General features: G+C 68.7%; 50 protein-coding genes. 17 read left to right on the top strand and 33 right to left on the bottom strand.

The genetic code is table 11. From position 1 onward, the window contains the following. Positions 1–279, top strand: a 279-nt coding sequence (locus tag BM198_RS21395) for a transposase (protein ID WP_139233679.1), incomplete at its 5' end; no start/stop codon positions are given. Positions 280–414: 135 nt separating this feature from the next. On the opposite strand, the gene BM198_RS21390 is transcribed toward BM198_RS21395, so the two are convergent. From BM198_RS21390 to pvdP, 10 genes are all read right to left on the bottom strand, one after another. Next, positions 415–12,960, bottom strand: a complete 12,546-nt coding sequence (locus BM198_RS21390; RefSeq protein ID WP_074972224.1) for a filamentous haemagglutinin family protein — start codon at positions 12,958–12,960, stop codon at positions 415–417. Positions 12,961–13,154: 194 nt separating this feature from the next. Then, positions 13,155–14,282, bottom strand: a complete 1,128-nt coding sequence (locus BM198_RS21385; protein WP_074972222.1) for a substrate-binding domain-containing protein — start codon at positions 14,280–14,282, stop codon at positions 13,155–13,157. Positions 14,283–14,475: 193 nt separating this feature from the next. Next, a complete protein-coding gene (locus BM198_RS21380) occupies positions 14,476–15,609 on the bottom strand; it encodes a substrate-binding domain-containing protein (protein ID WP_074972220.1) in 1,134 nt (377 codons plus the stop codon). A gap of 352 nt (positions 15,610–15,961) precedes the next feature. Then, a complete protein-coding gene (gene pcaC / locus BM198_RS21375; RefSeq protein ID WP_074972218.1) occupies positions 15,962–16,357 on the bottom strand; it encodes a 4-carboxymuconolactone decarboxylase in 396 nt (131 codons plus the stop codon). A gap of 97 nt (positions 16,358–16,454) precedes the next feature. Next, a complete protein-coding gene (gene pcaD / locus BM198_RS21370) occupies positions 16,455–17,243 on the bottom strand; it encodes a 3-oxoadipate enol-lactonase (protein ID WP_074972217.1) in 789 nt (262 codons plus the stop codon). Between the two features lie 9 nt (positions 17,244–17,252). Further along, positions 17,253–18,605, bottom strand: coding sequence for a 3-carboxy-cis,cis-muconate cycloisomerase (locus tag BM198_RS21365; protein ID WP_074972215.1), 1,353 nt, complete (start codon positions 18,603–18,605; stop codon positions 17,253–17,255). A gap of 145 nt (positions 18,606–18,750) precedes the next feature. Further along, entirely contained in the window at positions 18,751–19,968 is a 1,218-nt protein-coding gene (gene pcaF / locus BM198_RS21360; RefSeq protein WP_074972213.1) for a 3-oxoadipyl-CoA thiolase, read from the bottom strand. After that, the gene (locus BM198_RS21355; protein WP_044399351.1) at positions 19,965–20,750 is read right to left on the bottom strand and encodes a CoA-transferase subunit beta; all 786 of its coding nucleotides are present in this window, start codon (positions 20,748–20,750) and stop codon (positions 19,965–19,967) included. Before BM198_RS21355 ends, pcaF begins: the two co-directional genes overlap by 4 nt. Beyond that, on the bottom strand, positions 20,750–21,598 hold the full coding sequence (locus tag BM198_RS21350; protein WP_074972211.1) for a CoA transferase subunit A: 849 nt from the start codon (positions 21,596–21,598) through the stop codon (positions 20,750–20,752). Before BM198_RS21350 ends, BM198_RS21355 begins: the two co-directional genes overlap by 1 nt. 189 nt (positions 21,599–21,787) lie before the next feature. Then, the gene (gene pvdP, locus BM198_RS21345; RefSeq protein ID WP_074972209.1) at positions 21,788–23,422 is read right to left on the bottom strand and encodes a pyoverdine maturation tyrosinase PvdP; all 1,635 of its coding nucleotides are present in this window, start codon (positions 23,420–23,422) and stop codon (positions 21,788–21,790) included. Between the two features lie 519 nt (positions 23,423–23,941). Between pvdP and pvdM the strand changes: the two genes are divergently transcribed. The 5 genes from pvdM to BM198_RS21315 all read left to right on the top strand — a co-directional run bounded on the left by pvdM (position 23,942) and on the right by BM198_RS21315 (position 31,924). Continuing rightward, positions 23,942–25,297: a pyoverdine-tailoring dipeptidase-like protein PvdM gene (gene pvdM / locus BM198_RS21335; RefSeq protein WP_074972206.1), complete on the top strand. Its 1,356-nt coding sequence runs from the start codon at positions 23,942–23,944 to the stop codon at positions 25,295–25,297. After that, on the top strand, positions 25,294–26,583 hold the full coding sequence (gene pvdN / locus BM198_RS29800) for a pyoverdine-tailoring periplasmic protein PvdN (protein ID WP_074972204.1): 1,290 nt from the start codon (positions 25,294–25,296) through the stop codon (positions 26,581–26,583). The genes pvdM and pvdN overlap by 4 nt, the downstream gene beginning before the upstream one ends. A gap of 24 nt (positions 26,584–26,607) precedes the next feature. Then, positions 26,608–27,462 (top strand): dihydropyoverdine dehydrogenase, encoded by an 855-nt coding sequence (gene pvdO / locus BM198_RS29795; protein ID WP_074972201.1) that lies wholly within the window; start codon positions 26,608–26,610, stop codon positions 27,460–27,462. Between the two features lie 283 nt (positions 27,463–27,745). Beyond that, complete coding sequence (locus BM198_RS21320; RefSeq protein ID WP_074972199.1) at positions 27,746–29,395, top strand: cyclic peptide export ABC transporter; 1,650 nt, start codon at positions 27,746–27,748, stop codon at positions 29,393–29,395. 81 nt (positions 29,396–29,476) lie between these two features. Next, positions 29,477–31,924, top strand: a complete 2,448-nt coding sequence (locus tag BM198_RS21315; RefSeq protein WP_167368483.1) for a TonB-dependent siderophore receptor — start codon at positions 29,477–29,479, stop codon at positions 31,922–31,924. A 91-nt stretch (positions 31,925–32,015) separates the two neighbouring features. Here the strand turns inward: BM198_RS21315 and BM198_RS21310 are convergent, their stop codons facing one another. From BM198_RS21310 to BM198_RS21285, 6 genes are all read right to left on the bottom strand, one after another. Beyond that, the gene (locus BM198_RS21310) at positions 32,016–32,978 is read right to left on the bottom strand and encodes an alpha/beta hydrolase (RefSeq protein WP_074972195.1); all 963 of its coding nucleotides are present in this window, start codon (positions 32,976–32,978) and stop codon (positions 32,016–32,018) included. A 64-nt stretch (positions 32,979–33,042) separates the two neighbouring features. Then, positions 33,043–45,387 carry a non-ribosomal peptide synthase/polyketide synthase gene (locus tag BM198_RS21305; RefSeq protein WP_074972193.1) on the bottom strand — a complete coding sequence of 4,115 codons (12,345 nt, stop codon included), beginning with the start codon at positions 45,385–45,387 and terminating at the stop codon, positions 33,043–33,045. Then, positions 45,380–53,284 carry a non-ribosomal peptide synthetase gene (locus BM198_RS21300; protein WP_074972191.1) on the bottom strand — a complete coding sequence of 2,635 codons (7,905 nt, stop codon included), beginning with the start codon at positions 53,282–53,284 and terminating at the stop codon, positions 45,380–45,382. The genes BM198_RS21305 and BM198_RS21300 overlap by 8 nt, the downstream gene beginning before the upstream one ends. Positions 53,285–53,286: 2 nt before the next feature. Then, entirely contained in the window at positions 53,287–56,691 is a 3,405-nt protein-coding gene (locus BM198_RS21295) for a non-ribosomal peptide synthetase (RefSeq protein ID WP_074972189.1), read from the bottom strand. Positions 56,692–57,164: 473 nt separating this feature from the next. Then, positions 57,165–58,142, bottom strand: a complete 978-nt coding sequence (locus BM198_RS21290) for a TauD/TfdA family dioxygenase (RefSeq protein WP_074972187.1) — start codon at positions 58,140–58,142, stop codon at positions 57,165–57,167. Between the two features lie 18 nt (positions 58,143–58,160). After that, entirely contained in the window at positions 58,161–59,570 is a 1,410-nt protein-coding gene (locus tag BM198_RS21285) for an aspartate aminotransferase family protein (protein ID WP_074972184.1), read from the bottom strand. A gap of 151 nt (positions 59,571–59,721) precedes the next feature. On the opposite strand from BM198_RS21285, the gene BM198_RS21280 reads away from it, so the two are divergent. After that, positions 59,722–60,231, top strand: a complete 510-nt coding sequence (locus BM198_RS21280; RefSeq protein ID WP_074972182.1) for a hypothetical protein — start codon at positions 59,722–59,724, stop codon at positions 60,229–60,231. 4 nt (positions 60,232–60,235) lie between these two features. Beyond that, positions 60,236–60,547, top strand: a complete 312-nt coding sequence (locus tag BM198_RS21275) for a cyclic-phosphate processing receiver domain-containing protein (protein ID WP_074972180.1) — start codon at positions 60,236–60,238, stop codon at positions 60,545–60,547. On the opposite strand, the gene BM198_RS21270 is transcribed toward BM198_RS21275, so the two are convergent. From BM198_RS21270 to BM198_RS21260, 3 genes are all read right to left on the bottom strand, one after another. Beyond that, positions 60,532–62,202: a methyl-accepting chemotaxis protein gene (locus BM198_RS21270; RefSeq protein WP_074972178.1), complete on the bottom strand. Its 1,671-nt coding sequence runs from the start codon at positions 62,200–62,202 to the stop codon at positions 60,532–60,534. The genes BM198_RS21275 and BM198_RS21270 overlap by 16 nt on opposite strands. Before the next feature lie 272 nt (positions 62,203–62,474). Next, positions 62,475–62,906 carry a hypothetical protein gene (locus BM198_RS21265; RefSeq protein WP_074972176.1) on the bottom strand — a complete coding sequence of 144 codons (432 nt, stop codon included), beginning with the start codon at positions 62,904–62,906 and terminating at the stop codon, positions 62,475–62,477. A gap of 31 nt (positions 62,907–62,937) precedes the next feature. Beyond that, the gene (locus BM198_RS21260; RefSeq protein WP_074972174.1) at positions 62,938–63,681 is read right to left on the bottom strand and encodes an AAA family ATPase; all 744 of its coding nucleotides are present in this window, start codon (positions 63,679–63,681) and stop codon (positions 62,938–62,940) included. Positions 63,682–63,814: 133 nt separating this feature from the next. Here BM198_RS21260 and BM198_RS21255 point away from each other — a divergent pair, with 133 nt between their 5' ends. From BM198_RS21255 to BM198_RS21240, 4 genes are all read left to right on the top strand, one after another. Then, positions 63,815–64,696: a formate/nitrite transporter family protein gene (locus BM198_RS21255; RefSeq protein WP_074972172.1), complete on the top strand. Its 882-nt coding sequence runs from the start codon at positions 63,815–63,817 to the stop codon at positions 64,694–64,696. Positions 64,697–64,763: 67 nt separating this feature from the next. Further along, positions 64,764–65,285 (top strand): RNA polymerase sigma factor, encoded by a 522-nt coding sequence (locus tag BM198_RS21250; RefSeq protein WP_044399411.1) that lies wholly within the window; start codon positions 64,764–64,766, stop codon positions 65,283–65,285. Then, a complete protein-coding gene (locus tag BM198_RS21245) occupies positions 65,282–66,307 on the top strand; it encodes a FecR family protein (protein WP_083422442.1) in 1,026 nt (341 codons plus the stop codon). Before BM198_RS21250 ends, BM198_RS21245 begins: the two co-directional genes overlap by 4 nt. A gap of 707 nt (positions 66,308–67,014) precedes the next feature. Then, positions 67,015–69,621, top strand: a complete 2,607-nt coding sequence (locus BM198_RS21240) for a TonB-dependent receptor (protein WP_074972168.1) — start codon at positions 67,015–67,017, stop codon at positions 69,619–69,621. A 69-nt stretch (positions 69,622–69,690) separates the two neighbouring features. Here BM198_RS21240 and BM198_RS21235 read toward each other — a convergent pair whose 3' ends face one another. From BM198_RS21235 to BM198_RS21220, 4 genes are read right to left on the bottom strand one after another with little or no spacing between them, the layout of a single operon-like run. After that, a complete protein-coding gene (locus BM198_RS21235) occupies positions 69,691–71,334 on the bottom strand; it encodes an EAL domain-containing protein (protein ID WP_074972166.1) in 1,644 nt (547 codons plus the stop codon). Next, a complete protein-coding gene (locus BM198_RS21230) occupies positions 71,334–71,876 on the bottom strand; it encodes a response regulator (protein ID WP_044399431.1) in 543 nt (180 codons plus the stop codon). Before BM198_RS21230 ends, BM198_RS21235 begins: the two co-directional genes overlap by 1 nt. Positions 71,877–71,880: 4 nt before the next feature. After that, the gene (locus tag BM198_RS21225) at positions 71,881–73,230 is read right to left on the bottom strand and encodes a response regulator c-di-GMP phosphodiesterase, NosR family (protein WP_139233678.1); all 1,350 of its coding nucleotides are present in this window, start codon (positions 73,228–73,230) and stop codon (positions 71,881–71,883) included. Then, the gene (locus tag BM198_RS21220) at positions 73,223–74,509 is read right to left on the bottom strand and encodes an ATP-binding protein (protein ID WP_232060716.1); all 1,287 of its coding nucleotides are present in this window, start codon (positions 74,507–74,509) and stop codon (positions 73,223–73,225) included. Before BM198_RS21220 ends, BM198_RS21225 begins: the two co-directional genes overlap by 8 nt. A gap of 120 nt (positions 74,510–74,629) precedes the next feature. On the opposite strand from BM198_RS21220, the gene BM198_RS21215 reads away from it, so the two are divergent. Continuing rightward, entirely contained in the window at positions 74,630–75,307 is a 678-nt protein-coding gene (locus BM198_RS21215) for a DUF6901 family protein (RefSeq protein WP_074972237.1), read from the top strand. On the opposite strand, the gene BM198_RS21210 is transcribed toward BM198_RS21215, so the two are convergent. The 5 genes from BM198_RS21210 to BM198_RS21190 all read right to left on the bottom strand — a co-directional run bounded on the left by BM198_RS21210 (position 75,292) and on the right by BM198_RS21190 (position 78,835). After that, positions 75,292–76,626: an ATP-binding protein gene (locus BM198_RS21210; RefSeq protein ID WP_074972162.1), complete on the bottom strand. Its 1,335-nt coding sequence runs from the start codon at positions 76,624–76,626 to the stop codon at positions 75,292–75,294. The two genes, BM198_RS21215 and BM198_RS21210, sit on opposite strands and share 16 nt — an antisense overlap. A gap of 1 nt (position 76,627) precedes the next feature. Further along, positions 76,628–77,230: a chemotaxis protein CheC gene (locus tag BM198_RS21205; RefSeq protein ID WP_139233677.1), complete on the bottom strand. Its 603-nt coding sequence runs from the start codon at positions 77,228–77,230 to the stop codon at positions 76,628–76,630. Beyond that, a complete protein-coding gene (locus BM198_RS21200; RefSeq protein WP_074972160.1) occupies positions 77,230–77,589 on the bottom strand; it encodes a response regulator in 360 nt (119 codons plus the stop codon). Before BM198_RS21200 ends, BM198_RS21205 begins: the two co-directional genes overlap by 1 nt. A gap of 144 nt (positions 77,590–77,733) precedes the next feature. Further along, positions 77,734–78,123 carry a nuclear transport factor 2 family protein gene (locus tag BM198_RS21195; RefSeq protein WP_074972158.1) on the bottom strand — a complete coding sequence of 130 codons (390 nt, stop codon included), beginning with the start codon at positions 78,121–78,123 and terminating at the stop codon, positions 77,734–77,736. A gap of 10 nt (positions 78,124–78,133) precedes the next feature. Further along, entirely contained in the window at positions 78,134–78,835 is a 702-nt protein-coding gene (locus BM198_RS21190; RefSeq protein WP_074972156.1) for a DsbA family protein, read from the bottom strand. A 232-nt stretch (positions 78,836–79,067) separates the two neighbouring features. Here BM198_RS21190 and BM198_RS21185 point away from each other — a divergent pair, with 232 nt between their 5' ends. Then, positions 79,068–79,622: a hypothetical protein gene (locus BM198_RS21185; protein WP_074972153.1), complete on the top strand. Its 555-nt coding sequence runs from the start codon at positions 79,068–79,070 to the stop codon at positions 79,620–79,622. A 69-nt stretch (positions 79,623–79,691) separates the two neighbouring features. Here the strand turns inward: BM198_RS21185 and BM198_RS21180 are convergent, their stop codons facing one another. From BM198_RS21180 to BM198_RS21165, 4 genes are all read right to left on the bottom strand, one after another. Beyond that, positions 79,692–80,000, bottom strand: coding sequence for a YgaP family membrane protein (locus BM198_RS21180; RefSeq protein WP_074972151.1), 309 nt, complete (start codon positions 79,998–80,000; stop codon positions 79,692–79,694). A gap of 131 nt (positions 80,001–80,131) precedes the next feature. After that, the gene (locus tag BM198_RS21175; protein WP_074972148.1) at positions 80,132–80,383 is read right to left on the bottom strand and encodes a hypothetical protein; all 252 of its coding nucleotides are present in this window, start codon (positions 80,381–80,383) and stop codon (positions 80,132–80,134) included. 151 nt (positions 80,384–80,534) lie between these two features. Beyond that, positions 80,535–82,613: an LTA synthase family protein gene (locus BM198_RS21170; protein ID WP_074972146.1), complete on the bottom strand. Its 2,079-nt coding sequence runs from the start codon at positions 82,611–82,613 to the stop codon at positions 80,535–80,537. A gap of 249 nt (positions 82,614–82,862) precedes the next feature. Beyond that, complete coding sequence (locus BM198_RS21165; RefSeq protein WP_074972144.1) at positions 82,863–83,570, bottom strand: lipoate--protein ligase family protein; 708 nt, start codon at positions 83,568–83,570, stop codon at positions 82,863–82,865. 239 nt (positions 83,571–83,809) lie between these two features. On the opposite strand from BM198_RS21165, the gene BM198_RS21160 reads away from it, so the two are divergent. Continuing rightward, complete coding sequence (locus BM198_RS21160; RefSeq protein ID WP_074972142.1) at positions 83,810–84,988, top strand: HPP family protein; 1,179 nt, start codon at positions 83,810–83,812, stop codon at positions 84,986–84,988. A 98-nt stretch (positions 84,989–85,086) separates the two neighbouring features. Then, positions 85,087–87,033: a metallophosphoesterase family protein gene (locus tag BM198_RS21155; protein ID WP_074972233.1), complete on the top strand. Its 1,947-nt coding sequence runs from the start codon at positions 85,087–85,089 to the stop codon at positions 87,031–87,033. 9 nt (positions 87,034–87,042) lie between these two features. On the opposite strand, the gene BM198_RS21150 is transcribed toward BM198_RS21155, so the two are convergent. Next, positions 87,043–87,906, bottom strand: a complete 864-nt coding sequence (locus BM198_RS21150) for a LysR family transcriptional regulator (RefSeq protein ID WP_074972140.1) — start codon at positions 87,904–87,906, stop codon at positions 87,043–87,045. A gap of 240 nt (positions 87,907–88,146) precedes the next feature. On the opposite strand from BM198_RS21150, the gene BM198_RS21145 reads away from it, so the two are divergent. Next, positions 88,147–88,584, top strand: a complete 438-nt coding sequence (locus tag BM198_RS21145) for a hypothetical protein (protein WP_074972138.1) — start codon at positions 88,147–88,149, stop codon at positions 88,582–88,584. Positions 88,585–88,649: the final 65 nt, after the last annotated feature.

Below are 88,649 nucleotides of genomic sequence, written 5' to 3'. Positions count from 1 at the left end.
TACGATGCCGAGCATCTGCGCCAGTACTGCGACCGCTACCGCATGCAGCCGGTGATTCCACAGCGCACCATGAAGCGCAAACCCAAGCCAGGACTACCCCGACTGTTTGATCGTCCGAAATACCGGCAGCGGAATATCATTGAGCGGATGTTTGGCTGGCTAAAAGAAAACCGGAGAATTGTCACCCGTTACGACAAGCTCGCCAGGAGTTTTGCCGCAATGGTCACGCTGGCTTGCACGCTGCGATGCCTGCGGCAGTACTTTTCGTACAGAACCTAGTCAAAGAGGCAAACCAGAAAGCAGCGCTGATGTTCCCTGAACGTAGGGAAATTTCCTAAACGCAGAAAAAAGAGCGGCAGTCACCTGCCGCCCTCGGGAAAGAGGTGCCGCCCCGAAGGGCGGCCGGGGATGGGGTCAAAGCGTGAGGTTGCGCTGTTCCTCCTCGGTCAGGCGGCTGCGGGCCTGTTCGTCCAGCGGGCCAGCGCCGAGCACCTGCACGCTGCGGTTGGCGTCGTAGCCGGTCGGGGCCGGGGCGCGGGCTTCTTCGCCGCCTTGCAGGCGTTCGTTGCCGAAGCCCAGCACCTGCACCGTGACGATGGACGGCTGGCGATCGCGGGCGGCGCGCTGCTGCCCTCGCGCGGCCTCTTCGGCGGCGCCGCTGGCGGAGCTGGCCGCCGAGCTGGCCGAGGCCAGTGCTCCGGTGTTAACCGAAGCCACCACCGGTATCCCGCTGGATTTGCCCTGCACCTGGATGTTGGCGGCGTTGATCACCTGCAGCGCGGCGATGTTGACGTTGCCGGAGACGCGGATGCCGGCCTCCCCCGCGTCGATGGTGCCCAGCGGCGCCAGCAGGTCCATGTCGCCCGGCGGTACCTCAGGGATGGGCGCCAGGGTGGCGATGCCGGCACCGGTGCTGGGCACGCTGGGCGACAGGGTGACGTTGCCCCAGGCGTCGTAGACGCGACGGGGTGGTGTGTACACCAGGGTGGTCTTGGAGCCGCGTCCGGCGTTGATGTCGCCCCGGGCGGACCAGGCCAGGATGTCGCCACCGAAGGTGGTCATGATGCGGCTCTGGCCCAGCAGCACGCTGCCTTCGGCGAACAGCTGGATGTCCCCGGCCCCCTGGGTGATGACACCGGCCGAGGCCGGCGGCGCCTCGCCCTCGATGCCGAACACCTGCTGCCCGCCTGGCGTGAGCATCTGGATGCCGCCCCCGAACAGGGTGCGCACCCCGGCACCGCCATAGAGGGTGATGTCGCCCTCGTAGCGGATCGGGTTGCCGGCCACGTCATGGCTGGGGAACAACGCGGCGATGGCATTGCGGCCGCGCAGGTAGCTGCCGAAACGCGGGCTGCCGGCATCGTTGTATTCGCGCCCGCCTGCGCGCAGCTCGGCGAAGTACAGTTGGCGGGCGAAGATTCGCTGCTGCTCCGGCGCCAGTGCGGTGAAGTAGGCCAGCGCCTGCTCGCGGCTGCCGCTGAAGCCGAAGCGCTCGGCCAACCAGGCCGCCAGCTCGGCTTCGTAGGTCTGCGCGACGCCACCCGCACCCAGGCTGGCGCCGGGGGCGAGGCGGTTTGCCGGGTCCAGGTAACGCAGGGCGAAGGCCAGGTAGTCCGGGCCGCTGCCGGCACCGGCTTGCAGGGCGATGTCGGCACCCGGGCGCTTGTCGCCGGGCACGATGGCTCCCAGGCTGTTCAGCGTGGCCTGGTCTTCTAGGCGCAGCTGGCGACCGGCGGTGATCTCCAGGGTGCCGGGCCCAGCAACGTTGAAGCTGCTGAAGAGGATGTCGCGCCCGGCGGACACCACCGAGACGTCAGTGGGGGCGTCGTGGACGAACAGGTTGCCGGTGGTCTGCGGAGAGCCTTCTATCTTTCTCGGGCTTGGCAGACCGACCATCTGCCCGCTGTTGACGATGTCGCGCCCGGCCATGAGGCGGGTCGGGCGTGCACCCTCGTACCAGGTTTCACCAGCCCGGGGATTGACCGAAAACTGCAGGATCTCGCCCGTGCGCACCCCGACGATGTCACCCCGCAGGGCGTAGATGCGCGTCGGCTGGTCGGCACCACGGTAGGCGCCTTCGACCCCGGTGCCACCGAAGGCGAACAGGCTGCGCCCGGGGTTGCCGCTCCAGCCCAGGTCGCCATGGCTGGCGCCTGACGCATCGAGGTAGTAGAAGCCCGGCTTGAAGGGCGTGGCCAGGTGGTCCTGGGGAGCGTTGCTCGGCGAAAGGGCATAACCCCCGGCGTAGATGGAGTTTCCGGCCAGCAACTCCAACTGGGCCTGGCGTCCCGGGGCCAGTAGCAGGGAATGGGTTAGCACGCCGATAACATGCTGGTACTCCTGCGCCGAAGGTCCGTAGTAGAGGCTGCCAGCCGGTGCCACCGCCCGCAGTACGGAGGGGTAGACGAAACGCCCGTCGGTAGCGGAGTAGTCCATGCCAGTCCGTACATCCGGGTCGAACAAACTCATCTCGCCCAACTGGGTCGAGGGTGTCAGATTGCCACCGGCGGCGAACAGGTCGATGGCGGTGTGATCGGTCCACAGGCTGAACCAGGCGAAGCCGCTGCTGCGGGTACCGGCCAAGTCCACGGCCTGACCACCCAGGGCCTGGCTGCGCCCGGCATCGCCCACGCCCCCCAGCACCAGGTCGCCCCGGGCATTCAGGCTCACCGTGGCGTCCCCCGGCAGCAGCACCAGCCCGCCGGTGGCGGAGGCCTTGGTGGCGGTGAAGGGGTCGTAGGCGCGGCTTTCCCGGGCGTCATGGTTGAGCGCTTCCGGCCCGGTGATCGTGTCGATGCCGCCATAGGAGGCCGCACTGGCGCGCAGGCTTCCCCGCAGATTGACCAGGCTGCCATTGAGGTCATGCCGCTGCTTGATGGGCAGCTTGGCATCGTCCTGGAACCCTCGGGCCTCCAGGTCGGGGTTGAGCGCACCGCCCACCACCAGGTTCAGGTCGCCACCGCCGGTGGTGACCAGGTGGCCGTCCACCAGGCGCCCGGTGGAGCCCACGGCCAGCACCAGGCCCTGGCTGCGGTTGGCGAGGTCGTACTTCATGGCTCCCCGGGGCGCCAACAGGCCGGCATCCCCGGCCACGCGTACGTCGAGGTTGCCGCCGCCCAGGGTGCCGAAGCCGGTAAAGCCGGCCAGGGCCACCTCGGTGCTGTCATTGAACGGCACATAGGTGCCGAAGTTGATCCACCAGGCGCTGGGCACGGTGGATGCCGCGTCAGGCCCGCCGCCCTGGCGCCACAGCCAATTGCTGACTGCGCTGCCCTCCAGTTGCGTCTTGTCCCCGCCTGCACTTTGCTGCCGCCCGATCAGGTCGCCGGTCAGGTCACCGCCCACCGTCAGCGACAGGTTGCCGCCCCGGTCCGGGTACCAGGCGCGGTAGAGGCTGCTGGCCCCGCCGTCCACCAGGGTTTCGTAGATGCCTCCGTTGGAGCCCAGTACCTTGTCGCCTGGCCTCGTCGAGCCAGGCATCGTGGCCACACCGCGTGCCTGGTTGTAGGCCGCGGACTGCGACAGCCCCAGCGAAGAGGTACCGGCCGTGTAGAGGCCGTACAGGGAGTGCAGATTGAAGTCCCCGGCGCTCACCAGGTCCAGGTCCCCGGTGCCGGTGCGCAGCACGCTGAAGCGGCTGCTGCCCAGGGCGTAGTTGTATTCGGGCAAGGGCTCAGGTGTCCCCTCGACGATACAGAGCGTTGCCCCTTTTGCGCAGAACTCGTCGTCGGTCATACCCCATAGGGATGCCAATTCTGCGACTGGACGCCCGGAAAAGCTCAGGTCACCCCAGTAAAGCAGCGAAGCTTCATCGCTTAGTACCCTGGGGCCTGGCGGTAGAGCACATAGACTGGCCTCATAGCAAATGCTCGCTTCATCCCAGCCGAACTCAGCCATGACCTCGGCTACCGGCTTTCCGGCGAAGCTCTCATCGCCATACCATGCCAGTGCACCCTCCGCCGTGAGGAGGCGGGTCGATGGCGCCGGCTTGAGCGTCGCCAGGTAGCCATAGTGAGTGTCGGCCAGGCGCAGTTCGCCGTGCTCGGCGTAAGGGTCGACCAGGCGGCTATCGGCGGCCTGCAGGTCGGCACCGGCCACGGCCCGCAGCGACCAGGACTGCGAGCCTTCGGGCAGCATCTGCGCCACGGCCCAATTGTGTCCCTTGCCGTCACCGCCTCGCAGGTTGATCTTCTCCACCCCGGCGGCGAGCTTCACATCGGTGCCCGCCGGGATCAGCGCCCCCAGGGCCAGCACCAGGTTCCCTGCCTGCACCACCCTGTCCGGCGCACCGACGATAGTGCTGGGCGCGTTGCTCGGCAGCGGCACGCCCTTCGGCCAGGTCATGGCCGTTACCGGAGTGTCCCCCGGCAGCCAGGTCCCCGCCCCCAGGAGCATGCCCTGGGCCAGGGTGACGGCCTCGGCCAGGCGGGTGCCGGCCGCGTAGGCCAGGCTGCCGTCGGCGTTGCGCACCTCCGCCGCCAGCACCGTACCGGCCGCCAGCAGCAGCGGGCCGTTCAACCGCGCGTCCGCCGGCAGGCGGGTACCGGCAGCCAGGGTCATGGCCTTGATCGGCAGGTCGTAGTTGAGCACCGTGCCGGCGGGGAAGGAGGTGCCATCCTGCAGTTCGATGCCGCCACGGGGCACCACCACATCCCCGTTGAACGGCTGCTTGCCGGGCAGCAGCACCCAGCCGTCGTCGTCCTGGGTGGCCGGCGGTGCGAGGAAGCCGTCGTTGATGCTGCCCAGCACGCTCAGGTCGCCCCCAGCGCGGATAACCAGGTGCCCCACCTCCCCCGATCCCGCAGCGGCGGTCCTGGGGGTGTGCGGATTGAGGCTGGCGTAGCGGTAGCCGGACAGGTCCAGGTCGCCCTGCACCAACAGGTCGCCACCGGGCGTCCGGCTGACCAGCTCCACCCCGGGCCGCAGGTGGAAGGCATCGGCATAGGCGGCGTTGTTCAGGCCGGCCAGCTTGCCGTTGAGCAGCGCTCCGTTGGCCAGGGCGTGGTCGATGAAGGCCAGGCTCTCGGCGTGCTTCTGGTCCAGATAGGCCTGGTCGATGACCTGGTAGGGCCGGCCGCTGGCGGCCGGGTCGCTGCCGTCGCGGGCATCGTCGTAGCGCTGCACGCCGTTCACGGCGATCAGGCTGGCGCCCTGGATGTCCAGGGGGCCGCTGGCATCGATGGCGATGTCGCCAGCGCTGGCACCGCCGAGCCGGGGAGCATTCAGCTCCAGGGTGCCCCGTGCCCGGCCGTCGTGGCCGCTGCTGGCGGCGGTGCCGTGGCGCAGGTCGATGCGGGCGCCACTGGCCAGGGTCAGTTGGCCATCGACGGCGCTCAGCTCCACCGTGGCCCGGTTGGGCGCATCGATGATCCCGCCGTAGCTGTCCACCCGCAGGCGGTTGCCATGGGCGTCCAGCCGCGCGCCGCCCCCAAGGGTGAGCCCCTGCTTGCCGGCCAGGCGGATGGCCCCCACCCGCTCGCCGCTGGCGTCCACGGTGCCGTTCACCGTGAGGTGCCCGCCGTCCAGCGACACGCTGATCTCTCCGGCCTTGAGGCCATCGCCGATCACCAGGTCGCCCTGCTTGAGCTGGAAGCTGCGGGCGCCGAACACCTGGCCCTGGTTGAGGCGCTGGTTGAGCGCGGCGAAATCGTCGCTGAGGTTGCCCGCGCCGAGCCGCTGGGCGTGTACCTCCAGGCTGCCGGCCTTGTACGGCATCCAGGTGCCGCCAGCGTCGTATTCCCCGCTGCTGCCACCGAGGATGCGCCCTTCCAGGGCCACCGTGCCGGCGCCGGCCGCCAGGGCGGTGGCCTTGAGGCTGCCGGCCTGGTTGTTGACCGCGGACAGGTCGATCAGCGCACCGGCCGCCTGGCGGATGTCGCCGTGGCGGCTCTCCAGGGTCAGGTCGCCGCCCCAGCTGTACTTGTTCACCTCGTTGAAGGTGACCTTGCGCCCGGCCAGGTCGATGCGGGCACCATCGCCGAGGCTCAGCTGCTCATCGGCCGCCAGGGTCAGCTTGCCGCTGGGCAGCACCACCGCGCCCTCCAGGTACAGGTTGCGCCCGCGAATGGACAGCTCCGCCCCCAGAGCATCGCCCCCGATGGCCGGCACCGTGGAACCGGCCGGAGCGCTGATGCGGATGTCGCCACCCGCGCTGAGGCGGTTCACCGAGCCGGCCCCGCCGGTCAGCACCGGGGTGCGCAGGGTCAGTTGCCCGCCGCTGTACTGGAAGCCCTGGCCCGGGGTGTAGCCGTCCTGCCGCTGGTACACCGCCAGGCCGCCCTTGTGGTTGGCGGTGATGCGCTCACGGGCGTTCAGCTCGACGTTGGCGAAGCCCACGGCCAGCCGGTCGCGGATCGGGCTGGCACTGGGCTGGCTGTCCGGCAGGTAGCCGAACTCGATGCGCTCGGCGTCGATCAGCAGGCTGCCCGCGCCGCTGCCTGCACCGCCGGCGATGATGGCTCCGGCCTCGTTGTGGGCACCGTTCCACACCAGGTTGGCGGTGCGGATCTGTGCACGCGCACCCGCCTCGCCCTGGCCGTAGATGGCCGGGGTGGTCAGCACCAGCTCCTTGAGCCGCGAGCGGCCGTCGGCACCGTAGGTGTCCAGGCTGGCGTCGCCGAAGAGGTTCAGCGAATCCCGCGCGCCCAGCACCAGGGTCTCCAGCGCGGGCGCGCCGAACTGGGCATCGCCACGCAGCAGGCGGTCCAGCACCGCCTGGTTGAGGGTCAGCCCGTTGGGCAGGCGGTTGCGGCTGGCCAGGTCGGCCAGCACCTCGGCGCTGCCGACGTTGATGCCGCCCACTGCCAGGGTCAGGTTGCGGGTGCCGTAGCGCACCGCATCGCTCAACTCGAAGCGGTTGTCGGTGGCCGTGGCGATGGTGCCGTCGGAATAGAGCCCGGTGGTGCCGCTGCATGTGCCGTCGCAGACACCGATGCGAATAGGCCCGGGCGCCACATCTGGGGACCGGGGGTCGGGCACATCCGGGGCCAGCAGGCTGAGGTAGCCGTTGGAAACCGCCAGCACACTGTTGCGCCCCGGCTTGTACAGGTAACCGTCGCGGGAGTCCCGCGGGGCAGCCCCCAGGCCCAGGGTGTTGATGCTGGCGCCCTGCTCCACGGTGATGCCCCCCGTCGTGCCGGAGCTGATCAGCATGACCTCCGGCGCCCGCAGGGTCGCGCCGCTGCGCAGGGTCACGCTGCGCACGTTGGCCCCATTGGTGCTACCCAGCTGGATGAAGTTGCCGCCCTGGCCGTAGACCGTACGGCCAAGACCACCGATGAAGAGGCTGCCGGCACCGATGGCGTTGAGGTCGGCATCGTTCAGGGAGATGCCGGTAAAGCCGGCGCTGGCCCCGATGCCGGCCTTGACGATTTCCAGGTGGCTGCCGAATGTCGCGTCGATGGCGGTGATGCTGCCCCGTCCTCCCTCCTCACGGCCCTTCAGCAGGGTTCCGGCGAAGCGGAAGCTGGGCTGGCTGCCGTCGCTGCGCGAGAAATTCAGGTTGAAGGCCTTGGCGTCCCGCGGCATCAGCGCGGCGGGGATGCCCAGCCGCGCGGCATCGGCCAGCAGGTACTGGCTGAGAGTGGTCTCGTTGTACTGGGAGTAGCGACGCAGCAAGTCGGCCGGGGTGAGGATCACCTGGCTGGCCAGGCTGTCGCGGGCGCCGCTGGCCAGGCCCAGGGTACCGGCGGTGGACCAGGAGCCGTTGCGCATGGCCTGGGTGACGAGGGCACCGCCCTGCCCCGCCAGGCCATTGACCTCCACGCGGAAGGCCCCCGGCAGCAAGGCGTAGGTGGATGGCAGCAGGGTGTAGGTGCCCGCCGGTAGCCCCGGTACGCCAGCGCCGACGGTGATCTGCTGACCCACCAGCGGTGCCACGGCCCCGGCCTCGCCATTGCCGGGGGCGAAACCCGGCTGGACGCCGGGCACGATGGCGTACACCGGGTTGCTGCTCAGGGCCGGCAGCAGGAAGCCGTCCGGGCCGTATTGCACCAGCGGGTTGAAACGGGCGTCGGTGGAGCCGCCGCGACCGGCGACGAACCCGGCACCGAGCACCACCCCGCCGCCGGACACATCCACCACGGCGCCCTCGGCCACGTCGATGGTCTGCCCGATCAGGTCCACCTTGCCGGGCATGTTGTTCTGCCCCTCCTTCAGCAGGGTGGTGGAGAGGGCCACGCCGTCGTAGAGCCAGGTCTTGCCGTCCACGGTACCGCCATAGGGAATCACCAGGCCCGCACCGCTCACCGAGGTCAGGCTGCCGGGCAGCAGGCTCACCCGGCTGGCGGGCCGCGGGCTGTTGCCGCCGTAACCGACCTCCAGGCTGCCCAATGGCGCCCGCAGGACGCCCCCCTGGTTGACCACGTCGGCCTGCAGCCTCAACTCGCCAAAGGCCGACAGGGGCTGCGCCGGGATCGCGCCAACCGGGCGGCCAATGTCGATGCGCGTGGCCTGCACCAAGGCCTTGACCCCGGTGCCGGGGTAGACCTGGGCTGCTGTGATGCGCAGGTCGCCGGGCAGCGTCAGGCTCATGGCGTTGGCTATGCTGCTCGGGCTCGCCAGCAGCCGCAGGTCACCCAGGCTGTCCAGTTGCACCTGGGCGAAGGCACGGCGGTCCACCACCTGCTCGCGCCCCTGCAGCAGGCGGATGCTGCCGCGCGCCCCCAGGTTCACCTTGTCGCGCACGTCCAGCAGGCCACGGGCACTGAGCCGCCACTGACCAGTGGCAGGGCGTATCGAGGTGCCAATATCAATCCTCGTGCTGGTCTCGCCACTGTTCGCGTCAACCAGCTTGGCCCCGGCCAGCCGCAGGTAGTGGCTGCTCAACTCGACCCGGCTGTCCGCCGCGGCGGACTCGGCCAGGCCGTAGGCCCCGGCATACAGGCTGAGGGCATTGGCCAGGTTCAGGCGCACGTTGCCATCGAAGCTCAGCAGCCCGGTGCTGAGCAGCGCCAGGTTGTCGAACCCGCCCTGCTCCACCAGGCTCACCGCCAGCCGGCCCTGGCCATAGCGCAGCAACGACGCCCCCTGCTCGGGGCCCGCCCCCTCGGCCAGGGGAGCCGCCTGCTGCTGGGCCACCACCAGTTCCCGGGCCTGGCGCACGGCGTCAGTGGCCCGGGGGTCTTCGAACCTGTATTTGGTCGCACCCAGAGCCACGGAGAGGCTGCCACCTGCCGCCCCCTCGCCGCCAGCCGCAGCGCGGAGCTGCCCATCCAGGTACAAACCGCTGGTGGATGCCAGGGCAATGCTGCCGCCCTGGCTGGCCACCCGCAGCGGGCCCTGGCCGGGCAGGTCGAGCCATGCCTGGCTACCGGAGGCATCGAGGCGCGCGCCCTGGCGCACCACCACGAAGGCATCGCTGGCCGTCAGGTCACCCAGGTTGGCGTCGATTTCCCCACCGATGACGATGCTGCCCCCCTGGCGCACCTGGCCGTAGCGGTTGCCTCGGGCGTCCACCGCGCTGACGGCGCGGGAGGCTGCGTCCAACCGGGCGTGATCGCCGATCCAGAGGGAACGGTAGGTTTCCAGCGGCCGCGCGGACTGGGCCTCACCGTTGCTCCCCAGGCCGAGGATGCTTATGCGCCCGCCCCAGGCCTCCAGGGTGCCGTCCACCGTGACCTGGCCGATCCCGGCCAGGCGGATGGCCTGGCCAGGGTCGACATGCAGCAGAGCCCCCTGCTTCACCACCAGCGCCGTGCTGGCGATGTCGGCGGCGGCGGTCTCCGGGCTGCCAGCCTGCAGCGAGAGGCTGGCCCCCTGGCGCTGGGTCAGCACGCCCTGGCCGGCATCCTCCTGGTAAAGGGGGGGCAACCAGCGCTCCAGGGCCTCGGACAGGGCACCGCCGGTGGCCAGGTTGCCCGCGCCGCTGGCCTGGCGGTAGAGCGGCTGGGTCACCTCGACGCGTGTGCCCTCGGCCACCTCCAGGCCCCGGTTGCCCCTCACCTCGTAGGCGGAGAAACCCTTGTCGAAGAAATCCCCACGCAGCATCAGGGCGCCGGCCGGCGCCGACGGGGCGTTGTCGGCGATCAGCACCCGAGCGGCCTGCAGGCTGAGGGTGCCACCGCCCTTGACGCCTTCGCCCCGCAGAGCGCCGCCCAGGCTCAGCACGCCACTGTCGCCCCGGTTGCCGGCACTGGCCGCCAGGGTGACGTGGCCGCCCTTGCCGCCCTGCAGCCTGCCGTTGGCGAGCAGCGCCGCGCCGGAGCTGACATCCACCGTGCTGCCGGCTTCCAGCAGGGTGTTGCCGCTGCTGCGCAGGGACACGCTGCCGCCATTGAGGTAGGGCAGCGCGCGGGTGTCGTCGGGCTCGCGCAGCAGGTTGCTCCACAACCCGCTGGCATCGAGGCGCACACCCGCCCCCACGCGTACCGAGGCACTGCCGCTGGTGGGGGTGAGCACGGTATCGGCACGCCCCAGGGCGGTCATCTGGTTGAGCACGTTGCCCAACTGGAGGCTGCCACCACGGGCGGTGATGTCGGCGTTCACCTCCACCTGCGGGCCGTATAGGGTCACGTTGCCGGCCGGCGCCACCTGCAGCGCGCTGTCGACCCGGATGCCCTCGCTGGCCGCCACCTTGATGGCCCCGAGGTTGAAGCCATTGAGCTGGGCGCTGTCCAGGTACAGGGTGCCCTGGCGTCCCGCCGGCAGGGCGGTGGTCAGGTCGAGCCCGTCGGCGATGCGTTCGGCGCCCTGGCCGAACACCACCTGCTTCAGGGTGTTGGCACTGGCCCCCAGTACGGGCTCCAGGGTGCCGCTGCTCTTCACGTACAGGGGGGCGTAGGTGCCCACCACCAGTTGGCCACCGCGCGCGGCCGCCTTCTGCGACTGGCGGTAGCCGTCGAGGCCGGCCTGGGCCGCCTGGGTCTGCCGGGTGCCCTGGTAGGTGTCGCTGGCCAGGGCGCCCTCAAGCACCGCGTTGCGGGTGCCGATGACCAGGCTGCCGGCGTCGCGGCCCACGGTGTAGCCGGCCTCCTGGCGCTCGCGCGGGGCGATCAGCGGGTCGTAGTAGTAGTCGGTACGGCCCCAGCGCTGGCTGTGGTCCTCGTAGCCCCGGTAGATGCCGGTGTAGAGGATGTCGCCCGGGGCGCTGGAGAGTTCGTACAGGCGCCCGTCGGCGCCCTTCAGCCAGGTCTGCCGGACGCTGCCGCCCTGGACGTCGAGGGTGCCGCCGGAAAAGTTGATCTGCGAACCGGACTGGGTCACCACCTCGCCGCCGGTGAAGCTGACGGTGCCGCCCAGGGCCATCCATTCGGCCACGCTGTGGCCCTGGGTGCCGAGGTAGCCGCTGACCTCCAGCAGGCCGCCGGCGGTGTACCAGCGGTCGGTGGCGTAGCCGTTGGTCCCGGCTGGCACCCGTACCAGCTCGCGCACATCCACCCAGACGTCGCTGTTGTTCAGCGCGCCCTTGTCGCGGTTGACCGAGGCGTCGCGCTGCTCGTTGCCCTGCAGGTTGACCTTGACGCTGTTGGCCGACATGGCCACCTGCACGCCGGTGGCGCCGGAGACGTCGATCACGGCGCCGTCGCGCACCAGGCTGCGCTGGGCGGCCTGGGTCGCCACCTGGCCACCGGTGGCCAGGGTGATGGAGCCCTTCTGGAAGTCCACGCTGCCGCTGCTGTCGATCTGCACCAGGGACAGGTCGCGGCGGAAGACGTCGCCGTTCACCACGTCGCCGTCCTGCTTGAGGGCCGGTGCCAGCAGGGCATCGCGCTGGCTGTCGAGGGCAGTGGCGCTGGCATCGAGGAGGATCGCGGTGGTGCTGCCCTCGCCCAGGGTCACCTGGCCATTGGCGCCGCTGGCGGTGAGGTGCACGGTGCCACGGGCGTCTGCGGAGGTGCTGGCCAGGGCCACGCCGTTCTGCTGCACCTGGTTGCCCACCAGGCTGACATCGCCGCTGGCGGCCAGCAGCACGCCCCAGTTGAGCACACGGCCGCTGCCGCTGGCGCTCACTTCGTTGCCACGGGTGGTGGAGGTGGGGTTGCCGTCGCTGCCATAGCCCTTGCGGATCACGAAGCTGTCCCCGGCCGCCATCAGCACCTGGCCCTTGGGCGTGCTGATGCTGCCGGCGTTGTCCACCTCCTTGCCCAGCAGCAGCACATAGCCGCCCCCGGAGGTGGAGGTGCTGGGCGCAGCCGTGCTCAGTTGCGCCCCCTGCTCCACACGGATGTTGCCCTGGGCGTTGGTGAAGCTCGGGTTGCTGCCGTTGTAGAGGCCGCCGCTGCGGAACTGCTCGTCGCTGAAGCCGGTGGCGGCGGCCACCAGGTTGCGCACGTTGACCTGGCTGGTGCCGCTGAACACCACCCCGTTGCTGTTGAGGATCATCACCGTGCCGTCGGCCTTGATCTGGCCCTGGATCTGGCTGGGCGCGGTGCTGTTGCCCACCTTGTTCAGCAATGCCCAGCTGGCCTCCTGCTGGAAGGCCAGGGTGGTGTCACGGCCGACGTTGAAGGTCTCCCAGTTGAGGATGGCCTTGTCGGCGGTCTGCTTGATGGACACCAGCACCTTGCCGTTGGCGTCGGTCTGCACCGGCGCCTCGGCGTTGATGAACAGCGGCTTGCCATCGGGCCCCACCACCACGTTGAGGCCGTTGCCTCCGAGACCGTTGTGCAGGGTCTGCGGGGCGCCGCTGGCCGCCGCGCGTCCGGCGGCCTGGGCTGCCTGGGCCGCGGCGATGGCGGCCACGGTGTTGTTGAGGTTGGCGAAGGAGCGGCCCAGGCGCTGCTGCACCTGCTGCTGCTGCGCCAGCGGCGGTGGCGAACCCGGCTGCACGGTCCCCGGCCGGGCGGCTCCGGCGGCCTGGGCGGCGCCCTTCTCGGCGAACCAGCCGGCACTGAAGGCCGGCGCGGCCTGGGCCCCGCCGGCCAGCAGCATCAGGGCGATGGCCTGGGCCAGGGGCTTGAGCAGGAGGGGGTGTTCGCGGCGGGCGGTGCAGGTGACGGACGGCTTGGGCTGGGAACGCATCACGACGGGTCCTTGTTCGGGTGGAGGCGCAGCGCCCCGAAGGGCGCGCCATGGCTGTTACCCCCAAGGCCGTCGGCGCAGCGGGCGACCGAACTTTTGTCACGCAAAGTTCACGAGGCCTACCGGCGCCTGACATGCAAAACCGACATTGGCGCGAGGCCATTGCCGGTTCCTGGGGCGAACCCGCGAGGGGCTTAGAGCGGACGGCCGATGCCGTTGCAGGCGCTGGGGTTGCCGATGGCCAGGGAATTGGTCGGCAGCGCGAAGGTGGTGCGGATGGCGTCCTTCCAGGCGGTGGTGAGCGGGATCAGCTTGTTGGCGACGATCTCGTCATCGTTGTTGTTGCGGGCGTTCAGGCCGTAGTGGCGAAGGAGAAAAGCTCGGATAGCCAGCATGTCGGCTCTGTCTTGGTAGCACTGGCTGAATACTAGATAGGTGTAGCCGACGATGCTGTAGCCGGTGGCGGGGTTGGCCAGGACCGCGGCCCACTTGGAAGGATCGGCACGGTCAGCGGCGGTGGAGGGCGGCGCGAAGTTGCTTAAAGGAACACTAACCCGCCCAACCGCCGGCAGGTTGCCGTTGACCTTGGCGACCACGGCGGGGTTGGTGGCATCGATGTCTGCCGGGCCAACGTAGCCGATGGCACCTTCGGTGGCGGCCACGGTGCTGGCCATATAGCCGTCGCTGCTCACAGCCACGGCACCGGCCGGCACACCGCCAAGGGCGGCGCTGGCGAAGGTGCTGCTGACGCCGAACTGGCCGGCACACTGGCTGTTCAGGTGGCGGGTGAAGATCTCGGAGGTGCCGCTGCTGGTACCACGATAGACCACGGTGATCGGGCCGGACGCGCTGCTGATCTGCATCCAGTCAGTGATGTAGCCGGCAAAGATGCCGCACAACTGGGCGCTGGTCAGGTTCAGCGAAGTGACACCGACTTTCTTATAGGGGATGGCGATCGAGATTATGGCGGAGGGGATCTGTACCAGCGGGCCCCAGTTGTTGGCATCGGTAGCGGGCACGGCCGGGGACTGGTGGGCATTCTTGTAGGCCAGCAGTTCGGCGGCGCTCAGTACGGAGTCACTGCCGGCGTAGTCGACGGTGGTGCCGCTGGGCAGGTTGAGCTTGGTGGCGTCGTTGTTCAGCACGGCAGCCTTGCCGGCGCCGCTGCCCACGCCGATGTAGGCGTTGAAGCCGGACGGCAGCACGGTGGCGGTGTTGTACAGGCCCTGCGGCAGGGTGGCACCGCCACCGACGACGGCCGCCATGGCCTGGGCGGAACACAGGCCGGCGACGGCCAGGGAAACAGCGAGAGCATTGCGCATGAGGGATTCCTTTCTAGGTGCCAGGGACCAAGCCTGGTGCAGGCGGCTACCTGGCCGGGATCGTCCTGAAGGTCGTTTCCGCCGCGTGGCGGCAGGGTCAGCGGTCAATCGGCATTGAGCCTTGACTACCGAACCGGAGAACCGGCAATGGCGCGAGGCCATTGCCGGTTCTTGGGGCGAACCCGCGAGGGGCTTAGAGCGGACGGCCGATGCCGTTGCAGGCGCTGGTGTTGCCGATGGCCAGGGAACTGCCCGGCAGCGCGAAGGTGGTGCGGATGGCGTCTTTCCAGGCGGCTGTGAGCGGGATCAGTTTGTTGGCGACGATCTCGTCATCGTTGTTGCTGCTGGCGTTCAGGCCGTAGTGACGGTTGAGGAAGGTGCGGATGGCGATGGTGTCGGTGCTGTCCTTGTAGCACTGGCTGAACACCAGGTTGGTGTAGCCGACGATACTGTAGCCGGTGGCGGGGTTGGCCAGGACCGGGGCCCACTTGGCGGGATCGGCACGGTCAGCTGCGGTGGAGGGCGGCGCGAAGTTGCTCAGGGCGATGGTGACGTTGCCCACGGTGGGGAGGTTGCCATTGACCTTGGCGACCACGGCGGGGTTGGTGGCGTCCACGTCTTCCGGGCCGACGTAGCCGATGGCGCCATCGGTGGCGGCCACGGTGCTGGCCATCTGGGCGCTGCCGCTCACGGCCACGGCACCGGCCGGCACACCGCCGAGGGCGGCGCTGGTGAAGGTGCTGCTGACGCCGAACTGGCCTGCACACTGGCTGTTCAGGTGGCGGGTGAAGATCTCGGAGGTGCCGCTGCTGGTGCCACGGTAGACCACGGTGATCGGGCCGGAGGCGCTGCTGATCTGGCTCCAGTTGGTGATGTTGCCGGAGAAGATGCCGCACAGCTGGGCGCTGGTCAGGTTCAGCGAGGTGACGCCGGCTTTCTTGTAGGGAATGGTGACCGAGGTGGCCGCCGAGGGGATCTGTACCAGCGGGCCCCAGTTGTTGGCATCGGTAGCGGGCACGGCCGGGGACTGGTGGGCATTCTTGTAGGCCAGCAGTTCGGCGGCGCTCAGTACGGAGTCACTGCCGGCGTAGTCGACGGTGGTGCCGCTGGGCAGGTTGAGCTTGGTGGCGTCGTTGTTCAGCACGGCAGCCTTGCCGGCGCCGCTGCCCACGCCGATGTAGGCGTTGAAGCCGGACGGCAGCACGGTGGCGGTGTTGTACAGGTTCTGCGGCAGGGTGGCACCGCCACCGACGACGGCCGCCATGGCCTGGGCGGAACACAGGCCGGCGACGGCCAGGGAAACAGCGAGAACGTTGCGCTTGAACATGAGGAAGCTCCTTTCATCGTGTCTGGACGTGGATGGTTCGCTGTCGAGCGGGTCATGGCCGGTCGGGCGCATTCCAGAAGCCCGGTGCGGCTCGGCCATGGCACTGACAGTCGCAGCCACGGGTGACAGGCAAAGGAAAAAACCTCGGGAGCACGAGGCGCTCAAGAACGGGAGTGTTCGGGGGTGCGTGCAACCTGCCTGACATGACAGGGCGCTGCGGCAAGGAAGTATTCCGGGAGGGTGGCTGGGAGACCGCTCGGGGCGGGGGCTGGCGGGCAGGACATGACAGTGGCGTGAACCCGAGCCTGCCCGGCCGCAGGCTCTGGAGCCTGGGCCGGGAGTCGCTCGGCGATCAGGGGTGCAGCGACTCGACCCCCAGTTCATCCCACACGGCTTCGGCCAGGTGGAAGGTGGCGTTGGCGGCGGGGATGCCGCAGTAGATGGCGCTCTGCATGATCACTTCCTTGATCTCGTCGCGGGTGACGCCGTTGTTCTTTGCGGCGCGCAGGTGCAGCTTCAGCTCGCCCTCGCGGTTCATGCCGATGAGCATGGCGATGGTCACCAGGCTACGGGTGTGGCGCGGCAGGCCCGGGCGGGTCCAGATGTCGCCCCAGGCGTGGCGGGTGATCATTTCCTGGAACTCTTGGTTGAAGGGCGTGAGGTTCTGCAGGCTGCGGTCGACGTGGGCGTCGCCCAGTACGGCGCGGCGGACCTGCATGCCGGCTTCGTAGCGTTCTTTTTCGTCCATCGATGAGGGCCTCGAACAGGGTCGCGGAAAGGCGACGCGGCATCCGCGTCGGGAAAGCGGTAGCCCGGGCTTCAGCCCGGGGTAATCCGGCGCGCACTCAGGCGCTGAGGAAGGCCAGTACGCGCTGGCTGAAGGCCTCACCGGCCTGCACGTTGGACAGGTGGGCGGCCGGGAACTCGACGAGTTCGGCGCCGGCGATGTGCGCCTGCATGAAGCGGCCGTGCTCGGGGGTGGTGACCGGGTCGCCGCTGCCGCAGACCACCAGGGCCGGGGCATGGATGACAGCGAGCTGCTCGCGGAAGTCCGCGTCGCGCACGGCGGCGCAGTTGGCGGCGTAGCCCTGGGGCGAGGTGCGCGCCAGCATGCCGACGATGGCCTCGACCTTCTCCGGCTGCGCCTCGGCGAAGTCCGGGGTGAACCAGCGGGAAATGGAGGCGTCGCGCAGGTCGGCCATGGCCTGGGCCCCACCCGCCAGCACGGCGTCGATGCGCGGGTTCCACACCTCGGGGGTACCGATCCTGGCGGCGGTGTTGCACAGCACCAGGCGCTGGATGCGCTCGGGGGCGTTGATGGCCAGCCACTGGCCGATCAGCCCGCCCATGGACAGGCCACAGAAATGCGCCTTGGGAATGTCCAGGGCATCCAGCAGGGCCAGCACGTCGCGGCCGAGCTGTTCGATGCGATAGGGGCCTTCGCTGACCAGGGACTGGCCATGGCCTCGGGTGTCGTAGCGCAGCACCCGGAAGTGCCGGGTAAAGGCCGGGACCTGGGCGTCCCACATGTGCAGGTCGGTGCCCAGGGAGTTGGACAGCACCAGCACCGGCGCTCCGGCCGGGCCTTCGAGGAGGTAGTTCAGGTCGCCATCGGCGAGACGTACGGCAGGCATGGAAAACTCCTAGCGCGGGAAAGTGGTGTGTTCAGCGAGGGCACGGTCCACCCAGCGGCGGGCCTGCCCGAGGTAATGGGCGGGGTCGAGCAGGCGGTCCAGCTCGGCGGCGGACAGCTCGGCGGTAACCTCGGCGCAGGCACCGAGCACGGCGCGCAGGTGAGCGCCCTCCTTCACCGCCTGGCGGCAGCACTGCTCCACCCGATGGTGAGCGGCATCGCGGCCGATGCGCTGGGCCAGGGCGATGCTCACCGCTTCGGCCAGCACCAGCCCCTGGGTCAGGTCGAGGTTGTGGCGCATGCGCGCGGCATCCACTTCCAGGCCCGGCACCACCAGCAGCGCGTGCTGCAGAGCACCGGATACCAGGCAGCAGAGCTCCGGCAGGCTTTCCCATTCGGCGTGCCAGAGGCCGAGGCTGCGCTCGTGCTCCTGGGGCATGGCGGCGAACAGGGTGGCCACCAGGCCCGGTGCACGGGTGGCGGCGCCGATGAGCACGGCGGCGCTCACCGGGTTGCGCTTGTGGGGCATGGTGGACGAGCCGCCCTTGCCAGGTGCGGCGGGCTCGAAGAGTTCGCCGGCCTCGGTCTGCATCAGCAGGCTGAGGTCGCGCCCCAGCTTGCCCAGGGTGCCGGCGACCAGGCCCAGCAGGCTGGCGAACTCCACCAGGCGGTCACGCTGGGTGTGCCAGGGCTGGTCCGGCAGGTTCAGCGACAGCTCGACGGCCAGCGCTTCGGCCACCGGCCAGGCCTGTTCGCCGAGGGCGGCGAGGCTGCCGGAAGCGCCACCGAACTGCAGGCACAGCAGGCGCGGTTTGAGTTCCGCCAGGCGCTGGCGATGGCGGGTGACGGCGCCCAGCAGGCCGGCGAGCTTCATGCCGAGGGTCACCGGGGTGGCCTGCTGCAGCCAGGTGCGGCCGGCCAGCGGGGTGTCAGCGTGGCGCTCGGCCTGCTCGGCAAGGGCGTCGCCCAGGGCCGCGAGGTCGGCTTCGATCAGGCCGATGGCGGCACGCAGTTGCAGCACCAGGCCGCTGTCCATAGCGTCCTGGCTGGTGGCGCCCAGATGCACATAGCGCTCGGCCTCCGGGCTGGCCGCTGCGATGCGCTTGCCCAGGGCCTTGACCAGGGGGATGGCGGAGTTGCCGGCGGTGGCGATGGCCTGGGCCAGGGCGGAGAAGTCGTAGAAATCGGCGCGGCAGGCGGCTTCGATGGGTGCGACGGCCTCTCGGGGAATCAGCCCCACGCGGGCCTCGGCACGGGCCAGGGCGGCCTCGAAGTCGAGCATGCCCTGCACCCGGCCCTGGTCGCAGAAGATCGCGCGCATGGCCGGGGCGGTGAAGTAGGCGTCGAAGAGTTGGTTGCTCAAGGCGACCTCGTTGCAGCGGTTGGGGGTGGGCCTAGGTTGGCAGGGCGATGGGAGTGAATCCAGTCTGTCGAGTGGGCTTCAGTTGGGCCTCAGCCCACTCGACCGTGCTGGGGCGCAGTCGTGGTGGGCTGAAGCCCGCCCTGCGTCACTTCGACTGCTGGACACGCTCGATGGCCAGGGCCAGGCCCTGCCCTACCCCTACGCACATGGTGGCCAAGCCACGCTTGCCGCCGGACCTCTCCAGCTGGTGCAAGGCAGTCTGTACCAGGCGCGCGCCGCTGGCACCCAGGGGGTGGCCGAGGGCGATGGCGCCGCCGTTGGGGTTGACCTTCTCGCTGTCGTCGGGGAGGCCCAGCTCGCGCATCACGGCCAGCCCCTGGGCGGCGAAGGCTTCGTTGAGTTCGATGACGTCGAACTGGTCGATGCCCAGGTTGAGGCGCTCCAGCAGCTTGCGCACCGCCGGCACCGGGCCGATGCCCATGACCCGTGGCGCGACGCCGGCGCTGGCCATGCCGAGCACCTTGGCGCGCGGGGTGAGGCCGTGCTTCTTCACCGCCTCGGCGGAGGCCAGGATCAGCGCCACCGCGCCGTCGTTGACGCCCGAGGCGTTGCCGGCGGTGACGGTCTTGCCTTCGCCGTTGACCGGTTTCAGCTTGGCGAGGGCTTCCAGGGTGGTGTCCGGGCGTAGGTGCTCGTCGGTATCAACCACGGTGTCGCCCTTCCTGCCCTTGATCACCACCGGGACGATCTCCTCGGCGAAGAAGCCCTCGGCCTGGGCGCGCCCGGCGCGCTGCTGGCTGCGCAGGGCGAACAGGTCCTGGTCGGCGCGGGAGACCTGGTAGTCGTCGGCGACGTTGTCGGCGGTCTGCGGCATGGCGTCGACGCCGTACTGGGCCTTCATCAGCGGGTTGATGAAGCGCCAGCCGATGGTGGTGTCCTCGATCTTCTGGGTGCGGCCAAAGGCGCTGTCGGCCTTGCCCATCACGTAGGGCGCGCGGGACATGGATTCGACGCCACCCGCCAGGGCCAGCTCCATTTCACCCGAGGCGATGGCGCGGAAGGCGGTGCCCACCGCATCCATGCCCGAGGCGCAGAGGCGGTTGAGGGTGACGCCGGGAATGCTTTCCGGCAGGCCGGCCAGCAGCAGCGCCATGCGCGCGACGTTGCGGTTGTCCTCGCCGGCCTGGTTGGCGCAACCGAGGAAGACTTCGTCGACCTCGCTCCAGCGCACCTGGGGGTTGCGCTCGATCAGGGCCTTGAGCGGGATGGCCGCCAGGTCGTCGGCGCGCACGGGGGCCAGGGCGCCACCGAAGCGGCCGATGGGCGTGCGTGCGGCATCGCAGATGAAGACGTCGCGGCTCATTCCTCACCCCCTTGCTGGCCGTGGGCGGCCGCGGTGCGGGCTTCCAGGGCACGCAGGGCGCTCAGCTCCACCTCGTTGGGGGCGGCGGTCTCGGCCACCTGGTCGGCGAAGCGGATGGCCCAGCCGGTGTTGGCCACCACCTGCTCGCGGGTCACGCCCGGGTGCAGCGAGGTGACGATGAATTCGTGGGTGCCGGCTTCCGGCTCCATGATGCAGAGGTCGGTGATGATGGCCACCGGCCCCTTGCCGGGCAGGCCGAGCTGCTGGCGGTGGTCGCCGCCTTCGCCGTGGCCCACGGAGGTGATGAAGGCCAGCTTGTCGACGAAGGTGCGGTGGGACTGCTTGAGGATGATCAGCACCTCCTTGGCGGAACCGGCGATCTCCGGCGCGCCGCCGGCACCCGGCAGGCGCACCTTGGGGGTGTGGTAGTCGCCGATCACGGTGGTGTTGATGTTGCCGAAGCGGTCCACCTGGGCAGCGCCGAGGAAGCCGACGTCGATGCGCCCGCCCTGCAGCCAGTAGCGGAAGATCTCGCCGGTGGGGACCACGGTGTCGGCGGTCTCGGCCAGCTCGCCGTCGCCGATGGACAGCGGCAGCACGCTCGGCTTGGCCCCGATGGGGCCGGATTCGTAGATCAGGACCACGTCCGGGGACGAGGTCAGGCGCGCCAGGTTGGCAGCCTTGGACGGCAGGCCGATGCCGACGAAGCAGACGGCGCCGTTCTTCAGGCGACGGGCAGCCGCCACGGTCATCATTTCGTTGGTGCTGTACTGGGCGCTCATCACTTGGCCTCCGCAAGCTTCTGCTGGAACTGGGCGAAATCCTTGGTGCCACGGATGTATTCGTCGATCCAGGCGGTGAAGGTGTCGCGGTCGCGGGCGATGGGGTCCCAGGCCTGGTAGAAGCGGTTGTCGCGCTCGTAGTAGCCGTGGGCGTAGGACGGGCTGGCGCCGCCGGGGACGTGGCACACCGCGGTCAGTGCCCAGGTGGGCAGCACGCAGGCGTTCATCGGCGCATCGAGGTCGTCGACGATCTCTTCCACGGTGACGATGCAGCGCTTGGCCGCCAGGGCCGCTTCCTTCTGCACGCCGAGGATGCCCCAGAGCAGCACGTTGCCCTTGCGGTCGGCCTTCTGCGCGTGGATCACGGTGACGTCCGGGCGCACCGACGGCACGGCGGCGAGCGTCTCGCCGGTGAACGGGCACTCGATGAAGCGGATGTTCGGGTTGACCTTCGGCAGGTCGGAGCCGGCATAGGCACGCAGCACGGCGAACGGCAAACCGGAAGCGCCGGCCACGTAGGCGTTGGCCATGTCGGCGTGGCTGTGCTCGTCGAGTTCCAGGGCGTTGGGCCACTGCTTCTCCACCGCGTCACGCAGGCGGTGCAGGGAGCCCACGCCGGGGTTGCCGCCCCAGGAGAAGGTCAGCTTGCGGGCGCAGCCGGCGCCGATCAGCAGGTCGTAGACCAGGTCCGGGGTCATGCGCACCAGGTGCAGGTCTTTCTTGCCCTGGCGGATGATCTCGTGGGAGGCGGCGGTGGGAATCAGGTGGGTGAAGCCTTCGAGGGCTACCTTGTCGCCGTCGTTGATGAAACGCTCGACGGCCTCGCGGAGGGAAATGATTTCAGCCATGGTCGATCTCGTGTTGTTGTCCAGGGCGGCCTGGCGGCGCGCCCGTGGCGACACCCGGTGAAGCCACGTGCGGCGGGCCCGGGCCGGGGTCGGCTGGGGAGCAAGGTACCCCCCGCCTCCGGGTGTAACAATCCGATAATCGACTATTCGTTCGATAATCGAACGAATCCATGTTCGCCCTCTCCGGGGCTAGCGGCCCTCCTCGCGACGCTTGAGGTGGCGCGCATACCAGGGCCGCCGGGGCGTTCGTGGCAGCAGCCGGCTGACCAGGTCGTCCTCGCCGAAGGTGATCCGCAGGGCCAGCTTCATGGCCTCCACCTCCAGTTCACCGGCGCCGCCGCCGGCATCGCCCAGCCCGCCGCAGCCATGGGTCAGCGCGCCCAGCCAGGGGTCGCCCACCTCCACCCAGCGCCCCGGCGCGAACCAGCGCATGCCCTGGACCTCGCGCACCACCACCTCGCCGGGATGGGCGCGCTCGTGGGCGCGGTACCAGTCCTCGATGCGGTCGTCGATCCAGCCGTGGAAGCGCCAGAACACCGGGTTGACGTGGGATGAGAACGGGTCGCCGAGGTAGTCGTTGTCGGCGCGGAACCAGCGGGCGCCGTAGTCCACCTGGTCGCGGTCGCCGGGCAGCGGCATGCCGTTGGACGGGTCACGGGTGACAGTGGCCCAGCGCATGTGCAGCCAGTCGTGGATGTTCAGCTCCATCTCCGAGCCCAGTTGGGCGAGGGTCAGGCGCGCGAGGTAGTCCGGGTCCTGGTACTGCGACTCCCAGACCTGGAAGTTGCTGTAGAAGGCCTGGGCGGACTTGATGTCGTGCAGCCACTGGCCCAGTTCATCGTCGTCCCAGGCGAACCAGGCCGGCGGCACGGCGTTGCCGTCGTGGTTCTCCTGGTAGCGGATGAAGCCGATGCGGTCGTGCTCCAGGTACGGGCACGGCAACGGCAGCCGACTCCAGTTGGGCAGGCCCGGCTGCAGGCGGCGCGCCTTGGCCAGCATGTGCCGGTGCATGAAGAGGAAGTCCTCGCCGGAGCCGTTGAGGTGCTTTCGCCGGCCCCGTGCGCCGCGCTCGGCATCCCGTGGGCCGGGTTGCCAGCCGGCACCGCGCAGGGCATCGCGGCGACGGTCGTCGAGGCGGTGCCACTTGTCGCGGGTGGCGTGCCAGAGCTGGTGGAACAGGCGGTGCTCGGGGGACACCAGCCACTGCAGCAGCGCCGGCTCCAGGGGCGTCACCTGCCGCGCCTCGGGAAAGGCGCGCTTGCGGGCGACGAAGCGGCTGTCCGGCTCGGGCAGCACCAGGGGCCGGTCGATGCGGCGGATGCGCCCGCTCAGGCTGGCGTCACCGGCCTGGGCCCAGTTGCCCCAGACCTCGTCCAGCACGGCCTCCAGTTCATGGCTGGGGGCCGACCCGCCGGCCGGGACCAGGCGCCAGCGGATGCGCTTGCCGTCCTGGTCCACCACCTCGCCGAGCACCCGGTAGCGGGGTTCACCCGTGCCCCGCAGCGCGGTGCCCTGGTCGACGCAACCGCGCAGGGCCCGGCCGGTGGGGCCGATGTCCAGCAGCATCTGCACGCCCTCGCGGGGCAGCCCGTCCAGACCGCCGTCGAGGCCGTCGAAACGCAGGTCCCAGATGCCGCGCAACTGGGTGGCCAGGCGCAACCCGCCCCAATCGGCGGCATCCACCGTGGCCTCCCCCGGGGTTTCCACCTGGTCCGGTTCGAGGGTTTCGTCGTAATCCGGCTCACGCCGCGCGTACCACACCGCCGGTACCGCTGCGCCGGCCACCGCCAGCGCCCCCATGAACCCACGTCTGGAAAACCTCATCGCTACATCGCATCCGTGTCAGCCACGCCTATCACGCTAGAACGAGGTAACGGGGGGTAAATTTATGGCTGCTTTGCTGATACGTCCGGCATCAGGTTGATTACCGAGTTTTCGGGTGTTTTCTATTTCGCCCTCCCGGGCGAGCCCCTTTTGGCAATCGCCCCAAAAGGAGCCAAAAGGGCTTGCCCCGACATCCGGGCCCCGCTTCGCGGGACTTCCCTCGCTCCATCGTTGCTCCGGGGGCCGGCGCGATGGGCCATCCATGGCCTGGCGCGCCTCTCGCGGCATCCATGCCGCTCGTCCCCCTGCGCAACGACTCCGCTCGGCCTCCTGAAGGGGCAGGTTTCGCCGCCTCACTTTCCCGGCCACAGGAAAACTCTGGAGTGCGCTTCGGACACCGGTCGTTTCCTGCAACGGATCAACAGCACCCGATTCTAAATTTCCCCACCCTGCCCTCGTTCTTCCGACACGGGCACCCACCCCGGGTGCGCTCGGCATCAACCCCTGGCAACGAACGGGATGGCAATGAACACGACCCGCAAGGCCCTCTACCTGATCGCCCTGGCGATCCTCCTGGCGCTGGTCGCGGCAGCGACCTGGCACTTCTTCCTGCGGCAGGCCGCGCCCTACCCCCGGGACGTGATGCAGCACGCGGAGGAACTGCAGGAGCGCATCCTCTCCTTCGACAGCCACATCACCGTGCCCACCGACTTCGGAACCGAGGGCAACGAGGCGGACAAGGACGGCGAAGGCCAGTTCGACCTGGTCAAGGCCGGGCGCGGGCGTCTCTCCGGTGCGGCGCTGACCATCTTCGGCTGGCCGGAGATCTGGAACGGTCCTAACGCCCCCCATCGCCCTACAGCCGCCTTCGTCGACGAGGCGCGCCACCAGCAGGAGCTGCGCTACAGGATCATCAGCGGCCTGGTGCGCGACTTCCCCAACCAGGTCGGCATCGCCTACAGCCCCGAGGACTTCCGCCGCCTGCATGGCGAAGGCAAGTTCGCCATCGTCATCAGCATGCTCAACGCGTACCCGCTGGGCGAGGACCTGAACGCGCTGGACGCCTGGCACGCTCGCGGCATGCGCCTGTTCGGCTTCAGCTACGTCGGCAACAACACCTGGGCCGACTCCTCGCGCCCGCTGCCCTTCTTCAACGACACCGCCGATGCCCTCGGCGGCCTCTCGCCCCTCGGCAAGCAGGCGGTGAAGCGGCTCAACGACCTGGGCGTGGTGATCGACGTTTCGCAGATGTCCACCCTGGCCCTGGAAGACGTCGCCCGTCTCAGCCGCGCCCCCATCGTCGCCTCGCATTCGGCGCCCCGCGCGCTGGTGGACATTCCGCGCAACCTCAGCGACGCGGAGATGCAGCGGATCAAGGCAAGCGGCGGGGTGATCCAGGTGGTGGGCTTCCCCGCCTACCTCAAGCCCCTCTCGCAACCGACCCTGGACAAGCTCAACGCCCTGCGCGCGCGCTTCGACCTGCAGCCGCTCAACGGCCTGGCCAACGCGCTGATGCCGGGTGACCCGATCATCGCCATCTGGCCGGAACAGCGCTTCGGCGAATACGCCAGCGCGCTCTACGCCATCCTCGAGGAGGAGCCCCGCGCCAGCGTCAAGGAGCTGGTGGACGCCATCGATTACACCGTGCGCAAGGTCGGCATCGACCACGTGGGCATCGCCAGCGACTTCAACGACGGCGGCGGCGTCGAGGGCTGGATGAACGTCGGCGAGTCGCGCAACGTGACGGCCGAGCTGATCCAGCGCGGCTACTCCGACGCCGACATCGCCAAGCTATGGGGCGGCAACTTCCTGCGGGTGTGGGGCGAGGTGCAGCGCCTGGCCGCGCCGGCCCCCGCCGGGGAGGTGCGCCCATGAGCGACCGCCGCACCTTCCTCAAGCAGGCCGGCCTGCTGGCCGCCGCCCTGCCACTGGGCTCTGCCTTCGCCGGCAACGCCCAGGCCGCCCCATCGCCGAACCGCCCCGCCACGGACAAGTGGCTGGCCCTGCGCGAGCAGTTCGACCTCGATCCGGACTACCTGCACTTCTGCACCTTCCTCCTGGCCTCCCACCCGCGCGTGGTACGCGAGGCCATCGCCCACTTCCGCGCCCGGCTGGATGCCAACCCCGGCGAGGTGCTGGACTGGGACCGCGAGGAACTCTGGGGCTATGAAGACGAGGTCCGCGCCTGGGCCGGCCGCTACTTCGGCGTGCAGCCCGCGCAGGTGGCCCTCACCGGCAGCACCACCGATGGCCTGGCGATGATCTATGGCGGCCTGCAGGTGGCGCCTGGCAAGGAGATCCTCGTCAGCGCCCACGAGCACTACTCCACCAACACCCGCCTGGAGTACCGCGAGCGCCTCATGGGCACGCCGGTGCGGCGCGTCACCCTGTTCAAGGACCCACACCTGGCCACGGTGGACGAGATGCTCCACAACATCCGCCAGGCGATCCGCCCCGAGACCCGCGTACTGGGCATGACCTGGGTGCAGTCCGGCAGCGGCGTGAAGCTGCCGGCGCGCGAAGTCGGCCAGCTGGTGCGGGAACTCAACCAGGGCCGCGACGAAGCGGACCGCCTCCTCTACGTGGTGGACGGCGTGCACGGCTTCGGCGTCGAGGACCTGAACTTCGCCGATTTCAACTGCGACTACTTCATCGCCGGCACCCACAAATGGCTGTTCGGCCCCCGTGGCACCGGCGTGATCATCGCCCGCGACCCGCAGCCCCAGGCCCACCTGGTGCCCAGCACGCCGACCTTCACCAAGGGCGAGACCTTCGGCACCCTGATGACCCCCGGTGGCTACCACGCCTTCGACCATCGCCTGGCGGTGGGCTCGGCCTTCGAGCTGCACCTGCAACTGGGCAAGGCCGACGTCCAGTCGCGCATCCACCAGCTCAACGACTACCTCAAGGCGCGCCTGGCCGAGCACCCCAAGGTGCAGCTGGTCACGCCGCGCAGCCGCGAGCTGTCCTCGGGCTTCACCTTCTTCCGTGTCGAGGGCCGCGACTGCGACGCCGTCGCCCGCTACCTGCTGGAGCGCAAGGTGATCAGCGACGCCGTGGACCGCGACGTCGGCCCCGTGGTGCGCCTGGCCCCCAGCCTGCTCAACGACGAAGCGCAGATCGACCGGGTGATGGCCCTCCTCGCCCCCCAGCTCGCCTGACCCATTCCCTTCGAGAGAATCGCCATGCCTGCAACCCAACCCCTGGCCCTGGTCGTCGCCCTGCTCGTCAGCGCACCGGCCCTGGCCGCCGACGCCAAGCAACCCGGCAGCCTGTTCAAGGACTGCAAGAACTGCCCCGAAATGGTGGTGCTGCCCGCCGGCAGCTTCACCATGGGCACCCCGGAGAACGAAGTGGGCCGCCAGCCCGACGAGGGCCCGCTGCACACCGTGACCTTCGCCAGGCCCTTCGCCATCAGCAAGTTCCAGGTGCTGGCCCGCGAATGGGACGCCTACATGAAGGAAGCCCGCATCACCCTCCCCGACGGCGACGACCGCCCCGGCCGCCGCTGCACCAACGGCAAGCCCAGCTACCCCCAGGGCCCGGACCAGCCCGCCGTGTGCATGGACCATGACGAGGCCCGGGCCTACGTCGCCTGGTTGTCGAAGAAGACCGGCAAGCACTACCGCCTGCTCAGCGAAGCCGAGCGCGAGTACGCCGCCCGCGCCGGCAGCGAAGGCCCGTTCCCCTTCCCCTTCGACGAAGGCAAGGACTACAGCATCGCCCAGCACGCCAACACCTACGGCGCCGCCGACGGCTTCAACTACACCTCCCCGGCCGGCAGCTTCCCGGCCAACGCCTTCGGCGTCTACGACATGCACGGCAACGTCTACGAATGGGTGGCCGACTGCCTGCACGACAGCTACGTCGGCGCCCCCAGCGATGGCAGCGCGTGGGAGGAAGCCAACTGCGAGTACCGCCACATCCGCGGCAACGACTACAGCGAGCCGCCGATCTTCTCCCGCTCGGGCAACCGCAACTACCGCGAGCCCTACGTGCGCGGCGACTGGCTGGGGCTGCGAGTGGCGCGGGAGTTGTGAGCACTACCAGGCTGTTGAAAAACTAACTACGTTGCCGCTACGGCGTTGAAAACGCCCTCAAAATGCTCATTTACCCCACGTAAACTGCGCTTTTTCGGCCGTTTTCGCCTTGCATCGGCTGCCTCGTCTACGTTTTTCAACGGCCTGCTACTGCCCACGCCGCCACCGGCGGCTAAATCAGGCGCCTTGCGGCGCGTCTACTCCATGAGGTCGCGCCGCCCGGAACACGCCACGGTCGCGGGTCGCCCGACCCGCCTTCCCGTGCCCCCATCCGGACCTGCCCATGAACACACATTCCCCCGGCGCCCTGCGTGAACTGCTCACCCTGATCCGGCCCTATCGCGGCCTGGTCGCCCTCTCCATCGCCCTCGGCATCCTCGGCGGCTTCAGCGTCACCGCGCTGCTGGCCACCATCAACGGCCTGCTGCACGCCGAAGGCAGCCTGACCAGCGGCACCCTGCTGACCTTCATCGGCCTCTGCGCCCTGGCGCTGGCCTGCTCCATCGGCTCGGACATGGGCACCAACTACGTCGGTCAGCACGTCATCGCCACCCTGCGCCAGGACCTGGGGCGCAAGGTGCTCTGCGCGCCCATCGAGCAGATCGAACGCTACCGCAGCCACCGCCTGATCCCGGTGCTGACCCACGACGTGGACACCGTCAGCGACCTGGCCTTCGCCTTCGCCCCCCTGGCCATCTCGCTGACGGTCACCACCGGCTGCCTGGGCTACCTCGCCTGGCTGTCCTGGCCGATGTTCCTGGTCACCGCCTTCGCCGTGCTGCTGGGCACTGCCATCCAGTACCTGGCCCGGCTGCGCGGCATCCACGGCTTCAACGCCGCGCGCGAAGCCGAGGACGAACTGCAGAAGCACTACAGCGGCATCGCCTCCGGCGCCAAGGAACTGCGCATCAGCCGCCCGCGCCGCCAGCGCATGTTCGGCGAGCGCATCCAGCGCACCGCCGACTACATCCGCGACACCCACGTGCGCTCCATCAACATCTTCGTGATCGCCAAGAGCCTCGGCTCGATGCTGTTCTTCGTGGTCATCGGGCTGCTGCTGGTGATCCAGCAGGCCTGGAACCTGGCGGACGCCGTGGCCACCAGCGGCTTCGTGCTGGTGCTGCTGTACATGAAGGGCCCGCTGGAGCACCTAGTCTCCACCCTGCCCATCGTCAGCCGCGCGCAGATCGCCTTCCGCCGCATCGGTGAACTCTCCGCGCAGTTCTCCTCCCCCGAGCCCTACCTGCTGCTGGAGGCCCCCGACGTACCGGACCGGCAGCTACAGAGCCTGGAGCTCAAGGGCGTGCGCTTCGCCTTCCCGCCGGTGGAGGGCGCCGCGCCCTTCGCCCTGGGCCCCATCGACCTGCGCATCGAGCAGGGCGAGATCCTCTTCATCGTCGGCGAGAACGGCTGCGGCAAGACCACCCTGATCAAGCTGCTGCTGGGCCTCTACACCCCGGACCAGGGCGAGATCCTGCTGGATGGCCAGGCCGTCACCGCCCGCACCCGGGATGACTACCGCCAGCTGTTCACCACGGTGTTCGCCGACTACTACCTGTTCGACGACCTGCTCCACGGCGGCGACGCCATCCCAGCGGATGCGGACAAGTACCTGCAACGCCTGGAGATCGCCCACAAGGTGCAGATCCGCGACGGCGCCTTCACCACCACCGACCTCTCCACCGGCCAGCGCAAGCGCCTGGCGCTGGTCAACGCCTGGCTGGAACGGCGCCCGGTGCTGGTGTTCGACGAATGGGCCGCCGACCAGGACCCGACCTTCCGCCGCATCTTCTATACCGAGCTGCTGCCCGAGCTGAAACGCCTGGGCAAGACCATCATCGTCATCAGCCATGACGACCGGTATTTCGAGCTGGCCGATCAGCTCATCCAACTGCGAAATGGCACTGCCGTGAGCAGCCGCCAGCCGGCGTGAAAAAAAGTTTTCCGGTTTCCGGGCGGTCTTCCGTCCTACTAAATGCGAACACTACTCACTATTAAAAACTGGACCATCTCGATGACGAAGTCTCTTTCACCCCGTTTGAAGGTCATGCTTCATCGCTCACTGCGCCCCACCCTGCTCGCCAGCAGCATCGGCCTCGCGCTCAGCGCGCCCTACGCCAGCCTGGTGCAAGCCCAGGAGATCAACCTCGACATCCCCGCCCAATCCCTGTCGAGCGCGCTCCAGGAGCTCGGTCGTCAAGGCAACCTGCAGATCCTCTACAGCCCGAGCCTGGTCAACAACCAGCGCACCCAGGCCATCAAGGGCCGCTACGAGCCCGCGGTCGCACTGGACATGCTGCTGCGCGGCAAGGGCATCAGCTACCAAGTCAACGGCAACAGCGTCACCCTCAGCGCCGCTGACCAGAGCACCCTGGAGCTGGGCGCCACCTCCGTGGTCTCCACCGGCCTGGGGGCCACCACCGAGGGCACCGGCTCCTACACCACCGGCGCCACCGGCACGGCGACCAAGCTGCCGCTGTCCATCCGCGAGACCCCGCAATCGGTCAGCGTGATCACCAGCCAGCGCATCCGTGACCAGAAGATGAACAGCTTGGAAGACGTGCTGACCAACGCCCCTGGCGTGCTCTACAAGAAGAAGAGCAACTCCTCGGACGACGAAGTGGGCATCTTCTCCCGCGGCATGAAGATCGAGAACTTCCAGGTGGACGGCATCCCCACCGTCTTCGAACCGGCGATGAGCAGCCAGTCCAACGACATGGCCGTCTACGACCGGGTCGAAGTGGTGCGCGGCGCCACCGGCCTGCTGGGCGGCATCGGCCAGCCCTCGGCCACCATCAACATGGTGCGCAAGCGCCCCACCAGCGACTTCGCCGCCTCGATCCAGGGCAGCGCCGGCTCCTGGGACAACTACCGCACCGAAGTGGACGTCTCCGGCCCGATGAACGAGCAAGGCACCCTGCGCGGCCGCATGGTGACGGCGTACCAGACTGCCAATTCCTTCGTCGACCGCCTCAGCACCGAGCGCAAGGTGGCCTACGGCATCATCGAAGCCGACCTCAGCGACCGCGACACCATCAGCCTCGGTCTCGACTACCAGGAGCGCAATTGCGACGCCTGCGGCTACTTCGGCTTCCCGGCGTTCTACAGCAACGGCCAGCGCACCGACTTCAAGCGCTCGTTCAACTCCGCCGCCGACTGGAGCCATGCGGACCGCCAGCGCACCTCGATCTTCGGCACCTACGAGCACCGTTTCGACAACGACTGGCTGGCCAAGGTCGCCGTCACCAACGTGCGCGACCGCAACGACGTGGAGTACGGCTGGTTCAGCAGCAACGGCTACCCCGACCAGCAGACCGGCGCCGGCACCGGCCTGTACTTCGCCAAGTGGCCGAGCAAACCCGAGCAGAACTCGGTGGACGCCTACGCCTCCGGCCCCTTCAGCCTGTTCGGCCGTGAGCACGAACTGGTGGTGGGCGCCAGCGCCATGCGCTATCGCAGCAACACCGGCGCCTACCCGCTGTGGGCCTTTCGCAACGGCGCCGGTGGCAGTTGGGACCCGGCCATCCCCAACGTCTACGACTGGCGTGGCGACATCACCAAGCCGCCGTTCAACCGCATCGGCGATCTGAAGTACAGCCAGCGCCAGTACGCGGCCTACACCACCGCCCGGTTCAAGCCCACCGACGACCTGTCGCTGATCCTCGGCACCCGCCTCAGCTACTTCAAGGTGGACCAGACCTCCGCCTACTACGGCTACGAGCCCACCCACATGAAGAAGCGCGAGACCGGCGAAGTCACCCCCTACGCCGGCATCGTTTACGACCTGGACGACACCTACTCGGTCTATGCCAGCTACACCAGCATCTACAAGCCGCAGTCGAGCCGGACCGTCGAAGGCAACTTCATGGACCCCACCGAAGGCGACAGCTACGAAGTGGGCACCAAGGCCGAGTACTACGACGGCAAGCTGAACCTCACCGCCGCCCTGTTCGAGTCCAAGCTCAGCAACTACGCGGTCGGCACCGGCCTGTACGACGCCTTCGACAACGAACTGGTGAAGCCCACCAAGATCAAGGTCAAGGGCATCGAGCTGGAGGCCACGGGTGAGCTGATGCCGGGCTGGCAAGTGCAGGCCGGCTACAGCCACGTGAACACCTACTACCCCCAAGGCGTCGACGTGAACGTGGGCTTCCCGCGCAACACCCTCAAGCTATTCACCACCTACGACCTGACCGGCGACCTCAATCGCCTCACCGTCGGCGGTGGCGTGCGCTGGGAGAGCGCCACCAGCTACTACGACAAGGAGATCAACGCGACCGCCACCCAAGGCAGCTACGCCCTCGTGGACCTGCTGGCACGCTACCGCTTCGACGAGCACTTCACCGGCAGCCTCAACGTCAACAACCTGTTAGACAAGAAGTACTACGTCAGCACCAGCGTCTACAGCGATCTGTACGGCGACCCCCGCAGCCTGACCGCCAGCCTGCGCTGGGAATACTGAAGGTTCGGCTAACGAATAGGCCGCTTCACTCGAAGCGGCCTTTTTCATTTCGGCCCAAAAGCCCGGCTCCCCTAGCGTAATGAAACTCCGCTCAGCGGCGCTCGAATGCCTCCTGCAACAGCCCCGCCAGCTCCGCGTACACTGTGTCGATGATCGGGGTGACTCCGCGCAGGCGCATGAAGTCGTGGGTTAGACCGGGGTATTCGCGCAGCGTCACCGCCACACCTTCGTGCTGCAGCCGCTGAGCAAAGGCGCGGCCTTCGTCCAGCAGTGGATCGAGCCCGGCCAGGGCGACGATGGCGGGCGCAACGCCTTCAAGGCTCGGGGTCAGCAATGGCGAGAAGCGCCAGTCATAGCGATCCTCCGGACTCCTTGCATAAAGCCCGTAGAACCACTCCAGCGTGTCACTCTCCAGCAGGTAGCCTTCGCTGAACAACTCCATGGAACTGCTGCGACGCGATGCGTCAGCCACGGGATAGCAGAGCAGTTGGGCAATCGGGACGATGGCCTGCGACTGCGCCGGGCGGACCGCCTGTATTGCCAGCACTGCGGCCAGCGTGGCCCCGGCGCTGTCGCCAGCGAAAACCACGCGCTGCGGATCGAGCCCCAACTCACGGCCGTGCTTGGCCAGCCAGCCGAGCGCATCGACCGCGTCGTCCAGGGCGGTGGGAAAGCGCGCCTCGGGCGCCAAGCGATAATCCACCGCCAGCACGGCGCAGGCGACCCGCGCGCAGAACTCGCGGCATACGCCGTCGTGGCTGTCGAGGCTACCGACTACGTAGCCACCACCATGTAGGTACAGCAGTACCGGCGCCGGAGCGGTACCGCCGGATCTGGTTCGGTAGAGCCGCAGGTCCCGTTGTGCGCCATCCCGGGTGGCAAAACGCAGCTCATCCACCTGGACGTCCTCCGGCGCCGCCCAGCGCAACTGGCGGGAGGTTTCCGCAAAGATCGAACGGGCCTGTTCGACCGTCATTTCGTGCAGCGCGCCGTTCAGGCTGCGGCCGTCTTCGGCCAGCTCAAGAAAGGCTTCGAGTTCGGGGTTCAACGACATATTCAACCTATTCGCATGAGGAAGTTAGCCGAGGGCGTCACAGCCCCCGGCGAGTTGCGCCTGCTCAGTGCACCGATGCCTGGTCCATCAGGGCCTGCAACTGCACGAGGCAGTCGTCCAGTAGGCACTCAATGGTCTCGACCCGGTAACGGCGGCAGCTGAAGTTGCAGTGCAGCGACAGGCGGCCATCGCGCAGTTGGGCCATGACCTCCAACTCATTGGCCAGGACCTCGTCCGCGCCATGGTCGCGCCCGGTGCCCTCGGCCACCACGGCGAACCGTTCGAGTGTTTGCTCGGAATTGAACTGGCCGAGGTAGCTGAAGCTCACCCTGGGACGGCTCATGCCCGCCAGGCGCTGGCGCAGCGGGGCCTCGCCCAGGTAGCGCAGCACGCCGTAGCCCATTCCGTTGTCCGGCACCGCCCGCAGTTGATCCTGGACAGCGCGCAGCGCTTCCAGCGTGTGGCCGGCCGGCGCCAATCGCAGCGGGTACTGGGTGGCAAACCAGCCCAGAGTACGGCTGACATCCAGATCGCTGCGTTCGCTCCCTCGACCGTGGTACTCCAGCTCCAGCAGCACCGACGCCTGCCCGCCCCAGCTGCACAACGCCCTGGCCAGTGCGCTCAGCAGCAGCTCGTTGAGTGAGGCGCCAAGTGCCGCAACCACCTGGCGCTGCAAGCGCTCGCTGGACGACTCCGACAGGAAGCGCTCCACGGTCGTCAGGTGGCAGGTCAGGTTGCGCCCTCTGGGGTTGTCGCACGGAATCCCGCCGTCCTCCCCTTCCAGCATTTCCAGCCAGTAGTCGCCCTGGCTGGCGGCCAGCTCGGCCGCCTGGGCCTGCCAGTGCTCGGCCCAGGCGCGATAGCTGTCCGTAGCGGGCTGCAGGCGCGGCTCTTGTCCCGCGACCAGCATGCGATAGGCCTGCAGCAAGTCCTCACTGAGGATGCGCCATGACACCAGGTCCATCGCCAGATGGTGGACCACCAGCAGCAGCCGCTCCTCTCCTTCGGGCAAGCCGATGTGCACGACCCGCAGCAGCGGCCCCGCCTGTAGGTCGAGGCTGAGCTGCGCCTCCTCCGCAACGGCCACGACCGCCTCTGGATGCTCGACCTGGCGTTGCCAAAGCGCCGCCTGTGGCACCTCCAGCACCGACTGGCGCCATTCCCCGTCCTGTTGCCGGAAGCTCAGCCGCAGCGCTTCATGATGGGCAATCACAGCCAGCACTGCGCGCTCCAGCGCTTGTAGGTCCATGGCCTGCCGCGGGCGCAGCAGCAGCGCCTGGTTGAAGTGCGCGGGGTTGCTCCGCTGCCTCTCCAGGAAGCGTGCCTGCACAGGCAGCAGGCAGAAATCCTGGCCATTCTCGATGTCAGGTCGCGCCTCGACCTTGGCGACCGACTCCGCAAGCCCCTCCAGCAAACCAGCGATGCTGGGCTGGCGTATCAGGTCGCGCAGCTTCAGGTCCAGTTGCAGATCCTGCCGCGCGCGAACCCGGGAGATCACCTGGAGGCAGAGGATCGAGTCGCCACCCAGTTCGAAGAAGTTGTCGGTGATGCCGACCCGCTCCACCTGCAGCACGTCCGCCCAGATTTCCGCCAACAGCCGCTCGGGCTCGGTGCGCGGGGCCACGTACTCGTCCTGCTGGAAGCTGGGCTCAGGCAGCGCCTTGCGATCCAGCTTGCCGTTGGGCGTGACCGGGAACGCCGCCATCGTGATGACCTGCGCTGGCACCATGTAATCGGGCAGTTCAAGACGCAGCGCGGCCTTCAGGCGCTCGCTCGCGTCTACCTGCGGGCAGACCACGTAGCCGATCAGTTGCTTGCCGGAAGCTGCGTCCCGCGCCACCACCAGGGCATCCTCGACGCCCTCCTGGCGGCGCAGGCAAGCCTCGACCTCGCCCAGTTCGATGCGGAAGCCACGCACCTTCACCTGATGGTCGATGCGACCAACGTAGTCGAGGATGCCGTCCTCGCGCAGGCGCACGAGGTCGCCGGTGCGATACAGGCGCGCCCCCGGCTGGCCGAAGGGGTCCGGGACGAAGCGCTCGGCGGTGAGTTCCGGGCGCCCCTGGTAACCCCGGGCCACGCCTTCGCCGCCGATGTAGAGCTCGCCAGCGAAACCGACAGGCAACGGGTTGAGGTTCTCGTCCAGCACGTGCAGCGAGCGCTGGCCCACCGCGCGCCCGATGGGCGCGTAGGCCGCCTGGCACTGCCCGCTCACAGGCACCTTCCACAGCATCGGCGTCACCACCGTTTCGGTGGGTCCGTAGCCATTGGTGAAGTACTGCGGGCGCAGCGCCGCCTTGACCTGCTCGAAGCTCTGCTCCGGCACCGCATCCCCGCCGAAGCAGTAGATGCGCACCGGCGGCGCCGGCATGCCGCTGCTTTCCACGAACTCGGCCATCTGCTTGAGGTAGGCCGGCGGGAAGCAGGCGATGGTGATGCCGTGTTCGTGCAGGGCGTGCAGGGTCTGCTCCGGCGTCCACAGGCCGCCATCGCGGATCACCAGGGTGCCGCCGCTGGACAAGGTGCTCAGCCAGCGCTCGTGGGCACCGTCGAAGGCGAAGGACATGAAATGCAGCTCGCGGGTGTCATCGCCCATCTCGTAGAGCCCGACAATTGCCTGGCAATGCATGCTCAGCGGCCCGTGGGTCACCGCCACGCCCTTGGGCCGGCCGGTGGAGCCCGAGGTGTAGATCAGGTAGGCCAGGTTGCCCGCGTCGAGACGGCTGGGCAGCGGCTCGCCGTTGCCCAGCGGCGCCAGTCCGTCGAGTTCCACCACCTTCAGGCCATCGGCGGTGGGCACACCTGCACGCAGGTCGCTGCGGGTGATCAGCAGGGCCATCGAGGAGTCCTCGATCATGTAGGCCAGGCGCTCCGCCGGGTACTCCAGGTCGAGCGGCACATAGGCGGCGCCGGCCTTCATCACCGCGAGCAGGCCGACCACCAGCTCCACAGAGCGGTCCAGCGCCACCCCCACCACGGTCTCGGGCCCTGCGCCCCTGGCCAAGAGCTCACGGGCCAGGCTGTTGGCGCGGCGCTCCAATTCGCCGTAGCTCAGGCGCTGCCCGCCACAGACCAGCGCGGTCGCCTCGGGCCGGCGGGCGGCCTGCTGCGCGATCAGCCCCGGCAGCAAAGTCGGCGAGTGGCTCGCCTCGCCCGGCAGGCTCCAGTCCATGGCCACCTGCAGTTGCGCAGCTGACAGGCGTTGCAGGTTGCCCAGACGCTCCTCGGGTTGGCACAGCATGGCCTCCAGGGTGTCCTCCATCACCTGGCGGATGCGCTCCACCGCAGCCTCGGAGAAGCTCGCGCGCAGGTACATGTATTCGATCATCAGGCTGTCGCCCAGGTGCACTGCCAGGTCCATGGGGAAGTTGGTCAGCCCCAAGTCGTCGGACTGGCCGAAGGTCAGCCCGGCCGCCTCGGCCTCGCGCAGGCGCTGGTCGATCGGGTAGTTCTCGAACACGATGATGCTGTCGAACAGCGCCTGGCCGCCGAGACCGGACCAGCGCTGCACATCCGCCAGCGGCGCATGGGACCAGGCGCGGATATCCAGGTTGTAGCCCTGTAACTGGCGCAGCCAGTCGTCCAGCCGCTGCGTCGGCTCCAGCTCCTGGATCACCGGCAGGGTGTTGATGAACAGCCCCAGCATGCTGTCGGCATGGGGCAGGCTCTCCGGCCGCCCCGCCACGGTGGCGCCAAAGGCCACGCGGCGCTGCCCGGTGTAGCGTTGCAGCAAGAGCAGCCAGGCGCCCTGGATCAAGGTGTTCGGGGTGATCCGCAGTTGCCGGCAGAACTGCTGCATGCGTGTGGTCCATTGCGCGTCCCAGTTGGAATACAGCGCATGGTGGCCGCGGCCCTGGCCATCGTGACGCGGGTGGACGGCCTGTGCCAGGACAGTAGGCTCGCACTCGGCCAGACGCTCGCGCCAGAAGCCTTCGAGTGCGTTCGCATCCTGGTTCTGCAGCCAGGCGATGAAGTCGCCATAGCGCCCCGCCCGCTCCTCCAGCGGCTTGCCCACGTAATGTTCGAGCACCTCGGCGAACAGAGTCGAGCTGCTCCAGCCGTCCATGAGGATGTGGTGACCGGTCCAGACCATCTGGTAACTGGCGTCGTCGATGCGTACCAACAGCATGCGCTGCAAGGGCGCCGCAGCGAGGTCGAAGCCGCGTTGGGCTTCCTCGCGTGCCAGCGCTTTCAGGGCCTCATCGGATACGCTGCGGTCGCGCCAGTCGAGCACCTGGATCGGCATCTGCGCATGGCGATGCACCACCTGCAGGGGATCGCCGGCCTGCCAGTGGAAGCTGGTGCGCAGCACGTCGTGGCGGGCGGTGACGAACGCCCAGGCATCGGCGAAGCGGTCGAGATCCAGCCCGGTCACGGACAGACTGATCTGGTTGATGTAAAGCGCCTCGCCGCTGTCCTCCAGGGTGTGGAACAGCATGCCCTGCTGCATCGGCGACAACGGGTAGACGTCCTCGATCTCGCTCTCCGCGACCGGCAATGCCGCACGGCGCTCCGCGCTGACTTCCACGCGGGTGACGGGCTGTGTCTGCTCGATTGCCGGCGCGAGTCCAGCCAGGGCGGCGGCCAGTTGGGCGACGGTCTGGTTCTCGAACACCAGCCGCGGCGACACCTCCAGGCCGGCCTGGCGCGAGCGGCTGGCAATCTGGATGGATACGATGGAATCTCCACCAAGCTCGAAGAAGTTGTCGGTGATCCCGACTCGCTCGACTCTCAGTACTTCCTGCCAGATGGTCGACAGACGCTGTTCCAGTTCGCTTGTCGGCGCCACGTATTCGCGACTCGACTGCACCATGTCCACCGTAGGCAGGGCCTTGCGATCCAGCTTGCCATTGGGCGACAGCGGCATGCGTTCCAGCAGTACCCATTGCGCCGGCACCATGTAGTCCGGCAACGAGCCCAGCAACTGCGCCTTGACGCCCTGCCAGTAACTGCCCTGGACCTCCGCCTCGGCACAGGCTAGGGATGCCGGCTCCGGCACCAGATAAGCCACCAGTTGCTTGCCGCTGGGACCGTCGACGGCCACCACCAAGGCTTCGCGTACCGGCTCCTGTTCTTGCAGGCGCGCCTCGATCTCGCCCAGCTCGATGCGGAACCCACGTATCTTTACCTGATGGTCAACCCGGCCGACGTACTCGATCTCGCCCTCCGCGCTGTAGCGCGCCAGATCGCCCGTGCGGTAGAGGCGTGCACCGGGCTGCGCGGAGAAGGGATCAGGAATGAAGCGTTCGGCAGTCAGGCCGGGGCGATTGAAATAGCCGCGCGCCAGCAGTTCACCACCTATCACCAGCTCGCCGACCAGGCCGACCGGCACGGGCATGCCTATTTCGTCCAGCAGGTAGATGCTGCGTCCCGGAAGCACCCGACCGATGGGCATGGTCAGCGGCAGGGGCCGCTCTTCTCGCACATAGGGCGCGCAGTCCAGTGTGGTCGCAGTGACGGTGGCCTCGGTAGGTCCATAAGTATTAAGCAGCCGGATGTCTCCCAGCCCAGCCTGGCGCCATGCCGCCAAACCCTCCGGCGGCATGGCCTCACCACCGCTGTGGACCTGTCTGAGCGCCCCGTAGCTGCGCGGGCCGGCCTGGGCGAAGTCGCGGGCAAGCATGTACCAGTAGGCAGTGGTCAGATCGACGACGCTGATGCGCTTTTCGATCAGCTCCTGATAAAAGGTCTCGCTGCTCCAGATCTCGTTGCCGCGCAGCACCACCGAGGCGCCGCAGATCAGCGCCGGGTAGAGTTGCTCGACGAAGCCGTCGAAGTTGAAGGTGGAGAACTGCAGGACACGGTCGGATTCTTCGAGGTCGAAGAAGTCCAGCGCCACCCAGGCATGCCGGGCCAAAGACTGGTGGCTGATGCCAACGCCCTTGGGCCGCCCGGTCGAACCCGAGGTGAACATGATGTAGGCCAGGTTGTACGGGTGCAACGGTACCTGTAGGTCTTGGCCATCCAGCGCTCTCCAGGCGACGTCCCGGTCCAGGCACAGGCGCGGCAGCGCAGCGGGAATCGGCAAGCGCTCCAGCAGGGATTGCTGGGTCAGGACCAGCGCCGCGCCGCTGTCCTCAATCATGCACAGCAATCGGTCGGCCGGGTAACTCGGGTCCAGCGGCACGTAAGCGCCGCCGGCCTTGAGCACCGCCAGCAGGCCGACCACCAGATCAAGCCCACGCTCCACGGCGATCCCGACCCGTATATCCGGGCCGATGCCCTGCGCCTTCAAATGTCTGGCCAGGCGGTTGGCACGCAGATTGAGTGCGCCGTAGGACAGTTGGCAATCCTCGAACAACAGCGCCGGAGCGTCCGGGTTGGCTTGCGCCTGGGCCTCGAACAGTTCGTGCACGAAGCGCTCGCTCGGGTAGTCGATGGTCGCACTGCTCCACTGCTCGACCAGCCTGCTCCGCTCGTCTGCCTCCAAGAAGTCCAGGCTGCCCAGCGTGGCATACGGCTGCTCGGCCATGAGCCCGATGAGGTTCACCAGATGGTCCGCCAGGCGCCGCACGACAGGCTCGCTGAAATGCGCCCTGTCGTAGCCGAACTCCAGCACCAGGCCGTCTTCCAGGCTGACACTCAGGGTCAACGGATAGTTGGTCAGCTCGTGATTGGCCAACTCGCCGAAGCGCAGGTCCTGCGAAGCGCCCTGCTGCAAGACCGCGGAAACCGGGTAATTCTCGAACACCAACAGGCTGTCGAACAGGCTTTCACCACCCTGTCCCGCCCAGCGCTGGATGTCGTTCAAGGGCGTGTATTCGTGCTCGCGCAACTCGAGATTGAGCGCCTGCACCTGCTCCAGCCATTGCGCCACGCGCTGCTGCGGTGCGGGCGCACCGATCACCGGCAGGGTGTTGATGAACAGCCCAAGCTGCTGCTCGATGCCCGGCAGCTCCACCGGGCGCCCGGACACCGTGGCACCGAAGGCCACGCTGCGCTGGCCGCTGTAGCGCTGCAGCAGGAGCAGCCAGGCCGATTGCACCAGGGTGTTGAGGGTGACCTGCTGCTGGCGGGCAAAGGCCTGCAGGCGGCGGGTCTGCCCGGCATCCAGGCGTGCGCTGTGCAGCGCCTGGCCGGGCTCGGGGCTGGCCACGCGGCCACAGGCCAGGGCCAGGCGGGTCGGTTCCTCCAGCGGCGCCAGCTGCTCCAACCAGAAGCGTTCGCTGGCGGCTCTGTCCTGGCGCTGCAGCCAGGCGAGGTAGTCCTGGTAGCGCCCTTCCGGTGCGGCGACGTCCTGCCCGGCATAGGCCTGCAGCACTTCGCCCAGCAGGCGCGAGTTGCTCCAGCCGTCCATGAGGATGTGGTGGCTGGTGTAGATCAGGTGGTGACTGTCATCGCCGGTGCGCAGCAGGCACAGGCGCAGTAGCGGCGGCCGCGCCAGGTCGAAGCCACGGTCCAGCTCGTGAGCGGCACGCGCGTCCAGGGCGGTTGCGTCGGCGCCCTCCTCCACACGGATTTCCAGGGCCGCCTGGCGGTGGATCACCTGGCGCGGAGCGTCCAGCCCCGCGTCCCAGATGAAGCCGGCGCGCAGCAGCTCGTGGCGGTCGACCGCCTGCTGCCAGGCACTGGCGAACCGCGCCACATCGAGGCCACGGATGTCCAGGCGCATCTGGTTGACGTAGGTGCGCCCGCTGGCCTCGTACAGGCTGTGGAACAGCATGCCCTGCTGCATGGGCGACAGCGGGTAGAGGGTGGCCACTTCGCGGGCCGGCAGCGCCAGCGCGTCCAGCTGGGCCTGGTCGAGCCCGGCCAGGGGCACGTCGCTGGGCGTCAGGCCGGCGTTGCGCGTGTCGCAGCAGTGTTCGATCAGCGCCTCCAGCGCCTGCTGGTAGGCCTCTGCCAGGCGGGTGATGGTGGCCTCGGCGAACACGTCGCCGCTGAAGGTCCAGTTCAGGCTCAGCTCGCCGCCGAACACCTGGCCATCGACACTGAGCCAGTTGCCCAGGGGCGCCTGCGGGTCCTGCCCGGCGCCACGGCCCTCCTCAGCCGGTACCCAGAGCGCGCCCTCGGCGAAGTCGCCGTCGAACTGGCCCAGGTAGTTGAAGGTGATGCGCGGCTGCGGCAGGCCGGCGAGCGTGGCGCGGGCCTCGTCGCTGCCCAGGTGGCGCAGCAGGCCGTGGCCCAGGCCCTTGTCCGGAGTGCTGCGCAGTTGCTCCTTGATGTGCTTGATGGCGGTGCCGATGTCGGCTGCCGGCTCCAGGCGCACCGGGAACAGGCTGGTGAACCAGCCGACGGTGCGCGACAGGTCGATGTCCTCGAACAGGTCCTCGCGGCCGTGGCCTTCCAGCTGCACCAGTGCCGAGGCCTCGCCCGTCCAGGCGCAGACGGCCTGGGCCAGGGCGGTCAGCAGCAGGTCGTTGACCTGGGTGCGGTACGCGGCCGGTGCATCCTGCAGCAGTTGCCGGGTGCGGGTGGCGTCCAGGCGGGTGGCAACGCTGCGGGCATGGCGGTTGTCCAGGGCGCCCGCCGGGTTGTCGCGCGGCAGGTCCGCCGGCGCGTCGTGCAGCAACTGTTGCCAGTAGCCGAGCTGGGCGTCCATGGCGGCGGAACGGGCATGGTCGCGAAGGCGCTCGCCCCAGGCCTTGAAGGACGTGGTCTTGGCCGGCAGTCGCGGCGTTTCGCCAGCCTGCAGCTGGCGGTATGCGGTCTGCAGGTCTTCCAGCAGGATGCGCCAGGAGACGCCGTCCACCACCAGGTGATGGATCGCCAGCAGCAGGCGCTGCCCGCCGTCGGGCAGCTCGATCAGGGCCAGGCGCAGCATGGGGCCGGCGGCCAGGTCGAGGCTGCGCTGCACCTCGCTGCAGAAGGCCGGCAGTGCATCGAGGCTGTCCAGCTGACCACACCAGAGCAGCTCATCGGCGGCGGCCGCCTCGGCATGGGCCTGCACCCAGGCATCCTCGACCTGGCGATAGCGCAGGCGCAGGGCATCGTGGTGCTGCAGCAGCTGGGCCAGGGCGCCAGTCAGCAGCACGGCGTCCAGCGGCTCGTTCGGGGCCAGCAGCAGGGACTGGTTCCAGTGGTGGCGGTTGGGGATCCCGGTGTCGAAGAACGCCTGCTGGATCGGCAGCAGCGGCGCTTCCCCGGTGACCGGTCCCTGGTCCACCTGCAGCGCCTCGCTGAGCTGGGCCACGGTGGCCAGGCGGCGGATGCTCTGGTGCTGGAACAGGTCGCGCGGGGCGATGCGGATGCCCGCCTGGCGCGCGCGGCTGACGATCTGGATGGAGATGATGGAGTCCCCGCCCAGCTCGAAGAAGTTGTCGTCCACGCCCACCTGCTCCAGGCGCAGCACGTCCTGCCAGATCAGCGCCAGGCGCTGCTCCAGTTCGTTGCGCGGTGCCTGGTACTCGCTGCGGGCCTGGGTCGGGTCCGGCTTGGGCAGGGCCTTGCGGTCCAGCTTGCCGTTGGGCGAGAGCGGCATGCGCTCCAGCAGCAGCCACTGCGCCGGCACCATGTAGTCCGGCAGCACCTCCAGCAGGCGTGCCTTGACACCCTGCAGGTAGCCACCCTGGATTTCCGCCTCGGCGCGGGCCAGGGATTCCGGCTCCGGCACCAGGTAGGCCAGCAGCTGCTTGCCGCTGGGACCGTCGGCAGCCACCACCACGGCTTCGCGCACGGCGTCCTGCTCCTGCAGGCGGGCTTCGATCTCGCCCAGCTCGATGCGCAGGCCGCGGATCTTCACCTGGTGATCGATACGACCGGCGTATTCGATCACCCCATCCTCGCGCTGGCGCGCCAGGTCGCCGGTGCGGTACAGGCGCTCGCCGTTACCGAAGGGGCTGGTGACGAAGCGCTCGGCGGTCAGCGCCGGGCGGCGGTGGTAGCCGCGCGCCAGGCCGATGCCGCCCAGGTACAGCTCGCCGGTGACGCCGGGGCTCACCGGGTTCAGTTCAGAGTCGAGGACGTAGGTCTGCAGGTTGGCGATGGGCTGGCCGATGGGCACCGCGTCCTTGCCCTCTTCCACGCAGGTCCAGTGGGTGACGTCGATGGCCGCTTCGGTGGGGCCGTAGAGGTTGTACAGGCCCGCCTGGGGCAGCAGTGCCAGGGTCTGGCGTTGCAGCTCCACCGGCAGCGCCTCGCCGGAGCAGACGATGCGGCGCAGCGAGGTGCAGCGGGCGGCGTTTTCGTCACCGACGAAGGCCTGCAGCATCGAGGGCACGAAGTGCAAGGTGCTGATGCCTTCCTCGGTGATCAGTTGCACCAGGCGCGCCGGGTCGCGGTGGTCACCGGGCAGCGCCATGACCAGGCGCGCCCCTTCCATCAGCGGCCAGAAGAACTCCCACACCGAGACGTCGAAACTGAACGGCGTCTTCTGCAGCACGCTGTCTTCAGTGCCCAGCTGATACGCCTCCTGCATCCACGCCAGGCGGTTGTGCAGGGCGATATGGCGGTTGCCGGCACCCTTGGGCTTACCGGTGGAGCCGGAGGTGTAGATGACGTAGGCGAGGTTTTCCGGGTGCAGCAGTACACCGGGGTTGGTTTCGTCCTGATCGACCCAAGCCATCGATTGATCCAGTTCCAGCACCGGCAGCCCGGCGGGAATCGGCAGCCCGGCGCGCAGATGCGACTGGGTCAGCAGCAAGGCGATGCCACTGTCCTCGAACATGTAGGCCAGGCGGTCCTGGGGGTATTCCGGGTCCAGCGGCACGTAGGCGCCGCCGGCCTTGAGGATGGCCATGAGCCCCACCACCATTTCCACCGAACGCTCGGCGGCGATGCCCACCAGCATGTCCGGGCCCACGCCCAGGCTGCGCAGGTGATGGGCCAGGCGGTTGGCCTCGGCGTTCAGCTCGGCGTAGCTGAGGGTGCGCGCGGCGAAGGTCAGTGCCGGGGCATTCGGCTGGCTGAGCGCACGCTGCTCGAACAGCTGGTGCACGTAGATGCTGCCGGGGTAGTCGCGGGCGGTGTGGTTCCAACCCTGGATCGCGCGCTCACGCTCACTGGCGGTGAGCATCGGCAGGTCGCCGAGGCGGCTGCGCGGCTGCTCGGCGATGGCGGCCAGCAGGTTCTGCCAGTGCACCGCCATGCGCTGGATGCGCTCGGCGTCGAACAGGTCGGTGGCGTAGATCAGCGAGGCACTGAGGCCACGGGGGTGCTCGGTGCAGTCCAGGCTCAGGTCGAACTGGGTGGTGGGCATGGCCCAGTGCACCGGCTCCACCCGCAGGCCCGGCAACACGGCCGCCAGGCCGCCCACTTCACCGGCGCTCACCTGGTAGTTGAACATCACCTGGAACAGCGGGCTTTGGCTGAGGCTGCGCTCCGGTTGCAGGGCGTCCACCAGTTGCTCGAACGGCAGGTCCTGGTGGGCCTGGGCAGCCAGGGCGGCCTGGCGGGTCTGTTGCAGCAGGTCGACGAAGGAAGCGTCGTTCTCCACCTGGGCGCGCAGCACCTGGGTGTTGACGAAGAAGCCCAGCAGGCGCTCGGTCTCGGCGCGGTTGCGGTTGGCGGACGGCACGCCGACACGGATGTCGCCCTGCCCGCAATAACGCTGCAGCAGGAGCTGGAAGGAGGCCAGCAGCAGCATGAACGGCGAGCAGCCTTCACGCTGAGCCAGCTGCTTGAGGCGGGCGAACAGCGCGCCGTCCAGCTCCAGGCTCAGGCGCGCGCCCTGGGCGCTGCGCAGTGCGGGGCGCGGGCGGTCGGCTGGCAGCTCCAGCAGCGGCTGCTCGCCACTCAGCTGTGCGGTCCAGTAGGCCAGCTGGCGCTCGCGTTCGCCGGCCTCCATCCAGTGGCGCTGCCAGGCCGCGTAGTCGGCGTACTGGATGGCCAATGGTGGCAGCTTGGCGTCGTGCCCGAGGCGGAAGCCCTGGTAGAGGGTGATCAGCTCTTCCACCATCAGCTGCATCGACCAGCCATCAGAGACGATGTGGTGCTGGGTCAGCACCAGCACCCGGTCGTCCTCACCCAGCTCCAGCAGGCGCACCCGCAGCAGCGGTCCGTGCTCCAGGTCGAAGGGACGCTGCGCCTCCCGGCCGATGGCCTCGGCCAGCAGCGCCTCGTCGGCACCCGTCAGGGGCTCGTGCTCGATGACGACCCGCCCCTGGGGGTGGATGTGCTGGCGCGGCTGCCCATCCTCCAGCACGAAGGTGGTGCGCAGCGGTTCGTGCCGGGCCACCAGCGCGTCGAAGCTCCGCTGCAACGCGTCGAGATCCAGCTCGCCCTTCAGGCGCAGCGCCGTGGGCATGTTGTAGGCGGCGCTGTCCGGCTCCAGCTGCCAGAGGAACCACTGGCGCTGCTGGGCGTAGGACAGCGGCAGCCCCTCGCGTTCGCTGAGCGGCACGATGGGCAGCCGGGCGAGGTTGACGCCCTTCTCCGCCAGCTTGCGGAACAGGGCCTGGCGACGCGGGTGGTCCAGCCCCTTGATGCGCTCGACCAGGACCTGGGCCTGCGACGATTCCTGCTTAAGCATCGCAGGCCTCCAGCTCGTCCAGTGCCTCGAAGATCGCGCCGAAATCGTCTTCCATACCGCCCAGCTCCCTCGTTTTCTCGATCAGCGCCGCCAGCTCCTCGATGGAGGTGGCGGTGTAGAAATCCTGCATCGGTAGGTCGATGCCCAGTTCGTTCTTCAGGCGCGAGGCCACCCGCACCAGCAGCAGCGAGTGCCCGCCCAGCTCGAAGAAGTTGTCCTTCAGGCCGACCCGCTCCACCTGCAGCAGCTCGGCCCAGATGCCGGCCAGGCGCTGCTCCAGCTCGCTGCGCGGCGCCTCGTAGTCCGCCAGCAGCTGGCGGGTGTCGAGTTGCGCCAGGGCCTTGCGGTCGAGCTTGCCGTTGGCGTTCAGCGGCATGCTCTCCAGCAGCACCCAGTGCGCCGGCACCATGTAGTCCGGCAGCTGGCGCCGCAGCGCGGCCTTGAGCGCCTCGCGGATGGCCCGCTGGTCGTCCTCGCTGTCGCCACGCACGCCCCAGCTGGCGGCATCGGCCACCAGGTAGGCCACCAGGTGGCGGCCCACGGCCAGGTCCTGGGCGAGCACGGCGATGTCGCGCACGCCCTCCTGCTCGCGGATGCGTGCCTCGATCTCGCCCAGCTCGATGCGGAAGCCGCGGATCTTCACCTGGTGGTCCACCCGGCCGACGTACTCCAGCACGCCGTCCAGGCGCCGCCGCACCAGGTCGCCGGAGCGGTACAGGCGCTGCCCGGGCACCCGGGCGAAGGGGTCGGGCACGAAGCTCAGGGCGGTTCGCACCGGGTCGCCGACGTAGCCCCGGCCGACGCCGGTGCCGCTGATGCACAGCTCGCCCACGGCGCGCGGGCACACCAGCTCCAGCTGGCCGTCCAGCACGTGCAGCTGGTTGTTGTCGGTGGGCAGGCCGATGGGCAGGTAGGTGCTGCCGGTGTCCGCCTCGACCACGCGGGTCAGCGACACGTCGTCCGAGCATTCGGCCGGGCCGTAGGCGTTGACCAGCGGGATCCGGGGGTAGCGCTGCAGCCAGCGGCGCGCCAGCTCCGGCGGCATCGCCTCGCCGGTCGTGAGCATCCAGTGCAGGCCCGGCAGCGCGATGGGCGCGGCTTCGAGCATGCCCTGGATCAGCGAGGGCACGCTCTCCAGCACGGTGATTCCGGCCTGGTTGACGTGGTTCAGCAGCGCCTCGGGGTCGTGGGCGATCTCGTCCGGGACGATCTCCACCCGCGCGCCGCAGAGGCCGGCGGTGAGGAACTGCCACACGGAGATGTCGAAGCTCTGGGAAGCGGTCTGGGCGATCACGTCGTCCATGCCGAGGCCCAGGTACGGCAGCTTGCTCAGCTGGTTGTTGAGCATCCCCGCCTGCTCGACCATCACGCCCTTGGGCGCGCCGGTGGAGCCGGAGGTGTAGATCACGTAGGCCAGGTGGCGCGGCCCGATGGGCAGGCACGGCGCGGCAGAGGCATGGCCGTCCTGCACGTGCTCCCACACCAGCAGGCGCGGGCGCGCGGCCTCCTCCACTTCGGCCAGCAGCGGCGCCAGGGTCGGCAGGCACGCCTCGGTGCACACCAGCACCGGCGCACGGCTGAGGGTGAGGATGTGGCGCAGGCGCTGGGCCGGCAGGTGCGGGTCCAGCGGCAGGTAGCCGGCGGCGGCCTTGAGGGTGCCGAGGATCATCCCCAGCAGCGGCAGGCCACGCTCGGCCAGCAGCGCCACGCTCTGGTCGGGCTGCACGCCGGCCTCCAGCAGGGCCTGGGCCATGCGATTGCCCAGTGCATCCAGGCGCGCGTAGCTCCAGCGCTCGCCCTGGCAGCTGGCGGCGATGCGTTGCGGGTGCTGCGCCGCCTGGGCCTCGAACAGGCGCGGGTAGCCGCCGTCCAGCGGGTAGTCGCGGTCCGACTGGTTGAAGGTGTGCAGCAGGTGCTCGCGCTCGTCCGGGCCGAGCAGCGGCAAGGCGTCGAAACGCGCCTCCAGGTGCTCGCCCAGGGCCAGCAACAGGCGCTTGAAGTCGCCCAGCAGCTGGCTGACGGTGGTTTCGTCGAACCAGCGGCGGTCGTAGGACAGGTGCAGGCCCAAGGCATCACCGGGGTAGATGACCACGGTCATCGGGTAGTTGGTGTGGGTGCGCCCGGAATCCGAGCTGATGTTGAAGTTCTCCACCTGGGTCAGCACGCCGTCCTCGATGGGCGCGTTCTCGAACACGAAGAGGCTGTCGAACAGCGACTGGCCCTTGCCGATCTCGCTGCAGGCCTGGATGTCCACCAGCGGCAGGTGCTCATGCTCGCGCAGGCGCAGATTGAGGGCGAACAGCTGCTGCAGCCAGCCGCTCACCGTCGTGGCGCTGCCCGCCTCGGGCAGGTGCACGCGCAGGGGGATGCTGTTGATGAACAGGCCGACGGTGCGCTGCATGTCCGGCACGTCCACCGGGCGGCCGGCCACGGTCACGCCGAAGACCAGGTCACGGGAGCCGCTGTAGCGGTGCAGCACCAGCGCCCAGGCGGCCTGGACCAGGGTGTTGACGGTGAGCTGGTGGCGCTGGGCGAGTTCGCGCAGCTGTCGGCCTTCGCTTGCCTCCAGGTGGGCGTGCAGGTCGCCGATGCTCGAATGCCCGGCGTCCTTCAGCGGCTGGCGGTCGAAAGGCAGGCTGGTGGGCTGCTCGAAGCCGGCCAGCTGCTCGCGCCACAGCTGCGCGGAGGCCGGCAGGTCCTGGCGCTTCAGCCAGCGGATGAAGTCGGCGTAGCGCGAGGCCGGTGCCAGGCGCGCCTCACGGCCTTCGCCGAGGGCGGCGTAGAGCTCGAAGAACTCGTCCACCAGCAGCGAGCGGCACCAGGCGTCGATGAGGATGTGGTGGTTGCTCAGGACGAAGCCGAAGCGGCGCTCGCCCAGCTGGATCAGCCGCAGGCGGAAAGGCACCGCGCCCTGCAGGTCGAAGCCCTGGCGGCGCTCCTCGGCGAGCATCTCGCGCAGCTTGGCCTCGTGTTCGGCGGCCGGCACGTCGCGCCAGTCGTGCAGTTGCACGTCCGGCTGCGCGGTGCGGCGGACGATCTGCAGCAGGCGCTCGCCCACGGTCCAGGAGAAAGTGGTGCGCAGCGCGTCGTGGCGCTGACCGACGGCCTGCCAGGCGCGGGCGAAGCGCTCGGGGTCGATCTCGGTTTCGACGCTGTAGCAGTACTGCATCATGTAGATGCCGGAGCCCGGCTCCAGCAGCGTGTGCATCAGCAGGCCTTCCTGCATGGGCGACAGCGGGTAGATGTCTTCCACCTCGCGCAGGTCCACCGGCAGCGCGTCCAGCTGCGCCTGGGTCAGGCCCGCCAGGGGGAAGTCGGCCGGGGTGGCGCCGCCGGCCTTGGCGTCCAGGCAGTGTCCGACCAGCGCCGTCAGTTCGCGGGCGTAGTCGGCGGCCAGTGCGGCGATGGCGGTCTCGTCGAACATCTCCTGGCTGAAGGTCCAGCCCAGCTCCAGTTCACCACCCAGCACCTGGCCGTTGACGCTCAGCCAGTTGCCCAGCGGCGCCTCGGCCGACTGGGTGGCGCCGACGCTTTCGGCGGCAGGCGCGAACAGGCGCTCGTCGCCGAAGCCCTGGTCGAACTGGCCGAGGTAGTTGAAGGTCACCCGCGCCTGTGGCAGCGCCTCCAGGGCGGCCCGTTGCGCGGGTGTGCCCAGGTGGCGCAGCACGCCATGGCCGATGCCCCGGTCGGGCACCCCACGCAGTTGCTCCTTGATCGCCTTGATCGAGCCGGCCAGGCCCTCGGCCGGGCTCAGCGCCACCGGGAACAGGCTGGTGAACCAGCCGACGGTGCGGCTCAGGTCGACGCCCTCGAACAGGTCTTCGCGGCCGTGGCCCTCCAGTTGCACCAGCGCACTGCCCTGCCCGCTCCAGCGGCACAGCACGCGCGCCAGGGCGGTGAGCAGCAGGTCGTTGACCTGGGTGCGATACGCGGCGGGCGCCTGCTGCAACAGCTGGCGGGTGGTCTCGGCGTCCAGGCGGCAATGCAGGGTGCGGGCGTGGCGCACCTGCAGTCCGGCGTCGCGGCGTGCGCCCGGCAGGTCATCCGCCTGGCCGCTGAGGCTCGCCTGCCAATAGGCCAGCTCGGCGTCACGGGCCGGCTCGCGGGCCCATTGGCCCAGGCGCTCGGCCCAGGCCTTGAAGGCGGTGCCCTTCTCCGCCGGTGCCGGGGTGCGGCCGGCGAGCAGCGCCGTGCAGGCCTGCTCCAGGTCCTCCAGCAGGATGCGCCAGGACACGCCGTCCACCACCAGGTGATGGATCACCAGCAGCAGGCGCTGGCTGCCGTCGGCGAGGTCGAACAGCACCGCGCGCAGCAGCGGTCCGTCGGCCAGGTCGAGGCTGCGTTGCGCCTCGTCGGCCATCGCCTGCAACTGCGCCGCGTCACTCGCCTGGTGCTGCCACAGCAGGCTGGCCGGCACGGTGGCCTGGTGTTCTGCACGCCAGCCGTCCGCCTGCTGGCGGAAGACCAGGCGCAGGGCGTCGTGCTGGGCCACCAGCACCGCCAGGACCTGTTCGACGACGGGGGCAGTCAGCGGCTGGCGCGGCTGCAGCATGACCGCCTGGTTGTAGTGATGGGGCTCGGCCTGCACCCGTTCGAAGAAACGGGCCTGCACCGGCAACAGGGGCATCTCGCCGCTGACCTGGGCCGGCGCACGGGGCGCTGCCGGGCGGCTGTCCACCCTGGCGACCTGGGCCAGCTGGGCGATGGTCTGTTTCTCGAACAGCTGGCGCGGGGTCAGCTTGATGCCCTGGCGCTTGGCCCGGGCAATGATCTGCAGGCTGAGGATGGAGTCGCCGCCCAGCTCGAAGAAGTTGTCCTCGACGCCGATGGCCTCGCGCTTGAGCACCGCCTGCCAGATGGCCACCAGTTGTTCCTCGACCGGCGTGCTCGGCGCCACGTGGCGCTTCTGCTGCACCTCGGGCTGGGGCAGCGCGCGGCGGTCCAGCTTGCCGTTGGCGGTCAGCGGCAGGCGCTCCAGCAGCAGCAGGTGGGCCGGCACCAGGTAGTCCGGCAGCCGTGCCTGCAGCTGTTCGCGCAGGGCCTGGGCGCTCAGGTTGGCGTCCTCGGGCACGCACCAGCCGATCAGTTGCAGCTGCGCCTGCTCGTCGCCCTGGGGCACGGCCAACACCACGGCGTCGTGCACGCCGGGCAGGCCACGCAGCACGCGGGCGACCTCGCCCGGCTCGACGCGGTAGCCACGGATCTTCACCTGGTCGTCGGCGCGGCCGAGGAAGTGCAGCAGGCCCTCAGCGTCCTGACGCACGCGGTCGCCGCTGCGGTACAGGCGCGCACCCGGCGCGCCGAAGGGGTCGGGGACGAAGCGCTCGGCGGTGAGCGCGGCCTGGCCGAGGTAGCCCTGGGCCAGGCTGTCACCCCCGATGTACAGCTCGCCGACGACGCGCGCCGGCAGCGGGTTGAGCACATCGTCCAGCACCTGCACCCGGGCGCCCGGCAAGGCCTCGCCCAGGGGGATGCCGGCGCCTTCGGCCAGCTCACCCCGCACCTCGTGGGTGAGCACGCCCACGGTGGTCTCGCTGGGGCCGTAGTGGTTGATGAAGCGGCAGCCGGGCTTGAGTTCGCGCACCTTGCGGTACAGCGCCGGGGAACAGGCCTCGCCGCCGACGATCAGCGCGTGCTCGGGCAGCGCATCGGCCGCATTGGCCGCCTGCAGCAGGCCACCGAGGTGGCTGGGGACGATCTTCAGCACACCGATGCGCTGCTCGGCCATGTAGGCGGCGAAGGCATCCGGGTCGAAGCCCAGGGACTCCGGCAGCACGTGCAGCGTCCGCCCGGAACACAGGGCGCCGAACAGCACGGTGTGGCCGAGGTCGGCGGCGATGGTGGAGACCAGCGCCAGGCTGGCGTCCGCCGGCAGGTCCAGGCGCTGCAGCAGGCCGTCGACATAGCTGGCCAGCGCGCCGTGGCTGACCACCACGCCCTTGGGCTGGCCGGTGGAGCCGGAGGTGTGGATCACGTAGGCCGGAGCCTCGGGCAACGCCGCAAGCACAGGCGCCTCGGCGGGCAGCACAGCCCAGTGTTCGGGCTGGTACGGCTGCACCTGGCAGCCGCTGTCGGCCAGTGCCGCCTGGCGCGTCTCGCCCGCATCACACAGCAGCACCCGGGCGCCGCTGCGCTGGAGCATGCCCTGCAGGCGTTCGGTGGGTGCCTTGACGTCCAGCGGCATGTACAGGCCGCCGGCCTTGAGGATGCCGAGCAGGCTCACCAGCCAGTCCAGCGAGCGCTCCATCAGCACCGCCACCGGCACGCCAGGGGTGACGCCGAGGCTGCGCAGGTGCTGGGCCAGGCGGTTGGCACGGGCATCCAGCTCGGCATGGGTCAGTTGGCTGTCGGCGCAGACGGCGGCCAGGGCCTCGGGTTGGCGGCGCACCTGCTCGTCCCAGCGCTGCAGCACCAGGGCCGGTTGCGGCCGCTCGGGGGCGGGCTGCGGCGCAGGGGGTTCGGCCAGGCTGTGCAACGGTGCGTCGGGGCGCTCCAGCAGGGTTTCGAACAGCACCCGCAGCGAGGCGATGAAGCCCTCGATGCTGGCGCGCTGGTAGAGGTCGCTGGCGTAGGTCATCTCGCCATGAATGCGCTCGCCGTCATCGGTGATGTCCAGGGCCAGGTCGAAGTGGGTGCCCTCCTTGCGCAGCGGATACTCGCTGACGGCGAGGCCCGGCAGTTGCAGCGCGGTCTGCTTCTGCACGCCGACGTTCTGGTTGAACTTGGCCTGGAACAGCGGGTTGTGGCCGAGGCTGCGCTCGGGCGCGAGCACGTCCACCAGTTGCTCGAAGGGCAGCTCCTGGTTGGCCTGGGCGGCGAAGGTGGCCTCGCGCACCTGGGCCAGCAGTTTACGCAGCGACTGGCGCTCGTCGATGACGCAGCGCAGCACCTGGGTGTTGACGAAGAAGCCGATCAGCCCTTCCACCTCCTCGCGCCCGCGGTTGGCGTTGGGCACGCCGATGCGGATGTCGCGCTGGCCGGAATGCCGCGAGAGGAACAGCGCGTAGCCGGCCAGGGCCAGCATGAACAGGGTTACGCCCTCGACGCGGGCGGTTTCGCGCAAACGGCTGGAGAGCGCCGTGCCGAAATCGAACCGCAGCGTCTCGCCCTTGAGGCTCTGCACCGGCGGGCGGGGGAAGTCGGGGGCCACCTCCAGCAGCGGGTGCTCCTCACCCAGCTGCTCGCGCCAGTGCTGCAGCTGGCGTTCGCCCTCGCCCGCCTCCAGCCAGCGGCGCTGCCACAGGGCGTAGTCGGCGTACTGCAGGGGCAGCGGCGGCAGGCTCTCGGCACCGGCCTGGTAGGCCTGGACGAACTCGCGGACCATCACGTCCATGGACCAGCCATCGGAGACGATGTGGTGCATGCACACCACCAGCACGCACATGTCCTCGCCGAGGCGGAACAGGCTGGCGCGCAGCAGCGGGCCGTGCAGCAGGTCGAAGGGCCGGGCCACCTCCTCGTCCACCTCGCGGGCCAGCTCGGTCTCGGGATCGTTGCTGCTGGAGAGATCGACCTGGCGCAGGGCCAGGGGCGCGGCGGGCAGCACCCGTTGCAGCGGCTGCTCGCCGTCCACCTGGAACACGGTGCGCAACGCTTCGTGGCGCTCGATCAGGGCATCGAAGGCGCGCTGCAGGCGGGCTTCGTCCAGCTCGCCCTTCAGGCGCAGGCCGGCGGCCATGTTGTAGGCGGCACTGCCGGGGTCCAGCTGCCAGAGGAACAGCAGGCGCTGCTGGGCGTAGGACACCGGGATGGCGTCCTGGCCGTGGCGGCTCACGGGGATCGGCAGCAGGCCGAAGTCCTTGCCGTCCTGGCGCAGCTTGTCGAGGAACTGGCGGCGTTGTTCGAGCGGCAGGCCGATGAATTTCTCGGCGATGCGCAGCGTGGTGGTGCGGGACATGCTCAAACCTCCTCCAGTGAATTCATGAACGCTTCCATGTCGGCCCAGTCCTCGTCGGCGGTGCCGCCCAGGGCCTCCAGCTCTTCGGCCAGGGCCGCCAGGTGCGGGCGTTCGAACAGGCTGCGCATGGGCAGCGCGACGCCCAGCTCGGACTTGATCCGGGCGATGACCTGGGCCGCCAGCAGCGAGTGCCCGCCCAGGTCGAAGAAGCTGTCGTCGAGGCCGACGCGGGGTACCTGCAGCACCTCCATCCAGATGCCGGCCAGGCGCTGTTCCAGCTCGCTGGCCGGCGCGCGGTAGGCGGCCTGCAGCTGGCTCGGGTCGGGCTCGGGCAGGGCCTTGCGGTCGAGCTTGCCGCTGGGGGTCAGCGGCAGGCGCTCCAGCAGCACCAGGTGCGTGGGCACCATGTAGTCCGGCAGGGTCGCGCGCAGGGCCTCGCGGATGCGCTGGCGCTGCGCGTCGGGGCCGCTGCCGTCGGGCTCGGTGGCGAGGTAGCCGACCAGCTGCCGCCCGCCGGCCATGTCCAGGGCCAGCACGGCGGCCTCGCGCACGCCGGGGCATTGCTGCAGGCGCATCTCGATCTCGCCCAGCTCGATGCGGAAGCCGCGCACCTTCACCTGGTGGTCGACGCGGCCGATGTACTCGATGGCGCCGCTGGCGTTGAAACGCGCGCGGTCGCCGGTGCGGTAGAGGCGCTCGCCGGGCACCTGCGGGTCGGGCAGGAAGCGCTGGGCGGTGAGCCCCGGCTGGCCGTGGTAGCCCCGCGCCAGGCCCGGGCCGCCGATGTACAGCTCGCCGATGGCGCCCGCCGGCACCGGCTGCAGCTCGCCGTCGAGGATGAACAGGCGGCGCCCGGCCAGGCCCTGGCCGATGGGGATGCCACGCCAGGAGACATCGGCCGAGGCCAGCTCGCTGCAGTCATGGACGCTGGAAACCACCGTGGCCTCGGTGGGGCCGTAGGTGTTGAGCAGGCGTACCCCGGCCAACCCGGCACGGCGCCAGAGGTCGAGGCCGTCCACCGCCATGGCTTCGCCGCCGACGTGGATCTGGCGCAGCGCGCCGAAGGCCTGCGGGGCACCCCGGGCGTAGTCCTGCACCAGCATGTGCCAGTAGGCGGCGGGCAGGTCGGCCAGGGTGATGCCGTGCTCCACCAGGGCCTGCTGGAAGGCCGCGCTGCCCCACAGGCGGCCGTCGCGCAGCACCACGCGGGCGCCGACGCACAGCGGCGGGTAGAACTGCTCGACGAAGCCGTCGAAGCTGCAGGTGGCGAACTGCAGCACGCGGTCGCTTGGCTGCAGGCGCGAGTAGTCGGCGGCCAGCACGCAGAACTCGGCCAGGGCGCCGTGGCTGATGGCCACGCCCTTGGGCCGGCCGGTGGAGCCGGAGGTGTAGATCACGTAGGCCAGGTTGCCGGGCGCCACCGCCACGTTCGGCGCGTGCTCCGGCTGGTCTTCGAGCCCGTTGCCGGCCTGGTCCAGGCACAGGCTGTGGATGCCGTCGCCGAGGGGCAGCGTGTCGTGCAGTGCGGCCTGGGTCAGCAGCAGGCGCAGGCCGCTGTCGTCGAACACCTGGGCGATGCGCTCGCCGGGCGCCTGGGGGTCGAGGGGCACGTAGGCGCCGCCGGCCTTGAGCACCGCCAGCAAGGCCACGCCCATGTCCAGGGAGCGCTCCAGGGCGACGCCCACCAGCACCTCTGGGCCTACGCCCAGTTGCACCAGGCGGTGGGCCAGGCGGTTGCTGCGGCGCTCCAGCTCGGCGTAGGTCAGCTGGGCGCCGGCGCCTTCGCCGGCCAGCACCAGGGCGATGGCCTCGGGGGTGCGTGCGGCCTGGGCCTGGAAGCGCAGGTGGGCCGGCTCCGGTGCCTGGGGAGCGGCGCCGCGCAGGGCCCAGGCCTGCAATTGGCGGGCTTCTTCGCCGGCCAGCAACTGCAGTTCGCCCAGACGGCGACTGGGGTCGGCGACCACGCTGTGCAGCAGGTTGCGCCAGTGACCGGCCATGCGCTCGACGGTGGTGCAGTCGAACAGGTCGGTGGCGTAGGTGAAGGCGGCCAGCAGGCGCTCGCCCTCCTCCCGGGTCTCCAGCATCAGGTCGCTGGCGGCGGCATGGTGGCGGGCGCCGGCGACGCTCTGCTCGGCGTCCAGGTGCGCCAGTTGCAGGCCACAGCCCAGGCGCATGCCCTGGATGTCGGTGACCAGCGGCTGGTGGTTGTACATGACCTGGAACAGCGGGTTCTGGCTCTGGCTGCGGTTGGACTGCAGGGTCTCCGCCAGCGCGTCGAAGGGCAGCTCCTGGTGCGCCTGGGCACCCAGTGCGGTGAGGCGCAGGTCCTGCAGCAGTTGTGCGAACGGCAGGCGCCCATCCAGCTGGCTGCGCAGCACCTGGGTGTTGACGAAGAAGCCGATCAGGCCCTCGACCTCACCCCGGTTGCGGTTGGCGATCAGCCCGCCGACCCGGATGTCGCCCTGGCCGCTGTAGCGGTACAGCAGGGTCTTGAAGGCCGCCAGCAGCACCACGAACAGGGTCACGCCCTGGCGCTGGGCCAGGGCCTTGAGGCCGGTGTGCAGCGTCGGCTCTAGGGCGAACTCGATGCGCGCACCGGCATGGCTGGGCTGCGCCGGGCGCGGACGGTCGCTGGGCAGCTCCAGGGGCAGGTGCTCCTCGCCCAGCTGGCCGCGCCAGTAGTCGAGCTGGCGCTCGCGCTCGCCGGCTTCCAGCCAGCTGCGTTGCCACAGGGCGTAGTCGCGGTACTGCACGGGCAGCGCCGGGAGCTGCGGTTCGGCACCGGCGCTGCGGGCGTCCAGGCAGCGCATGAACTCCTCGATGAGGATGTTCATCGACCAGCCGTCGGCAATGATGTGGTGCATGGTCAGCAGCAGCACGTGCTCGTCGGCGGCGAGGCGCAGCAGCACCACCCGCAGCAGCGGGCCCTGCTCCAGGTCGAAGGGCTGGCCGGCCTCCCGGGCGACCGCTTCGCGGGTGCATTGCAGGCGCTCGTCGGGCGCCAGGGCGGACAGGTCCAGGTGGCGCACCTGGGCGTCGGCACCGTCGCCGACCCGCTGGAAGGCCTGGCCGTCGGCCTCGTGGAAGGTGGTGCGCAGGCACTCGTGGCGTGCCACCAGGTCGGCGAAGGCGCGGTCCAGCGCGTTGCGCTCCAGCGGGCCCAGCAGGCGCACGGCGCCGGGCAGGTTGTAGGCGGCGCTGGTGGGCTCCAGCTGCCAGAGGAACCACATGCGCTGTTGGGCGTAGGACAGCAGGTCGCGGCTGGGGCTGCCGCTGCAATCGGGGATGGGGAAGCTGGCGAAGTCCATCTGCTCGCCCTTGAGGGCTTCGAGGAACAGGTGGCGCTTTTCGGGGGGCAGGTCGATGAACCGACGGGCCAGGAGGCGGGATTGATCGAGGGTGGTCATGGGTCGTCCGATCGGGTGGAGGGAGCCCTGGGCTCCGCGATACCAGATGAACGAACGATTTGGCTTTGCATTTAGCCGGTGAAGAAACCCACTTATGAAACCCGGCTATCGGCATTGCAGCCCTCGACAAGCACTAGGCCAAGCCGATTAGCGAGCACTGCCTGAGCATTCTGTTTCGCCTTGCCGGGCGAGTTTCTTTTGGCAATCGCCCCAAAAGAAACCAAAAGGTCTGGCCCCTACATGCGGGTTTGGCTTCGCCAAACTGCCCTCGCTACATCATTGCGCCGGGGGTACGCCGCGACAGGCCATCCATGGCCTGACGCGTCTCTCGCGGCATCCATGCCGCTCAACCCCCTCTGCAACGATTACGCTCAGCCTTCTGAAGGGGCCCTTGTCCCTGCACAACCCTTCCATCCCGGAAATACCCCGGAATGCGCACCAGATTGCTCTCACCCTTCTCTTGGGTGAGCCGATCAATCGGCTCCATGACCCTCGGCCATGGCGACGATGACCTTGCGTGCGCCGGTGAAGCGGCTGCGGGCGTGGGCGGCGAGCATGTTGTCGAGCATCATCACGTCGCCTTCCTGCCAGGGGAAGGCGATGGTGCAGTCGTCGAGCACACCGCGCACTTCGTCGAGGATGGCGTCCTCGATGGGCGAGCCGTCGCCGTAGTAGACGTTACGCGGCAGGTCCTCCTCCTCGACGATCTCCAGCAGGCTCTCGCGCACCTCCGGGGGGAGGTTGGAGACGTGGAACAGGTGCGCCTGGTTGAACCAGACGTCCTCCCCGGTGCGTGGATGGCGGGCGACGGCCTGGCACACCTGGCGGGTGCGCAGTTCGCCGTCCTCCTTCCATTCGCAGGCGATGCGGTGGCGCTGGCAGTAGGCTTCCACCACCGCCGGGTCGTCGCTGTTGAACACCTGCTCCCAGGGCACGTCGAGGCCGTTGCCGAAGTTGCGCACGTACATCAGCCCATGGCGGGTGAAGCGTTCGTGGATGCGTGGATCGATGCGGCGGAACACCTCGCGGCTGTCGGCGATGGGCGTTTCGCCACCGGTCTCGGCGGCGACCATGCTGTAGAACCAGATCTTCATCGGCCATTCGCGGGTGTAGGCCTGTTCGTTGTGCAGCGGGATTTTCTGGTGCGGCGGGTACTCGGTGGAGGTGTACACGCCCTGGGTGACGTTGGTGCGCGGGGTGGAGCCGAACTCGTAGTTCAGCAGCGGGTGGCCGAAGCCGGCGGCGAAGCGGCGGAAGGCTTCCGCGCCGCCCACGTCGAACCCACGGAAGAGGATGCCGCCGACGCTGAGCAGGTGGCGGTCCACCAGTTCGCGGATCGGCTCCAGCGCCTCGTTCAGGTCCAGCCCCGGCTCCGGGGCCTGGACCAGCAGCGGCAGGTTGCCCGCGCCCGGCAGCAGGGGCCGGGCGAGGAGTTCCAGCAAGGTGCTCATGACGATCTCCCGGCGGCCTCAGGCCGCTTCCTGCAACGCTGCGGCCAGGGCCCGGGCGAAGCGCCGGGCGACTTCGTCCACCTGGTCGGCGGTGATGATCAGCGGCGGCAGGAAGCGCACCACGCTGCCGTGGCGGCCACCCAGTTCGAGGATCAGCCCGCGCTTCAGGCACTGGGCCTGCAGGCGCGAGGCCAGGGCGCTGTAGGTGGGCGGGTGGCCGAGGGCGTCCGGCGTGCCGGAGGGGTCCACCAGCTCGACGCCGAGCATCAGCCCGCGCCCACGGATGTCGCCCAGCTGCGGGTAGTCGCGCTGCAGTTCGCGCAGGTGACCGGCCAGGCGCTCACCCATGGCGGCGGCGTGGGTGGGGATGTCGTGGTCCTTGAGATAGCGCATCACCGCCGAGCCGGCGGCCATGGCCATCTGATTGCCACGGAAGGTGCCGGCGTGGGCACCCGGGCCCCAGGCGTCGAGCCATTCGCGGTAGACCATCACCGCCAGCGGCAGGCTGCCGCCGATAGCCTTGGACAGCACCACCACGTCGGGAATGATGCCGGCGTGCTCGAAGGCGAACATCCTGCCGGTGCGGCCGAAGCCGCTCTGGATCTCGTCGACGATCAGTGCCACGCCGGCCTTCTCGGTGATGCGGCGCAGGCCGCGCAGCCACTCGATGTCCGCCGGCACCACGCCGCCCTCCCCCTGTACCGCTTCGACGATCACCGCCGCCGGCAGCAGCACGCCGGCCTCGGGGTCGCTGAGCAGGTTTTCCAGGTAATGCAGGTTGGCGCGCACGCCGGCCTCGCCACCCAGGCCGAAGGGGCAGCGGTAGTCATAGGGATAGGGGGCGAACTGCACGCCATTGCCGAGCACGGCGCCCAGGGCCTTCTTCGGCCCCAGGTTGCCCATCAGCCCCAGGGCGCCCTGGCTCATACCGTGGTAGCCGCCCTGGAACGAGAGGATGGTGCTGCGCCCAGTGGCGGTGCGCACCAGCTTCAGCGCCGCCTCCACCGCGTCGGTGCCGGTGGGGCCGCAGAACTGGATCTTCGCCTCGCGGGCCAGGCCCTCGGGCAGCAGGCCGAAGAGGTCCTGGACGAACTGGTCCTTCACCGGGGTGGTGAGGTCGAGGGTGTGCAGCGGCAGCTCGTCGGCCAGCACCTGGCGGATGGCCTCGATCACCACCGGGTGGTTGTGCCCGAGGGCCAGGGTGCCGGCACCGGCAAGGCAGTCGATGAAGGTGCGGCCCTCGACGTCCTCGACATACAGCCCACGCGCGCGCTTGAGCGCCAGGGGGATGCGCCGGGGGTAGCTGCGGGCATTGGATTCCTGCCGTGCCTGGCGGGCCAGCAGCGGTGAGGTTTCGAACTGGTAGAGCGTCTCGTCTTCGGCAACGGCGTGCGGTTGGCTGGTGGTGAGGCTGGTGGCGACGTGCATCCTTCGACCCTCGATGAAAGTGGCATCTGGCTCCGGGCCGGTGCGTGTGGCGCATACCGGCCGTGTGCACAGAAGACGTTGCAGGGTGATGGGGATTTAGCGGCGGACGAACCGCTACACTGCGCGCCTCGAAACGAGGTGGGACGACACGATGCAAACCCTGGAGCAGGCACGCGCCAGCCTGGAAACGGTTCGCACACTGCTGGGGCGGAAGCTGGTCCGGGTCCGCAATGCCCGCTACCTGTTCAACGGTGCTCCCGAGCCGGAAGCCGTCGGCGAGGTGGAGTTCACCTGCGAAGGCGGCAAGGCAGTGACGCTGTCACTGGCCTCCGACGGCGAGAGTGTCATGGCGGCGAGCCGCGCACTCCAGGTGCTCGAGGGGTTCGACATCAGCGACGACGCCCGTTGCGACTGGAGGGCCGAGGACCTGCTCGCCACGCTGGACGCCAGGCATCTCATCGGCCGGCAGGTGATCGGAGTCGAGGGGTTGCACGTCGTTTACCAGCAGCATGAGGCGTGCCTGCTGGAGGGTTTCAGAATCACCCTGGAAGGCGGTGACTACCTGGTCTTCTTCAACTGCGGCGATGAGGAGGCGGTACGCCTGAACCAGCCGCCACCACCCTTGAGCGAAGCCAGCGAGCAATGGGTAACGGAGTTCTGATGCAATGAAGGTCTATCTGGACGACGAACGCGTGACGCCCGAGGGCTGGGTCCGTGCCTGGTGGCCGGATGAGGTGATCGCGCTGCTGGAGACCGGCCAGGTCAGCGAACTGAGCCTGGACCACGACCTGGGCGATGACCAGCGTGGCACCGGCTATGACGTGATCCTATGGATCGAGGAAGCGGTGGCACTGCGGGGGTTCGTGCCGCCGCACATCCATGTGCATTCGGCCAATTCCGCCGCCGTGGCGCGGATGCGCGCCGGGGTGCGGGCCATCGAGGCGCTGGCGGCGCGCAACGCTCAGTCGGCGCGGTAGCGTCCTACCAGGCGCTGCAGGCCGCCGGCCATCTCGGCCAGGCGATGGGTGATGCCGTTGGCGGTGTGGCTGCTCTCGGCGGTGTGCTGGGCGATGGTGACGATCTGGTGCACGTTGTGGTTGATCGACTCGCAGACCCGGGTCTGCTCGGCCGCGGCGTCAGCGATCTGGGCGTTCATGCCGTTGATGATGCCGGCGGCCTCGCTGATGGCCTCCAGGGCCTGACCGACCCGGGCCACTTCGGCGACGCTGCGGGCGCAGCCCTGGCGGATCTGCTCGATGACGGCAATGGCCTCGCGGGCGCCCCCCTGGAGGCGCTCGATCATCCCCTGGATTTCCGCCGTGCTGCTCTGGGTGCGACCGGCCAGGGTGCGCACCTCGTCCGCCACCACGGCGAACCCACGCCCCTGCTCGCCGGCACGGGCCGCTTCGATGGCGGCGTTGAGTGCCAGCAGGTTGATCTGCTCGGCCACGCCACGGATCACGTCCAGCACCCCGCCGATGTTCTCGGACTCGCTGCCGAGCTGGCGGATGGTGGCGACGCCTTCCGCCACCTGGCCTTCCAGCCCGCGGATCTCCGCCGTGGCGCCGCCCACCAGGCTGCGTGCCTCGTCCACCCGGTGCTCGGCATCACGGGCGGCCTGGGCGGCGCTGGAGGCACTGCCGGCGATCTGCTGAGCCGCGCCGGACATTTCCTCGGTGGCGGTGGCCAGCTGGTCGCTCTCGCGGTGCTGGGTGTCGATGCCCTGGCCGATGCCGGCCATGAAGGCCTCCAGCTCTTCGCTGGCGCGGCCCAGGGTGTCGGAGGACTCGCGGGTCTGCCGCACCAGATGGCGCACCTGCTCGGCAAAGCGGTTGAAGGAGGTGGCCAGGGCGCCGAGTTCGTGGCCGCTGGATTCGTCCAGCCGGCGGGTCAGGTCGCCCTCACCCCGGGCGATGTCCTCCATGGTGGAGACGGCCTGGCCCAGCGGTGCATGGATGCTGCGCACCAGCAGCATCACCGGCCCCACCACCAGCCCGAGCAGCAGCACCACGGAGAAGCCGCCGCGCATCAGGCTCTCGCGCAGGGCTCCGGCGAACTCCTCGTCGAGGGCGGCGACCAGGGCGTCGAGGTCGTCGATGTAGAAGCCGGTGCCCAGCACCCAGTCGGTGCCGGGCACGGGGACGACGTGGGCGAGCTTGGGGGATGGGGCGTCCTGGCCCGGCTTGGTCCAGCCGTATTCCAGGTAGTCGCCGCCGCGCTTGGCGGCCTCGATGTACTCCTGCACCAGGGCGCGTCCGTCCGGGGTGCTGGAACTCCAGTAGTCGTTGCCTTCCCGCGAGGGATTGTCGCCACTGACCACCTGCACGCCGTGGGTGTCGTAGACGAAGAAGTAGCCGCTGTCACCGTCGAAGCGCAGGGCGCGCAGCAGGTCCTTGGCCCGCTCCGGCTCGCCCCGCGCGAGGGCCGGCTCGACGGCGGACAGGGCCAGCTCCATGTAGTTGGCCAACTGGTCGCGGCGCGCATCCAGCAGCGACTGGCGCAGGGTGTCGCGCCCCAGGTCGCGCAGGTCGCGAGCCTGGTCGAAGCCGGTCCAGGCGCCGGCCAGCGCGAGCAACAGCAGTGGCAGCATGGCCAGCGCGAGGATCTTCTGCTTGATGGACAATCCCTTCATTTCCCACCCCTCCGGTCAGTGAACTGGCTCCGGGTTCTAGCACAGGGCCCAGCCCTGTTCAGGAGGCGACGCGAAGGGGTGGGAACCGAAGCGGAGGCAGCCGGCCGTTGCCGGGCCGTCTGCGGCGCAGGCCCTGCCGAGCCTGTAGGAAAAGCGGCGCCAGGCGGGTCGAACGACCTGACGCAGCGGGGCGGCATTTCCCGCTGAAGGCTGGGTGGGCACACCGCCATCACGCGCTACGGGCCGTCAGCCTGGCGCGCCTGGAGGCGGCCTCAGAGCGCCGGCCAGGCCTGCAGCAATCCCGCCAGGTGCAGGCCACCCAGGGTCAGGCAGATGAGCGAACTCCACAGCCAGAACGCCGGGCTGCGGCCGAGCCCGACAGGGATCAGCGCCAGCCCGGCGACTCCGCGCAGCAGGTAGACGGCGGCGACCCCGCCCAGTGCCAGGCGGCTCAGGGGCAGCGGCCGGCCGAGCCCGGCGCAGAACGCGTACAGCGCAAACAGGCCGAGCACCAGGGTGATGCCTAGGGTCACCCGCGTGGGGAACGGGCTGCCGGCCTCGGCCAGGCGCGCCATGCGCTCACCGGCGCCGAAGAAGCGGTACCAGGGCGCGCCATAGCGGATGCAGCCGAGGTGCAGCAGCGCGGCGAGCGCACTCAGCGCGCCACCGGCCAGCAGGAAGGGGTTGGGCAACAGGTCGTCCATGGTCGGGTCCGTCCGTGGGTCGTGGGCAGGTTCAATCCAGCAGGGTGCGCAGCGTGCGTGCGGGGTTGGCGAGAAAGCCCCGGGTCACCCGCACGTGTTCGGTGTCGTCGTAGTCCACCCGCTCGAAGCCCTGGGGGCCGCACTGGTAGATCCAGGCACCCGGGTAGGCCATGAGGATCGGCGAGTGGGTGGCGATGACGAACTGCGAGTCGTCCTTCACCAGGTCGTTGATGCGCGCCAGCATCGCCAGCTGGCGCTGGGGCGAGAGCGCGGCCTCGGGTTCGTCCAGCAGGTAGACGCCCTTGCCGCCGAAGCGATTCATCATCAGTGCGAAGAAGGATTCGCCGTGGGACTGCTCGTGCAGCGAGAGCCCGCCGTAGGAGTCGATCACCGGCGGCGCCGGGGCGGGCTCGGCGTCCATCCGCTCGATCTCGGTGGCGACGTTGAAGAAGCTCTCCGCCCGCAGGAAGAACCCATCGCGGGCGCGGCGCACGCCCTTGCCGACCCGCAGGGCCTGGTGCAGTTCGGAGTGGGAAGCCCAGGTGCCGAAGTTGAAGTTGCGGGTGCCGCCCTCGGGATTGAAGCCCAGGGTCACCGCCAGCGCCTCCATGAGGGTGGACTTGCCCGAACCGTTTTCCCCCACCAGGAAGGTCACGGTGGGGCTGAACTCCAGGCGCCCCAGGTGCCTGACCGCCGGGAGCGAATAGGGGTAGTCGCTGCGGCCCTCGGCCTTGTCGGCCTTCAGGCGCATGTCGATCAGGTAGCGCGTGTCCATCGCGGGCCTCCGAAAACAGGCCGCCATCCTAGCCAGCGGCGGGCCCTTCCACCAGCCGCCGAGCGGCACGAAACGCAGCCGAACCAAACGCCGCTTGCGAGGATCAACCCTGCATCACCTGCAGGAGCCCGCCATGAGCGAAGACGGCAAGACACCGGGGCTGTCCCCCCGCGAACGCCAGGACGTGAACGAGAACCAGCCGCCCCGGGCGGCGGTGCTCCACGAGATCATCCGCACCCAGGGCGACCAGGAACTGGAGCGCAAGGCCGCCGCGCTGTGGTGGTCGGCCCTGGCGGCGGGCCTGACCATGGGCCTGTCGCTGATGGCGATGGGTTTGCTGCATGCACGCCTGCCGGACAGCCCCTCCAGCCAGGTGATCGCCAGCCTGGGCTACTCGGCGGGCTTCCTGGCGGTGATCCTCGCGCGCCAGCAGCTGTTCACCGAGAACACCCTGACCGCCGTGCTGCCGGTGATGAGCCAGCCGACCCTGCACAACCTCGGCCGCCTGCTGCGCCTGTGGGGCGTGGTGCTGGCGGGCAACCTGGCCGGCACCCTGCTGGTGGCCTGGGTGATGCTGCACCTGCCGATCTTCGACGGCGCCACGGACCGTGCCTTCCTCGACATCGGCCGCAAGGTGATGGAGAACGACAACGGGCAGATGTTCGCCAAGGGCATCGTCTCCGGCTGGATGATCGCCACCCTGGTGTGGATGATCCCCTCCCAGGAAAGCGCCAAGCCGCTGCTGATCATCCTCGTCACCTACCTGATGGCCCTGGGGGACTTCACCCACATCGTGGTCGGTTCGGCGGAGGTGTCCTACCTGGTGTTCGCCGGGCACCTCGATTGGGCGGCCTTCTGGCTCGACTTCGCCGGGCCCACCCTGGCGGGCAACATCGTCGGCGGCAGCCTGATCTTCGCCCTGATCAGCCATGCCCAGGTGCGCAGCGACACGCGCCGCCTGCACGATGCGCGCACGGCCGAGGCGGAGGCGCCAAGGCAGCGCAAGCGGGGCTGAGCGGGCCGCTACCCAACACAAATAAAAGCAATTATCATTTGCGACTTTCTGGTGGCCGGATGTCGCAGTGACCCCTTCCAACCTCGATGCCGTATTCCTCGCCCAGCGTATGCCGCTGTTGCGCACCCTGGCCCGCATGGTGAAGAGCCCCAGCGTGGCCGAGGACCTGGTGCAGGAAACCTACCTGCGGGTGGCGCGGACCCTCCACGAGCGGCCCATCGACCACCTGGAGCCGTTCCTCTTCCAGACCGGGCGCAACCTGGCCCTGGATCACCTGCGGCGCGTGCGCATGCAATCGCGGACGCTGCTGGAGGACGTGCCCGAGGCGGTGATCGAGGCCGTGGCGGCTCCCACCTCCTCCACCGAGGACGGCCTCCACGCCGAGCGCCTGCTGGAGCGCCTGGGCGACACCCTCGGCCAGTTGACGCCCCGCCAGCAGCGGATCTTCGTGCTCAGCCGCCTGCATGGCCTGAGCTACGGCGAGATCGCCGAGCAGCTCGGCGTCTCGCCCAGCACGGTGCAGAAGGAACTGAAACTGATCATGACCCTCTGCCTCACCCTGATGAGCCGGCTGGACCCGCCCGCATGACGGGGTTTCGCTCCTGCCCGGGTTCGACAAGAATAGGCGCCCCCCGCCCCGAGGACGCGCCCGTGCCCGACGATCACCGCCCTGCTTCCGATGCCCACCCACCGGTGGACCCGGCCTGCCTGGGCGAGGCGCTGGACTGGCTGATCCTGCTGGAGGAAGCCGATGACGCGTGCCGCCAGCGCTTCGAGTGCTGGCGCACGCAATCACCCGAGCACGCCCGCGCCTTCGAGGCCGCGCGGCGGATGTGGAACGCCCCGCTGCTCGGCGAAGCCGCTGCCCGTCTGGAACCCACCCTCGCCCGTCCCCGCTCCGGCCGCCGGCTGCGTCCGCTGTGGGGTTTGGCAGCCGCGGTGCTGCTGGCGGTGGGCGTGGGTTTTCACAACGAGCTGGTCTTGCGCGTGCAGGCCGACCACCTGACCGCCACCGGCCAGCGCCAGACCGTGGAGCTGGCCGACGGCTCGCGGGTACTGCTCAACACCCGTACGGCCTTCGCCGCCGACATCGACCCGACCCAGCGCAGCGCCCGCCTGCTGCAGGGCGAGGCCTATTTCAACGTGGCCCGGGACCCCAGCCGCCCCTTCGAGGTGGAAGCCGGCCCCGTGAGCCTGTCGGTACGCGACACCACGTTCGCCGTGCGCTACCTGGGGGACGAAGCCGAGGTCAGCGTGGAACGCGGCGAGCTGGACCTGCGTTCCCGTCGCAGCGATGCGCGCATGAGCCTCGCCGCTGGCGACAGCGTGCGCATCGGCCCGGATGGCTTCAGTGATCGGCGCCGCCTGGCCGCCGAGGACCTGGCCTGGGTACGTGGTCGCCTGGTGTTCCAGGACTGCCCACTGCGCGAGGTGCTGGCAGAGCTGCGGCGCTACTACCCCGGCTGGATCATCAACACCGACGAGCGCCTGGGCGAACGTGCGGTGACCGGCAACTACCGCCTCGACGACCCCATCGCCGTGGTCCGCGCCCTGGCGGACATCACCGCCGCACGCCTGCACGAGTACCCCGCGCTGGTGGTCATCGACTGATCCCGGCGCCCTGCCGCCCTCCTCCACGCTGCTCCTTTCCATAGGCTTCCGACCGCCTCGGATGCGGGCCCCTGCGCGCTTGCTGGCGGCACGGGTTGGGCGTCTTGCGCGCGGAATCCCCGGGCTGAAGCCCGGGCTACGTTGGTGCCCGCGTGGGAAATTCCATGTCCATTTGCCGTAGCGAGGCGAGGTCGATAGGGCTTCTGATTTCTCATCACGGCAAAGGTGATCCTTGCCAGGACGTAGGGGGGACCGCGCTTCATCGGTCCACCCTGCGGGGTCACGGCGAACGCAATTGGTGGATGGAAAAAGCGCCATCCACCCTGCGCCCCGACCGGCGACACGCCAGTCTGGGGGGCGGGGTCATCCGCGCCGAGCCAATGGCGCGCTGCCTTTTGTGTGAAGCCCGCAGGATGCGGTGAGCCCGGCGAACCGCATCGATGCCCCGTACGTGACGGCCATGCAGGGAATGTCCCAACCCGCCTGGCGGCACCCGGTGGGAGCGGATTGATCCGCGAAGCGCCAGCGGCGCGGCTGCCGTTTCCGGGAAGTCGCTCAGGCCGGTTCCAGGCACGCGGCGGCTCTGCGGCAAAGCCGGTTGAAAGTTTTTTTACGCGATTGCGGCGGGACGTTCGTCTGGTCAGATGCCAATGCAACTGATTCGCATTAGATGCGCATCACCAGACGGACCGAAGAGAGCCGAACCCATGACCACGCGTTCCACCTCCCCCGCCCTGCGTCGCCTCGCCCACCCTGCCAGCCTGTCGCTGCTGGCCCTGTCCATCGCTCTGGGCAGCGCACCCGCCAGCGCCCAAGGCGCTGCGCCCCAGGCAACCGGCCAACTGGCCAGCCAGGGCGGCTACAGCTTCACCATCGCCCGCCAGCCCCTGGTGGATGCGCTCAATGCCTTCAGCGCCACCAGTGGCTGGCAGGTGGGGCTCTCGGCGGACCTGGCCAGCGGCATCCAGTCCCCGGGCGTCAACGGCCGGCTACCGGCCGAACAGGCGCTGAAGCGCCTGCTCAACGGCACCGGGCTGGACTACAAGCTGGTGGGCGAACGCAGCGTGGTGCTGCTCAAGACCGCGACCCCGGGCCTGGCCATGGAACTGCAACCCCTGGCCGTCACCGCCACCCGCCAGGAGCAGCGAGCCAGCGAGGTGCCTGCCAGCGTCAGCGTGGCCAGCCGCGAGCAGCTGGACCGCCGCAACGTCAACAGCATCAAGGACCTGGTGCGTGGCGAGCCCGGCGTCTCGGTGGGCGGCGCCGGCCAGCGTGCCGGCATCACCGGCTACAACATCCGTGGCATCGACGGTGACCGGGTGCTGACCCAGGTGGACGGCGTCGAGGTGCCCAACAGCTTCTTCTACGGCCCTTACGCACAGACCCACCGCAACTACGTGGACCCGGAGATCGTCAAGCGCGTGGAGATCCTCCGGGGCCCGGCCTCGGCCCTGTACGGCAGCAACGCCATCGGTGGTGCGGTGAGCTACTTCACCCTGGACGCCGACGACATCATCAAGCCCGGCCGCGACACCGGCGCCCGCCTGAAGACCGGCTACAGCTCCGCCGACGACAGCTGGCTCACCTCCGGCACCGTCGCCGGCCGTCACGAGCAGTTCGACGCCTTGCTGCACCTCTCCCAGCGCAACGGCCACGAGACCGAGTCCTACGGCGGCCATAGCGGCACCGGCCTGGGCCGCACCGAAGCCAACCCGGAAGACGTGCGCACCACCAACCTGCTGGCCAAGCTGGGCTGGAACTACAACGACACCGACCGCCTGCAGCTGACCTACGAGAAGTACAAGGACGACCGCGACACCAACCAGCTCAGCGCCGTGGGCGGGCCGTTCAACGCCGGCAGCGGCTTTGGCTACTACAAGGCCCGCAGCGGCAACGACACCATCACCCGCGAGCGCTTCGGCCTGGAGCACACCCTGGCCCTGGACAGCCTGCTGGCGGACAACCTGAAGTGGAGCCTGAACTACCAGATCGCCAAGACCGACCAGAGCACCCAGGAGCGCTATGCGCCCGGCTTCGGCGGCAACACCCTGCGTGACGTGATGCGCTACCGCGAGACCACCTACAAGGACCGCCTCTGGGTGCTCGATGCGCAGTTCGACAAGGCCTTCTCCCTGGGCGAGACCGAGCACCTGCTGACCTACGGCGCCAGCCTCAAGCGCGAGGAAGTCACCGGCCTGCGCAGCGGCACCGCCGTGTGCGTAGCCTCGGTGGGTAGCTGCACCAACCGCGTCGGCCAGACCAGCCCCACCGCAAGCGACAGCCTGGCCCCGCAGAGCGACTTCCCGGATCCGACCATCCAGACCTACGGCCTGTTCCTGCAGGACCAGATCCGCTGGAACCAGTGGACCTTCCTGCCGGGCCTGCGCTACGACTACACCCGCCTCAAGCCCGAGCTGACCGACGAGTTCCTCGCCACCATCAGCAACGCCAGCGTCACTGCCTTCAGCGACAAGGCCCAGACCTGGGACCGCGTCTCGCCCAAGTTCGGCGTCACCTACGACTTCGACGAGCACTACACCGCATTCGGCCAGTACGCCGAGGGCTTCCGTACGCCGAGCGCCAAGGCGCTCTACGGCCGCTTCGAGAACATCGCCGGCGGCTACGTGGTCGAGCCCAACCCCAACCTGGAGCCGGAGAAGAGCCGCGGCGTGGAAGCGGGCCTGCGCGGCCAGTTCGATGCCGGCAGCTTCGACGTGGCGGCCTTCTACAACGAGTACCGCGACTTCATCGACGAGAACGCCAGCGTCGCCACCAGCGGCACCACCTTCAAGAGCGTGAACATCGCCCATGCCAGCATCCGTGGCATCGAGGCCAAAGGCCGACTGAACCTGGACGCCTTCGGTGCCCCGACCGGCCTCTACAGCCAGGCCTCCATCGCCTACGCACGGGGCCGCGACGACGACACCGGCGCGGCGCTGAACAGCGTCAACCCGCTGACCGGCGTGTTCGGCCTGGGCTACGAGCAGGACACCTACGGCACCCTGCTGAGCTGGACCCTGGTCAAACGCAAGACCCGCATCGACCAGGGTGACTTCAACGCCCCGGATGGCCGCAGCAGCCAGTTCAAGACCCCGGGCTTCGGCGTGCTCGACCTGACCGGCTACTACAAGCTGACCGACGACCTGACGGTGAACGCGGGCCTCTACAACCTTACCGACAAGAAGTACTGGCTGTGGGATGACGTGCGGGGCTACGACGGTGTGGGCGAGGCCGGCGTGACCAGCCCGGCCAACCTCGATCGGCTGACCCAGCCGGGGCGTAATTTCGCGGTCAATCTGGTGTGGGATATCTGAGCAACCGCTCGACACGACAAAGGGGCCCAAGGGCCCCTTTTTTAGCGCAGCATCCATGCCGCTCGTCCTTTACTGCAACGCCAACTCCACCGCCTGGACCAGGTGCGCGTCGTTCCAGGGCTTGCTGATGAAGCGACAGACCGCGCTCTGGCTGATGGCCTGCATCAGCGTCTGGGCGTCGTTGTGGCCGGTGAGGAGAATGCGCCGGCACGCTGGGTAGAGCTGGCGTGCGCGGCTGAGCAGTTCCACCCCGGTGATGCCCGGCATGGCGTGGTCGGAGATGATCACCTGCACGGGCTGGCTGGCCAGCAGGGCGAAGGCTTCCTCGGCGTTGCCGGCGCACAGCACGTTCCAGCCACGACCCCGCAATACGCGTCGCAGGGCGCCGTGTACGGCCGGTTCGTCGTCCACCAGCAGCAGCGTGGGGGCGTCGGGGTGGTCGGCGCAGGCTGGTTGGGGGAACCAGCGCCGTGCCTGGCCGCGCCAGGGCACGACGGCGTCCAGGGGCATCGGCCGGGCGGCGAAGTAGCCCTGCCACTGGTTGCAGCGCAGGCTCTGCAACAGGCGCATCTGGGTTTCCTGCTCCACACCTTCGCAGAGCACTTCCACGGACAGGTGCTGGAGCATGGCCATCATTGCGCGGAACAGGGCCAGGGCGTGTGCGTCCTCGCCGGTGCCACTGAGGAAGCACCGGTCCACCTTGACCCGATCCACCGGCAGGGTCTGGAGGTAGCCGAGGTTGCAGAAGCCGGTGCCGAAGTCGTCCAGGGCCAGGCGTACGCCAAGGCGGCGCAGGCCGGCCAGTTGCTCGCGCACCAGGGCTTCGTCGTTCAGCAGGCAGGACTCGGTGATCTCCAGCTCCAGCCGCGAGGCCTCCAGGCCGTGGCGCTGCAGGGTGCGCTGGATGAAACCCACCAGTTGGCGGTCCCGCAGCTGGGAGGGCGACAGGTTCACTGCGAGGGTGGCGTGCTTCTCCGCCAGCAGCGCGCGGGCATCGGCGATGGCGCGGCCCAGCACCCATTGCCCGAGCCCCACCATCAGCCCCAGCCGCTCCGCCACCGGGATGAACTTGTCCGGCCCCAGCAGGCCGCGGGTGGGGTGCTGCCAGCGCACCAGGGCTTCGTAGCCGCAGACTTCGCCGGTCTGGCAATCGATCTGTGGCTGATAGTGCAGCACCAGCTGCTCTTCCCGCAGGGCGGCGCGCAGTTGGCCACAGAGTTCGGCCTCGCGTCGGGCAGCCACCAGGCGGGCTTCGTCGAGGTAGCGGTAGCGCCCGCCGCCTTCGCGGCGTGCTTCGCGCTGGGCCAGCTCGGTGCGGCTGTAGAGGCTGGCGAAGGTGCGGTCGCGTACCCAGGCCACCGCCAGGCCGACGCTGGCACGCAGGTGGAACACCTGCCCGGCCAGTTCCAGCGGTGCTTCCACCAGGGCGCAGAGGGAGGCGCCGAGGCGGTCGGGGGTGTCGCGGCCATCCGGCACGCCCAGCAGGAAGCTGTCCGGGCCGTTGCGCCACAGCCATTCGCCATCGCGCAGGGCCTCTCGCAGGCGGTCCTCGAGGTGCAGCATCACCAGGTCGCCGGTTTCCAGGCCGTGGTGGGCGTTGAGGATGTGGAAGTCGTCGAGGTCGATCAATGCCAGCAAGGCACCCGGGGCGCAGGGTCCCTGGGCGGCAATCCTGTCCGCCAGGGAGGCGGAAGCAGGCGTTTGGATGTCCATCAGCGAGGCTCCGGTTCGCTCTCGTCCTCGAGCAGGATGGCGCCGTCCTCGCTCCGGGCGACGGCGAAGATCTCGGGGTGTTCCTGGCGCATCTTCCGCAGGTGCGCCTCGTGGGCGTCGATGGCATGTTGCTGTTGCCTGACCCGTTCGAGCAGCGCCTTGCGCTCGACCTGGCTGTGCTGCAGTTCGAGGCAGGTGTGCAGGGTGCTGCGCAGCTCGTAGGCGTCCCAGGGCTTGGAGATGAAGCGGTAGACCTCGGCCCGGTTGATGGCGCGCACCAGCGTTTCGCGGTCGCTGTCGCCGCTGAGCAGCAGGCGCAGGGCGTCGGGCTGCAGCTGCTTGGCGAACTGGAGGAAGGCGATGCCGTCCAGCTCGGGCATGCGCAGGTCGGAGAGGATCAGCTCGTAGGTGTTCTGCGACAACGCCTCCAGGGCTACCTGGGGGTCGGTGAAGGCGTCGAGTTGCCAGCCCTCTCCGCGCAGTTCGCGGCAGATGGCATTGACCACGGCGGGCTCGTCATCCAGCAGCAGCAATCTGGACATGGCATCACTCCAGGTGAGCGCGGGGCTTGGCCGCTTCAGGCTCACGGACGAACAAGGTGTAGGAAGCCGATTCGATGCCTTCGAAGGCAATCAGCTTGCGGATCAGCAGGTCCGAGAGGACCTTGCCTTCGTTGAGCAGCAACATGCCGTTGTCGGCGTGGAGGTTGCGCGCCAGCACCATGCCGGGCTCCAGATGCCGGGTGTCCACCGCCCGCACGCCTGGGTCGCCGATGGTGACGTCGGGCATGACCGTGGAGCAGATGGTGACGAAGCGCTCCACCAGTTCCGGGTCGTAGAGCCGCTCGGCGTACTTGCGGATGAACAGCAGGGCTTCGTCGCGATTGAGGCGGCGCTCCAGCACCAGGCCGCATTGCAGTTCGACGAAGTCCACCGCCAGCTTGAGCATGCGCGAGCCCAGGGGGATGTCGTTGCCCCGCAGGTGGTCGGGGAAGCCGGAGCCGTCCCAGCGCTCCTGGTGGTGGCGGATCAGGCGGGCGGCGTCGTGCAGCGGCTCCAGGGCCATCAGCACCGATTCGCTCTGGGAGGGGTAGCGCCGGTAGAGGTCACGGTCCTTGCTGTGCATCAGGTCCGAGGGGCCGGTGATCAGCGCGTCCGGCAGGCTCAGCTTGCCGATGTTGTAGAGGGCGGCGGCCATGCTCAGGTCGCGGGCCTGGTCCTCGGGCATGCCGAGGTCGGCGGCGAAGGCGCGGATCAGGGCGATGATCTGCTGGTTGGTCTGTTTCTCCCGGGGCAGGCGCTGGTTGACCAGCAGGGAGAACACTTCGGTGCTGAGCACGTAGCTGCGGCGCAGCTCCTCGTAGGCGAGGTCGAGCATGTCGGCCGTCTGCTGCAGCTCGGCGGTGCGCGCCTGGACGCGCTTCTCGAGGTTCTCGTTGAGGCTCTTGAGCTGCTGGTTCTGCTCCTGGGTCAGTTGCTGCAGGCGCTCGCGCTCACGCTCGGCGAACTGGTAGGCCAGGGCCTGGCGGATGGTCAGCAGCAGTTCTTCGTCGTTCCAGGGCTTGCTCAGGTAGCGGTAGATCTGCCCTTCGTTGATGGCGGTGATGATGGTGTTGATATCGGCATAGCCGGTGAGCAGCACGCTCATGCAGCCCGGGTCGCGCTTGTGGATCTCGGCCAGCAGCGTGGCGCCGTCCATGCCGGGCATGCGTGCGTCGGACACCACCAGGTCGATGGGCTGGGCCTCGAACAGTTGCAGTGCCTCGTCACCGCTGTGGGCCATGACCAGGTCGTAGGGCTGACCCCGGAGCAACCGTCGGAGGCTGTTGAGGATGTTCTCCTCGTCGTCGACGAGCATGACGCGCGGGCGCGGCAGGCTGTCTTGTACGTCAGTCATGGTGTGCTCCTCCACTGGTTTCTCCCTGGTGGATCGGCAGGCGGATACGGAAGGTCGAGCCCTGGCCCACCTCGCTGGTGACGGTGAGGCTGCCGCCGTGCTTCTCCACGATGCTGAACGATAGCGCGAGTCCCAGCCCGGTGCCCTTGCCGACGGGTTTGGTGGTGAAGAACGGGTCGAAGATCTGCATCAGCTGACTCTCGGGGATGCCGCAACCGCTGTCGCTGACCTCGATCAGCACTTCGTCGCCGATGCGCTCGGTGTGGATGACGATGTGCCCGAAGCTCTCGATGGACTGGGCGGCGTTGACCAGCAGGTTCATCACCACCTGGTTGATCTGTGCGGGTATGCATTCCACCAGCGGCAGCTCACCGAAGTCGCACACCACCTCGGCCTTGTACTTGACCTCGTTGTTGACCACGTTGAGGGTGCTGCGGATGCCATCGTGCAGGTCGGCGGGCACGAAGCGCTCGTCCCCGCTGTGGGAGAAGTCGCGCAGCGAGGAGATGATGCGCTTGACCCGCTCCACGCCATCGGCGGACTCGCTCAGCAGCCCGTTGATGTCGTCGCGGATGAAGTCGTAGTCGAACTGGCTCTTCAAGCGCTCCAGCTCCAGGCCGCCCCACTCGCTCATCTGGTCCACCAGTTGCAGCAGCTGATGCACGTAACCCACCAGGGTCTTGAGGTTGCTGGCGACGAAGCCCACCGGGTTGTTGATCTCGTGGGCGACGCCGGCGGCGAGCTGGCCGATGGCGGCCATCTTCTCCGACTGCAGCAGCTGGCGATTGGCGGCCTGCAGCTTGATGCTCAGCTCGTGCAGTTCGCCATGCTTGCTGCGCAGTGCGATCAGGGCATGCTGCAGCGCCGGGTTGGCCGCCGCGCGGCTGCTGTCGAAGATCGCCAGACCGTAGAGCGCCTCGCCGGGGTCGGACTCGATGCGGTACAGCAGGGTGGCCTGGAGCATCGGCAGCGGTGTCGGCTCGTCATCGTCCGGCTGGGTGCTGAGCAGGATCAGGTATGGCTGGTCGTGCCAGATGGTCTGCACCGGCTGCCCACCCTGCCGGATCTGGTCGAAAAGACCGTGCCAGCGCGGCGTGTCGACTTCGGGGAAGGCCTCCACGAGGTGCATGCCGACGATGCCGGAGAGGTCACGCGAGCAGCGCTGGTGGATGAAGGGGTTGCAGTAGAGGACCCGTTGCGACCCGTCCAGCAGCAGGAAGCCGGCGGGGATCTGCTCCACCGCTGCGACCATCTGTTGCTGGAGAACCGTCGAGCTCATGGGAGAGCACCTGTTCACATCGGGCCTAAGCTGAGTATAGGCACGCGGATTGTAGATGATGGCAATTTGACGTCAGACTACTGTCACTTCGTCGGAAACCGTTTCACGCCGGGAGGTCCCATGCACGCGACGAATTCCCTAGCGCACTACCACCTGACGTTCGAGGACGGTGCCGAAGTGTCGCTGGAGGCGCCCTCCCCCCAGCCGGACCCCGCCCCGGAATGGGCGCGGCTGGAACACTGCCAGTGTCGCAACTGCCCCCTGCGTGCCGAGGTCACTCCGTACTGCCCCTTTGCCCTGGCCCTGACGGCGCCCTTGCGTGCGCTGGAGGGAAGGCGTTCGTTCGACATGGTGAGAGTGAGCATAGACTGGCACGGCCGCCACCTGGAGCAGGTGACCTCACTGCAGCGGGTGCTCAGCTCGCTGATCGGCCTGATCGGTGCGACCTCGGGATGCCCGCGCACCCGGCTGCTGGCCCCGATGGCGCACTTCCACCAGCCCTTCAGCGGTGCGGGAGAGACTCTGTTCCGGGCCTTGGGCACCTATTTCATCGGGCAGTACCTGCGTCAACGGCATGGATTGAGCGCGAACTACGACATCGACGGCCTGCTGACGATGTACCGAGCCCTGCGCGAGGTGAACCTGGGACTGGCCGAGCGCCTGCGTTCCGCCAGTCGTGCAGAACAGAGCGTCAATGGCCTGGTGCTGCTGGATGTACTGGCGGCCGAAACCCTGGAGAACCTGCAATCACCGGAGGAGATGCTGGGCGAGCTGTTCGCGCCCTACCTGGAGACCTGAGGCGAGGCCGGCAACTCGCCGGGGGGCTGGCGCACCGGTAGCACGACGCGGAAGCAGGCGCCGCCCTCGGCAGGCGACGTCACGCTGAGCGTGCCGTGGTGGCGCTCGATGATGTTGTAGGAAACCGACAACCCGAGCCCAGTGCCCTTGCCCACCGGTTTGGTGGTGAAGAAGGGTTCGAAGATGCGCCGCCGGAGGTCTTCCGGCACACCGGGTCCATCATCCTGGATGTCGATGAACACCGCGTCGCCCTGGGTGCCGGTGGTGAGGGTGATGGTGCCGTGATCGACGATGGCCTGGGCGGCATTGACGATCAGGTTGAGGAACACCTGGTTGATCTGCGAGGCGATGCATTGCACCGGCGGCAGCTGGCCGTAGTGCTTGACCACCTTGGCCTTGAACTTGATCTCGTTCCAGATGACGTTCAGCGTGCTGTCCAGCCCATGATGCAGGTCGGCCATCTGCCACTCGCCGTTGTCCACGTGGGAGAAATCCCGCAGGTCCTTGACGATGCGCTTGACCCGCTCCAGCCCATCGCAGGACTCGTTGAGCAGGATCGGCGTGTCCTCGCGCAGGAAGTCGTAATCGGCGGCCTGCTTCAACGCCCGGCACTCGCTCACCAGGGACGCATCACCACAGGTCTCGATCTTCGCCTGCAAGCCGTCCACCAACCCCATGAGCTGCTCCAGGTAACCGCGCAGGCTGTTGAGGTTGGAATAGACGAAGCCCACCGGGTTGTTGATCTCGTGGGCCACACCGGCGGCAAGCTGGCCGATGGCGGCCATCTTCTCCGATTGCAGCAGTTGCGCCTGGGCCTCTTCCAGGCGGCGGATCAACTGCGCCTGTTGCTCCTTCTCCACTTCCAGCAGGGCATTGAGGCGCTCCAGGTCCTGCTGGCGAGCGGCGGTGTCGGTGGCATCGGCAACGGTGATGCACACCGCCGCCGGTTCGCCCTGCTCGTTCTCCAGGGGGAAGAAGGTGCAGTTCTGGTACATGCTCGACAGCTGGCTGGTGATCGGCCGGGTGCCGCCGAAGGGGAACAGGTGCGGGCGCTGCTGCCAGGTGGTGAAGGCCAGGTTGCGCAGGGTCAGTACCCCGCGCACCTTCTGCCGCAACCAGCGCTCGGGCAGCTCGGGAAACAGCTCGAACAGCGAGCGTCCGACCGCATCCTCCGGCATGCGCCCACCGTGGATGACCATGAAGCGGTTCCAGAACAGCACGCGGCAATCCGCGTCCACCACCAGCACCCCCAGGTTGATGTTCTCCAGCACGGTTTCCAGCACCGAGGAGGACGGACCCGGGGAGCCTGGGGCGCTCATGTCACAGCTCACTCAGCAACCGGTCGATGACCGCCAGCACGCTGCCCACCGTCTCCTCGGCGATGCACAGCAGCAGGTCACAGCTGAATTCGCAGGCCTCGACCTCGAAGCGGATCTCCATGATGAGCGCCCGGTGGTCCTGCAGGGACTTGGCGCCCAAGGCGTCCTGAAAGGACGCGTGGCGAGAGAACACCGAGGGGGCGCCATAGCTCACCGGGATCTCGAACTGCTGTGCGAGGCTGTTGATGCAGGCACCACTGAGGATGTTGGTGACGTCGAGCATCAATTCCTCACGCTGCTGGGTGTCGTGCTCGTCATAGCCCATCAGGTCGGCGAGCTGGTCGGCACCGTGGCAGCCGAAGCAGACGAACGCCTCGCCGCGCATCTGCCCGAGAAAGGACTGGCGGGTGACGTCCACCACCTGGCAGCCGCCCAGCTCTTCCGGCACCTGGGCATCGCTGAGGCTGAAGGCGCTGTGGATGCGCGGCACCGAGAGCACCACGAAGGTGTCGGTCAAGCGTGCCAACTGGTCGGCGGCCTGTCCCATGGCCACGTTCATCAGCTCCTGCAGCGCGTCGCGCTGGTCCTCGGTGAGCATGTCCATTACACGACTCCGATTTCATGGAGAACAGCCTGCATCGCTTCGCTGGTGATCGGCTTCTTGATGAAGGCCGCCGCGCCGAGCTCCATCACCCGCTGCCGGGCCAGGGGCTGGATGTCGGCGCTGACCACGATGATGATGGCCTCCGCCTCGGACTTGCGCAGGTGCTCCAGGGTTTCGAAACCGTCCATCACCGGCATGGTCAGGTCGAGGAAGATAATCTCCGCCTGGCCGGCCTCGTAGGCGGCGAGCACTTCCTGGCCGTTGGCGGCCTGGCTCACCTCCTCCGTGAGCAGCTCGGGGAGGGCTTTGAGCACCAGCTTGCGGGAGAGGCTGGAATCATCGGCTATCAGGACTTTCATACACGTGCCTCCAGTGGAGAGAGGTCCCTGTGAGTGAGCGTAGTCCAGCGATGTCATTTTGATGGCGTCAATCGTCGGACGGTCAAACCCCTTGCTCGTGAATCCAAGTGTGGCCGGCTTCGACGAATGCGCCACCCCGAGGCGTCAGGCCATGGCCTGGGCCACCCGCAGGGTGTCGGTGAACTGCTCGAAGGCCGTGATGCGGCCGCCTTCGAGTTGCCAGTGGTGGGCCACACGCGCCGCCATGGCCTTGCCGGTGGTGCGGTGCACGCCCCGGTAGGTGCCGATGCCGACGATGCTGGCACCGCCATCCACCAGGGCATCCAGCTCGAAGCGGTAGCCTTCCCAGTCCCGCGCCAGCACGCTGAACACCTGGGCCACCACCTCCTCCGGGCCGACCCAGGTGCCGGCACAGGGGAAGCCGTCCATCTCGGTCCAGCGCACATTGGACGCGACCTCCGCCAGCATGCCGGCCAGGTCGCCGCGTGCCGAAGCCTCGTAGTGGTCGGCAATGATCTGCAGGTTGCTCTTCATCGTTCGCCCCTCACACGCAACCGTCGAGCCCGCAGCTCGGGCCATCCACCGCCTCGGCGACCGAGGCAGCCCCCTGCGCCTGGAGACGCTGGGCCAGCCACGCACGCCACTGGGCCGGCTGGCCGAGGAAGGCCGAGACATCCACCCGCTCGAAGCGGCCGTCCACTTCCAGCAGGAAGGACGGGAACCCGCTCAACCCATGGCGCGCCATCTGGCGACGGGCTTCGCTGATGTGCCCGGCCACGTCATGGGCCAGCGCCTGGTCGAGGGCGCTGCGGAACGCTTCCGGCTCCAGGCCGAGTTCAGCCGCCAGGGCCACCAGCACCGCCGCCTCGGCAATGCGTCGTCCCTCGCCGTAGTGGGCCACTTGCAGCCGCGCGAGCATGTCCAGGCCCTTGCCTGCCAGGGTGTCGGCCGCCAGCACGGCCGCGATGGCCGGCAGCGAGTCGAACACCGCCTCCGGGTCCCGTAGCAGCCCGTTCAGGTAGGCGTCGCCGAATACCTGGCCGGTCATCTGGGCGATGCGGCGGTCATGGGGCAGCACATGGCCTCGCCATTGCTCGCCGCCGTGCTGGCGGGCCGGGCCGGCGAGCATGCCGCCGCCGTGGGCGCGCACCGGCAGCACCGCGCGGGCAGCCGCCACCAGGGGCGCGGCGCCGTAGCACCAGCCGCAGAACGGGTCATGAAAGTAATGCAGGGTGGCAGTGGCCATGGGCACCTCCGAGATCGGGAAAGACGGCCTTCTGGCCGGGGTGCGCCACTGTATTGGCTCTGCTTCGGTAGATAAAACCCGAAAGGATCAAATGATTGTTGCAGCCACCGAGCAGGTGCAGCCTCTGTTCCCGGTATCGGTGAGGCTGTCACAGCGCGTGCACCTGGCTGTCATGTGGTCGTCACAGGACTCGGGCAGATTCGCGTCTCACCATTACCGGGGAGGAACCGCAATGCCCAACACCAAGACCTTCATCCGCAGCTTCAGCCTGGCCCTGGTGGCCGCGGCGCTCGGCGCCTGCGCCACCCAGCCGGCCGCGCCGGCCAAGGTGGAGGCCCTGAACAACGAGGACTGGTACCAGATCCGTACCGAGAAGGAACTGTTCGTCTTCGACGACTACACCACCTACCGCAACTACGTCGCCAACGGTGCCGCCCCCGTGCGCAAGGACACCGGCAAGCAGGACGGTTTCGGTCGCGAGATCATCCTGGTGCTCAAGGCCGAGGACCAGGGCAAGGAAGCCAAGACCAGCGCCCAGCGCTTCCTGGATGTCAGCCTGCCGCCGGCCCAGCCCTTCTACGGCGAGCTGCGCGACGAAGAAGGCATCATCTACGTGTTCAGCCGCTACGGCGACATGATGGACATGTACAAGATCGGCGAGCCCACCTTCAGCTATGTCGACATCGGCGGCGGCCCCGATGGCCAGCGCGTGGTGTACGTGCTGATCAAGGAAGAGCCCAAGCCCGAGAAGCTGATCGCCCAGTTCCGCCGCAACTACGGCAAGTAAGCACCCACCAGAGGTGTAACGGCAGCGCCCTGGCGCTGCCGTTTTCGTTTCCGGCCCTGGAGGCTGCCATCACCCTTTCGCTTGTGCCTTCTCCCAGGCTGCCAGCTTGCCGGCGGCTTCCTCGATGCGAGCCCGCAGTGCCTCCAGCTCTGAATGGCGCTCGGCGATCACCCGCTTGACCGGGCAGTGACCGCTCAGGCCCCGGACCAGTACCACAGAGCCCAGGGCGGCGCGCAACCAGCCTGCCGGCCCACCCCGGTGCACGCCGGAACCCAGCATGGCCACGCCGGTGCCGATGCAGAACATCCGCTCCCAGCCCTGCACGTTGCCGGCATCAGGGGTGGCGGTATCACGGGATTGCGGCTCGAAAGCGACCATGGTCGATCCTCCTGGCCCGGGCAAAGTCATGCCGGGCGGTTGTCCAGACAGGCAGCACCGGCGAATCCGGCGCCCTCCTTCTCAACGACCGCCCGAAGCCCGTTCCGGTTCAGGCAACGGGACGAAGCGCCTCAGCCGAGGCGCATGCCCTGGTCCAGGCTGCGGTCCACCAGCCAGCGGCCGTGGGCGATGGATGCGCGGCGGGCGTTGTCCTCCTCGGCCAGGAAAGCGGCATCGGCGGGGAGCGGGATACGTCGGGTGCGGTGGCCGTCTGGCGCGGTGATGTGCACCCCGCCGGCCCAGGGGGTGGGAATGCCGGGGTGCTCGATCAGGTGGGCGGTGATCACATGGTCACGGTAGGTGCAGCGGTTGCTGGCGTTCATGGCGCGGCCTCCTCTGGAGCGGAAGGCCCGGTGGAGCCTTCCCGGTGGGTCCGGCGCCGGGTGGACGCCGGACCTTCACCTTAGGCCCGCCCGCGCGCTGAACGCGCGGCAACCGACGAAGCGCACAGGCAGGTCGTTTGGCAACGGCCGGCTAGCGCTTCGGGTCCTCCAGGCCGGCGGTATTGCCCTGCAGGCTCTTGGTGGCCACTTGCAGGAAGGCTTCCAGGCGCTCGCTCAGGGCCTTGACAGCTGCCGGGTCCTCGATGCGGCCGGTGTTCTGGCCTTCGCTGTTGAGCTGATAGCGGAACAGCTGCGGCTCGCCACCACGGGGCTGCATCAGCACGCGGTCACCGCTGACGATGGCCACGGTCTGGTCGCTGCCGGAGGGCTTGATCACACCGAAGCCCTTGTCCTCCGGCGCCAGGCTGAGCAGGTCGCGGCCCCAGCACTGGTGGCGGGTCTCGCCCCCCAGGCGGCCCATGATGGTGGGCACGATGTCGATCTGGCTGCCCACCACGTCGGTGCGCGCGCCGAATTTCTCCTGGATACCGGGGCCGATTAGCAGCAGCGGCACGTTGAAGCGGTACAGGTCCATATCGGTGAGCTGCTCGGGCGCGCCGAAACCATGGTCGCCCACCACCACGAACAGGGTGTCCTTGTAGTACGGCGACTGCTTGGCCTTCTCGAAGAACTGCCCCAGGGCCCAGTCGGAGTAGCGCATGGCCGTCAGGTGCTCGTCGCCGGAGCCGAAGCCGGTCACCGGTGGCACCGGCAGCGGGTTGGGCAGCGCATAGGGCGTGTGGTTGGAGAGGGTCTGCAGCAGCGCGTAGAAGGGCTTCTTGCCGTAGTTGTCACGCAGCTCCTGGGCGGCGCGGTCGAACATGTCCTGGTCGGAGGCGCCCCAGGTGGGGTCGAACACCACCGGGTTGACGAAGTCATTACGCCCGATGAAGTTGCGCATGCCCTGGTTGCCGAAGAACCCCATCTGGTTGTCCCAGCCGAAATCACCGTTGTAGACGTACAGGTCGTCGTACTGGCGGGCGCTCAGCAGCTGCGGCAGGCCGGTGAACTTGTGGGTCCCCTCCTGCTGCTCCATCAGGTACTCGTAGCCCGGCAGGTTGGGGAAGCAGGCCATGGTGGCGAACATGCCCTGGTGGGTGTGGGTGCCGTTGGAGAAGAAGCGGGTGAACAGCAGCCCTTCCTTGCTCAGGCGGTCGAAGTTCGGGGTGATGTCGCCCTTGCCACCCAGCGCGCCGACATAGTGGCCGGCGAAGCTCTCCATCAGGATCACCACCACGTTGCGGATCGGCAGGGTGCGCTCGGCCTCGGGCGTCAGCACACGGCGCACGGCAGCGGTGGCCGGGTCCACCAGGCGATCCTGCGGGGTCAGCAGCATCTCGCGCACCACCGAGAGCGCCTGCTCATCCGGCAGGGTGGCCTTCCAGACGTTCTCGTTGGTCTCCGAGAAGCGCGCCTGGGCGGCGTTGACCAGCATCAGCGTGCCGTTCAGGCCCAACTGGTTGGCGAAGGCCGAATCCGTGGTATTGGCATCCCCCCAGCGCAGCGGCGGGCCCTGGCGCAGGGTGCCACGGGCGGCGACCACGGCCAGCACCAGGCACAGGCCGAACACGCCGACACGCACGTACCAGGGCGCTACCCGGCTGCGTCCGCCCAGACTGGGCGAGGCCTCAAGCGCGGCACCGGCGGGCCGGGTGGCGCGATCCAGGCGCTTGAACAGCCTGAACAGCAGCCAGGTCACCAAGGCCCACGCCAACAGATAACGCACCACCGGGAAACCGTACCAGAGCATGCTCATCACGGTCTTCGGGTCCTGGCTCATGTACTGGAACACCAGGCTGTTCAGGCGCTGGTGGAACTCGCGGTAGAAGTCCAGTTCGAGGATGCCGAAGAACAGCGTCAGGCTGGCGAACACCGTCAGCCAGGCCAGGTGCAGCCGGCGCAGCGACATGGCCGTGACGAAGGGGATGGACAGCAGCAGCGGCGCCAGGGCGTAGATGGTCAGGCGCAGGTCGAAACGGAAGCCGTTGATGAAGGCCTCGACGAAGGTCGAGGCCGGGGTGCTGCCGATCAGTTCGCGGTTGTAGATCAGCAAGGCCCCGCGCAGCAGCGTATAGAGAACCAGGAAGACCAGGCCGGAATAGACGGTGAAGGCCAGGTGACTGCGCAGCGTGGGGCGATACGGCCCGATCGGGCTACGGCTTGAGCTCATGGGGGCGGTGTCCATCCATCGAGAGAATGCGAACGGGCCCGGCGGGTTGGGTGAAGGCGTCACGCGCAGCGGCTGGCAGGAACCCATGCGGCGCCGTCCTGGCGGTTGTAGCGGATGCTCCGAGCGGGTCCGGCACAGCGGCGGCGGGTGCGGCGCCTTCAGGCAGCCTGCAGTGCGGGCACTGGGGAGCGGCGATGATAGTGCCTACCCGGTGGGGGCTGGGAAGGCCCTGAAGCAACTTTTTTCACATCAGGCTTCCGGCAGGGCAACTCCGCCTTCCGCCAGCGTCCGCCGCATACCGGGCAACAAGGTCGACAGGGCATCCCAGGGACGCTCCAGCTGTTCGGCCAACCCCACGTGGCTCGCGGCCTCGCAGCGATCCGGCAGGCCACACCCCGCATAGAAGGCATTGACCACCGCCACCATCGCTTCACGCTCGTCCTCCACCAGCATCGCCCCATGCACCAGCACCACGTGGCGCCCGTCCTGGCTGCGGCGGCGCCAGCGCTGGGCCGTGCCCACCAGTTTGCGTGGGCCCAGCCGCACGTTGTAGCGCCCATCGCAGAAGGCCCCGGGCACCTCGCCGATGCCCGGCTCCAGCCCATGCCCCGCCAGCCAGTCACACAAGGGGCGGCACAGGCGCAGGTAGGCGGTCTCGATCCGGGTCAGCTCGCTCTCCCCGGTCGGCACCGCATAGGCCAGGGCGATGTTCAGCACGCCAGGTGACTGCGGCACCGGCTCGCCGCCGGTATCCCGCAGCGAGACCGGCCAGTCCAGCGCCTCGCAGCGCGCCCGCGCCGCTTCGAAGCCCGGCAGACGGCTCATGAGCGCGGGCATCACCAGGGCACGGTGCAACGGCCGCCAGAGCAGTACGCCCGCGTCCCGTTCCCCTCGGTGTACCTGCTCCAGCAGCGCACGCTCCGCTGCCAACCCCGCCTCCACGTCAAGCCGCCGCATCACGCCCCTCCTCTACCTGGTTCGCATCGCATGCTACGCCGCCACGGCTCGCCTTGCCGGGCATTTGAATTCAAAAAAACTGCACTCAAGCTGCAATAACATTCATTGGCATCGATGGATCACGCCCCCGTAGGATGCGCCCCGTTCGCCTCGTCGCGCTCCGGCGAGGCCACCGATCCCGCGCACGCAGTGGGACTTCCCTGGGGGCCGCTCCGGCCCCCTTTTTTACGAGACTCGTCATGCCCCCGGAAAGTCGCTGGCGCCGCTGGTCCAGGCGCCTCGCCCCCCTCCCCCGTAGCGCACCGCCCACCGAATGGCTGCGCGCCTCCCTTGGCGCCTGCGTCGGCCTGGCCCTGTGCTGCCTGGTCACCAGCCACCTGTTCAGCCTCGACGTCACCCTGCGCCTGGCCGCACCCCTGGGCGCCAGCTCGCTGCTGCTGTTCGCCGTCTCCAGCAGCCCCCTGGCCCAGCCCTGGTCGGTGTTGCTCGGCAACCTGGTGGCGGCCCTGGTGGGCACCGCCTGCGGCCTGTGGATCGACCACACGGTGCTGGCCGCCACCCTGAGCATGGCCTTCACCGTCCTGGCCATGTACAGCCTGCGCTGCCTGCACCCGCCGGGCACCGCCCTGGCGGTGGCCGTGGCCCTGGGCGGCCCGGCATTCGAAGCCCTGGGCTTCGGCGTGGCCTGGCCGGTGCTGATGGGCTCGGCGGTACTGATCATCAGCGCCCTGGCCTACAACCGCCTGACCCGCGGCGCCCTGGTCAACGCCCCGGCGCAACCGCGCAACGACAGCCACCTCACGGACGACCCGCTGCCCAGCGAGCGGGCCGCCTTCGCCGAAGCCGACCTCGACCAGGCCCTGGCGGACTTCGGCGAGTTCGTCGACATCACCCGCGACGACCTCGAACGCCTGCTGCGCCAGACCGAACGGGTCGCCCTGCGGCGCGGCATGGGCCGGGTCACGGCCGAACACATCATGTCCCGCGACCTGCGCACCCTGTCCCGCGACGCGAGCCTCGCCGACGCCTGGAAGCTGTTCCGCCAGCACCGCATCAAGCTGCTGCCGGTGCTGGACGCCGACGGCACCCTGGTGGGCGTGGTCACCCCCACCGACCTGCTGCACCACGGCCATCGCGACCCATCCGTCTCGCTGCTCGCCCGCCTGCGCCCGCAGCAGGTACGCGTGCGCCAGCTGATGACGCGGGAGGTGCGCAGCGTGCGCCCCGACACCGACATCGGCGCCCTGGTCTCCCTGCTCTCCGACCAGGGCCTGCACGGCCTGCCCGTGCAGGACGAACACGGCCGACTGGTGGGCCTGGTGACCCAGAGTGACCTCATCGGCGGGCTCTACCGGCACTGGTTGAAGGATGCGGCCCCGGCGCCGCTGACACATGGGGCATCACGCAAGTCCGCCTGACCACGGCACCCGGGTGGCTCGATGCGGTCCAAGCGGCGATGAACACGCCGCTTCGCTGTCGTACTATGCCCAACCGCTTTCCCAAAACCGTGGTACCGATGCCTGCCGATGCTCCCCTGACCGCCCTGCCCACCGTCCTGGCCGGCCCCCTGCTGCGCCGCGCCGAACCCCGGCGCCTGGTGTTCTGGCTGGTGGCCACGCGCCCGTTGCAACCCATCCTGCTGCTGGAGGCCGACGGCCAGGCCCAGCGCCACAGCCTGGACGCCCGGCAATGCCGCATCCTTGCGGTGGGCCGGCACGCGCATGTGCACCTGATCGACCTGCGCCTGGAGGCGCCCCTGCCCCGGGACACGCCCATCGCCTACGACCTGTTGATCGACGGCCAGGGCATTGCCGAGTGGGCGCCGCACCTGCTCTACGGCGAGGCCACCCGGCCTGACTTCGTGCTGCGCTCGCGCATCGACCACCTGCTCCACGGCTCCTGCCGCAAGCCTCATCACCCTGCCCCCGACGGGCTGCTCTGCGCTGACCGCCTGCTGGCCGAAAAGCCCCTGCCGGAACAACGCCCGGCGCTGCTCATGCTCAGCGGGGACCAGATCTACGCCGACGACGTGGCCGGGCCGATGCTGTGCGCCATCCACTCGCTAATCGAGCGCCTGGGCCTGTACGGGGAGTACCTGGAGGGCGCCGTGGTAAGCGACAGCGAAGCGCTCTACCAGCACCCCGCCAGCTACTACCGGCGCGCCGACCTGCTACCCGCCCTGGAGAGCAACGAAACCCTGCGCGAGCGCTTCTTCGGCGGCGCGCGCAAGCCGATCTTCACCAGCAGCAACGCCGAGAACCACCTCGTCACCCTCGCCGAGGTGCTGGCCATGTACCTGCTGGTCTGGTCGCCGGTGCCCTGGAGGCTGGTGGCACCGCAGATGCCCGCACTCGGCACGTCCGAAGCGGAGCGCTACCACCTCGAAGCCACGCGCCTCGAAGGCTTCGTCGCCGGCCTGCCGGGCGTGGCGCGGGTGCTGGCGCACCTGCCGACGCTGATGATCTTCGACGACCACGACGTGACCGATGACTGGAACCTCTCCGCCCAGTGGGAGCAGACGGCCTACGGCCACCCCTTCTCCCGCCGCATCATCGGCAACGCCCTGCTCGCCTACCTGCTCTGCCAGGGCTGGGGCAACGACCCGGACGCCTTCGACGAGCTGCAGGATGACCTCGCCGCGCTGTGCAACAGCCCAGATCCCCATAGCCGGCTGGACAGCACGCGGCTCGACGGCCTGATCGGCCGCCTGCTGGCCTTCAACGGCTGGCAGTACGAGCTGGACACCCAGCCACCCCTGCGGGTGCTGGACACCCGCACCCGCCGCTGGCGCAGCGAAGTCGACCTCAAGCGGCCGTCCGGCCTGCTGGACTGGGAGGCCCTGTGCGAACTGCAACAGGCGCTGCTGGGGCACCCCTCGGCCATCGTCGTGTCCCCGGCCCCGGTGTTCGGCGTGAAGCTGATCGAGGCCGTGCAGCGGGTCTTCACCTGGCTCGGCCACCCGCTGCTGGTGGACGCGGAAAACTGGATGGCCCATCGCGGTGCCGCCCAGGTGATCCTCAACATCTTCCGTCACTCACGCACGCCGGGCAGCTACACCATCCTCTCCGGCGACGTGCATTACTCCTTCGTCTACCGCGTGCTCATCCGCCATCGCCAGCAGGGCCCGCAGATCTGGCAGATCACCAGCAGCGGCGTGAAGAACGAATTCCCCCACCGCCTGCTGGACCTGTTCGACCGCCTCAACCGCTGGCTCTACGCGCCCCGCTCGCCGCTCAACTGGTTCACCCAGCGTCGCCGCATGAAGGTGGTGCCCCACACACCGGCCCACAGCCGCGCGGGGGAACGCCTGTGGAACGGCGCCGGGTTGGGCCAGGTGTTCTTCGATGCCGAGGGGCGGCCGACGCGGGTGTTCCAGCTCAATGCCAACGGCACCGCACCCACCGAGTTCCTCGAAGACCGCGACGACGTCAGCGATGCCCATCCCCTCGCGCGGCGGGCCTGAACCCGGCGCTCAAAGCACCGCATCCCAGCGCTGGGACCAGTCGATATCGTCGGCCACCACCTCGCGCAGCACGCCGATGGCCTGCTGCAACAGCGCCGAATCACGGTCACGGGAGTAAACGAGGTAGGTCGGGTAGGTGAACTCCGGCGCCCGCTCCACCCGCTCCAGCACGCCGTCGTCCAGGTAGCTCTGTACCACCCGCGTGCGGAAATAGCCGGAGCCGCCGTTCTGCAGGATGAACTGCAGGGCCAGCGGCCCGAGGTTCACCGAAACCGCCGCCCGCGCCAGGTCAGGGAGCGCCGCATCGTGCTGCTGGCGGAAGCGCGGGCCCCAGTCCACCTGCACGTAGGGTTCGGGCGCACGGCTGGAACGGATCTGCACCAGCTTCTCCTCCAGCAGCAACTCCACCTGCATGCCCGGCCAGTACTCGGGCTGGTAGACCAGCGCCGCATCCAGCAGCCCCAGTTCGATCTGCTGCTGCAGGTGCTGGCCGGCGGCCACCTCCACCCGTACTGCGTGGGACGGAATCCGTTCACGCAGGCGGGTCATCCAGCCCAGCAACAGCGGGTTGCTCAGGCTCACCTCACCGCCGATGGCCAGCAGGTCGCGGTAGCCCTTGGGCAGCGGCAGGTCACGCCGGGCGGCCTCCCAGGTCTTCACCAGTTGCGTGGCGTGCCCGACGAACACCTCCCCCTCCGGCGTCAACCGCGCCCCGGCCCGGTTGCGCACGAACAGCCGACAGCCAAGCTGCCCCTCCAGGTTCTGCACCCGCGCGGTGATGGCGGTCTGGGTCACATGCAAACGCTCCGCCGCCGAGACGAAGCTGCCGCTGCGAGCGATTTCGAGAAAGGTGCGTGCCAGGTCGATATCCATGGCAATCCCCAGGCGTTTGAAGGGTGGCTATCTTAGCGGGTCGGGGCGGGAGTAGGCTCGCGAACCAAGCGATCACGCAGCCAGAAACTTCAGCTTCATCAGCCCCACTCGAAGTTCTTTTTCAGATTTGCATCGGGAGAAATATGGAAATGCGCAAATCTCTTATTACTCGCAAACGAAGACATCCCACTCATCACCAGCAATACATAGCCAAGAACGCTAAGGATGGTCTGAGATTACATGAATAAAACTGATAGCTTGTATGGGAAATTTGAGGGTTGCATAGTTGATTTTTCCTTGGAGCGACACCCCGGTGATTATTGGTATGACTGTGGAATTTTGGAGGCTACCGATGTCTTGAGGGAGTTTGATGAGAAGGACTGGGGGTTGCTCTTAGATGATTTAGAAGATAAGGGAGTGTTCTGGAAAAAGAGGCTTGTGGAGTGCTTGGGGGATTTGAAGATTTTGTGCGAGATTGAAATCATTCTGCGTGTTATCAGTACGGACGATGAAGATTTGCAGACTTGCTGTTTTGATACACTAAGAATGCTGGATCTTTCAGGAGTGGATGAGCGTACAAGAGAAGCGTTGTCGTCTAGGGCTGAATATTTCTTAGGCGAGACTTCACTACCAGTTAAAAAGATCTTGGAAGATTTTGTTGAGAGGCTGAACGGTTGATGAATCAGAAGGGGCTGATTTTTCCATTTGACTCCACGACTCAAGATGGCCACGAGATTTTCGGA

The organism is Metapseudomonas otitidis, from assembly GCF_900111835.1.
Classification (GTDB): domain Bacteria; phylum Pseudomonadota; class Gammaproteobacteria; order Pseudomonadales; family Pseudomonadaceae; genus Metapseudomonas; species Metapseudomonas otitidis.
This window is presented reverse-complemented; position numbering and strand designations above follow the sequence as displayed.

Excerpts from the sequence above, each read along its gene's own strand:
- BM198_RS21390 (WP_074972224.1), bottom strand. The coding sequence starts at position 12,960 with ATGCGTTCCCAGCCCAAGCCGTCCGTCACCTGCACCGCCCGCCGCGAA.
- BM198_RS21385 (WP_074972222.1), bottom strand. The coding sequence starts at position 14,282 with ATGCGCAATGCTCTCGCTGTTTCCCTGGCCGTCGCCGGCCTGTGTTCC.
- BM198_RS21380 (WP_074972220.1), bottom strand. The coding sequence starts at position 15,609 with ATGTTCAAGCGCAACGTTCTCGCTGTTTCCCTGGCCGTCGCCGGCCTG.
- pcaC (WP_074972218.1), bottom strand. The coding sequence starts at position 16,357 with ATGGACGAAAAAGAACGCTACGAAGCCGGCATGCAGGTCCGCCGCGCC.
- pcaD (WP_074972217.1), bottom strand. The coding sequence starts at position 17,243 with ATGCCTGCCGTACGTCTCGCCGATGGCGACCTGAACTACCTCCTCGAA.
- pcaF (WP_074972213.1), bottom strand. The coding sequence starts at position 19,968 with ATGAGCCGCGACGTCTTCATCTGCGATGCCGCACGCACGCCCATCGGC.
- BM198_RS21355 (WP_044399351.1), bottom strand. The coding sequence starts at position 20,750 with ATGAGCGCCCAGTACAGCACCAACGAAATGATGACCGTGGCGGCTGCC.
- BM198_RS21350 (WP_074972211.1), bottom strand. The coding sequence starts at position 21,598 with ATGGCTGAAATCATTTCCCTCCGCGAGGCCGTCGAGCGTTTCATCAAC.
- pvdP (WP_074972209.1), bottom strand. The coding sequence starts at position 23,422 with ATGAGGTTTTCCAGACGTGGGTTCATGGGGGCGCTGGCGGTGGCCGGC.
- pvdM (WP_074972206.1), top strand. The coding sequence starts at position 23,942 with ATGGCAATGAACACGACCCGCAAGGCCCTCTACCTGATCGCCCTGGCG.
- pvdN (WP_074972204.1), top strand. The coding sequence starts at position 25,294 with ATGAGCGACCGCCGCACCTTCCTCAAGCAGGCCGGCCTGCTGGCCGCC.
- pvdO (WP_074972201.1), top strand. The coding sequence starts at position 26,608 with ATGCCTGCAACCCAACCCCTGGCCCTGGTCGTCGCCCTGCTCGTCAGC.
- BM198_RS21320 (WP_074972199.1), top strand. The coding sequence starts at position 27,746 with ATGAACACACATTCCCCCGGCGCCCTGCGTGAACTGCTCACCCTGATC.
- BM198_RS21315 (WP_167368483.1), top strand. The coding sequence starts at position 29,477 with ATGACGAAGTCTCTTTCACCCCGTTTGAAGGTCATGCTTCATCGCTCA.
- BM198_RS21310 (WP_074972195.1), bottom strand. The coding sequence starts at position 32,978 with ATGTCGTTGAACCCCGAACTCGAAGCCTTTCTTGAGCTGGCCGAAGAC.
- BM198_RS21305 (WP_074972193.1), bottom strand. The coding sequence starts at position 45,387 with ATGCTTAAGCAGGAATCGTCGCAGGCCCAGGTCCTGGTCGAGCGCATC.
- BM198_RS21300 (WP_074972191.1), bottom strand. The coding sequence starts at position 53,284 with ATGTCCCGCACCACCACGCTGCGCATCGCCGAGAAATTCATCGGCCTG.
- BM198_RS21295 (WP_074972189.1), bottom strand. The coding sequence starts at position 56,691 with ATGACCACCCTCGATCAATCCCGCCTCCTGGCCCGTCGGTTCATCGAC.
- BM198_RS21290 (WP_074972187.1), bottom strand. The coding sequence starts at position 58,142 with ATGAGCACCTTGCTGGAACTCCTCGCCCGGCCCCTGCTGCCGGGCGCG.
- BM198_RS21285 (WP_074972184.1), bottom strand. The coding sequence starts at position 59,570 with ATGCACGTCGCCACCAGCCTCACCACCAGCCAACCGCACGCCGTTGCC.
- BM198_RS21280 (WP_074972182.1), top strand. The coding sequence starts at position 59,722 with ATGCAAACCCTGGAGCAGGCACGCGCCAGCCTGGAAACGGTTCGCACA.
- BM198_RS21275 (WP_074972180.1), top strand. The coding sequence starts at position 60,236 with ATGAAGGTCTATCTGGACGACGAACGCGTGACGCCCGAGGGCTGGGTC.
- BM198_RS21270 (WP_074972178.1), bottom strand. The coding sequence starts at position 62,202 with ATGAAGGGATTGTCCATCAAGCAGAAGATCCTCGCGCTGGCCATGCTG.
- BM198_RS21265 (WP_074972176.1), bottom strand. The coding sequence starts at position 62,906 with ATGGACGACCTGTTGCCCAACCCCTTCCTGCTGGCCGGTGGCGCGCTG.
- BM198_RS21260 (WP_074972174.1), bottom strand. The coding sequence starts at position 63,681 with ATGGACACGCGCTACCTGATCGACATGCGCCTGAAGGCCGACAAGGCC.
- BM198_RS21255 (WP_074972172.1), top strand. The coding sequence starts at position 63,815 with ATGAGCGAAGACGGCAAGACACCGGGGCTGTCCCCCCGCGAACGCCAG.
- BM198_RS21245 (WP_083422442.1), top strand. The coding sequence starts at position 65,282 with ATGACGGGGTTTCGCTCCTGCCCGGGTTCGACAAGAATAGGCGCCCCC.
- BM198_RS21240 (WP_074972168.1), top strand. The coding sequence starts at position 67,015 with ATGACCACGCGTTCCACCTCCCCCGCCCTGCGTCGCCTCGCCCACCCT.
- BM198_RS21235 (WP_074972166.1), bottom strand. The coding sequence starts at position 71,334 with ATGGACATCCAAACGCCTGCTTCCGCCTCCCTGGCGGACAGGATTGCC.
- BM198_RS21230 (WP_044399431.1), bottom strand. The coding sequence starts at position 71,876 with ATGTCCAGATTGCTGCTGCTGGATGACGAGCCCGCCGTGGTCAATGCC.
- BM198_RS21225 (WP_139233678.1), bottom strand. The coding sequence starts at position 73,230 with ATGACTGACGTACAAGACAGCCTGCCGCGCCCGCGCGTCATGCTCGTC.
- BM198_RS21220 (WP_232060716.1), bottom strand. The coding sequence starts at position 74,509 with ATGAGCTCGACGGTTCTCCAGCAACAGATGGTCGCAGCGGTGGAGCAG.
- BM198_RS21215 (WP_074972237.1), top strand. The coding sequence starts at position 74,630 with ATGCACGCGACGAATTCCCTAGCGCACTACCACCTGACGTTCGAGGAC.
- BM198_RS21210 (WP_074972162.1), bottom strand. The coding sequence starts at position 76,626 with ATGAGCGCCCCAGGCTCCCCGGGTCCGTCCTCCTCGGTGCTGGAAACC.
- BM198_RS21205 (WP_139233677.1), bottom strand. The coding sequence starts at position 77,230 with ATGGACATGCTCACCGAGGACCAGCGCGACGCGCTGCAGGAGCTGATG.
- BM198_RS21200 (WP_074972160.1), bottom strand. The coding sequence starts at position 77,589 with ATGAAAGTCCTGATAGCCGATGATTCCAGCCTCTCCCGCAAGCTGGTG.
- BM198_RS21195 (WP_074972158.1), bottom strand. The coding sequence starts at position 78,123 with ATGAAGAGCAACCTGCAGATCATTGCCGACCACTACGAGGCTTCGGCA.
- BM198_RS21190 (WP_074972156.1), bottom strand. The coding sequence starts at position 78,835 with ATGGCCACTGCCACCCTGCATTACTTTCATGACCCGTTCTGCGGCTGG.
- BM198_RS21185 (WP_074972153.1), top strand. The coding sequence starts at position 79,068 with ATGCCCAACACCAAGACCTTCATCCGCAGCTTCAGCCTGGCCCTGGTG.
- BM198_RS21180 (WP_074972151.1), bottom strand. The coding sequence starts at position 80,000 with ATGGTCGCTTTCGAGCCGCAATCCCGTGATACCGCCACCCCTGATGCC.
- BM198_RS21175 (WP_074972148.1), bottom strand. The coding sequence starts at position 80,383 with ATGAACGCCAGCAACCGCTGCACCTACCGTGACCATGTGATCACCGCC.
- BM198_RS21170 (WP_074972146.1), bottom strand. The coding sequence starts at position 82,613 with ATGAGCTCAAGCCGTAGCCCGATCGGGCCGTATCGCCCCACGCTGCGC.
- BM198_RS21165 (WP_074972144.1), bottom strand. The coding sequence starts at position 83,570 with ATGCGGCGGCTTGACGTGGAGGCGGGGTTGGCAGCGGAGCGTGCGCTG.
- BM198_RS21160 (WP_074972142.1), top strand. The coding sequence starts at position 83,810 with ATGCCCCCGGAAAGTCGCTGGCGCCGCTGGTCCAGGCGCCTCGCCCCC.
- BM198_RS21155 (WP_074972233.1), top strand. The coding sequence starts at position 85,087 with ATGCCTGCCGATGCTCCCCTGACCGCCCTGCCCACCGTCCTGGCCGGC.
- BM198_RS21150 (WP_074972140.1), bottom strand. The coding sequence starts at position 87,906 with ATGGATATCGACCTGGCACGCACCTTTCTCGAAATCGCTCGCAGCGGC.
- BM198_RS21145 (WP_074972138.1), top strand. The coding sequence starts at position 88,147 with ATGAATAAAACTGATAGCTTGTATGGGAAATTTGAGGGTTGCATAGTT.